The 115,343-nt window shown below is 43.0% G+C and carries 98 protein-coding genes and 1 other annotated feature (2 of these 99 cut by a window edge); of the genes, 16 read left to right on the top strand and 82 right to left on the bottom strand.

Annotated features, from left to right (window positions below; translation table 11 throughout):
• From ASD24_RS02035 to ASD24_RS02015, 5 genes are all read right to left on the bottom strand, one after another.
• Nucleotides 1–713: the start of an alpha-L-rhamnosidase gene (locus ASD24_RS02035; RefSeq protein ID WP_056690754.1), read on the bottom strand. Its footprint begins 2,065 nt before the window's first position; 713 of the gene's 2,778 nt are visible here — the first part of the coding sequence; it begins with the start codon at nucleotides 711–713; its stop codon lies beyond the left edge, outside the window.
• A gap of 1,010 nt (nucleotides 714–1,723) precedes the next feature.
• Nucleotides 1,724–5,647: a cadherin-like beta sandwich domain-containing protein gene (locus ASD24_RS02030; protein WP_056690751.1), complete on the bottom strand. Its 3,924-nt coding sequence runs from the start codon at nucleotides 5,645–5,647 to the stop codon at nucleotides 1,724–1,726.
• A 484-nt stretch (nucleotides 5,648–6,131) separates the two neighbouring features.
• Nucleotides 6,132–7,373, bottom strand: a complete 1,242-nt coding sequence (locus ASD24_RS02025) for a DUF418 domain-containing protein (protein ID WP_056690748.1) — start codon at nucleotides 7,371–7,373, stop codon at nucleotides 6,132–6,134.
• 187 nt (nucleotides 7,374–7,560) lie between these two features.
• Nucleotides 7,561–8,451 (bottom strand): UDP-N-acetylmuramate dehydrogenase, encoded by an 891-nt coding sequence (gene murB, locus ASD24_RS02020; protein WP_056690746.1) that lies wholly within the window; start codon nucleotides 8,449–8,451, stop codon nucleotides 7,561–7,563.
• 399 nt (nucleotides 8,452–8,850) lie between these two features.
• Nucleotides 8,851–9,708: an aldo/keto reductase gene (locus ASD24_RS02015; RefSeq protein ID WP_056690744.1), complete on the bottom strand. Its 858-nt coding sequence runs from the start codon at nucleotides 9,706–9,708 to the stop codon at nucleotides 8,851–8,853.
• A gap of 276 nt (nucleotides 9,709–9,984) precedes the next feature.
• Between ASD24_RS02015 and ASD24_RS02010 the strand changes: the two genes are divergently transcribed.
• Nucleotides 9,985–10,881 carry a LysR family transcriptional regulator gene (locus ASD24_RS02010; protein WP_056690742.1) on the top strand — a complete coding sequence of 299 codons (897 nt, stop codon included), beginning with the start codon at nucleotides 9,985–9,987 and terminating at the stop codon, nucleotides 10,879–10,881.
• A gap of 63 nt (nucleotides 10,882–10,944) precedes the next feature.
• Here ASD24_RS02010 and ASD24_RS02005 read toward each other — a convergent pair whose 3' ends face one another.
• Entirely contained in the window at nucleotides 10,945–12,123 is a 1,179-nt protein-coding gene (locus ASD24_RS02005; RefSeq protein WP_056690740.1) for an MFS transporter, read from the bottom strand.
• Between the two features lie 668 nt (nucleotides 12,124–12,791).
• Nucleotides 12,792–13,676 carry an SDR family oxidoreductase gene (locus tag ASD24_RS02000; RefSeq protein ID WP_056690739.1) on the bottom strand — a complete coding sequence of 295 codons (885 nt, stop codon included), beginning with the start codon at nucleotides 13,674–13,676 and terminating at the stop codon, nucleotides 12,792–12,794.
• Between the two features lie 144 nt (nucleotides 13,677–13,820).
• Here ASD24_RS02000 and ASD24_RS01995 point away from each other — a divergent pair, with 144 nt between their 5' ends.
• On the top strand, nucleotides 13,821–14,168 hold the full coding sequence (locus ASD24_RS01995; RefSeq protein ID WP_056690734.1) for a winged helix-turn-helix transcriptional regulator: 348 nt from the start codon (nucleotides 13,821–13,823) through the stop codon (nucleotides 14,166–14,168).
• 174 nt (nucleotides 14,169–14,342) lie between these two features.
• Here ASD24_RS01995 and ASD24_RS01990 read toward each other — a convergent pair whose 3' ends face one another.
• Nucleotides 14,343–15,119, bottom strand: coding sequence for an IclR family transcriptional regulator (locus ASD24_RS01990; RefSeq protein ID WP_056690730.1), 777 nt, complete (start codon nucleotides 15,117–15,119; stop codon nucleotides 14,343–14,345).
• Nucleotides 15,120–15,321: 202 nt separating this feature from the next.
• On the opposite strand from ASD24_RS01990, the gene ASD24_RS01985 reads away from it, so the two are divergent.
• The 3 genes from ASD24_RS01985 (at nucleotide 15,322) to ASD24_RS01975 (ending at nucleotide 19,296) form a co-directional block, all read left to right on the top strand.
• Nucleotides 15,322–16,557, top strand: coding sequence for an MFS transporter (locus ASD24_RS01985; RefSeq protein WP_056690724.1), 1,236 nt, complete (start codon nucleotides 15,322–15,324; stop codon nucleotides 16,555–16,557).
• A gap of 29 nt (nucleotides 16,558–16,586) precedes the next feature.
• Nucleotides 16,587–18,293: a CocE/NonD family hydrolase gene (locus ASD24_RS01980; protein ID WP_056690722.1), complete on the top strand. Its 1,707-nt coding sequence runs from the start codon at nucleotides 16,587–16,589 to the stop codon at nucleotides 18,291–18,293.
• A gap of 91 nt (nucleotides 18,294–18,384) precedes the next feature.
• Entirely contained in the window at nucleotides 18,385–19,296 is a 912-nt protein-coding gene (locus tag ASD24_RS01975; RefSeq protein ID WP_056690720.1) for an ROK family protein, read from the top strand.
• A gap of 230 nt (nucleotides 19,297–19,526) precedes the next feature.
• On the opposite strand, the gene ASD24_RS01970 is transcribed toward ASD24_RS01975, so the two are convergent.
• The 5 genes from ASD24_RS01970 to ASD24_RS01950 form a co-directional block, all read right to left on the bottom strand.
• Complete coding sequence (locus tag ASD24_RS01970; RefSeq protein WP_056690715.1) at nucleotides 19,527–20,720, bottom strand: chromate transporter; 1,194 nt, start codon at nucleotides 20,718–20,720, stop codon at nucleotides 19,527–19,529.
• 206 nt (nucleotides 20,721–20,926) lie between these two features.
• On the bottom strand, nucleotides 20,927–21,472 hold the full coding sequence (locus ASD24_RS01965; protein ID WP_235540275.1) for a GNAT family N-acetyltransferase: 546 nt from the start codon (nucleotides 21,470–21,472) through the stop codon (nucleotides 20,927–20,929).
• Between the two features lie 35 nt (nucleotides 21,473–21,507).
• A complete protein-coding gene (locus ASD24_RS01960; protein WP_056690703.1) occupies nucleotides 21,508–22,494 on the bottom strand; it encodes an AraC family transcriptional regulator in 987 nt (328 codons plus the stop codon).
• A gap of 177 nt (nucleotides 22,495–22,671) precedes the next feature.
• The gene (gene bglX, locus ASD24_RS01955; protein WP_056690700.1) at nucleotides 22,672–24,888 is read right to left on the bottom strand and encodes a beta-glucosidase BglX; all 2,217 of its coding nucleotides are present in this window, start codon (nucleotides 24,886–24,888) and stop codon (nucleotides 22,672–22,674) included.
• A gap of 21 nt (nucleotides 24,889–24,909) precedes the next feature.
• The gene (locus ASD24_RS01950) at nucleotides 24,910–26,319 is read right to left on the bottom strand and encodes a PTS transporter subunit EIIC (protein ID WP_056690698.1); all 1,410 of its coding nucleotides are present in this window, start codon (nucleotides 26,317–26,319) and stop codon (nucleotides 24,910–24,912) included.
• Between the two features lie 173 nt (nucleotides 26,320–26,492).
• Between ASD24_RS01950 and ASD24_RS01945 the strand changes: the two genes are divergently transcribed.
• Nucleotides 26,493–28,016: a glycoside hydrolase family 43 protein gene (locus ASD24_RS01945; protein ID WP_056690696.1), complete on the top strand. Its 1,524-nt coding sequence runs from the start codon at nucleotides 26,493–26,495 to the stop codon at nucleotides 28,014–28,016.
• A gap of 56 nt (nucleotides 28,017–28,072) precedes the next feature.
• Here the strand turns inward: ASD24_RS01945 and ASD24_RS01940 are convergent, their stop codons facing one another.
• The 14 genes from ASD24_RS01940 to ASD24_RS01875 all read right to left on the bottom strand — a co-directional run bounded on the left by ASD24_RS01940 (nucleotide 28,073) and on the right by ASD24_RS01875 (nucleotide 41,754).
• On the bottom strand, nucleotides 28,073–28,573 hold the full coding sequence (locus ASD24_RS01940; RefSeq protein WP_056690694.1) for a PTS sugar transporter subunit IIA: 501 nt from the start codon (nucleotides 28,571–28,573) through the stop codon (nucleotides 28,073–28,075).
• Nucleotides 28,574–28,662: 89 nt separating this feature from the next.
• Nucleotides 28,663–29,088, bottom strand: coding sequence for a VOC family protein (locus ASD24_RS01935; RefSeq protein ID WP_056690691.1), 426 nt, complete (start codon nucleotides 29,086–29,088; stop codon nucleotides 28,663–28,665).
• A gap of 47 nt (nucleotides 29,089–29,135) precedes the next feature.
• Nucleotides 29,136–30,272 (bottom strand): Gfo/Idh/MocA family protein, encoded by a 1,137-nt coding sequence (locus ASD24_RS01930; protein WP_056690688.1) that lies wholly within the window; start codon nucleotides 30,270–30,272, stop codon nucleotides 29,136–29,138.
• Between the two features lie 18 nt (nucleotides 30,273–30,290).
• Nucleotides 30,291–30,815, bottom strand: coding sequence for a heme-binding protein (locus ASD24_RS01925; protein WP_235540272.1), 525 nt, complete (start codon nucleotides 30,813–30,815; stop codon nucleotides 30,291–30,293).
• Nucleotides 30,816–31,066: 251 nt separating this feature from the next.
• On the bottom strand, nucleotides 31,067–31,945 hold the full coding sequence (gene rarD / locus ASD24_RS01920; protein WP_056690682.1) for an EamA family transporter RarD: 879 nt from the start codon (nucleotides 31,943–31,945) through the stop codon (nucleotides 31,067–31,069).
• Between the two features lie 461 nt (nucleotides 31,946–32,406).
• Nucleotides 32,407–33,618 (bottom strand): multidrug effflux MFS transporter, encoded by a 1,212-nt coding sequence (locus ASD24_RS01915; RefSeq protein ID WP_056690678.1) that lies wholly within the window; start codon nucleotides 33,616–33,618, stop codon nucleotides 32,407–32,409.
• A 198-nt stretch (nucleotides 33,619–33,816) separates the two neighbouring features.
• On the bottom strand, nucleotides 33,817–34,806 hold the full coding sequence (locus ASD24_RS01910; protein ID WP_056690675.1) for an alpha/beta fold hydrolase: 990 nt from the start codon (nucleotides 34,804–34,806) through the stop codon (nucleotides 33,817–33,819).
• A gap of 215 nt (nucleotides 34,807–35,021) precedes the next feature.
• Complete coding sequence (locus tag ASD24_RS01905; protein ID WP_056690671.1) at nucleotides 35,022–36,005, bottom strand: alpha/beta hydrolase; 984 nt, start codon at nucleotides 36,003–36,005, stop codon at nucleotides 35,022–35,024.
• Between the two features lie 283 nt (nucleotides 36,006–36,288).
• Nucleotides 36,289–37,587, bottom strand: a complete 1,299-nt coding sequence (locus ASD24_RS01900; protein ID WP_056690668.1) for an NCS2 family permease — start codon at nucleotides 37,585–37,587, stop codon at nucleotides 36,289–36,291.
• 261 nt (nucleotides 37,588–37,848) lie between these two features.
• Nucleotides 37,849–38,877, bottom strand: coding sequence for an alpha/beta hydrolase family protein (locus ASD24_RS01895; protein ID WP_056690663.1), 1,029 nt, complete (start codon nucleotides 38,875–38,877; stop codon nucleotides 37,849–37,851).
• Nucleotides 38,878–38,881: 4 nt separating this feature from the next.
• Entirely contained in the window at nucleotides 38,882–39,538 is a 657-nt protein-coding gene (locus ASD24_RS01890; RefSeq protein WP_056690660.1) for a GNAT family N-acetyltransferase, read from the bottom strand.
• A gap of 2 nt (nucleotides 39,539–39,540) precedes the next feature.
• The gene (locus ASD24_RS01885) at nucleotides 39,541–40,341 is read right to left on the bottom strand and encodes a MerR family transcriptional regulator (RefSeq protein ID WP_056690655.1); all 801 of its coding nucleotides are present in this window, start codon (nucleotides 40,339–40,341) and stop codon (nucleotides 39,541–39,543) included.
• 212 nt (nucleotides 40,342–40,553) lie between these two features.
• Nucleotides 40,554–40,955 (bottom strand): GNAT family N-acetyltransferase, encoded by a 402-nt coding sequence (locus ASD24_RS01880; RefSeq protein ID WP_056692490.1) that lies wholly within the window; start codon nucleotides 40,953–40,955, stop codon nucleotides 40,554–40,556.
• Between the two features lie 193 nt (nucleotides 40,956–41,148).
• Nucleotides 41,149–41,754 (bottom strand): acetylglutamate kinase, encoded by a 606-nt coding sequence (locus ASD24_RS01875; protein WP_156395293.1) that lies wholly within the window; start codon nucleotides 41,752–41,754, stop codon nucleotides 41,149–41,151.
• A gap of 94 nt (nucleotides 41,755–41,848) precedes the next feature.
• Between ASD24_RS01875 and ASD24_RS01870 the strand changes: the two genes are divergently transcribed.
• Complete coding sequence (locus ASD24_RS01870) at nucleotides 41,849–42,457, top strand: CPBP family intramembrane glutamic endopeptidase (protein ID WP_056690651.1); 609 nt, start codon at nucleotides 41,849–41,851, stop codon at nucleotides 42,455–42,457.
• Here ASD24_RS01870 and trpS read toward each other — a convergent pair.
• Nucleotides 42,454–43,440, bottom strand: coding sequence for a tryptophan--tRNA ligase (gene trpS, locus ASD24_RS01865; RefSeq protein WP_056690648.1), 987 nt, complete (start codon nucleotides 43,438–43,440; stop codon nucleotides 42,454–42,456). The genes ASD24_RS01870 and trpS overlap by 4 nt on opposite strands.
• A 79-nt stretch (nucleotides 43,441–43,519) precedes the next feature.
• Nucleotides 43,520–43,770 (bottom strand) — a binding site (T-box leader).
• 154 nt (nucleotides 43,771–43,924) lie between these two features.
• Between trpS and ASD24_RS01860 the strand changes: the two genes are divergently transcribed.
• Together ASD24_RS01860 and ASD24_RS01855 are read left to right on the top strand one after the other, a co-directional pair.
• Nucleotides 43,925–45,064, top strand: a complete 1,140-nt coding sequence (locus ASD24_RS01860) for a GerAB/ArcD/ProY family transporter (RefSeq protein ID WP_056690645.1) — start codon at nucleotides 43,925–43,927, stop codon at nucleotides 45,062–45,064.
• Nucleotides 45,065–45,155: 91 nt separating this feature from the next.
• Complete coding sequence (locus ASD24_RS01855; protein WP_056690638.1) at nucleotides 45,156–46,373, top strand: NAD(P)/FAD-dependent oxidoreductase; 1,218 nt, start codon at nucleotides 45,156–45,158, stop codon at nucleotides 46,371–46,373.
• Between the two features lie 68 nt (nucleotides 46,374–46,441).
• On the opposite strand, the gene ASD24_RS01850 is transcribed toward ASD24_RS01855, so the two are convergent.
• Nucleotides 46,442–47,188, bottom strand: coding sequence for an alpha/beta hydrolase (locus ASD24_RS01850; RefSeq protein ID WP_056692483.1), 747 nt, complete (start codon nucleotides 47,186–47,188; stop codon nucleotides 46,442–46,444).
• 148 nt (nucleotides 47,189–47,336) lie between these two features.
• Between ASD24_RS01850 and ASD24_RS01845 the strand changes: the two genes are divergently transcribed.
• Nucleotides 47,337–47,954, top strand: a complete 618-nt coding sequence (locus tag ASD24_RS01845) for a TetR/AcrR family transcriptional regulator (RefSeq protein WP_056690635.1) — start codon at nucleotides 47,337–47,339, stop codon at nucleotides 47,952–47,954.
• Between the two features lie 285 nt (nucleotides 47,955–48,239).
• Here ASD24_RS01845 and ASD24_RS01840 read toward each other — a convergent pair whose 3' ends face one another.
• The 16 genes from ASD24_RS01840 to ASD24_RS01765 form a co-directional block, all read right to left on the bottom strand.
• Nucleotides 48,240–48,428, bottom strand: a complete 189-nt coding sequence (locus ASD24_RS01840) for a hypothetical protein (protein ID WP_056690632.1) — start codon at nucleotides 48,426–48,428, stop codon at nucleotides 48,240–48,242.
• Between the two features lie 218 nt (nucleotides 48,429–48,646).
• Entirely contained in the window at nucleotides 48,647–49,606 is a 960-nt protein-coding gene (locus tag ASD24_RS01835) for a helix-turn-helix transcriptional regulator (protein WP_056690629.1), read from the bottom strand.
• Between the two features lie 44 nt (nucleotides 49,607–49,650).
• Nucleotides 49,651–50,091: a hypothetical protein gene (locus ASD24_RS01830; protein WP_056690626.1), complete on the bottom strand. Its 441-nt coding sequence runs from the start codon at nucleotides 50,089–50,091 to the stop codon at nucleotides 49,651–49,653.
• 233 nt (nucleotides 50,092–50,324) lie between these two features.
• Complete coding sequence (locus ASD24_RS01825) at nucleotides 50,325–51,593, bottom strand: cytosine deaminase (RefSeq protein ID WP_056690622.1); 1,269 nt, start codon at nucleotides 51,591–51,593, stop codon at nucleotides 50,325–50,327.
• Nucleotides 51,562–52,839, bottom strand: coding sequence for a cytosine permease (codB, locus tag ASD24_RS01820; protein ID WP_056690619.1), 1,278 nt, complete (start codon nucleotides 52,837–52,839; stop codon nucleotides 51,562–51,564). Before codB ends, ASD24_RS01825 begins: the two co-directional genes overlap by 32 nt.
• A 412-nt stretch (nucleotides 52,840–53,251) precedes the next feature.
• Nucleotides 53,252–54,439, bottom strand: a complete 1,188-nt coding sequence (locus ASD24_RS01815) for a DUF6932 family protein (protein ID WP_056690616.1) — start codon at nucleotides 54,437–54,439, stop codon at nucleotides 53,252–53,254.
• 133 nt (nucleotides 54,440–54,572) lie between these two features.
• Nucleotides 54,573–54,941: a hypothetical protein gene (locus ASD24_RS01810; protein ID WP_056690613.1), complete on the bottom strand. Its 369-nt coding sequence runs from the start codon at nucleotides 54,939–54,941 to the stop codon at nucleotides 54,573–54,575.
• A 4-nt stretch (nucleotides 54,942–54,945) separates the two neighbouring features.
• On the bottom strand, nucleotides 54,946–55,797 hold the full coding sequence (locus tag ASD24_RS01805; protein WP_235540270.1) for an aminoglycoside phosphotransferase family protein: 852 nt from the start codon (nucleotides 55,795–55,797) through the stop codon (nucleotides 54,946–54,948).
• A 55-nt stretch (nucleotides 55,798–55,852) separates the two neighbouring features.
• Nucleotides 55,853–56,503, bottom strand: coding sequence for a hypothetical protein (locus tag ASD24_RS01800; protein ID WP_056690607.1), 651 nt, complete (start codon nucleotides 56,501–56,503; stop codon nucleotides 55,853–55,855).
• 412 nt (nucleotides 56,504–56,915) lie between these two features.
• Nucleotides 56,916–57,722, bottom strand: a complete 807-nt coding sequence (locus ASD24_RS01795) for an ABC transporter permease (protein ID WP_056690604.1) — start codon at nucleotides 57,720–57,722, stop codon at nucleotides 56,916–56,918.
• Between the two features lie 116 nt (nucleotides 57,723–57,838).
• Nucleotides 57,839–59,560, bottom strand: a complete 1,722-nt coding sequence (locus tag ASD24_RS01790; protein ID WP_056690594.1) for an ABC transporter permease — start codon at nucleotides 59,558–59,560, stop codon at nucleotides 57,839–57,841.
• The gene (locus ASD24_RS01785) at nucleotides 59,557–60,243 is read right to left on the bottom strand and encodes an ABC transporter ATP-binding protein (RefSeq protein ID WP_056690591.1); all 687 of its coding nucleotides are present in this window, start codon (nucleotides 60,241–60,243) and stop codon (nucleotides 59,557–59,559) included. Before ASD24_RS01785 ends, ASD24_RS01790 begins: the two co-directional genes overlap by 4 nt.
• A 99-nt stretch (nucleotides 60,244–60,342) precedes the next feature.
• Nucleotides 60,343–61,587 (bottom strand): HAMP domain-containing sensor histidine kinase, encoded by a 1,245-nt coding sequence (locus ASD24_RS01780; RefSeq protein WP_056690588.1) that lies wholly within the window; start codon nucleotides 61,585–61,587, stop codon nucleotides 60,343–60,345.
• A 3-nt stretch (nucleotides 61,588–61,590) separates the two neighbouring features.
• Nucleotides 61,591–62,286 (bottom strand): response regulator transcription factor, encoded by a 696-nt coding sequence (locus ASD24_RS01775; protein ID WP_056690580.1) that lies wholly within the window; start codon nucleotides 62,284–62,286, stop codon nucleotides 61,591–61,593.
• A gap of 217 nt (nucleotides 62,287–62,503) precedes the next feature.
• Entirely contained in the window at nucleotides 62,504–63,550 is a 1,047-nt protein-coding gene (locus ASD24_RS01770; RefSeq protein WP_056690577.1) for a ketopantoate reductase family protein, read from the bottom strand.
• A 15-nt stretch (nucleotides 63,551–63,565) separates the two neighbouring features.
• Nucleotides 63,566–64,312, bottom strand: coding sequence for an acetoacetate decarboxylase (locus ASD24_RS01765; RefSeq protein WP_082560231.1), 747 nt, complete (start codon nucleotides 64,310–64,312; stop codon nucleotides 63,566–63,568).
• A 128-nt stretch (nucleotides 64,313–64,440) separates the two neighbouring features.
• On the opposite strand from ASD24_RS01765, the gene ASD24_RS01760 reads away from it, so the two are divergent.
• Nucleotides 64,441–65,325 (top strand): LysR family transcriptional regulator, encoded by an 885-nt coding sequence (locus ASD24_RS01760; protein ID WP_056690572.1) that lies wholly within the window; start codon nucleotides 64,441–64,443, stop codon nucleotides 65,323–65,325.
• Between the two features lie 104 nt (nucleotides 65,326–65,429).
• Here ASD24_RS01760 and ASD24_RS01755 read toward each other — a convergent pair whose 3' ends face one another.
• A complete protein-coding gene (locus ASD24_RS01755; protein ID WP_056690566.1) occupies nucleotides 65,430–66,827 on the bottom strand; it encodes a family 4 glycosyl hydrolase in 1,398 nt (465 codons plus the stop codon).
• A 176-nt stretch (nucleotides 66,828–67,003) separates the two neighbouring features.
• Between ASD24_RS01755 and ASD24_RS01750 the strand changes: the two genes are divergently transcribed.
• The gene (locus ASD24_RS01750; RefSeq protein WP_056690563.1) at nucleotides 67,004–67,855 is read left to right on the top strand and encodes an AraC family transcriptional regulator; all 852 of its coding nucleotides are present in this window, start codon (nucleotides 67,004–67,006) and stop codon (nucleotides 67,853–67,855) included.
• Between the two features lie 132 nt (nucleotides 67,856–67,987).
• Here the strand turns inward: ASD24_RS01750 and ASD24_RS01745 are convergent, their stop codons facing one another.
• Nucleotides 67,988–69,115, bottom strand: a complete 1,128-nt coding sequence (locus ASD24_RS01745) for a phosphotransferase enzyme family protein (RefSeq protein WP_235540268.1) — start codon at nucleotides 69,113–69,115, stop codon at nucleotides 67,988–67,990.
• Nucleotides 69,116–69,375: 260 nt separating this feature from the next.
• Here ASD24_RS01745 and ASD24_RS01740 point away from each other — a divergent pair, with 260 nt between their 5' ends.
• Nucleotides 69,376–69,873, top strand: a complete 498-nt coding sequence (locus ASD24_RS01740; RefSeq protein ID WP_056692478.1) for a DinB family protein — start codon at nucleotides 69,376–69,378, stop codon at nucleotides 69,871–69,873.
• Between the two features lie 15 nt (nucleotides 69,874–69,888).
• Here ASD24_RS01740 and ASD24_RS01735 read toward each other — a convergent pair whose 3' ends face one another.
• The gene (locus ASD24_RS01735; RefSeq protein ID WP_056690560.1) at nucleotides 69,889–70,809 is read right to left on the bottom strand and encodes an ArsR/SmtB family transcription factor; all 921 of its coding nucleotides are present in this window, start codon (nucleotides 70,807–70,809) and stop codon (nucleotides 69,889–69,891) included.
• A 201-nt stretch (nucleotides 70,810–71,010) separates the two neighbouring features.
• Here ASD24_RS01735 and arfA point away from each other — a divergent pair, with 201 nt between their 5' ends.
• Nucleotides 71,011–72,504, top strand: coding sequence for an arabinosylfuranosidase ArfA (gene arfA, locus ASD24_RS01730; protein WP_056692475.1), 1,494 nt, complete (start codon nucleotides 71,011–71,013; stop codon nucleotides 72,502–72,504).
• A gap of 174 nt (nucleotides 72,505–72,678) precedes the next feature.
• On the opposite strand, the gene ASD24_RS01725 is transcribed toward arfA, so the two are convergent.
• The 14 genes from ASD24_RS01725 to ASD24_RS01660 all read right to left on the bottom strand — a co-directional run bounded on the left by ASD24_RS01725 (nucleotide 72,679) and on the right by ASD24_RS01660 (nucleotide 89,777).
• A complete protein-coding gene (locus tag ASD24_RS01725; protein ID WP_056690557.1) occupies nucleotides 72,679–73,134 on the bottom strand; it encodes an NUDIX domain-containing protein in 456 nt (151 codons plus the stop codon).
• A 215-nt stretch (nucleotides 73,135–73,349) separates the two neighbouring features.
• Nucleotides 73,350–73,853, bottom strand: a complete 504-nt coding sequence (locus ASD24_RS01720) for a ClbS/DfsB family four-helix bundle protein (protein WP_056690554.1) — start codon at nucleotides 73,851–73,853, stop codon at nucleotides 73,350–73,352.
• A 202-nt stretch (nucleotides 73,854–74,055) separates the two neighbouring features.
• Nucleotides 74,056–75,054: a hypothetical protein gene (locus ASD24_RS01715; protein ID WP_056690551.1), complete on the bottom strand. Its 999-nt coding sequence runs from the start codon at nucleotides 75,052–75,054 to the stop codon at nucleotides 74,056–74,058.
• On the bottom strand, nucleotides 75,051–75,545 hold the full coding sequence (locus ASD24_RS01710; RefSeq protein WP_056690548.1) for an RNA polymerase sigma factor: 495 nt from the start codon (nucleotides 75,543–75,545) through the stop codon (nucleotides 75,051–75,053). The genes ASD24_RS01715 and ASD24_RS01710 overlap by 4 nt, the downstream gene beginning before the upstream one ends.
• A 277-nt stretch (nucleotides 75,546–75,822) precedes the next feature.
• Nucleotides 75,823–77,022, bottom strand: a complete 1,200-nt coding sequence (locus tag ASD24_RS01705) for an MFS transporter (RefSeq protein ID WP_056692472.1) — start codon at nucleotides 77,020–77,022, stop codon at nucleotides 75,823–75,825.
• A gap of 79 nt (nucleotides 77,023–77,101) precedes the next feature.
• Nucleotides 77,102–78,325, bottom strand: coding sequence for a M24 family metallopeptidase (locus tag ASD24_RS01700; protein ID WP_056690545.1), 1,224 nt, complete (start codon nucleotides 78,323–78,325; stop codon nucleotides 77,102–77,104).
• A 4-nt stretch (nucleotides 78,326–78,329) separates the two neighbouring features.
• Nucleotides 78,330–79,163, bottom strand: a complete 834-nt coding sequence (locus ASD24_RS01695; RefSeq protein WP_056690542.1) for an ABC transporter permease — start codon at nucleotides 79,161–79,163, stop codon at nucleotides 78,330–78,332.
• Complete coding sequence (locus ASD24_RS01690) at nucleotides 79,156–80,073, bottom strand: ABC transporter permease (protein ID WP_056690539.1); 918 nt, start codon at nucleotides 80,071–80,073, stop codon at nucleotides 79,156–79,158. The genes ASD24_RS01695 and ASD24_RS01690 overlap by 8 nt, the downstream gene beginning before the upstream one ends.
• Nucleotides 80,070–81,200 carry an ABC transporter ATP-binding protein gene (locus ASD24_RS01685; RefSeq protein ID WP_056690536.1) on the bottom strand — a complete coding sequence of 377 codons (1,131 nt, stop codon included), beginning with the start codon at nucleotides 81,198–81,200 and terminating at the stop codon, nucleotides 80,070–80,072. Before ASD24_RS01685 ends, ASD24_RS01690 begins: the two co-directional genes overlap by 4 nt.
• A 45-nt stretch (nucleotides 81,201–81,245) precedes the next feature.
• Complete coding sequence (locus ASD24_RS01680; RefSeq protein ID WP_056690533.1) at nucleotides 81,246–82,382, bottom strand: ABC transporter substrate-binding protein; 1,137 nt, start codon at nucleotides 82,380–82,382, stop codon at nucleotides 81,246–81,248.
• A gap of 109 nt (nucleotides 82,383–82,491) precedes the next feature.
• Nucleotides 82,492–84,471 carry a hydantoinase B/oxoprolinase family protein gene (locus ASD24_RS01675; RefSeq protein WP_235540265.1) on the bottom strand — a complete coding sequence of 660 codons (1,980 nt, stop codon included), beginning with the start codon at nucleotides 84,469–84,471 and terminating at the stop codon, nucleotides 82,492–82,494.
• A complete protein-coding gene (locus ASD24_RS01670) occupies nucleotides 84,468–86,510 on the bottom strand; it encodes a hydantoinase/oxoprolinase family protein (RefSeq protein ID WP_235540365.1) in 2,043 nt (680 codons plus the stop codon). The genes ASD24_RS01675 and ASD24_RS01670 overlap by 4 nt, the downstream gene beginning before the upstream one ends.
• A 23-nt stretch (nucleotides 86,511–86,533) precedes the next feature.
• Nucleotides 86,534–87,283 carry an FCD domain-containing protein gene (locus ASD24_RS01665; RefSeq protein WP_056690530.1) on the bottom strand — a complete coding sequence of 250 codons (750 nt, stop codon included), beginning with the start codon at nucleotides 87,281–87,283 and terminating at the stop codon, nucleotides 86,534–86,536.
• Nucleotides 87,284–87,515: 232 nt separating this feature from the next.
• A complete protein-coding gene (locus ASD24_RS01660; RefSeq protein ID WP_056690527.1) occupies nucleotides 87,516–89,777 on the bottom strand; it encodes a glycoside hydrolase family 3 N-terminal domain-containing protein in 2,262 nt (753 codons plus the stop codon).
• A gap of 260 nt (nucleotides 89,778–90,037) precedes the next feature.
• On the opposite strand from ASD24_RS01660, the gene ASD24_RS01655 reads away from it, so the two are divergent.
• A complete protein-coding gene (locus tag ASD24_RS01655; RefSeq protein ID WP_056690524.1) occupies nucleotides 90,038–90,805 on the top strand; it encodes a sulfite exporter TauE/SafE family protein in 768 nt (255 codons plus the stop codon).
• 135 nt (nucleotides 90,806–90,940) lie between these two features.
• On the opposite strand, the gene ASD24_RS30850 is transcribed toward ASD24_RS01655, so the two are convergent.
• The 9 genes from ASD24_RS30850 to ASD24_RS01610 form a co-directional block, all read right to left on the bottom strand.
• Entirely contained in the window at nucleotides 90,941–91,162 is a 222-nt protein-coding gene (locus tag ASD24_RS30850) for a hypothetical protein (RefSeq protein ID WP_235540263.1), read from the bottom strand.
• A gap of 119 nt (nucleotides 91,163–91,281) precedes the next feature.
• On the bottom strand, nucleotides 91,282–92,202 hold the full coding sequence (locus tag ASD24_RS01645) for a carbohydrate ABC transporter permease (RefSeq protein ID WP_056690518.1): 921 nt from the start codon (nucleotides 92,200–92,202) through the stop codon (nucleotides 91,282–91,284).
• A 15-nt stretch (nucleotides 92,203–92,217) separates the two neighbouring features.
• A complete protein-coding gene (locus tag ASD24_RS01640; RefSeq protein ID WP_056692468.1) occupies nucleotides 92,218–93,159 on the bottom strand; it encodes an ABC transporter permease in 942 nt (313 codons plus the stop codon).
• A 137-nt stretch (nucleotides 93,160–93,296) separates the two neighbouring features.
• Nucleotides 93,297–94,973 carry an ABC transporter substrate-binding protein gene (locus tag ASD24_RS01635; protein ID WP_056690515.1) on the bottom strand — a complete coding sequence of 559 codons (1,677 nt, stop codon included), beginning with the start codon at nucleotides 94,971–94,973 and terminating at the stop codon, nucleotides 93,297–93,299.
• Nucleotides 94,974–95,014: 41 nt separating this feature from the next.
• A complete protein-coding gene (locus ASD24_RS01630; RefSeq protein WP_056690512.1) occupies nucleotides 95,015–96,676 on the bottom strand; it encodes an ABC transporter substrate-binding protein in 1,662 nt (553 codons plus the stop codon).
• A gap of 120 nt (nucleotides 96,677–96,796) precedes the next feature.
• On the bottom strand, nucleotides 96,797–98,512 hold the full coding sequence (locus ASD24_RS01625) for a cache domain-containing sensor histidine kinase (RefSeq protein ID WP_235540261.1): 1,716 nt from the start codon (nucleotides 98,510–98,512) through the stop codon (nucleotides 96,797–96,799).
• A 20-nt stretch (nucleotides 98,513–98,532) separates the two neighbouring features.
• Nucleotides 98,533–100,098, bottom strand: a complete 1,566-nt coding sequence (locus tag ASD24_RS01620; protein WP_056690508.1) for a response regulator — start codon at nucleotides 100,096–100,098, stop codon at nucleotides 98,533–98,535.
• Nucleotides 100,099–100,459: 361 nt separating this feature from the next.
• Entirely contained in the window at nucleotides 100,460–102,787 is a 2,328-nt protein-coding gene (locus tag ASD24_RS01615) for a glycoside hydrolase family 95 protein (RefSeq protein ID WP_056690505.1), read from the bottom strand.
• 320 nt (nucleotides 102,788–103,107) lie between these two features.
• Entirely contained in the window at nucleotides 103,108–104,691 is a 1,584-nt protein-coding gene (locus ASD24_RS01610) for a histidine-type phosphatase (protein WP_056690502.1), read from the bottom strand.
• A 323-nt stretch (nucleotides 104,692–105,014) separates the two neighbouring features.
• On the opposite strand from ASD24_RS01610, the gene ASD24_RS01605 reads away from it, so the two are divergent.
• Complete coding sequence (locus ASD24_RS01605; RefSeq protein WP_056690499.1) at nucleotides 105,015–105,560, top strand: TetR/AcrR family transcriptional regulator; 546 nt, start codon at nucleotides 105,015–105,017, stop codon at nucleotides 105,558–105,560.
• A gap of 138 nt (nucleotides 105,561–105,698) precedes the next feature.
• Here the strand turns inward: ASD24_RS01605 and ASD24_RS01600 are convergent, their stop codons facing one another.
• The 11 genes from ASD24_RS01600 to ASD24_RS01550 all read right to left on the bottom strand — a co-directional run.
• Nucleotides 105,699–107,708 carry a glycoside hydrolase family 2 protein gene (locus ASD24_RS01600; protein WP_082560228.1) on the bottom strand — a complete coding sequence of 670 codons (2,010 nt, stop codon included), beginning with the start codon at nucleotides 107,706–107,708 and terminating at the stop codon, nucleotides 105,699–105,701.
• Nucleotides 107,709–107,842: 134 nt separating this feature from the next.
• Nucleotides 107,843–108,241: a cupin domain-containing protein gene (locus tag ASD24_RS01595; protein ID WP_056690493.1), complete on the bottom strand. Its 399-nt coding sequence runs from the start codon at nucleotides 108,239–108,241 to the stop codon at nucleotides 107,843–107,845.
• Between the two features lie 22 nt (nucleotides 108,242–108,263).
• The gene (locus ASD24_RS01590) at nucleotides 108,264–109,019 is read right to left on the bottom strand and encodes a carboxymuconolactone decarboxylase family protein (RefSeq protein WP_056690490.1); all 756 of its coding nucleotides are present in this window, start codon (nucleotides 109,017–109,019) and stop codon (nucleotides 108,264–108,266) included.
• 351 nt (nucleotides 109,020–109,370) lie between these two features.
• Nucleotides 109,371–110,117: a VOC family protein gene (locus ASD24_RS01585; protein ID WP_056690487.1), complete on the bottom strand. Its 747-nt coding sequence runs from the start codon at nucleotides 110,115–110,117 to the stop codon at nucleotides 109,371–109,373.
• Nucleotides 110,118–110,341: 224 nt separating this feature from the next.
• Nucleotides 110,342–111,046, bottom strand: coding sequence for an SDR family oxidoreductase (locus ASD24_RS01580; RefSeq protein WP_056690485.1), 705 nt, complete (start codon nucleotides 111,044–111,046; stop codon nucleotides 110,342–110,344).
• 198 nt (nucleotides 111,047–111,244) lie between these two features.
• The gene (locus ASD24_RS01575; protein ID WP_056690482.1) at nucleotides 111,245–111,823 is read right to left on the bottom strand and encodes a TetR/AcrR family transcriptional regulator; all 579 of its coding nucleotides are present in this window, start codon (nucleotides 111,821–111,823) and stop codon (nucleotides 111,245–111,247) included.
• Nucleotides 111,816–112,061, bottom strand: coding sequence for an RNA polymerase sigma factor (locus ASD24_RS01570; protein WP_056690479.1), 246 nt, complete (start codon nucleotides 112,059–112,061; stop codon nucleotides 111,816–111,818). Before ASD24_RS01570 ends, ASD24_RS01575 begins: the two co-directional genes overlap by 8 nt.
• A 109-nt stretch (nucleotides 112,062–112,170) precedes the next feature.
• Nucleotides 112,171–112,569 carry a GNAT family N-acetyltransferase gene (locus tag ASD24_RS01565; protein ID WP_056690476.1) on the bottom strand — a complete coding sequence of 133 codons (399 nt, stop codon included), beginning with the start codon at nucleotides 112,567–112,569 and terminating at the stop codon, nucleotides 112,171–112,173.
• A gap of 114 nt (nucleotides 112,570–112,683) precedes the next feature.
• Nucleotides 112,684–113,622: a glycoside hydrolase family 43 protein gene (locus ASD24_RS01560; protein WP_056690474.1), complete on the bottom strand. Its 939-nt coding sequence runs from the start codon at nucleotides 113,620–113,622 to the stop codon at nucleotides 112,684–112,686.
• Between the two features lie 206 nt (nucleotides 113,623–113,828).
• Entirely contained in the window at nucleotides 113,829–115,313 is a 1,485-nt protein-coding gene (locus ASD24_RS01555) for a hypothetical protein (RefSeq protein ID WP_056690471.1), read from the bottom strand.
• A gap of 13 nt (nucleotides 115,314–115,326) precedes the next feature.
• Nucleotides 115,327–115,343 carry the 3' end of an AAA family ATPase gene (locus ASD24_RS01550; protein WP_200956117.1) on the bottom strand. 1,381 nt of this gene lie beyond the right edge of the window, so the window shows 17 of its 1,398 coding nt (coding positions 1,382–1,398); its start codon lies beyond the right edge, outside the window; the stop codon is at nucleotides 115,327–115,329.

Genomic DNA, 115,343 nt, shown 5'->3' with positions numbered 1-115,343 from the left:
AGCAGTATTGCATTCGTATCCCCATACGTGTCTTTGCGCTTTTGCCATCCTAGATATCCACTGTACCAGCCTTCACCTACAGTTGCCGTAATACGATTATGTTGCTGATTGATAAGATGGGTGACATCATAGGTCTGAACCTGTACGCGGTCGTTGTAATCCGTCCATCCTGGAGTAAAGTAAGCATCGCCTACTCTTTGTCCATTTAAATTCAATTCATACAATCCGAGGCTCGTTGTATAAATGACAGCTTTGTTAACCTTACCTTCAATTGCAAACCTCTTAGTAGTTGCGAACGGTGACCGTGCATTAAAATCCTTGTTAATGCTTCGCTCCCTGACAGTGATCCATTTCGCTTTCCAATCCTGTTCGTATAAGAGACCCATTTCCCAAAATGCTGGCTCACTCCATGCCGACTCTTCAGGCTCAGCGTCGCCTGCTCCTTGTGCCCAAACCTTGACTCGATAATAATATCGTTGTCCCGATTCCAACGGCGGACCCTCATAGCGAACAAGAATAGATTGATCCGAGTAAGTGAAATGATTCCAGTGTAAATTTTCGAATTCTGCACTTAATGATACTTGCAACTGAAAGCGCTTTTGAATGACATGCAGGTTGTCCGATTCGATATGCCAGCTTAACCTAGGATTCAGGCAACCCAGCCCAATCGGATTGTTGAAATGTTCGCATCGAAGCGTTTTCACTTTTAACATCGTGACGACCTCCCCCTTAAACCTTTTAAGTTGATACTATAATTAAACGCTTTCAAGGAATGAGCGTCAATGTTGTATCCTTGTATTAGGAGTGCTTGATTTACAGATCTTTTTTATTGTTCAGGGTGATAACTGGTCGTTATGTGCCATTAGGTAAGCCCCAATTGAAACAACCTAAACCTTCTCAACTATAGCTCAAAATAAATCGAGGTTTAAAGATGGGCATGAAAAAAGAGCCTTAAAATCTAAGACTCTTTTAAAATCAGATTTTTGCTTGATATCCAATGCATAAGGAGTGTAGATTACACTGGAGATACAGTCATTTTGAAACTCCAGTTTCCGATTTTTTTCCCTTTCCGCTCAATGGTTGTATAATCAAACTCCGTAAATCCATTCTACGTATAGAAACTTCTATTCGTTTCACTATTCGTAAATGTAACAAATGATGCTGGCAGAGTTCCTTTATTCTCTTTCTTAATGTATGGGATGACTCATGGCCTTAAAATCTGACTTTGCCCGTTGAAAACTAAGACTCTAAATACCCTCATTTCAATCCACGCACTCATACAGAGTGCGACAGCGGAAATACACGTAATAAGGATATATTATCATACCTTATCGCGTAATTCCGATATTTCCAACAAGTGTTTTATCCATTATACCCCTCAGCAGTAATTATTCTTAATATCAGTGTTGGCAAAAGGTCATGAAAAAGATTCATTCGACAATGTTCGGGGTGCGAATGTCCCCGGGAAATCATGTGCACTTAGGGTTCGCACAGCCGTTAGGCTGTTTATAAATTAACGGGTTGAGTTATATTTTACACATGTCTCGATCGATTCTTGGTAATTTAAAATCATTGATTTAATCCGATATATATTCTATGACTTGATATCACATTTTGATTTGGATTTTATAGAAGCAAAGAGCCTCCGCTCGGCATCTAACCGTACGGAGGCTCTTCACAAGCTGGACTGCAGTGGCTGAATCAGTCATGAATCCTTGTTATCTTAGATCAGGTCAGACTGTTGCAGTAATCTTCTAAGGATGGTGGCTGTCTCGGCTCTTGTGATCGACTGCAATGGTGCAATCGTATTTGAACCGCGACCCGTCACTAGCCTCGTGTGGATACTGGCTGCGGCCGCTTCCTTCGCCCAGTCGGCTACTTGCGCTGCATCCGTGAAGCTGGACAATTGCTGCACAGCATTGGCAGGCACCTGGCTGTCCAGTCCTGTCACTTTCATGGCTCGTGCAATCAGAGTCATCGCTTCCTGACGGGTAATCTGCTCTTGTGGACGGAATGTGCCGTCCTCATAGCCGCTGATCAGACCATAGTCAGAAGCGGTCTTCACGACATCTGTATACCAGTCTGTCTCGTTCACATCGCGGAAGCTATTGCTCCCTTTACCTGGCTTCAGACCAAGTGCACGCACAACGATGGATGCGAATTCTCCACGTGTAATGCTACGATCTGGTTCGAACGTGGTGTCTGTTACGCCGCTCACGATCATACGAGAGCCCATATCGTTCACTGCGGTGTTACTCCAGTGGTTAGCCACATCCGTGAAAGCTTGAGGATAGTACACAATTCCATATGCACTATTAGTCAAGCTGTTAATCTGCGCATAATATACGCCGTTCTTTGTTGTAATTGTCGTTGGTACGTGACGAGCGTTGCCATCTTTATCAATGACGACGCCTGTAGTCATTTGATCAGGAGCACTGTTGGCTGGAAGAGCAATCGTACGCTCAACGTAGCTACTGAATTCATTTACAGGTGTAGTATTACCGTTATAGCTAGCGAGTACGTTGAATTCCACAGGTGTTCCGACTAGCGTATATCCACCTTGCTGTGCAACGGACTTCGCTGCTTCCACTGTAGTTGGATCTACTTGAGCAATCTCTACTTGAAGCTTGATGCTCTCAAGGGAATCGTTACTATTCAAGTTAAGCTGCTCAGCCACACTACTAATCTGAATCTGACTTGCTGGTAGTGTGTAGCTTGCTGTGTCTGTCTGAAGCACCAGCACCGCCTGTTTATCTTCCATGAGTTTCACCGTCTGTCCATTCAGCTCACCGATAATTACATTTGCATTTGCGCTAGGACTACCCGTGACTGGAATCGTGATTACACTGCCGGCGGGTTCGGTATTCAGCTTTTGCGCGATTGCTTCCGCATTTACAGAGATCGTCACGACCTGCTTCCCATTCACTGTGGTAGTCGTTAAGGTTCCCGCAGATTCTGCCCGGCCGTTCACTAGTACCTGAACGCCGCTATTGGTATTACCATTTGTCAATGGTGGAGTAACGCTTGTACCACCGGTGCTTGCTCCACCTGTACCAATAGTTCCTCCAGAGTTTCCACTGCCTGGATTATTATCAATCGGGTTCTCGGGGCTGCTTGTATTCCGTGTAATGAGTAGCGTATATGTTTTCTTAGTGCTGCCATTTGGTGCAGTTACCTCAATGGTTACTGTATTGCGTCCGTTTTCGAGCGCGATCTTTGCACTATTTCCACTTGTACTATTGATCTGAACACTCGCACCCTCTTGAACAGGAGTGACACTAACCAATAATGAGTTAGTTGAACTGCTTACACTTGCTGTATACTGCTCCACATCACGGCTGAAGGCAGGAGTCAGATTAAGTCCTGAAACCATAATCGCTGTCAGAGTCGCATCCTGAGATGGGGTGGCTACTTGACGAGTGACATGAATCGTATACGTCTTCGTCTGCCCGTTTGCTGCTGTCACCACGATCGTGATGGAATTGCTTTCCGCATTCAAGGAAATCGGATTACTGGCTTGACCACTTGTAACGACATCCCCGTTCACGGTAAATGTTGCATTCGAATCATCCGTAGTCGCAGTAATAGTGATGTTGTTGATTGTGTCCTCGACTTCCACATCGTAGACTTCCTTCTCAGAAGCGAAGGCTGGAGATAATGTACCGCTCGACAATGTTAAACCGCCCAGATCGGCATTTTCACTGAGTAAGCTAGTACGTTTTACAATTAGATTGTAAGTATTGCTGTTGCCATCCTCAGCTGTAACGATGATTTGAACAGTGTTCAAACCTGTCACCAGGTCAGAAACCATATAAGAATATACATCATCAATAACGGATTGCTCAGTCGCTCCAGTGACGTTTACAATCTGGCTGCTCTCTGCCTTAGAGAAGGAGAATTCTAGACTGGTTACTTCAGGATCTACATCGACTTGATAATCCAGCTCTGTTGCCGAGAAACCGGGATCAAGAGTACCTTGACCTACATTCAAGCTGGCCAGTGTAGCATTCTCGGATTGCCACTTGGCATAAAGCGTTATGCTACTAGTCACAGGTGTCTGAAAATCATAGGCCTGTGTCATCTCCATATCCGTGTACCAGCCGAAGAACTTATATCCATCTCTACTTGGTGGCAATGGCTCTGTTGCTGTAGAATTATGGTCGACCGACTGAGGCAAGATTGGGGTGCCTCCATTCGTGACGAAGGTAACCTCAGAATTCCCACTTTGCCATTGCGCATAGAGTGTGACGTCAGCGTTGTTAATGTTGAACGTATCATTAGGATTGTAGCTCGTGCCCGTTCCATCTGCTACTGTATTCCAGTGTGAGAAAGTGTAACCTGCTCTTTCCATATTACCTGTATTTCCAGCAACTGTGACGACCGGGGACACCGTAGAGTAGCCCTGATTGTCTAGGGGGACACTACCTGTCTCATGACCATTGCCATTGTAGTTGACGTTATACTGGGTAACCAGTTTCTTCACGGTTGCTTTCTGACCAGCTGATTGGTCCCGGTAAGCGCCGTATGGAATGTCCTTGGAGTCCAGAGCAAACGAAATATTCTGCACTTGGTTAAGAGTATTAGGCCCTGTGAAGTTACCTCCTCCAACAGGTTGCCATTGATTACCGACGAGCTTTCTGACAGCTGCTTGAGGACGTGCCCCACCAAACATGCCCCCGTTTTCACTATAAGCAATATAAAGGGTTCCTACCGAATCAAAAACCAATATGTTTTCTCTGGAAGCATTCGCGGCTAAGCCGCTGGTTCCTACAGTCTCCCATTGCGTACCCGTAAACTTGATTACAGAGTTTTTAAAAGAAATATCTTGATTGGTAAAAGCAATATAAGGGATATCGTCTGATCCGATTGCGATTGAAAAATGTGAGGCTTGACCAGTAGTAAGCTTTCTTTGGCCTACGTATTCCCACGCATTACCATTAAGCTTCTTAACAGACATCTGATAATTATCCGTTCCATCATTATAGACAACATAAGGAGTATTCTGAGAATCCAGTGCCAGAGCCATTTCATTAGTATCGTGTGTTACTACAGGTGCTCCACCGACAGTTGCCCAGGCACCACTCGTAAATTTAAGGACAACGGGAACAGCAACATTCAAATTCGATCTATCTTTAAAGAAAACATAAGGGTTATCTTGGGAGTCGAAGGTGATTTGAATATTGTCCGCCATACCAGCCGAAGCGTTTTGCCCCCCCACGGGTTGCCATTGACCAGCCGTGAATTTCCTAACCGTCAGCTTATAATTGTTGGCTGCGTCCGAGTACGCAAGGTATGGTGTACCTTGCTTATCAAAGGCTAGGGACAACTCAGCGGCTTGTCCTATTGAGATGCCTGGATCCCCTACATATTCCCATGCACCATCAATAAAATTCATGACCGATGCCTTATTGAGGTTTCCTTCATCTTTAAAAGCAACATAAGGAATATCTTGAGGATCCAAGGCCAGTGAAGTATATTCGGCTGGTCCAGAGCTAATCCCTGGGGAACCTAAAGTTGTCCAAGATTCAGTGGCTGCGTGAGCACGCTCTCCTCCCCAAGTGTGAAATCCGGGGATACCGCCCAGAACTAATAGACAGGTAAGTATCATAGATACTGCTCTCTTTGCATTTAGCATATTCTTGCTCATTCTTTACTTCCTCTCTAGTTGATATTTTTATATCAAAAGACTTAAGGGGTATTATACAGTTGGATTCTGGACCGATTCTGAACAATTGATCCAAAAAAGGGAATTGTCCCCTGTTCAGCAGGATCGCGTGACGGAACAGTCAAGTTACTCTAAACGAATACAGGATGGGAATTTGAATGTGACGTTGCAGTTGTAAACCTTATTCCCTCGGGTTAAACAGAGTATTAATTTTAGGTTCTAGCTACCCAGACTTGTTTCCTAGTTCAGAGTTTTATGCAAGCGGAATCACTTACTGGAACTCTACAGAATCTCAACGAGTTCTATATCTGATGATCTTCTCCTTAGCTTGGTATAAGAACTTGGTTCCATATAACAAAAAAAACCGCGATCATTATGATCAGCGGTTTTAGGCTACTAAAGTTTATGGCATTCCAGTTTGTTAATCGTACATCTTCACACTTGATAACGTGTAGATTTAATTCATTCAGTTCATACCCGGTGCATTATCTAGAGTCATCTGCTTAGAGCTTTTCTTCTTTCGTGGCTGCCCTTTCCATGAGAGGTATGTCCATATCCGTAAAATGTGTTCGACAGGGCCGCTACGAAACCTCTTGAGATAAAGTGGACTGATCCACAATTGTAACCCATAGACCGCAAGCGCAATAAGCGCACCCACAAATACGCCAGCACGGCCAAAGAGCCCTATACCGTATCCATAAAAAATCATCGTGCAAATGACGCTCTGCATCAGGTAATTTGTTAGTGACAGACGACCCACGGCTTCGAACCTTCTGAGCAGATCCATGCGGCTATCTCTCGTATATAATAGTGCAAAAGCGTAAATATAACCAAGGGCTAACAAAGAGCCCCCAATCGCTTCCCCAATTCCGATCGCGAACCATTCCTCTTCCCCACGAATGAGTTGCACGATTACGCTGTAGGCTTTAAGCACCAATCCGACAGGTATGAGCAGCTTAGCGCGACGGACGTACACTTGTCGCATAGCTTGTGGATCGTCAAAAGTGCCCATTCTCGCGGCGTGCATACCTAGAAGAAACATCGGGACAGTCATAAGTGGAGTAAACACCAGAAGCAGGAGAATCGAAGCCGAATTCAACTCATCGCCAATCGGATCGGCATGGTTACTGAATTCCTTAATCTCTGCATAACTTCCACTTCCGAAAACTTCTTGACTCTGAATAATATAAGTTTCCATCTGCGAGGTTGGGTTAGCTAGCGGATTCATGGGATTGGAACCTGGCAGACCCGATAAACCAGCTACAACCAGTAGCATAATCGCCCAGATTAGTAATGTCTTCGGCTTTCGATTCAGAAACATTAATAAGAAGAATCCAAGTACACCGTAAAACGCAAGGATGTCTCCTTCCCAGACATAATTGATATGTAACAATCCGATACCAAACAAGAGCAAAAAACGGCGAGACAGATGACACTTTGGTCGTAATTCTCGGGATTGCAGGCTTTCTGTCAGTTTAATCATACCGAAGCCAAACATAAATGCAAAAATTGGCATGAAGCTGCCCACCACAGCAATCTTTAACAATGAGTAGACAGCTCGATCTATGCCTTCAACACCGAACAATTGAAGTTCATTCTGACCATATACCCCGTATTGGAAGACCAGCATATTCGCCATCAGAATGCCCGCCAGACTAAAACCACGCAATCCATCAATGAGCCTGATGCGCGTTGGAGATGTATTCAATTCGCTTTCCCCTACCTTTTTCCATATTAGTAAAAAAGTAATTCTAGCACATCTTTTCTAAAGAGTCATCTTAACTTTTCATGCTGGAAAAGTACAAAAAAAGGATGCTCCGTAGCGTGATGCTAGGATACATCCTATTTATACGTTGAAACGCACTTCCTCTTTTCACTTTTTGGAAAATAATTATTTACTCCCCTAAAAAGATAACTTCTGTTTCTAATTGGACATTAAATTTAGCGTAAACTGTCTCTTTGATCAAGTTAATTAATTCTTGATAATCCTGAGCAGTCGCGTGATCCGCATTAATAATAAAACCCGCATGCTTCAATGAAATCTCTGCGCCTCCTATGCGAGTTCCTTGTAAGTTGCAGTCTTGAATGAGCTTACCGACAAAATGACCCTCTGGACGTTTAAACACGCTACCACAAGAAGGATATTCAAGAGGTTGTTTGGCCTCTCTTAACAAGGTCAGTTCCTTCATTTTCGCAGCAATGGCTTCCTTATCACCCTTCTGGAGTCTAAAGGTCACTTCCAGAATAATATATTCATTATCCTTAAAGATACTGTTACGATAACTCAGCTTCATATCTACGCGAGACATCGTCATCCGCTGTCCATCTCGCGTAATGACATCTGCACTTTCGACAACATCATCCACCTGACCACCATAAGCACCTGCATTCATATATATGGCGCCCCCTGTACTACCAGGGATTCCACATGCAAACTCTAGACCGGTGAAGCCGTGATCCAATGCAGCTCGTGAGACATCGATAATATTGGCACCACTTTGAGCAATAATGGTGTCCTCGTGCACTTTAATTTGATCAAAATGACTCAAAGACATGGTTACGCCTCGAATGCCCTTATCTTTTATGATTACATTCGACCCTTTTCCAATAATCGTGAGGGGGATCTGATGTGATTTGGCAATTTGTACAACGTTTACGATTTCTTCTGTCGTTGTTGGATGGATCAGTGTATCCGCATAACCACCTACTTTTACATAAGTGTGGTCTTTCAAAGGTTCATTTGATCTAAGCTTTTCTCTAGGTATTACATTTTCAAAAATGTCCATTTAACGTTCTCCCTACTACTGACTGGTTTTTAGATAAGACTTTAAGCATGCTGTGTACATGTATAGCAACAACTGTATTCCCTCATATTTCAGTATGAAATTTTATCAATAAATATGCCGCGCTCATCGCAATTCATATGAAGAAGTTTATGATCGAATCCACAGTTGCTTCTGCTCCAGCTACCAAAATAACACGATAAGTGTAATTACACTATAACCATAAACATCTTTTACATTCTGTAGTGGCATATTCATTATACAAAAATGTTTATAATACATAAAATTAATTCTGAATATTAATTATTTCAGGTCGTAATGCTGACTCAAACCAAAAAAGCCGCGTGGTAGCGGCTTGGAAATAATCACTTTTATTGTATACGATAATTAATAAAACGACTTTCATTTCCCACTGAATACAGGGAAGTAACTATGCTCACCATAGTCTTGAATGTGTGCTACATGTTTAAGATTTTCCATATCCTCATTACTGATTATAAAATCAAGCTCGACGTTCATTCTCATATGATCTGGGTTAGCTGTCTTCGGGATTACAACTAAACCAAGCTGGATACAGTAACGTAGGCAGAGCTGCGCAACAGATACGCCGTACTTTTCAGATATGACTTTGACCTCTGGATGATGAAGAACGGCCCCGTGGGCAATCGGAGAATACGCTTCGACCAGGATGTCATGTTGCTGACAGAATTCAATAAGCTCCAGTGGTGTGTTACTTACATGCGCTAAGATTTGGTTAACCATAGGCTTGATCTTACAGCTGGCAAGAATATTCTCGATATCATCCTGAAGAAAGTTAGAGAGGCCGATCGCTTTTACTTTGCCTGCTTGATATGCGTCCTCTAATGCTCTCCACACGTCTCTATTCTCATCAAAATAACGCTTTTGTTCACGGAATTCCTTCCACGGCTGCGGGCTATGAATAATCATGAGATCAAGGTAATCGAGTCCCATTTTGGCTAAGGATTCATCGATTGAATGCATAGCTTTATCATAGGTTTTGGCTTCAGCTATAATTTTCGTTGTAATGAATAGCTCTTCTCTTGCGACACCAGAGGCACGAATGCCTTCCCCTACACCCGTCTCATTGTTATATGCCTGAGCTGTATCAATATGACGATACCCGATTGAAATTGCGTCATGTACAGCCTGCTGAGCTTGCTCATCAGTAAGTAACCAAGTCCCGAGCCCTAATTGAGGAATGGATAAGCCGTTGGATAATTGGAACGTTTCTTTGTACATCGTATATTCTCCTTTTCTAGATGATTCTTACTTGCTTGCATCAACTTAAGATGCGTCACTTATAATGAATGAATTCAATTTCATTTGTTTAATCAACTCACGTCTATTATTATTTAAGTTAGAAATTCATATTCAATAGTTAAAGCATTGCGATTTGTCGATTTATTAACAGATCCATTGGAGTTGTTCATTATCTCTATCGATATGAAGTATTCGCAGAAAATCCAGTTAAGATAATCTGGGTACATGCCATTAAGTCACCCAAAGGAGAACACTATGGACATTCGAGTACTACGCTATTTTCTAGCCATCGCTAGAGAAGGCAATATGACTAAGGCAGCGACACTGCTTCACCTGACACAGCCTACACTCTCCAGACAGATCAAGGAGCTTGAGCTACAACTGGGAAAGAAACTCTTTGTCAGAAGTAGTCACAGTATCCTTCTTACTGAGGAGGGGCAGCTACTCCGCAAAAGAGCCGAAGAAATCGTCGAAATGATGGAAAAGCTGGAGTCCGAATTTCATTCCATGGAAGAAACAATTCGTGGAGACGTCTATATTGGCGGCGGTGAGACTGATGCAATGAAGCAGATTGCCCGGATCGTGCGAAAGATACAAGCATCCTATCCCGAGATTCGATACCATCTCTATAGCGGAAATGAAGAAGATGTTACCGAGAGACTAGATAAAGGTTTAATCGACTTTGGAATCTTAATTCAACCGGCTGATCTATCTAAATACAATTACGTCAATATTCCGGCCAAGGATGTCTGGGGTGTAGTCATGAGAAAAGACAGCCCTCTGGCTGAGAAATCGAGTATCCAAGTGGAAGACCTACTGGATCTGCCTCTCATCTGCTCGCGTCAGGCGATGAAACAGACCTTTACCACCAATGAATTTCGTAACTGGTTTGGTGAACATTTCGATAAGCTGATTGTGGTCACCACGTTTAATCTTGCGTATAATGCAGCGATTATGGTTGAAGAAGGTGTCGGTTATGCCATAACACTACATAAGATTGTGAACACCTCTTCCGACAGTAATCTATGCTTTAGACCGTTAACGCCGAAGCTTGAATCTGGTTTAAATATTGTGTGGAAAAAACATCAACTATTCTCTGCTGCCGCTGAACAATTTCTGGAAGAAATTCAGTCAAGCTTCTCCGAATCTTAATGCGCAGCACAACGTAGAACAACCACCCCGTCAGAACTCGCGTGAAGGCGAGGTGGTTCACTGTTATATGGAAGCCGATGTTTGCGCGGCCGAGCTCTTCAAGGTACTTCTAATTACAATCATAGCCAAACCTAATACAACGCTCAGGATACCGACCAATATGACGTATTTAACACCCACCGTGGAGATTAACACGCCACCAAGAGCTGATCCCACAGTGGTGCCCACATTACATGATGTTACAAATAATCCATTCGCAAAGTCAGGTGCCTCAAGCGCCACGGATGAGATCAGGTATTGATTCACATTCGCCATAATTCCTCCAGCCAAGATTCCCCATACAATGGTCAGCAGCATTACAGGTACTTGATACTCACCAATCGTGAAAAGCACGATGTAAACTACACCTAACAAGAGGGGGAACAACAAAATTGACTTGGCGGGATAATCCGTCAGTACTTTACCTGCAATAATATTCCCCAGCATATTAGCGCCACCAAATAGTAACAGCGTTGTGCTAGTCCATTGTGGCGTCATCTGAGTCACTGTGTATAAATATTCGGATACATAACTGTACACTCCAAATACAGATGCATTTAGCGACAACACCGCGAACATCGAAACCCACAATACTGGTCTTCTCAGCACCGAGAATTGAGAACCATACGATTGTTTTTCCTTCACAGGCATAGAAGGTACAAATATCAATGTGGCCACAAACACAATAATATTTACGACTGCGATAAACGTCATGGCCATTTCATAAGAGAACGCTGTATCAATAAAACTTACGATAGGTACACCAGCTACCATGCCGGCTGAAACGCCAATAAATACTTTGGCTACCGCTTTTGGTGCTTCTTCTTGACTTACAGATGATCCTGCAACGGTAAACGCCAGTGACATATAGATTGGGTGAAATAGAGCCGGGATAATCCGGGCGATCAGCAACAATGTGAAGCTAGAAGTGAATACAGACACTACATTTCCAATCACGAAAATACCTAATACAAGTAACATCACGTTTCTGCGGTTCATACCCGAGAATACTAACGGTAGAATAGGTCCCGAGACAGCAATACCTAGTGCAAATAAGCTTACAAGCAAGCCAGCTTGGGTAACACTTACACCAAAGTTCTCAGCAATGGTAGGTAATATCCCTATCACCCCCATTTCCGTGTTCAGTATCCCAAAAACACCTACGGTAAGTATGAATATTAATAATTTATTATTTTTAAGCAAAAAAACCTCTCCTGTCGTTATTGTTAAGTTGTTAATTCAGGCAATAAGCCAACCTTTCTATCCAAAACGGTGAAATATCATGAAAATAATTTGTAACATTTCAATTGTTTTCAAAAATGGCAGCTCAAAACCGAGCTGAGTTCCTCTCCCCCAGCTAAAGTACTCATTATAAGAGACATCAACCTTCAAAACTAAACAAAGTGATCAGCATGTATGATTGAAGTATCTTGTTATGAATTCGTTGCTGTACAGCCGAATAACGTTCCTCCTTTATCTCTATTTTATGAAAAATTTCTTATATTTCAAATACCTATAACTGATATCATGATATACCCCAGAAGCATTTCATGAATACCGAACACTCATCATTTGACTCAAAAGTACTCTTCCTCATTTAACTAATAATCAATCTTGTTTGATTAATCAACATATGTATATCATAATCAAATTTGAATTTGGTTCAATCGTTAATTGTTCTTGATCCGTCGATTAGACAACACACCTATTCAAACTGTTCATTAATTCGAAAGTTCGGATGATTTCACTGACAAGGTAGATTCATCTGCTAAAAAAAAGACCCACTCGTACATCATCATAAACCACGCTAATTCAAGCATGACTATGTGATCTACAAGCAGGTCAATCTTATTTCGTTTCAATCACTATTACTAATTATTCAAAAAGGAAACACGAATCCAGTCCGATATAGTGGAAAGGTTCACATTGTTTTGTAGGTTTTCATCTACTTCGTTAAAGGTAGGAAGCTTGTCAATATTGCTGCTTATCCATTGATAAAGCCCCTTCAGTCCTTCTGCATTTTGTGATCCTAACATCGGACTAATCGCTGCCTCAAAGTGTTCAAAAGGCAAGGAAACAAATTGAATCTCTTGACCAAGCACTTCGCTAAATTTCGCTGCAATTTCATTCCCTGTGTAGCCTTTGAGACCCGGAGCAGCGTAAATGCTTCCCGCTAATTCAGGATGAGTCAATGCATACACATGATACTGCGCAGCATCATCTAAGCTAATCCAGCTTATTTTTTGATCTGCAGGTACGGGATAAGCCAATACTCCTTCGTTTAGCACGCCAGGGATCATGAAGTTCTCCAGATAAACGATAGGCTCTACAATGATGTAAGGCAGCCCACTTTTCTTAACATCTTCAATTAATTGCCGATTAAGTTCTACGGCTAATGTATTCGTTATATCATGTTGAGGGACAAATCCTCCGGTGTTTACAACAAGTAATTCTACTTTTGCGTTAACCGCTGCTTCGATGGCATGATCTATATACATTTGGACTTTGACTGTATCAAACTCAACCGGAATGTTTAAGAACACACGATCCACGCCTTCATGAGCCTGAGCCAGAACTTTAGTATCCGACATGTCGCCTACTACAGCTTCAATCCCTTTACTCTGTAGCAGATCTGCTGCTTCAGGGTTACGTGTAATGCATCTTACCTTCTTGCCACTTGCGAGTAAACGATTCGCTACCGCTCCGCCTTGTGCTCCCGATGCGCCATATACTAAATAAAGATGATCTTGTTTCATTATGGTGAGTCCCCTTTGTGGTCAAATTAGATTGAACCATTAGACTTTCTAATGATACTATCAATATAGCAAATCAGATTAGAACGCATAAGTACGCACATTTGAGATATTAAGTATCCCATAAGATACTTAAGGAGGGACGAAATGAAACATCACGTTGACGCTTCTGATGACCGATGTCCAGTCGAGGCTAGTATTAATTTAATCGGAGGTAAATGGAAAATTTTGATCTTGTATCACTTGATCTCCGATAAGTCGAAACGATTTAATGAACTTCAAAAAACACTTTCAACCATTACCCCTCGAACACTAACACGACAATTGCGTGAGCTTGAGGAAGATCGTCTGATCCGCCGGATCATCCATCCTGAGGTTCCACCTAAAGTTGAATATATGCTAACAGATACGGGCAGAAGTTTGGTGCCGATCCTAATGGAATTGCAGAATTGGGGAACGAATTACTTACAAAACTCAGATTTAGATCAGGCGTAATTGCCAAACTGCTCCCAATACTTTAAAAATATGTACTTGCTCTCTAGACATTAGTAACAGTTAAAATGCAAAGTGAAAAGGAGCAGTCTGCTGGCTAGCAGATTGCTCCTTTTTTGCACCAGTTAGATTCTAGGTTAAATACTTGGTAAGATACCGTATCCCAAAATTTATAAGTTATTTATCCTGTTTAGCAGCTCCAGAAGGGTGATTCAAACCAAGGTGGTAAGAGATTTCTCTAGCGGTCTCTAAGATTTTATCAATGGTTCCTTGTTTATTTTCCTCCTTATAGAGGCTCAGTGGAATGGCACAGATGATACTCCCCACAACCTGATTCGTTGCATCAAATATAGGTGCACCGAAACCGATAGATTCATTCTTGCGTTCACTGAAGGTATATGAAAATCCCACACTTCTTATTTTCTCCACATCAGACCAGATATGCTGTACATCCGTGGGTTGAACTTCTTCTTGTTCAAGAACCTCTCCAATCTTCTCATCGGACAAAAAGGCCAAAATCGCCTTTCCACTCGCACCAATATGAATCGGTTGAAGAACACCTAATTCTAAACGGTATTGAAGTATATTGGAGCTATGAATGCCCAGAATAAAGGATAACTTCCGATATTGCTCCTGGTACTGTGCCAAATATACCGATTGTCCGACGTCTTGAGATAACTTCTTCAGATAGGGTTCAGCCACGGATTTTAATCCGAAGTTAGCGCTGATAAAGGAAGAAAGCCTAACCCACTCGTTTCCAATCGTATATTTATTGGTCTCCGGAATGATGTGTAAAATGTTCTCTTCTCTTAATGTCTTCAAGATGCGGTGAATGGAACTAGGTGGGCTATTTAAATAACGCGCTAGATCATTAACACCCCATACTGCCTGTTGATCAATAAAAGCCTTCATAATCGTTAATGTTTTTAAAGTTACGTTTGATTTGTTTGTCATTAAATTGCACCCTTCTTCATTTACGATCCTATCTTGATTATAATGTAAGCGTGTGCTATGATTCCAATCATATAACACATCCGTTCCACATTCAAGAATAACATTCCACTATTCGGAATGATTTTTTTATTCCAAAATAGTGGAATGACGTTCCGTATAGTGGAATGATCATCGACGGATGAATAACATCAGGGGGAAAAGTATGAAACTTCATTACGCTTGGATTATTTTTATCGGTTGCTGCATTATCTCGTTTGTTGGTTTTGGCTTAACCATCAACACCGCTGGTTTATTTTGGGGCGGAATGAGCGAGGACTTAAATTTGACACGTGCTGAAATCGCTCTCAATGCTACTTTCAATGGTATTGCAGGTGCCGTATCATTATTATTTGCGGGTACGGTTTTTAAGAGGATCAACACTAAACTTTTACTCAGCCTCTCCTTTGGACTAACCGGACTCTGCTTCATTGCTTGCTCTTTCATTCAGACCATCGGTCCGTTCTATGGTATCAAGGTGATCTTAGGTGTCGTTCAGAATATATCCATCGTGATATCCATTCCTATTTTGCTCGGAAACTGGTTCGAAAAGAAATTGGGGATGTTATTCGGTATCACAGGTGCGTTAACCGCGGTAGGCGGCTCGTTCTTTAATCCGTTGATCAGCCACTTCATTCTGGAATATGGCTGGAGAACCACATACATCATCGTTGGTGTGATCTGCCTTGTTGTGCTTTTACCGGTTGCTCTTCTTATGAAATTCAAACCGGAAAATGGGATGCTTCCATATGGTGCAGAGAGCACTGTTGCAACCACTGCATCGGGTCAAGCACCACAAGCTGCCGTCTTGAAAGGGTTCACGATGAAAGATGCAATTCGTACGCCCATGTTCTACTGTTTTATCATAGCCATTATTTGTTTCCAATCCGCAGGATCCTTGGCACAGCATGTCCCGGCACTAATTCAAAGTCTTAACTTCAGCTTACAAGTGGGCGCAAGTGTAATGTCTGCCCTTCTCATTGGAGCTGCAGCAGGCAAATTGTTGATGGGTTTCATGCTAGACCATGTTAAACCCACGGTTGTTCTGCTTATCTTTACGATTGTTGGAGCTTCTGGATGGTATAGTACAGGAGTGTTCAACGACACACTATTCCTAAATGGTTCTGGATTCTTTAGCGGTATGGGACAAGCAATCGTACTAACTGCAATTCCTTTGTTAATTCGAGGATCTTTTGGAACGAAAGATTACAGTCAGATTCTCTCCATTATTCTCATGTTCGGCGCATTTTCAAACGCGATTTCCGTATATGTACACGGTTCCATCTTTGATCAAACAAGTTCCTACTCTGCTTCGTTGATCTTAAATGTCACTACTTATGTGATCGGATTCCTTTGTCTAATCTCTGCAATTAAATTGAGCAATAAAATGAAAACGATATAATGAATTACGTTATAGGAAGGTGTTAGACGATGAAAGCATTCCACATTCAACCCCAATTCGAAGGTATAGCTTCAACTATAGAACAGGAAAACGCTGCGGGCGAGTTCGACATCCATGGTGTAAGCGAAATAATGGTGCCTATGCGAGATGGTGTTCATCTCCATACCCAAGTTTATCTGCCGAACCACGGTGAGTCGTGGCCTTGCATTTTGGTTCGTAACCCTTATCCCAACAATCAAGCCATTCTTGAAGCTAGCTACACTCATTTTGTAAAGCATGGCTATGTTCTAGTTATTCAATCCTGTAGAGGAACCGGTCTTTCTGAGGGAGACTGGTCTCCTTTTGTGAATGAACGTGAAGATGGCATTGATACATTGGATTGGCTGGTTAAACAAAGTTTCCAAAATGGAAACATAGCACTCTTTGGTCAATCCTACTGTTCGTTCACTACATGGATTATCGCTGATTCTTTTCCTAAGGAAGTGAAAACCGTCTTCTTGGATCTCTTCGGTGTGGATCGGTATGGACAGATGTATATGAATGGCATGTTCCGTCATGACATCTATACGTCTTGGGCTTTTGCCAATTCTGGAATCGAAACGTCCTCAGATCCAGGTAAGCTATATCAAGAGGCATTGCACGTTATACCTCATGAACAAGCTGATGAGAAGCTCTTTGGTAGGAAGATGCCTTTTTACCAGAGCTATATTTCTGAGACAGATCGAAATTCAGCGTATTGGCAACAAGGATTATGGTCTGATCTACTCCGTATGCCCACCAAAATCGATATTCCAGTCTTCATGGTAGAAGGCTGGTTTGACCATCATCTAGAAGGAGCCTTCAAAGGCTATGAACTGCTTCCTGAACCAGTTAAGAAGAAGAGTAGATTTGTTGTTGGCCCTTGGGATCATGTCGGGAATTCACCTGGTGAACGTGCTTATCCTGATTCTAATCTGCTAGGTTCCTTTCGGATTAAAGCTGCTCTGGAATGGTTTGATATGCATCTTAAAGGGCAGGAATATACATTTCCTCCTGTCTCCTATTACCGGATCGGTTCTTCATGCTGGGAGGAACGGGATACGACAGTGAATGAGGCTAAGCCATGGCGTTTGTATTTCGTGAATGACTTGGAGAAAAAGCTAACGGAGACACCATCCGTTTCTTCTCCTGTACAATACGTGTATGATCCAAATTCACCTATCCCCACCCATGGTGGAAGTGCTCTACTTGCTTGGATTATGCCTTCATTCAACGGGGCACCGCATGGCAGTCTATCCCAACCCAAGTATCCAGAGCGTCAGGATATTATCCAATTCGACTCTCCCGTGTTGGAAAAAGGGAAATCGATTACGGGTGGGATCAAGGTGAGCTTGGAAGTTAGCAGCGATGTGGAGGATACTGCGTTTAGCGTGAAAATTTGCGAAGTATTCCCTGATGGTCGCAGTTTTAACATTGTGGATGGTATTACTTCTTTAAGTTACCGAAATAACAGCGATACTCCGATGAGTTACACTCCGAATCAACCCGTTCAAGTCATTATTGAAATGTGGCCAACGGCTTGGGAGGTTCAACCTGGTTCGTTTATTAGGGCAGAAGTTTCCTCTTCTAACTTTCCTGCCTATCATGTTCACGCGAATGCCAAAGGGCCATGGGCATCTATGAAGGAATATCGTGTTGCGACCCAAACCATATATACGGGTTCTGATCGTCGTAGTTATATTGATTTTCCTGAATAATGAAACGCAAGTTATTTGCAGTTATGCACGACAAAAGCTACTTTAAATAGGAATCTAAGATAGATGAATTTTATGTTTAGGAGAAGGTAATATGTATTTGGTTATTGATATTGGTGGTACATTTGTGAAATATGCTTTGATGGATTCAGGCGGGGAAATCAGCTACAAAGATAAATCACCCGTAGGGAAGGCAAGTCTACAGGAGATGTTAACTGGGCTATACGCGATTATAGATAAACAGGATCTTTCTGATATCAAAGGTATTGCTATAAGCTGTCCCGGAACAGTTGACGTTAGCACTGGCGTGATATATCACGGCGGGTCTTTCCCTTTCTTACATGAAGTCAATCTAGCCCAATTGATTCGTGATCGCTACGGTAAAGAGGTTTCGATTGAGAATGATGGAAAATGTGCTGCACTCGCTGAGTTGTGGTTAGGTAGTGTGAAGCATGCCCAAAGCTCAATCGTTATGGTACTGGGCACTGCTGTAGGTGCCGGCATTATTGTAGATGGGAAGCTTATGCGCGGAGTCAACTTATCTGCCGGGGAAGTTAGCTATGTGATGAGTCATGTGAACTCTATAACGGGTGAGGCGAATTTCTTCGGCCTAGACTGCTCAGCTGTAGCCATGGTTCAGAAGATAGGTGAAATGAAACAACTGGAAGATCCATCAGACGGTGAAGCGGTCTTCAATATGATTAATGCAGGCGATCTAGAAGCCAACCAAGTGTTCGATGAGTACTGTCTTATGGTAGCTGCGCAAATTATGAACCTTCAGTATATTCTTGATCCAGAATTATTCGCCATTGGTGGCGGCATTAGTGCTCAACCATTACTCATTGAAAGGCTTCAGCAGGCTATAGAAAAGATTAAACGGATCAATCCACTTCATATGGCTCATCCGATCATTACACCATGTACTTTCCGAAGTGACGCTAACCTATACGGCGCGTTGTATAACTTCTTTGTTGAACAAGAAAAAATGCTGCGTGTTAAACACTAATGGGTAGCTAACAATAAAGAGAAGGAAACCTCAATAAGGTTTACCTTCTCTTTTTATTTTACCTTTTCAAATTCGAAGACGTTCTTCTAACATTTCAATATCGCCTTGATCACCGTACTTACAGATTCGCAGATCGGCTCCCTTACTTTCAGATCAAGTTACTTGTAAAATCTCCCTCAAGTATACCATCTGATCCACATACAACGGGAGACTTAAACTTGTACCAATACCTAGAGTAAAGAAATCAGAGCTCCGCCAATTGCGCCTGTCAACACGATCAGCCATGGTGGCAACTTCCAGTAGACTAACATGCTAAATAAGATTGCTGCAAACGCAAAATCAAGCGGATTCACAATTGTACTCGTCCATATGGGCTGATAAAATGCAGCAATTAAGATGCCGACTACCGCTGCGTTTACGCCCATAAAAGCCGCTTTGGCTTTGGGATTACGACGCATTACATCCCAGAAAGGAAGGGTTCCTACGATTAATAAGAATGCAGGTAGGAAAATTGCAAAGGTTGCTAATAGGCCTCCACCCCATCCATACATCACTGCACCTAGATAAGAAGCAAAGGTAAATAACGGTCCGGGAACGGCTTGAGTTGCCCCATATCCTGCGAGAAATGCCTCTTCGCTGAGCCAGCCGGTGGATACAAATTCACGTTCAAGTAAGGGTAGGACAACGTGCCCTCCACCAAATACGAGAGAGCCAGAACGGTAGAAGCTGTCAAACATCGCAATCCATTGCATGGAAGTTATTTCTCTTAGAATAGGAAGTAGAATTAATAAGCCTATAAATGACACTAAACAGACTACTGCAATACTACGTTTAACCGGAAAACGAACCTGATCCTCTGACTCCACTTCATGTTGAATATGATCCCGGTATAATAGGAAACCCATAATTGCCGCGCCAACAATCATTACGACTTGAGAATATGCGGTTTGCCACAATAAGGTAATGACCATAGCGAGTAAGGCAATGGCTTTTCTTCTTAGATCCGGAGTTAATTTCTGTGCCATTCCTATGATCGCGTGTGCAACGACGGCAACAGCAACAATTTTCAACCCATGAATCCAACCGGCACCGCTAACATCCACACCTTGGAGGATCACGGCAAATAGAATTAACACAAAGACAGAGGGTAAGGTGAAACCCAGGAATGAAACAATGCCTCCCAACACGCCAGCTCGCATAACCCCCATCCCAATCCCCACTTGGCTACTGGCAGGTCCGGGCAAGAATTGGCACAAAGCAACGAGGTCAGCATAACTCTTTTCGTCCATCCATTTTCGTTTTCGGACATATTCTTCATGAAAGTAACCTAAGTGAGCAACAGGCCCACCAAATGACGTAAAACCTAACTTCGTCGATACCCACAAGATCTCAAGTAACGATGTAAATAAACGTCGCTCGTTCATGGTTGGGTTAATCACTCTTTCTCTACTTATTTCATGTCTATATGGGATGCTAACATATAGGAATAAGCTCTCACAACACATCTTCAAAAAAATTACAATGCGATAACATTTCTTATACAAGGTAATGGATTTCAAGAAGAAACATATAAAAAAACAGCCATTCCGATGTTGGAACGACTGTATTGCTTATTCCGCTAAAGCTCCTGTTACTGGAACAACTTATACCAGTATAACGTGGTTTCAATATTAGGAGTATAGGACTGCTTAAGTGTGTCAACTCCACCGAGTATGAATCCTTGTTTCACATAAAATCGGCATGCTCCAAGATTATCATCTTGTGCTTCTAAGGACATGCCTATCAGTTTTCTTTCTTTTGCCCACTCTTCTGCTTGATTGAAGAGCAACTTTCCGACTCCACTGCCTCTATAATCTTTTTTGGTAGCAATGTTTTCAATATAACAAAAGCGATTCCAATCCTTAATAATTCTAATTTGTCCTATACAAGTATTGTCCATATAAGCTAAAAACAAAGCTTTATCGTCTTGGTTTATATATTGGCTCCAATCGAGCTTCTCATCTGGAAAACGTATTTCTCTGGCTTCGTCAAAAAGAACTTCTGTATAAGACCATTTTCCTGATTGGAAGCTGGGGACAACTCTACCATATAACTCAAAATAATCATTTGTCGTATTGATATCCTCTATGAAGTCATTATTTAATGGTGAAATAATGATGTTATTTTCACGACTCAATGTTACACACTTCCTTTTATAAAAGATTGCTTCCATTATATAGTGCGATATTCCTTCGGCGAACACCCGCATATAGAGTTGAATTTCTTATAGAAGAAACTAACATTCTCGTAACCCACATAATTAGCTACTTCCGTGACGCTCATATTACTGCTAATCAGTAGCGTTTTGGCAAAACGGATCTTCTGTTGATGAAGCAGTCCCATGAACGACATGCCTGTATGCTTTTTCAGTTGTGAGGAGAGATAGTTGGCATTGATATTGAAATGGGCTGCAGTCGAACTTAACGTACAGTTTTTGTAATTCTCTTCAATATAACGCAAGATCAGCACAATGGGACTTTTCTTTAGGCGATTGTCCTGCTTATCCGAATCGTTCTCGTAGACATGGATCAGCTCCATCATAATTAATGAGAAAAGAGAGTCCAGCATCTCGCCAGAACGAGAGCATGGGTCGAACCATTCGCAGAAAAACTCGTTCATAAACACGGGGAGTCTTCTACTATTCTCCGAGGGAAACAGAATAAAACTGTCATGCGCATTGCCTTCAGTTATGGAATTGATAAAAAAGCTAGACAATGGACTATCTGCTGAGATTCGATTAAAAAAATTACTGTTGAAATATTCTTTACGAATAATAATATTGATCAGGATATCCGACTCTCCAAGGGGTTCGATCCGATGGACAGTGTCCGAATCTACAAGTAGAATCTGCCCCTTTTGTAAAGAGTAAATATTGTTGTTAATAATCTGAGTGCAAGATCCATCATACATATAGTTGATTTCAATCCAGTCGTGAAAATGTAAGGGATAGGACTGAAAGCGCGAGTGCTTCTTCACAACGATGTCTGGCGAAATCGTAAATAACTCGGTATGATCCTTAATTAATAGCTTGGCAACTCGCTTACGATCTTTGAACATATATAGAAACTCAAGCGGTTTAGGAGAAGGAATGCCCTGACGATACAACTCTTCACTTGGGGTCAATGCACGCAAAGATGTATCTAAGTCTTGTGGAGTCATAGCCAGTTTCTCCTTTCATGATGAATTACAAAACGAACTACGATGTAAAAAAACCTATTTCGTTCGTGCTTTTACGATTATAAAATGCTTTAGTTCAATTTGTATATAATGAAATACGATAAACGAAGAAGCAGTCGTTTTGTTATCGTCACAAAACCCTGCTTCTTCAGATTGCCTCTATTCTAATCGAAATTGAGCACACATGTTACTGTCCGAGCTATTGCCAATATAAACTTCAAAATAACCCGGTTCTGCCTCATACCTCATACTTTTGGTATGGAATTTCAGCAGTTCTTCTGTGATTTTAAAGCTGATCTGTTTGGTCTCGCTAGGGAGCAGATGAATCTTCTGAAAGCCTCGCAATTCCTTGATCGGTCGCACGACACTCCCTACAAGATCGCGAATGTAGAGCTGAACCACTTCTTCTCCCTCAACATCACTCGTGTTGTGAACCTCAATCGTAGCTTCAATTTCTTGACCGGCTCGCATATTCGCATGACTTAGCTTCAAGTTAGTATACTCCGCAACGTGATATGACAAGCCGAACCCAAAAGGATATAACGGTTCATTCGGACTGTCCAAATAACGCGAAGTAAAGCGAAGGCTGTGTGTAGAGCTTTTTGGCGGTCTTCCCGTGTTAAATCCGTTGTAATAGACTGGAACCTGACCTACGGTATAGGGAAAACTCATCGTTAATCGGCCCGATGGATTCACATGCCCCATGACCAAATCCACAATAGCATGTCCGCCTTCTGTACCCGGGAACCAGCATTCAAGTATGGCATCTACTCGATCTTTGATGTCCGTGAGTACTAAAGGTCTACCGTTGAAGAGCAGAAGTACGGAACGTTTAACCCATGGCAGCACTTCGTTCATAAAATCGGTTTGAATTTTAGGCAAAGTTAGATCGGTTCTGCTTCCCGCCTCACCGCTTTGCAAGGTATGTTCTCCCATCGCAAAAATGACAACATCAGCCCATTTTGCAAGTTCGATAGCCTTGTTTTTTTCCGCTTCTCTAGCCTCGTCGGTATTCAGTGCATTTGCTTCGGAGGCAAAGAAACCAAAATCGCCAAGTCCATCCAAACTCTCTAGTAAGGCACATCCTTGTGTATACTTGAAGCAATCCGATGGCATGATTTCTTCAAAAGCCTTTTTCACCGTAATGACCTGACTTTTGTCTCCATACACCGCCCATAATCCATTTAATTCCTGACTATTCGCATACGGCCCGATTAGAGCCACTTTAGTTGCTTTAGTGAGTGGTAATGTGTTCTTCGAATTCTGAAGCAAGACAAGAGATTCGGTTGCTGCTTTTCTGGACAAGCTTTTGCTTTCGTAACTTTCCTTCAGTTCTTGTTCTTTCGCTATGCTGGCACCTCTGAAGGGATCTTCGAACAATCCTAGCTTATTTTTCAATCTCAATACACGGAGAACAGCTTCATCTAGCTTCTGTTGACTAATTGCTCCGTCCTCCAGCAAAGGCTTAAGCTGGTTGGCATAACAGGATGTCTTCATATCAATATCAACGCTAGCCTCCATCGCTAGTCTGGCAGCGTGCTTCTCGTTCTCAGCTACACCATGGGCAATGAGTTCAGATATGGCTGCATAATCTGTGATCAAAACCCCATCGAAGCCCCATTCCTGGCGTAACACTTCGTCCATTAACCATTGATTCGCGGTAGCTGGAATCTCGTCAACGGTGTTAAAGGAGGTCATAACCAATTCACAGCCTGCATCTACCGCGGCTTTATATGGCGGTAGATACTCTTCACGGAGCCTTCTTTCGGACATATCTACTGTGTTATAGTCACGTCCACCTTCAGGAGCCCCATACGCAGCATAGTGTTTCACACAGGAAGCTAAGCTCTCGCCAGGTGTAAAATCACCTTGAAATCCTTCTACCATGGCCTTGGCAAATACACTATTCAAATAAGTATCTTCTCCAGTAGACTCCATGCTCCGTCCCCATCTAGCATCACGAACCACATCTACCATTGGTGCAAAGGTTACATGCGCACCTGCTGCGCATGCTTCCTTTGCTGTAAGACGATTACACCATTTCACAAGCTCAGGATTCCAACTACTCCCTAATGCCAGTGGGATGGGAAAAACCGTTTTGTAACCATATACGATATCAGCCATAAATAATAAAGGAATCTTGTGACGACTTTTTTCCATATAATCGCGTTGTATGGTAGTAACCTTCTCTGCCCCTAATACATTGAGTACAGACCCAGTCAGTTGAACCATCTCTTGCGTGATTCCCAGCTTCTCCATCGGCCCCACTGCCATTGCTCCTGCGTTGAAGAAGTCTCCGGAAAGCTGAATAAGTTGTCCTATCTTTTCTTCTATGGTGAGTGTATTTAATAAATTCAGTAATTGCGTATTATTCATTTTTTTGTGTTCCCCATATCTTTAGTTTTCATCAAGCATCCGGTCGTTGTAGCCAAAGAGGTATGTTCCAGCGAATGCTCCAACAAAGCCAACGATTGCGGCAATCAGCATGGAGATGCCACCTTTCAGGACAGCGATAGCCGGAAGGGTCAACGCTGATACCGTGAACATCGCAGGATACTGGGCAGAAGCCAGACCTACAATAATGCCTCCTAGTCCAATGCTAGCGCAAGCAATATAGAAAGGTTTTTTGTACTTCAGATTGACGCCATAGATGGCAGGTTCGGTTACGCCTCCGACGATCGCTGAGAATGAAGATGATCCTGCAAATTCCTTCAATGTTCTATTCTTCGTTTTCAAGAATACAGCGAGAGCCGCTCCACCCATTGCAAAGTTGGTACCGATTGTAACCGGAAGCAACGTATCGTAGCCATAGACCGCAAAATTGTTCATAACAATTGGCACGAGTCCCCAGTGTGCGCCGAAAATCACTAGGATTGGCCATAATACAGCCAAGATCAGACCTGCCACAGCTGGCATAAATTCATATAACGCTGTGTATCCGGCTGCCACCGAATCACCTAGCAGACTTGTCAATGGCCCAATAACAATCAATGAAGCCGGTACCATAATGGCAATACACAATACAGGCACGAAAATACCTTTAACCAACTGAGGCATAATTTTGTTCAAAAACTTCTCTAGCTTAGATAAGATATATACTGCCGCTATCACTGGAATAACGGATGATCCATAGTTAATGAGTTTGACTGGAATACCTATGAAGGAAATGGAGCTTCCTGCCGCTTGTAGAGCTACTAAGTTTGGATACAGGAATGCACCTGCAATCGCCAATGCGACCGATTGGTTAGCTCCGAATTTTTTAGCAGAAGTAACCGCCAATATCACTGGAAGGAAATAAAAGAATGCATCGGCAGCAGCATACAGAACGGCATACGTACCACTCTCTGCTGACATCCAACCCAAGGTGGTGCACATAACAAGTATTCCTTTGAGGATACCGGCACCCATCATACCTGCCATAATCGGTAGGAATATGCTTGAGATCGTATCTAGTAACAGAGACAATCCTTTTTTCTCATTTTGTTCCGGTTGCTCGCTCTTTTCATTATTCTCGTTCTGACGAGGTGCAGCTTCTCCCTTCGAACCCCTAACATTCTCCACAGCATTAAATACATGCTCTACATGCGTCCCCACAATAACCTGATATTGTCCTCCAGACTGCAATACATTTAGTACACCTTCGGTTTTCTTCAGTTTCTCTGTTGCGGCCACGCTTTCATCTCTAAGTACAAAACGAAGTCTGGTCATGCAGTGAGTCAAGGACTGTATATTCTCTTCTCCACCCACCCCATCATATATCGTTTTGGCAAGGGTGCAGTAATCCCTTACATTTTGTTTATCTGCCATGTTGCTTCCCCCTACTTCTCAATGTCAAAACTGTTAATATATTTGATTGTATCGATATAGCGCGATCGGAATAATAACCAAATCACATGATTTCATTGACCATTTCACTGTATTTTATTTAAGCCATTTCAGTTATTCTAGGTGATATTCAATTTAATTCTAGGAGAACATATATGAAATTTAACAATCCCGTTATTTCAGGTTTCTATCCTGATCCCAGCATTTGTAGCGTAGGCGAAGATTATTACTTAGTGAACAGTTCGTTTCATTACTTTCCCGGTGTGCCTATTTTTCATAGTCGAGACTTGGTAAATTGGCAACAGATTGGTTATTGCTTAACTCGTCCAGAGCAGTTGAATCTCTCGAATCTCGAAAGCTCGATGGGCATTTTTGCCCCAACGATTCGTTATCACGAAGGAACCTTTTATATGGTTACGACACTAGTGTCAGGTAAAGGTGATGATGGCTTTCGGAATTTCTATGTCCGTGCAAGCGATCCTTCAGGACCATGGTCTGAACCCGTTTGGTTAGATTGGCAAGGCATAGATCCCTCTCTATTGTTTGATGGAGATGGACGTGTGTATATTACGGGAACCAATGCATTTACTAATGAGGAACCAGGTATTTACCAAGCAGAAATCAACCTACAGACAGGAAAGTTATTGTCGGCTCGTCAACTTATATGGAGAGGAACCGGTGGGAAATCCCCGGAAGGCCCTCACCTTTACCATATCCATGATCAATACTATTTGATGATCTCCGAGGGAGGCACAGAGTATGGCCATATGGTTACCGTTGCACGTAGCGATAATCCATTCGGGCCTTACGAGAGTGCCCCTACCAATCCGGTGTTAAGCCATCGCAGCACTGGACATCCGATTCAGGCTACAGGTCATGCCGATCTGATTCAGGCTCATGACGGGAGCTGGTGGGCTGTTCTGCTGGGTATTCGTCCGATTTCAAGAAGACATCATTTGGGGAGAGAGACTATGCTGGCTCCCGTAACCTGGTCTGAGGATGGTTGGCCGATAATCGGAATAGATGGGCAGCTTCAAGCCAACATGACGGGTCCTGATTTTGGCACAGAACAACTCCAGGTTCTAGAACCACTCGATCATTTTACTACACCCGAATTAAGTTATCGATGGAACTTCCTGCGTAATCCCGATCCTTCAAATTGGTCACTTACGCATCGTCCAAGTTGGTTAACATTGAAGGGCTCTCCGCAAACATTGAATGATATAGATTCACCGGCATTTATTGGTTGTCGCCAAAAGCATTTTGATTGCACTGTATCTACGCTACTTGAGTTTGACCCGAAAGAGAATGAAGAAGCTGGACTTACCGTATATATGAATGAAAAGCATCATTACGAATTGGCGCTCGCACATGTGAATGGTAAGCGCTCCGTCCTGCTTCGAACAAGAGCAGGTTCCATCTGTATGGTCGCAGCGATACAAGAATATGTTGGAAAAGAGATTGTCTTAGAGATCCAGGCTACAAAAGCACAATATACATTCTCGTATCGCGCATCTCATGATAAGCAATCCACACTACTAGGACATGCAGAAACCAGCTTGTTATCCACTGAGGTTACCGGCGGCTTCACTGGTGTTTATTTCGGTCTCTATGCAACTGGAAACGGCAAAACATCCGAATCCCCGGCCTATTTTGATTGGTTTGAATATCAAGCTTAGATTGAACTTGAACGAAAAAACAACGAATGGCAGACATTCGTTGTTTTTTCGTATGTTTACAATTGGATACGCAGCAAATCACTACTCAACTGTGTTTCTTGATCACTTTCTAGCAGAATATCGACTTGTTTAACTAAATCTTGCCCGACAGATACTACGATCGGAGTAATTATTGAAATGCCTTCTTGCTGAATTTGTTCGATATCAAACTCAAGCAATAGCTGACCCTTTTTAATTTTTGCTCCGGTAGCCACATGTAATGTAAATCCTTTTCCCTTAAGAGAAACCGTATTCATTCCGACATGGATCAACATCTGGACGCCTGACTTGTGCTCAAGCAGCATGGCATGCTTGCTCTTATCCATTATATAAGCCACAGTCCCGTCAAATGGCGCGAATACCTTCCCCTCACTCGGTAGAATTGCGACACCGTCACCCATCGATCTGGTAGCAAACGCTTCGTCTTCTACTTGCTCTAGCGGAACGATCTTTCCGATAATAGGTGCACCAACCAACACTTCGTTTACATTGTTTTTCTTTTTCCATCCCAAAAACACAGGCAACTTCTCCTTTAATCTGACTCATAATGATGGAGCTATGATATGAAGCACCAACTAATTTACAGTGATTGGCTCTTATCCATTGCTTATGTACCAACCAACTGAAATGACTTCTCCGTATATTGCATAATCTCAAGCTCATTTCCATCGGGATCTACAATCCATAACTGCCACGTGTGATCAGGTCCCAGTATAGGCTCGCTTTTAAGAGGAATGCCTTTGGCTCTGAATTGCTGAGCAGCTTCATGAATATCGTCAACGACTAGTGCAAGATGATACATCGCATAGTACTCTTTCAGATTAGGACGTTCTTTTCTCTCCTCATAGCTATAGAACAGTTCTACAAACTGTTTGTCTCCGAATTCAAGATACTCAATCCATGGCTGGGATTGTTCTTCATCTCGATACAATGTGAATTTACGTTTAAACCCTAATCCATCACAATAAAATTGCAGTGATCTTTCCATATCTTTCACCTTCATTCCAGCATGAGCAATACTTAACACGTTCATCTGCTTCTCTCCTTTCATGGTGAATTAAGATAGATTAGAGCGGAAGATCAAATTAAAGCAGCCTCTTGGCTTCTCCCCAAGTAATGATTGAGATAGCCCTCTGGCAATCCTGGCAACCGCTCGAATTCCGTTTCCATCGTCTGGGTCACACCTGTCTCCGAAGATTGAACGATACCATTCAAAATTTCAACGGCGTGACAAGCCATATCCATACTTGCCCGATGGGGTCTTCCCTGCCTGATAGCCCATGCCATTTCAGCGACACCAAGACCTCTGGAATTCTCACTGTATCCGTACATGTGTGGAATCTCGATGGGTTCTGACATTCCTTTCTTCTGTAACAGAACTTTGCCTCCGAATCGATCTGGATCAGGCAGATACAATATACCCTCTGTTCCGTAGATCGTTAAGACAGGGACTTGCGGCCATATGGTATTGGCATTAAAGTTCACTGTTCCATATACGCCATTCTTATATCTCATGCTTGCAATCATGATATTCTCGTTCCGGGTCTCCAAGGTTTCACCAAAATGAGGTGATGCAGGGTTCTCAACAACGTATGTTGATTGCGTATTATCAGCGAATCCGCTTACCTTTTCAACTGGGCCAAGAATACTTAGGAGTGCTGTAGTATAGTAGATTCCTACATCAAAACCGATCCCACCGCCAGGCTTCGTTGTAAAAGCTCCTGGTTCATATAAGAAGCCCATATCGCGGTTAACTGCTGCATGACATGTCATCACTTTGCCTATCCCACCATGATCAATCACATGACGAGCCGTTTGAATGGCAGCTCCAAGAAAGGTATCTGGCGCACATCCGAGTCTCAGGTTTTGTCTCTCGGCAAAGGTCTTTAATTCGAGCGCTTCCGCTAGACTCGGGGTCACAATTTTCTCTGTATAGACATGCTTACCTGCTTCTAATGCCTGCTTAATAATCCCATAATGAGCTGTTGCAGGGGTTAGATTAACAACCATCTCAATCTCCGGGTCCTGTAAAATCTCATCCATATGCATCCCTTTTATCCCATAAGAGCTTGCCTTCTCTTCAGCCTTGTGAATATTGGTTCCGCCACAACTGACGACATCCAAGATTTCGAATTGATTGATCATATTTTCCAAATAAACTCCACTTATTTGCCCATATCCTATAACGGCTGTTTTCATTTTCTGGAGGTTGGTCATCTGCTCACTCCTATACTTTTATTTCATTTGTTGAAAATATCGGTCTAATGCTTCTATTAAAAGGCTGTGATCTACATCATCATGAAGACCTGATACACATAGGGAGCCCACTAACAATCCATTCTTCAGTTTCAAAGGGAACCCACCCCCGCTCAGAACAAATCTACCTGGGTCTAAGTCGGAAAAGGAATGTCCTGGCTTCAATCCCTTATCAATCATCTTCAACATCGCATGTTTACTGCTTATTCCGAATGCCGTGACCGTATTTCGCTTCCCAGAAATCCAAGTCTCTTCATAAATCCCTCTGCCTTCCGGGTAGAACCTAAACACAACAAAGTTGCCTAAGGCAGCTTCCACGGCCACCGGCTTCTCCTGTTTCATGCTTATTTCCTTCAAGTATTCGCCTATCTGACAGATATCTTGTTGTCTAAGTTCCTCAAACCGATATTTAGCCTCTTGCTCCTTACACAATAACAACTGAGCATTCTGAGCATGATCTAACATCTGTGCACTCCCTGTATTTTTGAAATAGTAAAATTCCACTAATAACGTTTAGTGCAAATAGAATAACACCATTCAACCCTCAACATAATATCGAAACCACAGACATTTATTGACCAAATCATTGTTTTTCTAGATGGATCTTAAATATGACTTTGATTCAAAAAAGCCGCTCCGATTAAAAGAACGACATGGTTGACTGTTTATTTCTCAATTTAGTTGATAACAACAAAAAATGACTCACTTCGCTGACTAGGCGGAGTGAGCCATGAGATGTTAACGTGCAATTCGTCTTAACTTGCCTTAGCAAGTTTCGTGGCAAGAATCGATGCCGTAGCATAAACGACGAGTGCAACCCATATGAATCCGAAACCGACAAGCAGAACAGGCGATACGGATTCTTTGAACACAAATACACTGAGTACCAGCATAATCGTCGGGCCAATGTATTGTACGAATCCAAGTGTGGACAGTGACAACCGCGCGGCTGCTCGGGCAAAGAACAACAACGGCAACGCCGTTACTACCCCAGAAAGAAGTAATTCAAGGAACATTGGTGTCGGCAGCGTCCAAGCCGTCGTTTTCCCTACAATCCCCAGATAGATCCAGTAACCAAGTGCAATGGGGAGAACTACCGCTGTCTCTGACAGCAATCCTACCGAAGCATCCTGAGCAATCTTCTTCTTCGCCAGACCATACAAACCAAAGGATACAGCAAGTGAGATCGCGACCCACGGGAACCGTCCGTAGTCGATGGCGATGATAAGCACAGCCGCTCCAGCAATAGCAATAGCCAGCCATTGACCCCGATTGGGCTTCTCACGAAGGAACATCACCGCTAACAATACATTCAGTAGCGGGTTCAGATAATAACCAAGGCTTGTCTCGACAACATGCCCGTTGTTGACTGCCCAGATGAAGATTAGCCAGTTGGCAGCGATCAACAATCCACTGGCGGTGAGGGCTAGCAGTTGTGTCCGATTAGCCAGAATTCGTTTCATCTCACCCCAGCGGCGCTGGATCGCGACCAGAATGCCCATGAAGACAAATGACCAGACTACCCGATGAGACAGAATCTCACCTGCCGGCACATGATTAAATAACTTCCAATAAAGCGGGAGAATCCCCCACATGATATACGCAATTATAGCGTTAACCAACCCGTTGTTCATAATGTATGAATTCCTCTTTTCTCTCTATGATGTCTGAACGGATTATACGCCTCATTCCATATGTAAGTAAAGACAATAATCTGACAGCAGAAAAGACCCTCTGGTTCAACTGCGTTACATATTGCACTGCACAACTAGTCGATTAGGAGGGCAATGTCTGTACAAACGATTGGAGCGTATTCGTAAAATAGATGCCTAGGGTCTTCCGAATTAAGCTCTTAGTAAAACGAATGTTCGTGGGAAATCAGTTTAAATGAAGAGCATACTCTTTCCTATGTAGTGAGATGGTTAGAGGTAGTGTATCGAGTTTATGGATCAGTCTATGTTTTTAACTTCCATTAAATATGTGCGGATAAAGAATCAACTCTTCACTTATCATTGATTCATTTATCCGCATAATTACATATCCATTTTCTAAATCGATTTATCGTTCAGTGTTCATATAATATAACGCACAATGCTTAATGCGTCTGAGCGGAGTTCTGATCTTTCTTAGCCACGAGTAAAAAATAAGTAACGACCGCGACAATACTCGTTCCTAACAAAGTAAGTCCGAGCGGAACAGCCGTGTCCTCTCCCGCAATACCAACGATTGGAGCAACCAAAGCTCCTAATACAAAGGGTACGACACCTAGAAGCGCCGCTGCACTACCAGCCATTTTGGATTGGCTTTCCATAGCGAGTGGGAATGCGGCAGTTGACGTAATACCGATTGAACATACGAAGAAGAACAATGGAAGAACCAGAGCAAACAGTGGCCCTTGAGCAATCGTTACCACTACAACGACAACACTCGATATGAGCGCAAGCCACAGTCCGGATAACAGAAGCGTCTGCTCAGGAATGCGGTGTGACATGCGTCCCACAATCTGCGAGCCAATGATTAAGCTAATTCCATTAGATGCAAACAATATGGAGAATACCGTCGGACTTACACCGTATATGTTCTGGTAAATAAACGGTGTACCTGCAACATAAGCGAATACACCCGCGGTCATAATACCCTGTGCCAGCATGTAACCAACAAACTTGCGATCACGCAGCATTGTACCATAACCACGAAGTTGAAGTTTAAAATTCGGCGCGACGCGCTTTTCAGGAGGATTCGTTTCTTTAAGACGCCATTGCGTCATAATGTACAAGAAAACGCCTAGGATCGCGAGGGAAATAAACACACCCGGCCACGATGTGAACGTAAGCACCCCACTACCTGCAATTGGAGCTGCCAAAGGACCGAGATTTCCTACAAGCAACAGTAGAGAGAAAAATTTAGTTAGCTCATGGCCACTATACAAGTCACGAGCAATAGCGCGAGAAATAACGATCCCTGCGGAAGCTGCAAATCCTTGTGTGAACCGGAACAAGATTAACATACCAATATTAGGCGAGTACGCACACGCTAAGGAGCAGATGATATAAGCAACCATAGAGATTAGCAAAGGTTTACGTCTGCCATGAGCATCACTGATTGGCCCCACAACGAGCTGGCCCATACCTAATCCCAATAAACAAGCTGTAAGACTGAACTGAACCAGTGATGCATTGGTGTTGAACATCGCTGCAATTTCAGGAAATGCCGGTAAATACATATCGATTGTAAATGGTCCTAACGTTGAAAATACGCCCAACAATAGAGCTAGACCAATCACATTCCATTGCTTTCTTTTTGTCATGATTCCTTAAGTCTCCACTTCATCTATATTTTTAAATAAATTGATACACATCGTTATATTTTAAAGTTGAACCTATGAAAATTACAATCATTAATTTTAAATGTAAAGAACGAACGAGCCGCAAGTGAAGATATGCGAGCCGTCCGTTCCTGTTTGGTTCCTATTCAACTGGGTCAACATATTCCACATTCACTAGATTCATTGCGTAGTTAATGCTCCAGTAAACTCTCTTACTTTTGCAGCAATTTCTTTGGCATGGGTTCGATATAAATAATGATTTGCCTCCAGTAAAACCATCTCTGCATGAACAGAATTCGCTAGTTGCTTCTCGTGTTCGGGTGCCCATTCAGGCGTTACCGGATGCTTGGCCTGAACAAAGAACTGGACAGGGAGATTGGGTGGAAAAGATAATTGCGCTGCTGATTGGAAATTCGAATACATACTCACAGCTTCATTTAATTGCGTCGTGTTATACATATTTTTTTGTCTTAATATTTGCAATTGTTCTTTCGTCACTTCATCATAAGGCAGTTCATCATACGGATCATCACTGAGCATCAATTGAATGCGGGGGAAGCCCAAATTACGGAACCACTTGATCTGATTGGTCACTGACGAATCAATCTTCTGTTCGCTCAGTGTTGGAACGCTGCTATCAAGCCCGATATATGCGCTCACTTCGTCAGGATATTGGTTCACATAATCCAAACTGTATAATCCTGAAATGGAGTGAGCCATCAGGATATAACGATCAATCTGAAGACGCTGTAAGGCTTGATGAATTTCACTTACAATCTGTTCCGTGGAACGTTCTTTATCGGTTTGATCGCTCAATCCGTAACCAAAAGGCTCCACCACAACCACTTTATAATAAGGGGTTAATTCTGATAGCAATGGCTCAAAATCAAGTCCAGGTGCCGCATTGCCGTAACCAGGCAGAATGACTACAGTCTCCTCACCTTCCCCCTGAATGAGCACATTCATCTGTTTTCCATCTACAGACACATATTGACCATAAGGCTCAATTCTTTTTTGTTCTGAATGACTAGCGATTTGATTATACGTATACACGCCAGCGATAAACAGTAATATGGCTATAAGGATCGCAGCAAATATTTTGAGTAAAATATGTAACAATCTCTTGGTTTTACTGCTCTTTCTTCCTTCCTTCACTACGGATGGTTTCAAACATATCAACTCCTCTATATATCTGTGCAACTTGTCTTGCATTTCTCTATACTAGTCTACCGAACGAAGTTGTCTTCTCTATGAATACAATATGAACGCAATATGAACTAAGTTGTTAAATGTTAAGCTGCTGAGATATCTGATGAAAAAGAAACCGCTAATCGCATACCTACGATTAACGGTCAGGGGTTCTATACGTTCAGCTCCCACATTAATTATAGTTGAATCTCTTTCATATACGCTTTGAATTCCGCGGCGATCTCTTGGAATTTCGTATGATGGAGGTAATGAGAACCTTCCATCGGAATCATTTTGCCCTGTGCAGATTGTTTCACCTGCTCCTCATGTAGCGGAATCCACTGTGGATTGTGCTCGTTATTGGATTGCACGAAGAGTAGCACGGGCAGATTACGCGGATAGGTGAGTTTTTCGCTATTTTTGAAATTAGAACCTAGATGCTTGAGCTCGTCTATCATTGTATCGTTACTCGAGACTTTATTTGAGATCAGATTCATCTGATCCTTAGTATGTTCATCAAATGCAAGCGATTTATAGGAATCTCCACTTACTTTTTTGATTAATCTCATTATCCCTGATGTTTGAAGGAACTGCATCGATTTCAATGGTAATTTGACATCCATACCGGGTTGATTCGGTACACTGCTATCGATACCAATAAAAGCAAGAACCTCATCCGGATAATTGTTCACATAAGTAACCCCATAGAGTCCTGTGATCGAATGCCCCATCAACACATAACGGTCAATACCAAGCTGTTGCACAGCCTCGTGAATTTCACTGACGATATTCGCTGTCGTCCGCTCCTTCTTGGTTTCATCACTCAATCCATAACCAAAGGGCTCAATCGCCACCACTTTGTAACTCGGTGTTAATTCATCAATCAACAATTTGAAATCTAGCACAGGGGATGGAGTTCCTTGACCGGGCAAGAGTACAATCGTTTGTTCGCCGCTGCCTTGAATAGAAACATTCATTTTCTTCCCGTCCACTTCAACATATTGACCATAGGATTCAATTTTATTTTTCTCCATATTGGTGCTAATCACATTTACGATAAACGTAATGCCTAAGAATAGTACAAACGCTCCGACGATTCCTCCAATGATTTTCAACCATAATTTCCGTTTCTTACGTCCCTTTGTTCCAACTTTACTCTCTACCGTTTCTGCCACGTTCATCTTCTCCTGTCCTTATATCTGTCATGCCGCCATGGCAACATTATGTAAACAATGGATTCAAAAATTCATTTTGAATCGACATTCCAAGTATAAGTAAACAAGATGTCCCCTTCATGACGGGAATATGAACTGAATATGAACAAGCGAATAATGGATGAATATAAAAAAAGAGAACTGCTGTATATAAGCAATTCTCCTTATGCATTACATCGTTTCTTGTTGAGTTATGATCATCATGCTTCTTGATCTAGAATCAGCCTTCGTTATTCTTGGGTCATGAGTCTTAGTGATCGAGGAACACGAGCTGGATGAAGAACAATACTGCAAAAATGTAGAATATCGGGTGTACGTCTTTGCCTTTGCCGCGAAGCAGCTTGAGCACTGGATAGAAGATAAAACCGATACCAATACCTGTCGCAATACTATGCGTTAGCGGAGTCAATATGATAATCAGGAAGGCAGGGAATGCTTCTTCTAGATCCTTCCAATCAATTTTACTGATCACATTAATCATAAAGTACCCGACAATAATGAGCGCTGGCGATGTAATCGCCGGAATGCCGGAGATCACACTTACGATTGGCGCAAAGAACAACGTCACGGCAAGCAACACACTCACTGTAATTGCAGTCAGTCCTGTTCTTCCTCCTGCCGCTACTCCTGTGCTGGACTCAATATATGCGGATGTCGGACTTGTTCCGAGCAATGAACCCGTTGTCGTACCTACCGCATCTGCCAGTAACGCTCCGCGTGAACGTGGGAATTTGCCATCCTTGAGCAACCCTGCTTGTTCAGCCACACCAAGCATTGTACCCGTTGTATCAAACAACGTGATTAATAGGAATGTGAATATAATCGTGTACAAACCATTGGAGAAGACCCCTGCCAGATCCAGTTGGAACGCTGTCGTTCCAAGCCCTTGCGGCATAGATACGATCGATTCTGGCATTTGGAATAGTCCTAAGACCCAGGCTAGTATCGCGGTAACCACCATTCCGATGAATAGATAGCCTTTTACATTGTAAGCCATCAGAACAACCGTGATAATTAATCCGATGATTGTCAGGTACGTCATTGGCTCTGCTAAGTTCCCGATCGTAATCAGATTCGATTCTGAATCGGTAATGATGCCCGAATTTTGCAAACCGACTGTTGTAATAAACAAACCAATCCCTGCTGTAATCGCATGTTTTAAGCTCGCTGGAATAGCATCCAGCAACATGTAACGGAACGAAGTGATTGATAAAATAATGAACAAAATCCCTGCAATGAATACCGCTCCAAGTGCAACCTGCCAAGAAACGCCATATCCAGAAACAACGCTGTAGGCAAAGAATGCATTAAGACCCATTCCTGGTGCCAAGACAATCGGATAGTTAGACCAGATTCCCATAATCAGAGTCGCAACAATACTTGCGAGCACGGTAGCAATAAATACGCCGTTAAAGTCCATGCCTGTACTGCTGAGAATTCCTGGGTTTACAATCACTATGTATACCATCGTGAAAAATGTGGTAATCCCTGCAATAATTTCTGTTGAAACAGTCGTGCCTCTTTCTTTCAGTTTGAACCAGTTGTCCATGGTAAAGCCAGCCTCCAACCTTCATAGTATTAACCTAAGCCACACATCAAAAAATCCTAATCTTCGTATAGGATTGTTAACTATTCGCTCCTATATTCGTCATTAGGATTTAACAGCTAAGCTTTTCACCAAAATAATCAAACTCATCTCTGTGTTAACCCGATGTCCATTTCGAATATTAATAAATTTAGCAGGCATTGTCAATGAATTATTCGATTTGTTCACAGCATTTACGAACTATTACATATATTTTTTAATAAATTATTCGCTTTTTGGAGTCTGATTTATATCGATTAAAAATTCTGTAATGCCATCCATGTATTCCTGAACGGTGATGTTTCTTGGTGCAAACAAGCTGATCAGTAGCGCCCGAATCGTCGAGTCTGCTGTTGCAGTAGACAGCATAGAGTGCTCGGTATCTGGCAACAGTTTGACGTGCAATAGTTCCGGAGGCGAAACCTGTTCCCTGTACACCTTCTCCGTTTCGTTCACATCAACGTTAATATCATGGTCACCTAGCATAAGCAGAATCGGCGAGTTAAAATGAGCGATATCTTCTGTTGCATCTGCGGTGTAGTTCTTACTAACAAATATCCAGCGATCTCTAGACATCGCTTCTTTTGGATTAGTCATATTAACATAATCTTCGTAAGACCCGCCCGCCTTCAACAAGTCTTTGACACGGTTATCGGCATTTACCTGTTCTTCAATTTCATTCGGACTTTTGCCTTCTTTCTGCAATTGACTTCGCGTATTGTATTCGCCCTGTGCCAGCCAGTTGATCGCGGGAGAGACAAGAATGCTGAACGCGAGAGGCTCTTTGCCTGCCAATTTGGGAATAACCCACCCCGCCTGACTTGCTCCCCACACGCCCATTCGTTTCGAATCAATCATCGGCTGTTGTCTAGCCCAGGCCAGTGCTTGCTGTGCTTCCTCCACTCGGTCATCTATACTTTGATCTAACCAATTACCTTCCGAACCACCAATACCTCTCTTGTCCAACGACAGTGAAGCATATCCTAATGTAGCAAGGCGTTCCCAGAGCGGTTTGTACCCATCATCGTGGGTCGCATTAATCGGTCCATCCCCATGTATGAATAGCACTAAACCTACCTTGCCATTGGATTGCTGGGGTAAGGTGAGAACCCCGGTTAATTTTCCTTGAGGTGTGTTAATCTCGACATCCTGCTGAATCATGGCAAAGTTATTCTGCTCTATAACATAAGCTGTCGCTCCTCCAATAATAAGCAGGAAGATCAATAGCACAATTCCCCATTTCCTTTTCCACATCCCTTTACATTCCTTTCTTCTTATCACGAACTTCGCGTATCATATAATTCCATTCCTGTTGACCGAGCAACCAGCCCATGAATGTGCTGCGCTGAGTCTCTAAAGTGCGGAAGCCGAGCCTTTCATACAAATGCTTAGCTCGAATATTGCTACTAGAGACGTGTAGGCTCATGTACTCAATTCCTGGCTTGGATGCGGCTTCGCGCATAACCCATTCAAGCATCATTCTACCCACACCTGCTCCCCGTAAGTTTTCGTGTACTGCTACATCAGCAATATACATTTCTCCTTTTGTCGGGCGATGACTCAGACAAGCGATTCGTAGAGCAAACTGCAATCCTTTAAACCAACCAATCTGACGAATTCCTTTCCAAATAGGTAGCAGCTCACGTGCTAAGTGATCTCGTTGCCCATTTCCTGAATGCCTTGGGAGCAGCCAGGACAAACTGCCAATTACGGTATTTCCCTGGAGGGCAACAATACGTTCGCTTGTTCCGCTTTGTTCATCTAATGCAATAATCTGACTCAATAAAAACGGATACTGTGTGTTGTAAACTCCTGCTTTAAGCTGGAACTTCTCCCGAAATCCATCTAACAGCAGCTCACTAACGGACAGGTTCTGATCTGCGCTCATTCGTTCAATGTGTATATTGGAGGACATGTTCATCGGATCTCCTTCCGTCGTCCATGACCACTACCCTCACGATCAACATGTGCAAGTAATTCGTAATGTAAGCTCTCTTGGGTAAACAGAGACAGATAAGATTTCTCCACCAAAATTCTTGTCCCAGTTAAATGTAAGAGCCTATCATCAGCGCACTTCTGGAATGTATTGAAGTGTTGTTCCAGCTCTCCTTCACTACTGATGGTAAATTGATAAGCAAGATACTCTCCAGCCGGCAATATTACATCTCCTTCTCGACCATGCGCTTCCGTGCACAGCAATAGTCGTTGATCCCCCTCATATATGTAATGAATATCTGCTTCAAATAAATCCGGTAATGCACGACCTTGTCGAGCCAACAATCGAGCGTCAAGTTCAGTGTCAACGTGCGTTTCGAACCAAGAGGACAACACAAGCCGATCACGTTTAATAAGCTGAAATGAAGTATTATTCCGGGTAAAGAGTTCATTCTCATCTAAAATTTTCTCAATAAATCCACTTAACGCTCGTAGGCGCTCTATCTCAGCTTCGAGCGTAGAAACAGACTGTGTTAACATCCGCTTTATATCATCCGGTGTGCCTTCATCACTCCAGTCCCGGATCGCTTGTACCGATAACCCTGCCTTGCGCAACAGCAAAATATGAGCTAGCCGGTAAATCTCGTCTATACCATACATACGATATTGATTGTCATCTATATAAGCTGGAAACAATACACCTTTTTCTTCAAAATATCGAATCTGATGAACGGATACGTTCATTAGTTTGGCGAACTCGCCTATCGTAATTTCCTTCTTCATCGTCGTCCCTCCAGTCTCTCACACAGACTAAGCATATACCTTAGGTCTGACCTAAGGTCAAGGGTTGATATATACAAAAGAAGAAAAACACCTTCCAGGTGATCACCAACGTCGTTAGACGGGGATCTTTCGCTTAAAGGTGTTTCTCTTCATATTCATAATAAATAGGTAAATGAATGCAAGCATAAGTCAATTCTAGCGAACAGTGCATGTTAAAGCTTCATCTTCATGCCTTCATGCGTCGCTACAAATCCTAACCGCTCGTAAAAGCGCAATGCATCTTCCCGTTTCTTATCGGTAGTTAACTGAATCAGATGGCAATTCCGTGCTTTGGCACGTTCTACTGCCCGTAGAATCAACTTACTTCCGAGACCTTTTCCTCTTTCCGACGAGACCGTTCGAACCCCCTCGACAGTCGCTCTCCAACCTCCTTGATGGGTGATATACGGCGTAAATGTTATTTGAAGCACACCCACAATCTCTTCACCAAGACATGCAACAATCAGTTCATTATTAGGGTCGGAGTCGATAGCTTCGAACGCCTTCACGTAGCGATCAGGAAGCGGTGTTTCGTAACGTTCCCTGATCTTACCTAACTCATCATCCGCGAGCATTTGTACAATTTTACTCAAATCTCCCAATGTAGCTTCTCTAAAATCCACGATATCCCCTCCATCTCACCAAAATAATATAGACCCATTATAGCCTTTAGTTTTGTTGCCTATCAAATCACATCACAAAAAGTTGACGCCCAGATGGACACCAACTTTTCAAAACGTTTTACTTTAAAGAACTCATTATAGTATATTAAGCTTGAAAAACCATCGGAAATTGCTGAACGATTCCGGTTGTCATCATGTCTGCCATCTCTAGTGCTTGTTGTTCAATTGAATCACTGAGTGCTACATTCGTGGTGTAATCCTTCGCAAGACGTGTAGCTACTTCTTCACTTAACAATCTTAAATGTTCGTACATCATCCGCTGCCATTCCTCTTTAGACCAATATGGATTGATTCTGGCAAAAAACTGAGCAATGTCATCTGCATTTGCATACCAACGCTTCTGGGCGTCCTCCGCTGCTGAAGTATTCCCTGCTTTTAGTGCGGTAACAAGCTCTGCCGCAATGGTTAGATGCTCACTGAGCAGCTTCTCAAACTCATTAGCAATGCCTGAGCCATAGATCGGTGCTAGCACCTCTGCAAAGTCTTGTGGATTACGAAGAAGTCTTGCCGCTGTCTGGTCTACATCTCCAAGCTCATCTACGATACTGTTCACAGTTAATCTTGTCCAGAAAACATGTTGTTCCCAAAGTGTCCGCAATTTCCTGTTTAGCTCTACACTGGTTGGTGTCCAGTGCACAGAGTGCTCTTGTCGAAATACAGGATAATAATAAACGGGATAATACGTGTACATCTATCCGTCAACTCCTCTTTTTCAACAATATATAGGCAAAACACCATATTGGTGCATGATAATTGGGTAATATGTGATCTAAGGAGGGAGAACTATGGAACCGCATAAGGAAAAGCCAACTAACACAACAAAAAATTTCAGTCCAAGAGACGCTGGGTTAGTGTTTCTTTCATTTTCTTTCATTTGTGCAGCAATTATCTTTGCCCTTATCATTAATGATGTACTGACACTTCAACATTTCTTATCCATGGATTCGCCCTTGGAAATGATTGGGATTATCGTCTTTTCTACGATTGGTCTACTGTTGTTCGGCGTCATTTTGAGTTCATATATCCCCGCGAAATATATCGATGACACGAATAAAAGCTATCCGGATTCCTCAATCCCTACCCTCTTGCTATTTATGTTTGTAGGCGCATTGTTTGAGGAAATGTTATTTAGAGGAATTGTGCAAAATGTACTATACCTATTCATTGAAAGTAACTGGGTTGCAATCCTGACAACCACATTGTTGTTCATCGGCTTTCATATTCAATATTTCAAGAAACCGATCATGCTTATCAATATTACTATTCCAAGTTTAGTTTTTGGATGGATTTATACAGAAACGAACAATCTCGCCGTTCCAGTTCTTGTCCATTTCCTTATGAATGTAGGTATAACGCTGTTATTTAAATATAATATCATCCGTCTCAAACGTTAAAACGTAACTATGCCCATCGCCTGTTTCACTTTAGTAAGTGTAACATTAGCCTGAATGGATGCTTGTTCAGCGCCATTCTTCAGAATCTCATCCAATTGTACCGAATTCACAATATCCTTGAATTGATTCTGGATAGGAACTAATTTCTCGACTACCAATTCAGCCAGCTCCTTTTTGAACGTACCATAACCCTGTCCATTGAACTTTTTCACCACGTTGTCTATGGATTCGTCTGAGAATACAGAATAGATTTCAATTAAATTACTAATGGCAGGTTTGGTCTCCCAGTTGTAATAGACACTCCCCTCAGAGTCGGTAACAGCACGAGCCAATTTCTTTTGGATCATCTCAGGGGAGTCTAAGAGAAGTACATAACTGCTGAGATTTGGATTGCTTTTACTCATTTTCTTCGCTGGATTATCCAGTCCCATAATTCGACTGCCAATCTCTTGAATGATAGGCTCTGGTAGGGTGAATGTTTGCCCAAAGCGATGATTGAACCGTTCGGCTACATTTCGTGTTAGCTCCAAATGCTGCTTTTGATCTTCCCCCACGGGTACATGTGTCGCTTGGTAGAGTAGAATGTCTGCTGCCATTAAGACGGGATAGGTGAACAACGCTGAGCTGACAACATCCTTACCCTCTGATTTATCCTTGAATTGTGTCATGCGACTCAACTCTCCAAAGCTAGCTTGCGTTTCGAGCAACCACGAAAGTTCAGGGTGTGCAGCAACTTGGGATTGAAGAAATATGCATGCTTTAGCAGGGTCTACACCTGCCGCAATATAAAATGCTGCAATTTCTCGTGAGCGACGCCTTAATTCTTCTGGATCTTGATACACTGTGATCGCATGTAAGTCAGGGATAAAGAAAAAACATTCAAACTCATGCTGATACTTAACAAATTGACTTAATGCTCCACCATATCCTCCAATGTTCAGATCTCCACTTGGCTTAATGCCTGATAAAATTCTCTGTTTCATTCCCATTCCTCCTAATTCATTTGAATTCATCTAACCAAAATTATTAGACGAATGAAAAACAAAAAACACTCCATCCCTTAAAAGGGACGAAGTGTTAGACTCCGCGATACCACCCGAATTCAGCCTATGGCTGCACTCACACCTGTCAAAACGACTAACAGGGTTCCCATGGATAACGGAGGGATGCCGTCAACGCCTACTATTCGCTATGCGAAGTTCGGATTGAAGCGAATGGACCCATTCGTTGCACTTCTCGTACCGGACCTCTCACCATTCGCCGGCTCGCTTGGACGATTCAATACAACTACTCTTTCCATTCATTGCTAACTATTCTAAATTAAAATACATATTATCCGAATCTCAGTCAAAAATCAAGCATCTAAATATAGGGTAAATGACCCATCATATCACTAAACTTATATTTACATAAAACAACTCGACTGGGGAATACTACAAAAAAATTCTCCAGTTTGGAGTGAAATCGATGAAACAATCCGGATCGAAGATCAGCACATCCGAAGTAGTCATTGTCGTTATTAATTCGATCCTTGGAGCCGGAATTCTAACACTACCTCGAACGATTAGTAAAGCAGTGGAAACACCTGATGTGTGGATCTCCGTCATCGTGTCAGGTGTATTGGTTGCGCTGATTAGTATCCTACTCGTTACCTTGTGTCGCAGATTCCCTGGCAAAACGGTATTTGAATTTGTTCCTGAAATTACAGGCAAATGGATTTCATATTTTGTGGGACTTCTGATCATTATCTATTTTGTCATTCTGTGTTCATTCGAGGTCAGAGTCATGGCCGAGATTACAAGCATGTACATACTTGAGCGTACACCGAGTTGGGTTACCATCATGGTCAGCTTATGGGTTGGCATCTATATGATTAGTGGTGGTCTTAAAGTAATCATTCGCGTTTTTGAGATCGTATTACCTGTCACTCTCTTATTGTTAGCCGTGGTGTTCCTTTTAAGTAGCAGGATGTTTGAATTAAGTAATCTTAGACCTCTTCTGGGTGAGGGTCTTCTCCCTGTATTGAAAGGCATTAAACCTTCATTTCTCTCCTACTCCGGATATGAAGTGTTATTAATCATTACAGCCATGATGACGGATGTCAAAACAAGTAATAAAGCCGCGATCTATAGCATACTCACCTGCACGATCATATATCTGGTTACCATCGTCATGGTTGTAGGGAATTTATCATTGCCCGGTATTGAATCACGGACCTGGCCTACATTAGATATGGTGCGAAGCTTCGAAATTGAAGGAGTATTCTTTGAACGCTACGAATCGCTCTTTATCGTTTTTTGGCTCATGCAAATTTTTGCGACCTATGCGTTTAAGCACTATTTTGCTGCCCTAGGTATCCGAGATTTGTTTAGTCTTCAAAAAATCACAGGTATAGAATATGCATTGCTGCCTGTACTCTATCTCATTGCTTATTTGCCAAAAAATCTGGAAGAAACGTTAGCCTTGGGAGATTTTCTAGGAAATATATCCGTTTTTTTGTTCGGTTTATTGCCACTCCTATTGTTGATTATCAGCATGATTCGTAAAAAAGGCGGTAAGCACGCTTCTAACGAAGGCTCAGAATTACAATCCGCTCAGAGTCAATAAACGTCTACGTGTCTGTGGTCTTTACATTGTTGTATCGAGTGAGAGCATAATGCTCATACTACACACCGAATATATATAAGGGAGACTTGGTATGGATCTGCAAAGCGGAAAATTGTACTGGCCGACAACGGTTGTTAACCCACCCTCTTATCCTAAGCTGCAAGAAGATATATCCTGTGATGTACTCATTATCGGTGCCGGCAGTTCAGGTGCTCAGTGTGCCAACATCCTTAGTGAACAAGGCTTGAAAGTAGTCATCGTAGACAAAAGAAAAGCCGGAGAAGGTAGTACCAGCACCAATACAGCTCTGATTCAATATGCCGGTGAGAAGAGCTTTGTATCGCTCAGCAATTCCTTTGGCGAAGAAGTGGCTGCTCGTCACCTTAAGTTATGTGAGCAAGCGATTAATGACATTGAGCGAGTCAGTAGCGAGCTACCTATTCATCCGGATTTTATAAGACGTGACAGCTTGTATTATGCAAGTTACAAGGAAGATGTCTCTACTCTAACCGAAGAGTATGCTCTACTTCAAAAATACGGATTCAAGGTAGATCTGTGGGATGAACAACACATCAAGCAATCGTACCCTTTTCAAAAAGCAGGCGCTCTGTACTATTATGATGATGCTGAGATGAATCCGCTAAAATTCGTATATGGACTTCTAGAGAAAGTAAGATCTCATGGAGGCTTAATGTATGAAAACACAGAAATAACGGGAAAACGATTCGAACAGGACTACGCTGTTTTCTACACCAAGGAGCGTCATGAAATTCGGGCCAAACATGTCATCATCGCTGCCGGTTATGAAGATCGTGAGTTTAAAGTCGAGAAAAATGCTACGCTAGCGAGCTCTTACGCTGTCATTACGAAACCTATTGACGATTGGTCGAGCTGGTATAAACGAACATTAATATGGGAAACCGCCCGTCCCTATGTCTACATGCGTACCACTCCAGACAACCGAATCATTATCGGAGGTATGGACAAGGATACGGAGTACGCCACTACACGAGATTCTAAGCTCTTAGCGAGTAAAGACAAACTCATTCAGGAGTTTAACAAATTGTTCCCTGACATCCCGGCAGAACCCGAGTTTTATTTGGGAGCTTTCTACGGGGGAACCCATGACGGGTTACCTGTAATCGGCCAATATGATACCTATCCTCATTGTTATGTCATTATGGCTTACGGAGACAATGGGACGGTGTATAATGGTGTATTAGCCAAAATCATTGCGGATAAAATCGTTACTGGATCAAGCCCTGATTGGGATATCTATTTGCAAAGCAGACCACTTATCACTCACTAAACCAGATTAATTAATATAAAAGGCTCGATCGATTAACCGTAATGGTTAATGATTCGAGCCTCTTTGCTTTACTTGTTCAACGAGTTAAACCAGTTATCCAGTGCTTGAATGACTTGCTTGAGCTGCTCATCCTCGGTAATTTCAGGTGTACGGTCTCCCTTTTGCATGCCGTACGATCCAAACTGTCCGTGGTTGCCTCCATCTATACTGACAAATGTCGTATCCTTCGGAAGATTAGTTTTTGTTTTCTCCCATTCTTCCCAGTTCAATACGCCATCATTGGATCCTGTAATTTGCAGTGCAGATAAGTTGGTATCCTTCAAGCTCCCACCGTCATCAGCGTAAGATGCCAAGTAGAAAATCCCCTCAAGTTGATCAGCATGCTCCGCAGCATACCGTGAAGCAAATGCGCCACCAAGTGAATGACCACCGATTACATAAGCTTCATCTGGATGTTCAGCGATAAATGAATCTGCTTTGTTCAGTCCAAAAATGGCTAGATTCAAAGGCATCTTGGCAATGTATACCCTGTGGCCATGTTCAGCCATTGTTCTGGCTAATGGGGAGTAACTGGATGGCTCCACCAGACCTCCGGGATAAAAAACGATATTGGGCTCCACGGCCTCGGTTCCCTGGGGTTCGAAGCGGTATCCTTGCTTCACCTCGGTAACCAATACCTGTCCGTCACTTTGCATAGCTGCTTCAGCTTGTTCGGATGGGCTGTATGTAACCGATGAGAGGTATACAAACAATCCAACCACAAGGGCAACAACGACCACGCTTATCCATATCAGTATTTTTTTCCATCTGCTCATGCGTTGCGCCGTTTTCAATATAATACCACCTTTACTTGTTACGAATTTGATTACATTTAAATTATATTTACCGGTAAGTAAAATTACAAGAGGATTTTGCTAATGATCGAAATTTGTCATAAAATATTCATGTGAAGGAGCGAATGCAATGCCAGAGAAACCAGCAAAACGGTTACGGGGAAGACCCAAACAGGCCGACAATGATATATCCATACAGCAGACCATTATTTATACAGCGTCCGCACTGTTCAAAGAATACGGCTACGAAGCAGTCTCGCTTCAACAAATTGGGAAACAATGCGGGGTATCCAAACCAACTATTTATTATCATTTCGCGAGTAAACCCGAACTATTCAAGGTAGCAATGACAACGATGCTTAACAACGTTCGGAAGGTCACTTCACATTTGTTGAACGAAGTCGACCATCTGGAGCACGGTTTAGTGCGATTGGCTGAGGCGAGATTAGCGAATCCTCATGCAGAGATCGAAACGATGATGAGAGAAGCTGAGTCTTTTCTTGATGAAAAGCAAGTTCGTGAAATCCGTGAAGCTGAGCAGAAGATCCATGAATTGCTGGCTGAACATTTCAGGCTCGCTATGGATCAGCAGATCCTTCGTGAAGAAGATCCCATGTTCTTGGCAGAGACCTTCTCGACGCTAATGTTAATGGGTAATCGTGAGAACAATCCACAAAAGTATGAATCACACCTTGCCCTCGCCCAAAAGGTGGTATCCCTCTTCCTGCAGGGCGCAAAGGCAACTTGAAGGTATAAATGAATGAATGTTATACGATGTCGTACAATTGGCAGATCGATAGGATAGGATTTTACGTAAGCAGGGTCTTAAGCACAATAGCTAGCTTGTTGATCGACGGGAGCTTTCGTTCTTGGAACGGAGTTTCTCGTCGTTCCGCTTTTCATAAATGCTATAGTGTGTGGTTCTTGTGTAAATTGTAAATGCGCAGCAAAAAAGCCGCTCCGTGAGCGACTTCGAATGAATCTATGATTTCAATCTGAATATGACTATCTGTGGTTAAGCGAGTGTATAATCTTATTTTTTCAACTTTTCCGGGTTCTTCACTTTAATGGATACAACCTCACCGCAATCAAGACAGATGGTGTACACTCGTTCAGAACCAAGCGACATCTTTTGATTCACTGGGCGCAGATTAATGAAATCCATCGCTTCAACGAACGAAGTTCCTCCACAATCTTTACATGTTCTCTCCGATGCTTGCATTGAATTATTCCCCTTTCTGTCATCACTCATCCTCTAAAATAAAAACCTGCTCAATACTTGTGTCAAATACACGAGCCGTAAACGTTCAACGTAATTGATTAAACGCAAGCTCTCCTTGGCACAAATTGTAAAGCAAGCTTTACAAAGACTATAAATTAATAACGAATATATTGTCAAGTTATCCTTCATTTACATCTTACTGGAACAAGCAGCTTCGATCAAATGGTTCGGTAGCGATTTAGAATTCGGTTGGCCTCTTCTTGTATTCGTTCACACAAAGACTGCGGTTCAATCACCTCAACATCCCCTCCCCAGCCTAAGATATAGGGTACCAACTCTTCTGGATCATGGACACGATAAGTTACCAGAAGACTATCGTTCTGTTCCTCAGTAGCCTCGATATAAAAGTGACCCGTCTCTGCAATTTTGTCAGCTATTTTAACATTCGCTCTAACCATTACTTGTTGATTTCTCTTATCTTGTGGACGATAGTTACTAAGATGAAATTCCTGCGGCATAACATAATGTGATTCCAACACAACCAGGTCTGTCATTCGTGACAAGCGAAAGTGTCGAATATCCTTACGAGTGTCACAACGACCGATCAATGTCCAGTTTCCTTGAACGAGTGTCAAACCGTAAGGATCAACCTCTCGCATGCTCTTACGAGTTCCATCAGAATCAGCAATTTTTTTCAGATAGGTTATACGTATTTTTCGTCTTTCCAAAATAGCTTGGCGCACCTGACTTAAGTAGCTCTTGACCTTATTGTCGATCTGCGGTTCACCCGCATGAATCACTCTCATCGTTTCGCGTATACGAGTCGACTCCTCACGTACCCCTTCTGGCAAAACGGCTTCAATCTTTCGCTGTACTTGTTCAACCACATCACTGTATTTGTTATCAAGCCTCTGTGAGATAAAATCCGTACCCAACAGTAGTGTTACAGCCTCTTCTGCAGTCAAGGTAACTGGCGGGAGAAAATACCCATCCATCAAGGCATAACCTTGTCCGGGGGCTCCAAAAATAGGCACTCCCACTTCACTCAAAGCCTGCATATCTCGATATATCGTTCTTACACTAGTCTCGAATTGAGCAGCCAAATCCTCCGCCCTCAACATCTTATTATTGCGCTGAAGTTCGAGCGTTATTGCGAGCTGCCGTTCCGTTTTGTTCACTGTTCTTCCCCCATTAACCATGTAAGAAACATACTTTGATTCATTTAGTTACATTGCTCTTTGACACTAACATTGTTATTCGTAACAATGACATTGGAGTAACCTGACAATGATTCGGTGTAAGAACATATCATTTTATTGGTAGTCTCACCATTTGAATCAGTGATCTTTAGATAAATCCCACCTTCTCCAGACAAACTTAGGTTAGGACGAATTTTGATTATTTCTCCACTTTTTATTTCTGCACCATACACATCTTTAGATCCACTTTCAACTATCACTCCTTGAGCTCCAGTTACTAATACACCCGTCTCTACAGATGATAGATTAAAATCAGATTGGTTATCAATAGTCACCGTAAAGCTACGGAACTGATTTAAGAATGAAGAAGCATTACTTTTTACTAAGCTTAAAACTACAATAGTAATTCCAACAACCATAATCATGCAGATTGTCACCAGCAATATTAGGTTCTTGTTTGTCATTTAATCACCTCATTCGACTATTGTTCCAATATAACCCATTCTAATTCCTAAGTATAGCAGATCAGTTTTAGGCTCAATCCATGGTTCGCTTCATAAAAAAATCCCCTTATCGTAGCAAGATTAAGTCCGTCTTAACATTGACTTTTCTCTTGTCTACTAAAGGGGAAAATAATTAGAAATTGATTATTTAAAATAGTGCTGACTCTATTTCAACCATAATCATGCCATGTTTATTATTTGTTGAACGTAACCTTTTCCGAACCACCATCCAATAGAATGGACGTTTCCCGCGGCTTCGTCTCTGCGATTTTACGACCATTTCTGAAGGAATACAGCACACCAGCTTGTTTGCGAATGGCTTCATATTCATTCTCTGCTTCAAGCACGATGAAGTTGGCAGGTTTACCTTCCTCAATACCGTATACATCCTCAATGTGCAGCGTTCTTGCACTATTGCTAGTAATAAGATCGATTGAATTCACGATCTGGTCATAACCGAGCAATTGTGAAGCATGAATACCCATATGCAGCACCTGAAGCATGTTGCCTGTACCAAGCGGGTACCACGGGTCGAAGATATCATCATGACCGAAACATACATTCAAGCCCGCTTCCTGAAGCTCCTTCACCCGAGTCAGTCCTCTTCTCTTCGGATACGTGTCAAAGCGTCCTTGCAAGTGAATGTTAACGAGTGGGTTAGACACAAAGTTCAGATCAGCCATCTTCAATAGGCGGAACAATTTATACGTATAAGCATCATTATATGACCCCATCGCGGTTGTGTGGCTAGCCGTAGTTCGGGAGCCTAGTCCTCGTTCGTAAGCTTCCTTCGCAACAACCTCTATGAATCGAGATTGCTCATCATCGATCTCATCACAGTGAATATCGATCAGTCGGTCATATTTCTCAGCAAGATCAAACGCAACTTTCATGGAATCAACGCCATATTCACGTGTGAATTCAAAGTGCGGAATACCACCAACCACATCAACGCCCATTTTGAGTGACTCTTCCAGCAATTCCACGCCGTTTGGATACGAGTGAATACCTTCCTGCGGGAAAGCAACAAGCTGGATGTCCATATATGGAGCCATTTCTTCTTTTACTTCGAGCATCGCTTTTACTGCAATCAAGCTTGGATCAGTCACATCGACATGTGTCCGCACATGCTGGATGCCTTGAGCCAGTTGCCATTTCAATGCTGTTTTGGAACGGGTTTTGACATCCTCATGAGTTAAGAACGCCTTGCGCTCAGACCAACGTTGAATCCCTTCGAACAGCGTCCCGCTTAGATTCCACTCTGGCTCCCCTGCCGTAAGTGTTGTATCCAGATGGATATGTGGTTCAATAAATGGTGGCAGTACAAGTGAGCCGTTGACATTAATGACTTCGTCATTAGCTGTCGTCTCCAGCGTTTCTGTGATCTGCACAAACTTTCCGTCTTTTACTACAATATTCCAAAAGCCTTCTTTACCCCGCAATTTTGCGTTCTGTATAATCATGTAAATTCCTCTTTTCTTTATTTTCTTTTGCTGGAACAATCATCATGAGCAAGACATAAGCTACCGCTGTTCCGAGTAATGCGTTAAGTGGTGTTACCCCTGGTGCAAGCTGAGCAAATGCAACGCCGATGGCCCAAGCAATCATCGCTATCCAGTTTACATTTTTGAAGTTCATTTCAGCAAAAGGCTTATACGATCTGCGTTTCACAATAAAGTAATCTGCAATAATAATGGCTCCAATCGATGGAACAGCTGCACCCAGCACATTCAGGAAACCAACGAAGTTGTTATACATCCACATGGCAAACACTGTACCTACGATACCATTTACGATCACGAAGAATTTCTTCGATATTTTGGTGATGTTGGCAAACCCGAGCCCAGAAGCATATAGCGCATTATCATTAGTCGTCCAGATATTCAGCCCCAGAACGATAATTGCTGGGATGATCAGTCCTTGCAGGAACATAACTTCTGAGATATCTGCTAGATTATAAGCCATCGCTCCTACAGCACCAAATAGAAACATGAGTGAATTCCCCAAGAAGAATGCAATAACTGTCGCCGTAACCGCTTGTTTGGAAGTACGGGAGAATCGAGCAAAATCGGGCGTTAGTGTTCCACCGCTAATAAATGAGCCAATGCAGATCGTCAATGCTGCCGCCGCAGTAAGCGTCTGTGTTGGTGTGTAGTCAAGTAATCCCTGCAAACCGCCTAGCGTGTTAGCTCCTTCAAACATGGAGTAGCTACCCAGAATAGCAATTGCGGGAACTGCAATATAACCAAGAATGATCAATGACTTCATACCGTAAATAGCGGATGCGGTCATCGCAAGACCAAACACAATGATCAACAGATATACGTTCCAGTCCATCGCTTTAGCGACCGGGATGGCAAACATCGCTACGCCGACACCGAACCATCCAACCTGTGTAAAGCCTAGCAAGAATGATGGAAGATACGACCCTTTCGCACCAAACGCATATTTTGCAAGTAAGTGCGTGGACAATCCTGTCTTGGCAGCGATATGTGCCAACGCTCCTGTGTAGATACCGAGCACTAGGTTACCCGCGAGTACAATGCCGATGAATTCCATGAATGTCAGACTGACGCCCAGTGTTCCCCCTGCCAACATACTTGCTGAGAAAAATGTGAACCCAAGCATAACGGATAACGTCTTCCAAAAATGGTTTCGTTGTGCCTTTGGTACCTCTTGCCATGAAAATTCTTGATCTTGTTTGCTCATCAGAATACCTCCAAATAAAGTGTTCTGATACCATAAAAAAGCAGAAAAAAGAGGCTACTCGTCAAGTTATACACTGACAAGTAGCCTCTTCTTGCATTACAATCCGCGCGAAGACGCAGAGCATCCCTGATGGATATGCCCCGATTCCTGCGTGATTATAAAATCCGCTGCCCTTGCCAGCCTCTCTGGACTGAATTAAAGGTACCAGTATTCAATTAAACTCTATTATTTTGGAAAACGTCGAAGATGTCAATGTCATTATTATCCATTAATTAATTCACTCACTTTTTTTGAAAATAGAGTACTCTAAAAAAGTGAATAAATAAGATCTCATCGCCTTTCTATACTAAGACTTAATTAGCTGTATTAATGGCATGTTTCGAAGAGAAAACATTATTGTATAATGGAATATTCAAGAATCATTTTTTCTTGCTTTCAATGAATAATTTATTAATTCTGCTAACAACTCGTTCGCAGCATTCTTGTTCGCTTCAAAAAAAGGCATCCACTTCTGTTCAATTACATCAGTTTTTATTACGTTATTGTGATCAAAGATACTGCTGTTAGATTGAGTAAGTAATCCATCAAGTTTAGTACTAAATCCTTTCACACCTGAATCTCCCATCAAGGGATCTATTCCAAAAAACTTTTTGAAATCTTTGTCAGGCATATATCTTACAAATTCATCATTTGTGGCAATTTCATTATGAATTCGTGCCACGGCACCTTTCTTAATGATATTTTTCTGCCAATCAAAATTTGTATTAATGATACTTCCAGTAAGAACTATCGAATTGAACCCTACTGGTGGTCTGTCAAAACCATCCAGATATGCTGCTAAAATATACGTCCCAAAAGAATGTGCAATGACTGATATTTGCTGATTATCATACTTACTCCACAAATTGTATATCCACTCTCTAAAGTCCTCTACGATCTTTTTACGTTTTCCTTGCTTAAATAACAAAACAAAATTTTGATAATCATATAAATAAGGAGCAAAAATCCAGCCTCTACTACTTACAATTGGAGCAATCTGTTGATTCCACACAGCGTGTGAGTATAAGCCATGTATAGTAACTATTATTCCTTTGATAGGCGAAATGTCTACAACTTCTCTATTTATGTATGCTCTTTTCACGATCTCATACTCCTCAATACCTGGTTGGACGATTTGCCACTCTTCATTTTCATCGAAAAGATCAACTTCAATTAATCCAACTTTTGCACCAACTTTATTTCTACTTAGTAAGTGTATAAACGCATGTACTATATGCATGTGATCTAATGAAGCAAACATCACATCTAGTCTAATATTTCCCAATTTAATCTTTTCAATATTCTTTGGTACATATGCGTCTTCTTCATATACCATTAGACAATCGATATCATGAGGCATATCTGTTGACGCGACAAAAGATCCTCCTACAAAAACATAAACTGCATTTGTCTGTGCCGCAAAATCAAATAAATCTGTAATCGCTTTTTTATAAGACTCTCTCTCTTTACTATTACAAAACTTATCAATGAATTCTACTCCATTACATTTGTGCACCCCTTCTGGTAGATTGCCCCTATTCGTGAAATCTGGTATTGTCATATAAAAGTACTCCTTTATTGAATTTTTTGTTCATAACAAATTAGAGATACGCAACAAATATATAAATTAAATATAAGTCATTTATCTTTAACCGGCATGGCGGGTGTTTTTTGAAATTTGACTATATGTCAAATTAAGAGTTTTCCAAAATACCGTAAATCGTCATATTGATCTTGCCAAAGCGCACTTCACAGAGTTCAGCAGGAGCAAATTGTAGACTTTCAATACACTCTCCTAATCTGCCCAAATTATATTCTAAAACTTCATCTTCCAATTCAAAAATAAGGCTAGATACATCATAGCTTAGTTGATCCAGTTCATTGTTACAGGAGAAGGCCAGCTTCTTAATTTTCTTATTTCCAACCATGGCTGGTTCGTCTAGTTCAATGTTGCCCTGAGCGCCATTTAGTGCATTCTGAAACGCTTCAATAAGATCATTAACACCATGTAGATCGAATCGAATCGTCAAGCCGTATTTCCCATCTCTAGTCAACTTGATCATGACTCTAAGCCCCCTTATTCTTACACTGGATTACAATTGCCCTCCAATACTGCCAAGATAGCAGATATGAATCCAGATCGCTCGGATGATGCTTGATGGCAGTTCCAATTCTCAGGTATAAGCCGATGAGAACTTTCTCGTAGATCGTCGATACGGATGCCTCCCCCTTGAAGCCAACCTGATCTAAGATTAAATGGAATGTTTCTATCGTTAGATCATCTGGAGATGAACAAAATGCATAAATTACATCATACAAGGGATCTCCAATGACAGGTGTAGGGTCAATCACACCCTTTAATTGTCCGTCCTCAAATATAAAATTATGTACGCCACAATCCCCATGTAATAAAAATGCTTCCTGCTCTTCCTCCATGTTTTGTACCAGATTACATACAAGTTCATGATCTTCATCAGCTAAGTGCACACCGATCATTATAGATTTCGCAGAGCGTTCATCTTCCAGGAAATCACGCCATGATTTACTCGGTTGATCCACCCATCCCCAACCTTGTTGAGCGCTTACCTGCTTATAATTATTAATTAGTCCATGAATAAGCATATGCAATATTTCTCTTTTATTCCCATCAGGATAATCCGTTGAACCGGTGATAAAAGAGTACACGAGATACGTATTTGAGGGTTCTAAAAATATAAGCTTCGGGAGTAAGTTTGATGTTTGATAATGTTTTAGGTAGATCGATTCAGACTTAACCACTTGAGGCTCATTTATTTTCACGACATATGGATTACCATCTGTGCGTTCTATAAGATATAGCTTACTCACTGTGCCTCCACTCAATGGTTTGGCTGGAATAGCGATAGAGTTTAACACTTTATGATCTACTAATTCTTGCATAATCTGCTCTATATTCATAAGGGATCACGCTACTTTCAGTACTTAAATGTCGTGCCTATGATACAGTCTTAACAACTTCTGGATATAACCTTTCGTATTCTTTATAGAGCACATAATGATGAACTCCTTTAGAGACATCAAGGGCTTCCTTCGCAAGCTGTATGGCAAGATCTCGTCGACCCGCTTTGAGTTCTATTCCTCCTAGCAGCGCAGACCTCATCCAATGTTTCTTAATAGACTTCAGTCGTTCTCGTGCTTGCTCGCTATTGCCCTCCTCCATCAGAAGATACGTTTCATAATATGCCTGGTAATCTGATTCACGAATATGTGGGATAGATTCCCGAATAGCATTCATGTCCTTGTTATAGATTCCATACGCTGCCTTGAAGGATGACTGTGCTGCTTTCTGTTTGTATTTGAGCAATACTTGCTCCATAACAACCTCTGCTTCGTCATCCAGCTTATTCGCTAGAACATAATTGATGTACAGCCCAGGTGTCTTTTTCTGCTTACGTAAAAAAGAGTCAATCCGATCTATGTTCTTATCGAACACTGACGGATATATTGTGAAACTTAGAAACGCAATAAGTGTGGCTGTGAAGACAACAATTATCGTTAATACTGTGGAATAATCATTCCATGCCATGAAAAAGACAAAGAAAAAAACGATGATTCCCATAACAACTTCCCAACGTAGCTTCCGCATAACCAATCTCCCCCGAATGATGTAAATAACAAAAAAAGTAAGAACAAGTGAATCAATCATCATACCTTTAGCTACTTAAATCAAGGCTAGATATAGTTCAAAACGGTTTAATCCGTCTATATCTAGTTACATAAAACACGTTTTAATGAGTTATGAGATTGATTCAAGTAACCATTATATCAAATTAGCAATCTTTTATTTGTAAAATGTTAGGGAATCATTGCATAACTTTACTTACGAAGCTGGGATGGTGAGCCTTTACTCTTCCTATCGTTTAACAAACAAAAGAGCCGGATCAACGGTGATCCGACTTTTTGAGATTTGTGTAGTACATCGATGGTTCTATGATTTTTTCTACGATGTCTTTCTGATACCTTTCTAGTATCTTTATGGTCCGCGCAAAAGTATTCTCCTAATTCTCAGTACGGAGAGCTTCCACAATATTCACTCTGCTCAATCGGTGCAATGGCCAGATCGTTGCAAGCAACGTCGCAACCACTGCTCCAACAAAAGCAATGCCTATACTTAACCATGGCATGCTCCACGCTGTATCAACTGCACCTGAGAAAAGCGCGTGTATTCCGTAATGCAGAACAGTGCCCAGAATCGTCCCTATCGTAGCCGCAAACAAACCATAGAACACCCCCTCAAGGATAATCATTTTCTTCAACTCTCGCTGAGTCATGCCAATAGCCTTGAGTACAGCAAATTCTTTGGTACGTAGGACTAGATTCGTACTTACCGTGTTCACAATATTTAATAAAGCAATAACTACAATAACACCGATAAATCCGTATAAAATGATACTGAACGTCATCGCATCGTTTTGAGTTTGAGCAATCTCTGAGACCCGATTATTGTAGTTGAACCCCGCATCCTTCTCATTTAAGGATTGAAGATAATCGGTTATCGGTTTATTCGAAAGTTCAGGATTCGCCAGGATGAAGATTCTAGAATAGGCATCGTTGCCAATGATCTGCTTGTATACTTTTGGAGTCGTAATGAAGGCAACAACTTGGCTGCTATTATACTTCATTGAAAGCAGATCCTGATTAACAATTCCGACTACAGTTACAGTCTGATATCCGTGAGAATTCATATCTCTGATCCGAATGTGATCGCTTACCTTGAACTTCGTTTGATCCAGAATCTTTTCTTTGCCATCGTCTGTGAACAGACTTATTCTTTGTAGTACAATGACCCCATTTTCCTGGTTCATCGTATCTTTGTCGATTTTGCCAGCTACAAGTTTAGCTTCTAGCGCATCCAGACCGTTGTCTCCATAAGAGGTCAGAAAGTTATTTGAAGCTCGATAGCCTCCCTCCTCTTGTACAGTTAATGACCTTCACTTAACCTATTAAATTCAGGATTAATCTTATCTTCAGGGATGATCGCAGCCACCTGACTGTTGTAAAACTTATAGGCATGCTCTACCGCATCAAGCTCAGCAATATGATCATATACGGAATCATCGATTTGACCAGAGGGATTATCGTAGGAAAGGGAGTACGAATATTGTGCACCAGAGACTTGTGTGTTCTGACGCATAAAATCGACCAATCCACTAAATATGATGAACAATACGATGCTAATAATCATTGATAAAGCTGTAATTCGGAACCTCTTCTTATTCCGCTTTAGATTACGACCGGCAAATTGTCCGATGATACCAAATAGCTTCTGGGCAACATGCGATGTCTTAACCTTGGCGACTTGTTCAACCTTCCCTGTGCTCTTAAGTGCTTCGAGTGGGGATACACGGGCAGCTAATTTGGCTGGACCTATGGCTGAGAAGTATACACTGAGCAAACCGAGCAAAGCCGCTACGATTAAGATCGGGACAGAGATCACCATTCTCATATCATTCAAGAAGCCGAGTGTGATCAAGCTGATATTATAAAAGAGTACCTTCATAAATAACGTACCCATCACAAGTCCAATCGGTATGCCAATAAAGCTGAGTAACGCTGCCTCCTGCAATACGATTTTGCGAATTTGAGCTGGCGTAGCTCCTATACATCTCAGCATACCAAACTGCGATATTCGTTCGAGAACGGAGATATGAAATGTATTATAGATCACAGCAATAGTGGATATCATCACGATGGCGATAACGGCAGCAATTGCCAGGCTTAAGCTAAGATTGACCCCTTCATAGGTACTTTTGCCGTACAATTTAAGCAGCTCATTATTGTATTCAATTCGGATATCCTTCAGATCATTTTCTTTGTCCAGTTGCATAGCAGTACCTTGTTCGGCATGTCCGAGCTGCAAGGCAGCAATCATATTACCCATCTTCTCTTCGATAAGATCCAACGATTTCATCTGCATATAAACGAAATACTTCTTGTTCTGGTCAATATTCTGGTGATCATCATACGTGATAGCAGGAAAGATGTATCGGGAAGACCAATCACCCGTACTTGGGCGCTTCATAAAGCCGACGACCGTGTATTGTTGTTCCGATTGTGCATCAAACGCTTCGTCAAGCCCCCAGCCAAAATCGCCTAATCCGCTTATTTGAAGTTCTTTACCTGTAGAAGCCTCTTTACGAATCCCAAGGTTAAGGTTAATACTCTCGCCCAGCTTCGGCTTGACTGGAAAATAACTCAAGCTGGAGGCCGAAAGGATAATTTCATGCTGCTTCGTAGGCAAACGCCCTGAATCCAGCTTCACTTGAAGCATGTCTAGCGCATTTGCATCATATCCTTTGACATTCAAGTAGCGATATGGCGCTGCGTTGGGGTCCTCTTTCTTCTCTTTTTCCTTAGACTCACGAATGATGGCATATCCTTCTCTACTTGCGACCCCTGCACTTCTCACGGTTGTATTGTTCTCTATCTTGTTGACCGCTTCTCCCGGGATATTGTTCATGGAAACGTGGTAACTCCCGAAGTCACGGATCGTCTGTCTGACGGTCTTATCCCAGTAACTCATCCCCATCGTACCAATGGAGATTAGTAACGTAACGGACAGAATAATACCGAAAATCGTTAACAAAGATCTCTTTTTCTGACCTTTTACATACTTTCCAGTGAGGCCTGTATACCTTTTCAATGCTTACTCACCTCACCAGGTTGATAAAGGACGCCATCTTTAATCGTTACAACGCGATCTGCCGTTTTGGCTATATTGAGATCATGTGTGATCATAATCAACGTCTGATGATACTTTTTAACGGAGAACGTTAATAGCTCCATAATCTCCTTGCTGCTCCTACTATCTAGATTACCGCTTGGCTCGTCTGCCAAAATAATGGAAGGATTATTAATCAGTGCTCGTCCAATCGCTGTTCTCTGCTGCTGACCGCCAGACATTTCAGAAGGGAGATGATGTTTACGCCCCGTCAACCCTAGAATGTCCATCAGCTCCGATGCGTATGTTTTATCCACCTTTTTGTTCTCCAACAACATCGGTAAATGGATATTTTCCTCTGCGGTCAATACTGGGATCAGATTGTACGATTGAAAAATAAATCCTATCTTTCGTCTTCTGAATAACGCAAGCTCCGCTTCGTTCTTGCTATAGATGTCCGTTCCATCGATGATAACCTGTCCACTTGTCGGCTGATCGACCCCTCCGAGAAGATGTAGAAGAGAGCTTTTACCCGAGCCACTTGCTCCTACAATTGCAACAAATTCTCCTTGCTGTACCGAAAAATTGACATGCTTCAAAGCTTCAACTTTGGTCTCTGCACTTCCATACGTTTTGGTTAAATCTACGGTTTTTAATATTTCCACCTGAGTACCTCCTGAGTTAAGTTCCGTTCCATGTCTGTAATTATACGGACGGAAGCTTACATTCAAGTGAAGAAGAAGCTTACGATATCGTAAGCTTCCTCATCGATCTCCTTTATTGAATGAGATTCTAAATTCGGTTCCTTGTCCTGGCGTGCTATCAACACTAATGAATCCGCCCTGTTCTTCGATGATGGACTTAGATAAGGATAGACCAATTCCAATACTCTGTGACTTTGACGTTCCGGAACCTCGATAGAACCGTTCGAAAATGTGCGGCAGATCTTCAGAAGAGATGCCTTCACCTTCATCTCTGATGTTAATCGTTTGAAACAACGTATTCTCCTCAAATTCAATATAAATGCAACCTTCAGGTGGTGTATGTTCCAATGCGTTTTTAATAATATTAATGAATGCTTCGGTCAACCATGCCTCATCCGCTTGCACGTACAAGTCTACATGGTCATCAATAGAGATTGTCTGTGCTCTTTGCTCAGATATACTACGCAGTGACTGTAACACGTGATCAATGACCTCTCTGATGCGAACGTTCTCCTTCCGAAAAACAATCGCCCCCGCCTCAACACGCGCCAGCTTCAACAAACTAATAATCAACCATTCCATTCGTTCTAATTGCCGTTGACTTCTTTCCAGAAACTTCACCCGCATCTCCGGTTTCATCGTATCATCCTTCAGCAAATTCTCATTAAATACGATTAGTGATGCCAATGGCGTCTTCAGTTGATGGGATATATCAGACAATAGATTACGTAGGAAAATCTTTTCTTGTTGGAGCATGTCCAAGCTATGACGGAGTCTGTCCGCCATGGCATTGAAGCTACGCCCTAGAGCACCGAAATCCCCCTCATCATGGTCTGGGAGAGGTCTGTCGAATTGCTGCTCCACCACCTGCTCTGCTGCTTGGGAGATTGTCCGTATTTTGCTAAATACCTTACGATATTCCGAATAGATCAAGAGCATAAGAACGACAGTAAACAGCAGGACAATTGCAGCGGATTGCATTGGAGACGAAATATTCGATAGAATGGGCTGATTCTCTACAGGCATACTCTCTGTGTATGCATATTGTGAGAGCACTTGTTTTCCTTCATTAATTTCGCTGGCTTGGGCTCCCTGTGTGATGAAATGGATAATCTCATTCTCCAAGTGAGGCTCCTGCTTCAATACGTATCCAATCAGAGCAGCATTCTGATCTATGATCGCCTCGTTGATCTGACCCATTTGATAGCTCATAAAAAAGAACATCGTTACAATACATATCACTTGTAATGCTATGACTTTAACAACAACAGACTTCCACTCTGGATTACGTAGAACATCAAGCATGATCTATCGCCCTACCACATCTGCATTCCATTTGTAACCGACTCCTCGAACCGTTAGAATATATTGCGGCGCCGCAGGCACATCCTCTATCTTTTCTCTAAGTCTTCGGATATGCACCGAAAGCGTATTATCATCAATGAAGTCACCCGAAGAATCCCATAGATGACTGAGAATCGTTGTGCGACTACAGATTTGTCTGGCATGGGACATCAGCATTAATAACAATCGATATTCCATAGCCGTTAGCAGAATTTCTTGATTGTGCTTAAACACATTGCCTTCAAGAACGCGCACTTCCATATGTTCGGAGAGCCATACACTCACTTCTTCTTTAGCCTTGGTATTCCGTCGTAGCACAGCCTTCATACGTGATAGGAGTTCTTTCGTTCGAATCGGCTTCGTCATATAGTCGTCTGCACCCAGATCAAGTCCGGCAACGATATTGGCTTCTTCATCCAGAGCGGTTAGAAAAATAATGGGAACGGGGGATGTTGCCCGAATCTCCTTACATAAGGTGTACCCTGATCCGTCTGGCAAATTCACATCCAATAAAATCATATCTATATTCACAGCCTCTAAAGCATTTCTCGCTTCTTCTAGGCTGCCCGCAACCGTTACGGCATACCCCTCGCTCGATAATGTATACTCCATTCCAAACACTAAATTTTCATCATCTTCAACTAATAATATTCGATTCATTGTGCACCTCAATTGATATACAAACTTGATTTTTAATCTATCTGATTTTGCATTTGTTTATTCTACATGATTTTAGCTTCGTTTTGATATATGTGGTTTTTATTATGTAATTGTAACCAAAAGCTGCGTTAGAGCAAAAAAAGACCTCACCAGATGCTGATTGGTAAGGTCTTTCAGAGTTTCAATAAAGGTGATGCGCTCATTCAAGCTATTTATGTTATATCGTTTTGGCATCTTGCTCATTTAATAATGCTTCAAAAGCTTTGATATTTGTACCAAACTGAGGAACCGTCTGGGTCTCTTCAGCCTGTTTGACCAGTTCAACAACTAGGTCATTGTATGGCGTTGCCACCCCAGTGCCTGCCGCTCTACTGGATACGACTCCATTGATATAATCAATCTCCGTTTTACGTTTCTTCTCCAGATCCTGTAGCATACTTGCTTTAAGGAGTCTTGAAGGTTCCATCACAGTACGTAATGTTTGAACTCGGGCAGCAATATCTGCCTCACTGTTCAGTTCAAGCGAAGCAATATCGAAGCCATTCATTTTCACAAATTGAACTCCACTTGCATGTCCCACCTTAATTGTCTCATCCGCAATGTGAACTGCGCTCACAATACCAGCCTCGTGGTCGATAATATCTCCATATTCTCCGTTTAATGCTGCTGATAATCCGCTAAACGCATTATTAATTAACAACTTCGACCACTTAGTTCCAACCAGATTGTCCGATATATGTGTCCCTCCGACCAGGTCTAGAACGGATTTTACTCGCTCAATTCTCTCGGTAACTTCACCATTAAGCTCTCCAATCTGAAAAGCATACTGCTTGAACTGTGTGTATTCCGTCGTCAGGCTCGACACGCCAGGTTCAATGAAGGTAGCGCCAAATTCTACGGAGCCTGCTATAACGCGCTGTGCCCCCACAATCGAAGCGACTTTATCTTCAGGAATCCCGTTCTGCAGGGAGCATACGATACTGTCTTCTTTCAAGAACGGAAGTAATTCCTGTAGAATCGCATCGTTATATAGCTGTTTCGTCAGAAGTAGGATGAGATCGTATTGTCCTGACTTCTGCTCAGGAGTTATTGCTTTTACTTTAGCCTGAAACTCTGTGGTACCAGTCACTTTAGCACCTGTTTGATTTAAAGCTTCAACATGCTCCTGATATGCATCAATTAACTCGACATCCATTCCACCGTCTGCTAGATAAGCTCCGACGATCGTTCCCAAAGATCCTGCTCCTACAATTGCAATTCTCATGATTGTGTTTCCTCCTTATTTCTCTTCTAGGTAGTTATATACAGGCTGTGCAGCATTTAAGGTTAGGTTGGTAAGAATATGGGATGCGGATACTACTTCCAATACAGGCAGATCTGCAAGAGGTGCTAATGCATGTTCGAAGAGTTGAAGCCGGGCAGGCCCTGTCCATGCTTCCTTCACTTCTATATCCGTAATTTGAGTGCGGATCAGATCACAGATTCTCAAATTACCGTTATAGTCCGTCGCAATCTTGATCATATAATTCGGACGGCATATTTCGCTTTTAGCAGCCTCTTTGTCCATTTCCACGTGCTTGTATCCCATGGTCGCCGTTGCGACACGAAGTGTTCCATAATCAAGCGTACCAACGAGTGTATCTGAATCCGTGTAGAGCTTGGGCGCACCCAGCTTTTTCGGATATGCCGTAAGCTCTCGACCACTGGCAATTGCGGGAAAATTGTCTACATACATCGAGTGCACATAATCGCCATTCTCACCATTGAATTGAACGGGAATGACTTGTCCTGCTTCCGTATAAGCACCGAGCCCAGATACATCCGGCATCCACATAACTTCGAATTTGACCAGAGGGTCTGTGATCTGCAAAGGCTCTGGTACTGCAGCTCGCAAAGCTTGCTCATCCGTTCGGTATATAATATTTAGATACTCCCGATTCTTAAATTTGTACGGTGGCATCGGATAAGCCGGAGCCGTTAAGGGTGTATTCAAATTGTTAGCTATGTTATTTACATCGATTTTCATCAAAGGACACCTGCCTTATCCAAATTTATCTCTATCTCATAAATAAATTCTACATCAAAGTTTAAATTTAATATAATACATAACAAGGACTATATATATTTATCAGAATAAATAAGGAGTGTACACGAATGGAGCTACTTCAACTCAAATATTTTCAGACAGTGGCTTATACGGAACATATATCTAAAGCTGCTGCACAACTAAATATAGCCCAGCCTTCGCTGAGCTTAACCATTAAACGGTTAGAAGACGAACTAGGAACACCTCTGTTTCACAGAAAAGGAAGAACGATTGAATTGAATGCGTCGGGGAGAATTCTGCTGAAGCATGTGAATCGAATTTTCTTAGAAATTGAGAATGCAGAGATGGAAATCAAAGCAGAGGAGCATCAAATCTCCAACACCATCCGAATCTCTATTACGAATCCTCGATTTCTGACAGGTCTCATTGGAGACTACATTAATGCTTCCCCTGAATCTAAGCTTCAGCAAGGCATTGGGAGCCGGAATGAGATTATTACAAGTTTGAAAAAAGGGGATATGGATCTGGGGATAACGGGGCATCCGATTGATGACGAGGAGATTGAGAGTATTGTTCTTGTTGAAGAAGACATTGTGCTAGTTGTACCTAAGAGTCATGCTTATCGTGGCGAGACGACCATATCATTAGATGTTATTGCGAAGGAGCCCTTTATCTCACTGGCTGACAATAAGGAGTACAGTCGGTTTACAACGATGCTGTGCGAAAAAGCCGGCTTCCTGCCCAATCTTGCATTTGAGGTTGATTCACATACGTTGCTGGAAATTATCCGACTTGATCAAGGTGTGGCCTTGCTTCCCGTGTCAGTATGTAGAAATCTGGGCTTGAACTATATTCAAATTGCAGATGAAGCTTCCGTATATCCGATCAGTTTGTCTTGGGTTAAGCGGAAATGGCTCTCTCCCTCAGTTAAGGACTTTCGTGAATTTATTATCTCATATTACAACGAGAATGCTGGCATGTTTAAAATTTGAGGTGACTTAAAACTGGACTAGGCATATCTATGACTACGTAAATATAACGATTCATAACCAAAGACCACGTAGTTCCCTCTCCAGGAACTCACGTGGTCTCTTCATTACTTTTTATTGTACCAACCGTCCGGAATCATCTCACGCTCTAGTTCTAACAATTCGTGTATGATCTGATCCGCATCACTGATGGAATTCACCAGCGGATCGGTCAGCATCGCCCTTCTCAGCTTCTCGTAGCTCTGATTCAGAACAGCTTCGACTGTAAGCTCATGTGTATCCAGTACAAGTTCCTGCATACCTCTGATTCCACGTGGCATCTCGCCGACATGGACTGGCTTAACCCCATCCATACTCACGTCACATAACAGCTCCAAGAATGAATCTTCATTCATATTGGTTACCGCATCTTGATTATTAGTATTGATGAAGAACTTTTTGCCCAGATTACCCACCATATTCTCAATAATATCTGTTGCATGATCCGGGCCGAATGTGCCCATGTAATCAGCAATCGGGATATCTCCTGCAAGAAAATCATCTACCTGTTGCCACATTTCGTCATGCCGCTGATATCGATCCTCTGTCTCCCAGATGGATAAAGGCGGAATTGAATCTGCAGTCTTACCGTGACCCTGCCAGTATCGAACATATTCCTTCGTGTGTGCTGTGCATGTAGGAATAATACCGAAGATATCATACAACTCGTACGTAATTGCATCGTTAAAAAGAGCTTTAGCACCACGATCGCCGCCGTTATTCTCATCCCCCGCCAGCTTGCGCATCGCTTCGGCAATTTTCGGCATTACATTTTCCCCTTCAAACTCGGCTTTGAGCAGCCAAGTAAAGTGGTTCACACCAGCGATACGGAAATCGAATTTCTGATCGATCTCTTGGGTAAACTCGCTATGGTCTCCGATGATTCCGGCTCGCACAGCATAGTAGGCCTTCTTATGTGGCATATGGTGGCTATCGCAGAGTGCAAACGATTTGAGCTGTGGTGCATAACGATGTAGCGCAATTCCATGAACCGTTGATGGATTAATATAGTTAATGACCCAGGCATCAGGGCATAGGGCTTCAATGTCTTTTGCACACTCCATAATAACCGGTAGCTCCCGCATAGCTCGAAAGATCCCACCTGGTCCAATCGTATCACCGGAGCACATTCGAATACCGTATTTCAGCGAAACCTCACAATCGATACCACGATACTTCACCGATTGCTCCGCAAAGCTGAGTACTACGAAGTCTGCCCCCGGTAACACTTGTCTTCGATCCACAGATCCCTCTACCTTGAGAGATACATTATTCTCCCGCGCTACCTTTTCAGCCAATGTTACCATTTTCGAGAGACGTTCCTCATCCGTATCCACAAGTGCTAGTGTTCCCTGATTCAAGTATGGGGAATGAACCATCTGCCAGATGGACTGACGACCAAAAAACAGGCTACCAGCGCCGATCACGACCACTTTGGGATGTTGCTGCATCATTGTGTCATTCATGTATTAACCCTCCTCGTAACGTTATAAGTTCATTATAAGAAAGTGGCACAAAATCGGAATGTGTGATAGTTTTCTATACATGTCATAAGGTACGATTATGTAGATACTCCAAACCCTTTAATCTATTAGAACTAATCACAGGATGTCATAAAGTAAAAAAAACGAGGGGTGATCCGATGCGTACCAATCAAGTTAATATGAGTGTAATTGATGAACTGTCTGACCATATCACACTCCGGATGAGTTCTTATCTCGAACAGACTCACAATCGAAAGTGGATTGAGCACAAGTCGCACTCTGACTATGATCTGTGGTTAATTACAGCGGGCTCGGTTCAAATCACCGTCGAAGGCATTGAACATACCGCCAGTACGGGCGACGTCATATTTTTTTATCCAGATATGCCCTATATGGCAACAACAACTGAAGGACTGTGTCGATTTGTGTATATGCACTTTGATTTTAGTATTGCTGAGCAAAAACGAATTCTAGGTGAATTCCAACTCCCAGGCATCGTACCTGGTAACTTGATTCAAGAAGAAACCTCATTATTTGCATCTTCCTATCGACGGTTTAAGCAGAGCAAGGGCACTTCTGGTAATCCACTCTATCTAAAAGCGACTCTGCTTCTCGTCATCGCAAAAATATTAGAGCTTCATGGGCAAGGCTTGTATACAGGTACATTTCTGCAGAATCGGAAGTCTCAAAAAAGCGAAGGAAGTCTGGATGTTCTTCAGAGCGTATTCCAGTACGTTGATGCGAACCTGCACCGAGCCATCCGGATTAATGAGCTTGCGGCTGTTGCGGGTGTCTCCGAGAAGTATTTTATCTCGCTTTTTAAGAAAATTTTGGGGATCACGCCAGGGCAGTACATCAATCAAATTAAAATGAATCGAGCCAGAGACTATCTGTACGAGAAAAAATATACAATCCAACAAATCGCTGAATTTTTAGGATACCCTGATCCCTTCACCTTCTCCAAAGCGTTCAAAAAGATGTATAACGTCCCCCCTTCCAAATTCGAATAGCGCACCTTAGCTCCATCATTCATATCTATATCAAAGCAAGCTACAAAAAAGAGGCAACCGATCTACACCGGCTGCCTCTTCCTATTGAATGAACTCATTCATGATCATGAATTACAAGTAATCCATCAGTATTCAGTTTTCCTCATATTCAAAAGGGGACCCTGGTGAATACATCTCATGGAAAAAACCTTTAAACGGTATGTCCTCTTCCATACATTTAATGAGATATGCCAGATGCTCATCACTATCTTCTTCCTCTTCCTGCTCGTTATACTGCATCACCTGAAATATATCCAGAATGTTCTCCAGCAAGTTGAGTTGAATGAATAACGGCAGGTTCTCCAGCATCGCTTCCGAAACGTGCGTTTCCGAAGTATATCCAGCAAGTACCGTTTGGAAATAATCGTCCATGAACTGCCTACGTTTGTCTGCATCTGGTTCGAATTGAATCCAGCCAGCGCCGTTTGACCAAATAGATGCAAGGTCTAACATGTACCAGCCAAAACAAGAATTATCAAAATCAAACACCGTGATCTGACCCGTATCATAATCAATGGCGTAGTTCCCGTCATTAAAATCGAAATGAATCATGCCAAAGGTCTCTTGACTTAACTCCAACTGCTTAACGGTTTGCAGCAGTTCAACCATCTTCTCTTTGAGCAGAGGGAACGCTTCAGGAATTAAGCTCGCGATTTTTTCTGTATTATATCTCTCCAGAAATGGATATCTGCGATAAACGGGTGTGTAACTTTTGGATAGCTGATGCATCTTGCCCAGAACTTTGCCGCAATTATAATAATACTCGGTAATCGGAACGCCTTCCCGGTACTGATAATGATTGTCTACAAGCAGCTTACCTTTGGCTTTTACAAACAAGCTGATATAGAATGTATGTCCTTCATAAACGATTTCTTCGAGTAGATGACCTTTGTTGGAATCTACAACATTAGATACACTTGCGCCATGATCATGCAGATAACGGACGTATTCGAGCTCTGCCATATAATCCTTCCTGCTTCGATCAGGCAAAAAAGAAATTCGGAGAATGAGTGATTCATACCCCTCTTTATCACAAGAGTACACGATATTCCGACCTCCCTCATGAGGTGGGATAAGCTGAATCGTGTAACCTTCCAGGTCGAACATCTGGGATGCAAATGGCAGTACATGCATGTTGGTAATGTGAGTAGCTTTGTTAAAATGAATAATAATCTCCTCCAGTAAACATTGATGGGCGGTCTCCCGCATTACAATGTCCACAAAAGGAATTTCTTGAACCGATCATCCTTTCGTGGACCTAAAGCACAATCACCTTGTTAGACATTAAAATTCGCTCCTTTATATTTGAATGTAACCAATATATCCTATAATTCCATATTATTCTAGTTGTTTATTTATTTTTTGGCTGTGTTAAAGGGGAGTGTTGATCTTTGATAGTTATATAAATTCTTGATATAATCTCAATAAGAACAAATGTTTGGATAATTATGGTTCTGTCTACATTCAATTTAGATAAATTTATGATCGGAGTGATTATTGTGAATACGTTTTTTGAATACAACTGGCAAGTAAGAGACGAATGGTTTAACTGGTGCAATCAACTAACAACAGCAGAGCTATTAAAAAACCGCATAGGTGGAGTAGAGAATATTCTGTACACTCTTTTTCACATTATTGACGTTGAATATAGTTGGATTCGTGGTATCCAGGATAAGGAAGATGTGATATTTGATTTTGAAAATTATAAAACTCTTGAGAAAATAAGAGCTCTTTCAAATTCATTACGACCTGAAATCGTTGAGTTCTTAAAGACCAATTCAGAAGAAAGAAGCAATCAATTGGTAAAAGTTCCCTGGGATGAAGATAAATACACAAAAGATGAGATATTACATCATTTAATTGCCCACGAGATTCATCATATCGGGCAACTTTCTGTATGGGCGAGAGAAATAGAATTAACGCCTGTATCCGCTAATTTTATCGGTAGAGAGTTAAAGCCAATGCATTCTTATTTATAAGATTAATACATCCACTTATATAGCACCTACTGCTTCATAATAGTACCTGATCAAGATGTCCTGGTTATAGTTCCCAAAACCCTTTCCAAATAACGTAAGTCCACCTCGGCCAGGTACACCTTCTTCTGGGCTTAAGCGAATCGTCCAATATGTAGCGGTATTGAGATTCAAGTCATTTATTTTGACATCCGAAATGCGCTGCCCGTCGATAAACGTGCCATCAGCATTGATTCGTAGCACTTTCAGTACACCATACTGGTTCACATCGGAATGCCACCACTGTGGAGTAAGTTTGCCCTTGCGATCCCCAAAATCACCAGGACTCGTCCACGTTCCAAGAGAATGACCATTCAGCGTAAAACGAATATCCGACGGCCAGTTCTCATTCACTTGAGGGGCTTCCGAGCCAAGCTCCAGTGAAACTTCGATCTCCTTGATTGCCTGATCTTTATATAGATAATTAGGAATCTTATATTCGAGAAACCCGCGTGCTAACCAGAGTATGCCTGCATTCACCCGATCCGGATCCATGAAGCACGCTGGTGTATCGTATTGTCCAATGATTTGGGTCGTCGTCGCAATCCCGCATGTTGGCCATGCCTCATAATCCGTATATTGCCCTACTGGAATGGAGACTTCATGGTAAGGTGCAGCCATTGGCTCTGGGGATAGATTAATCGTCATAAACTCTTGCTGGATATAACAAAATTTATAGGTTCCACCGTTTTCTCTTCTCATTCGGCTACCAACAATGCCAGCTTTCTGTAACTTGCTCACATGGGTACTAACGATGGCTTTGCTCAAATATAGCTCCTCGGCCAGCGCATTGATGTGCATCTCTCTCTTCTGCAGTAATAATCGAACAATATTTAAACGAGCCTCGCTTGCAAGCGCCTCGTAAACGATTAGCGAATTAGCATCCGTACCCAGCATCATGAACTCCACTTCCCTCTCGTTATGAATTCGTTATTTTGCGAACCCTGTAAAATAATCTTGCTCCTAAAAAAGCATTATGATACATATTAGATAACAAATCAATATTTTGATTTTGCTTTTTTGCGAATTCAACACATGAACAATGAATGAAACAACTACTAAATCGATCCTATGGAGGTTTTCACTTTGCTAACATCTAAGATGCTTATTGATAAAGATTTTCAGATTGCTGAAGTTGATCCACGAGTTTATGGTTCCTTTGTTGAACATTTGGGACGTGCTGTGTATGGCGGGATTTATGATCCAGGTCATCCAACTGCAGATGCGCAAGGCTTCCGTCAGGATGCGATTGAAGCCATCAAGGCATTGAATGTGCCAATTGTTCGTTATCCTGGTGGAAATTTTGTATCAGGTTACAATTGGGAAGATGGTGTAGGACCTGTAGCGGAGCGTAAACGCAGACTTGAGCTTGCTTGGTGGACCATCGAAACGAACGCGATTGGAACGAATGAATTCGCTGATTGGGCGAAGCTTGTTGGAACCGAAGTGATGATGGCTGTTAATCTGGGTACTCGTGGTATTGATGCGGCGAGAAATCTCGTGGAATATTGTAACCATCCTTCAGGCACATATTGGAGTGATCTGCGTATTTCTCATGGTTACAAAGATCCTCACCAATTCAAAACCTGGTGTCTGGGTAACGAAATGGATGGTCCATGGCAGATCGGAGCAATGACTGCACATGAATACGGCAGAATTGCGAACGAAACTGCCAAAGCGATGAAATGGGTTGATCCAAATATTGAGCTTGTTGCATGTGGCAGTTCGAGCCGTGGCATGAGCACATTCGCTGATTGGGAAGCGACGGTTCTTGATCTCTCCTATGAGAATGTAGATTATCTGTCTCTACACGCTTACTATAACAATAATAAAAACAACACATATGATTTCCTCGCTAGTTCGCTGGATCTGGATCAATTTATCGACAGCGTAGCTTCAATCTGTGATTTTGTGCAAGCGAAGAAACGCAGTAAAAAGAAATTGATGTTGTCCCTAGACGAATGGAATGTCTGGAACTCTATTGGTACGAGCCGTATGGAAGAACGGTGGCAGGTTGCGCCGCCAGAGTTCGAGGATGTATATACGCATGAAGATGCACTAGCGGTAGGCTGTTATCTGATTACCATCTTGAAACACGCAGACCGTGTGAAGATGGCTTGTCTAGCACAACTGATCAATGTTATTGCACCGATCATGACTGAGAACAACGGAGCGATCTGGTTCCAGACAACCTACTTCCCGTTCATGCATGCATCCAACTTCGGACGTGGCACCGTGCTTCAATCTGTCGTATCTTCACCGAAGTACGATTCCAAAGACTTCACGGATGTGCCTTATCTGGAAGCCATCAGCGTGCATGACGAAGAGAATGGCATGATCACTATCTTTGCGGTAAACAGACATCTGGACGAACAGATGGAACTGAATGTAGATCTTCGTTCGTTTGGCGAAACTACATTTGTAGAGCACATTGTATTGGAAAATGACGACTTGAAAGCGACCAATACCAAAACAAACCCACATAACGTTATGCCTCACAACGGCGGGCATACGAAGGTAGATCAAGGAAAAGTGCAAGCTGTCCTGAACAAAGCATCATGGAACGTGATTCGTCTTAAAACAAAGCAAGCGTAATTCACTGGTCGAGTTCAATGAATCAACGTGCAATACCTTTGAAAGCAATGTTGCCTTTAACATTGATCTAATGATATGACAAAGACCTCTAGTCTTCTTACGAAGCTGGAGGTCTTTTTTTGAATCTCAAACATGCAAATGAACTCTGATATTCAGGCCGACTCTTTAAATGAATCATTCTGAGTCTTCATGTTCCTCATTTCCTAAGTACATAACCGTTTTCTCACCAGCAACCAATCGAAGAATTTGTTTTCTTAATTTAGATGGGTTGAGCGGTTGCCCCATAATATCTTGGATCTCCAACCATTCATAAGTCTCATGAAATTTTTCAATATGAAGACTAGAATGTTGCACCATGCCTTTATACTCGCATAGAAAAAAGAAATCTACCCGATGTAGCGCTTCGCCATATACACCTTCATTAATAAACTCCAAGGATAACGGTTCGACATGAACTCCTATTTCTTCTGCCACTTCACGTTTAACAGTATCAGTCAATGCCTCACCTGCATTTTGGGTTCCGCCAGGCAGCGTATAATACACATCTTGCTCATTTTTGTGTTTCAAGGCAAGCATTCTTCCATCCTGGATAATCAATGCTTTCGCAGAATTCCTAATCTTTTTTTCCACGTTCAATCCCTCTTTTATCATTGTACTGAATCGAGTTGTTGAGGGTTTTGTCTGCTCGCTTAAGAGTAGTCCTTTTCTCAATAAACGATATTATTGACGATGCCTGACTACTGTTGTCGATTGCATTATTGAGCTTCAGATCCATTCCGCTTAACTTCACGATTTTATGAAGAAGATTTTAACACATAATACTCAACAAATTCTGAACAATTATGTCATAACTCCTTTGCGATCCGCTCACATTTTTGAATTGCCCACACGTAATGATTGGAAGTGTTAGCTGCAAAATAACTGTACAAATTGCTTGTTTTCACCCATTTATAATGTTTCTTGGTCATGATTTCTTCGTTGGTATGGCTATGAATAAGCTTCATCACTCGTTCGTGGCTCAACTTTAATTTTTTGATCGCATGATTCAAAGTCACATCCTGATAGTTTTCCCAAATCTGCATATTGAGCTGCTTGATTGTACTCCACTTAAAGCCAGGTGCAGGCATCGTAGGGACATCCCCATCCATGCCTTCTCGGTACCATCTCTCCAACATGGCATGCCATTCATATAAATGCATCAGCACATCGCGAAAATTTTTGTCTCTTTCCTCTGTTTCAATTGAACGACTTCTTTTGCCTCTAGGCACAGATTCAACGATATGAAGTAATGTTCTGAAATGGTTGTCACTATTGAATAATAACTGTTCTTTTGGGCTCGTTTCGCTCATGAGCACAAACTCCTTTTTAACTTCATCTTAGCAAGGGCAGGCTCGTTCTGATAGATATCCTAGTTCTAGCTTTTTGACCATTTATAAACAATTATTTAAATCAGGTATGAGACCAATGGTATGTTAATACAAAAAAACGAGCGAGGCACTGATATGCCTTGCTCGCTCTTCGTCGCGCATTCATTCGCGCTGCCCAATATTTTTATTCACTCAGGCTATCCCAGAACGCTTGGAATGCACCTTGCTCAACTTCAAGGAATACCGGTACATTGCCGTAACGCACTAGACCTTCACCGAACAGAACCAAGGAAACTTGCGTTTTGTCTTGTAGCGTAAGATAGATCATTTTGCGATCTTCCTGTCCGTACAGTTTCTCTTCCAGCTCTGGACTGGTTGCAATCGGCTTGGCAGCATTTAGCGCCGAGACAAAGGCATCCAATGATTCGTCTGCTGGTAGTTGTTGCAGCTCCTGCAATCCATTGTTCCAGCTAGCAAAGGTTTCCCACTGCACCTCTGTAATATTACCTTCAATATGCAGCTTACCGATGAGATCGGCACCAGTATTAATAGTGATATCATTATTCTTGTCAAATAATTGTGCGTACACCTGTCCATCAATTTCAGTGTATGACATGATTCGGAAGTCTTGATCGTACCCGTTTACTGCGTATATGTCTGCTTCACCGATGTTGGAAGCAAGCTCCGTATACTGATCTTGGCCGCTTAGCTCATTGATGCCACCTGTTGTCGTGCCAAGCTTTTCACCTCGCAAGGCAAGGGCATCTGCACCGTCAAGTGATGTCGCTGATTGGGTATAGACATTGCCCTGATAGACAACCAATTGCAGCATGCTTGCCTTAGCCCCTTTTCCATCCGCACTTGGTAATTCCGTTTTTGGAATAACAACTGAATTATCCGATGAATTTGGTGTATTGGTTTCATTCGTTGGATTAATTCCACTCGATACCACATTCGTCACCGGCGCACTCGGTGCGTTCCATTGCTGCCATACACTAGGTGCAGCTATCCCAATACTCGCAACAATTGCAACGCTGGCTGCGATGTATAGAGGTTTACGTTGACGCTTTGGTTGCTGGCGCTCTGCATTCACACTTTGCTCTATCCGTTTTTTCATTTGATCGTCTGTTTTCATCGAATCCACCGCTTTCTTATAATTTCGTCTGAATTGTTCCTCGTTCATAGCTGTTCTTCCCCTTCCAGCTCCAGTTTCAACAACTGTCTTCCCCGCTGTAATCGCATCTTCACTGCTGACTCACTAATTTGTAGTATGGCTCCGATTTCTCGGATCGGATAATCTTCGTAATAATATAGGTGAACCACCGATCTATACTTGACAGGCAAGGACAGCACAAGTTCAATCAACGCCTGATCTTCAGCGTTTTCCGTTGTAAGGGGATCTGCGCCCTCCAGCTTAACCTCCCGTTTGCGCCAATCTCTGCCTAATAAAGACTTGCAGTGATTGGTGATGACCCGAATTAACCATGCCTTCTGATGCTCTGCGTCGTTGAAGGTGGGGGCTTTTTCTATGAATTTGATGAAGGTATCGTGAGTAGCTTCCTCTGCGTCCTCTCGTCTGCCAAGGTGTACCATGGCAATCCGGAACAACGTATCCGCATATGCCTCATAGATACTCATCACTTGATCGCCCGGCTCGGGCACTGATCGCTGCATGGTGTCTTGCCCTCCTTTATATGTTAAACACTCTTACGGACGGCATTTGGTCACATTTTGTTTTTAATATTTTCGAGATGGCCTTGGCCTGTACGTAAAATCCGTAACCAAACTGGAGTTTACAGTCCCCATTTATCAAAACAAAGAAGGCTACTTCGTAGGATACCAGTCCCGAAATAGCCTTTTGCTCACATATTATTATTGATCAAATGTTTGTTTAAATGATAGTGTGGCTTTTACTTGTTCGTAACGAACGAGCATCCATGATCATTTTTAGCTATTTCAAGGTTGCCTCCGATGGTCGTTCATCCAGATGGGCAAGGATACGGCACAGGATAATTGCTAAGATAACATAGACAACGATCATACCTACGATACCCTGCCAATCCTGCACACTGTATAGCACCCCTCCACCTGTTCCACTAACACTTGAACCAACATAGTAGAAAAATAAGTACAGTGCATTCGCCTGGGATACATGTTGCTTCGCCACAAGGCCTACCCAACTGCTTGCGATGGAATGTCCGCCGAAGAAACCAAAGGCAAACAGCGCAAGTCCAACAATTTTCACCCACAAGTCAGCATACAGTGTACATAGTGCCCCAGCAAGAATGATGACAAGCGTCAAAATTAGGACATGTGCCCTGCCATATCGATCTGCCATTCTCCCCATCCAAGTGCTGCTTAAGGTGCCCATAATATATACAACAAACAGACTTCCAACAACAGATTGACTAAGGCTGTACGGCTCTCCAGTTAATTCAAAGCCAATATAGTTAAATACCGTTACGAAGCCACCCATCAACAGAAAACCGAGTCCGTACAGACAGAGCAGACGTGGGTTACGACATTGGGACCATAAAAGCGGCATAATACGCGAGAAGCTTACAGCACTCTTGACGTAATTACGTGAAGGTGGAATAACAAGCCAGAATATCAGAGCGGCGCATAAGCCCAGAACACCTATAAAACCAATAGCTGTCCGCCAACTGAACCAGTCTGTAATCACACCGCTAATAAAACGCCCTGCCATGCCTCCAATGGAATTGCCGCTGATGTATAGACCCATAGCATAGCCCAGACTGGAGGTGTCGATCTCCTCAGCCAAATAGGTCATAGCTGTAGCTGGAAGCCCCGCCAGTGCGACACCTTGAAGGATACGGAGTAACAACAGCTCTGTAAATCCTGAACTAAACGCGCTCATTATAGCGATAAGAGATGAGATCACTAACGCAGCGGTCATGATATAACGACGCCCGACCAAGTCAGACAAAGAGCCCACAAATAGCATCGTAAGTGCCATAGCAACGGTCGTTACCGAGAGGGTTAAGCTAGACTGGGCAGGCGTAATTGCAAAAGCTGTACTGATTTCAGGCATCAAAGGCTGCAAACTATATAATAATGCAAACGTGATAAATCCTCCGGCAAACAGTGCAAGACTGATGTTTCGAAATGTCGTCGTTCCCTGCTGAATCATTGCATTTTCCAACTTTCTGGCAGGAATGCTCCCTGATCGGCTGTTGCCAGATCGCTTGCGTGAAGCCTTCCATCAATCGTTATTTCGTGAACAGTTTACGCTCCATATGGGTCAGAAACTCGAAACCATCTGGAGTCACGATCACCGTATCCTCGATTTGGAAGCCACCAGCACCAAGCTCATAGTAAGGCACCTCAACACAAAGTACCATACCGGGCTCCAGAATGTGCTGGTCACCCGGGGAGAGGGTTAGATCATCATACAGCTCCAGACCAATAGCATGTCCTACATGCTGACGTCGATAATGAGGGATACCTTCGCATTGTACGCGTGATACCGCTGCATGAAATACGTCCGACGCTTTGACCCCTGGGCGCACATGTTCAAGTGCCGTCTCCCATCCACTTTTTACCGCATCAAAATGCTTTTTCATCCAAGGTGTAGGCTCACCCGCAACCACTGTGCGACCGGTATCTGCCCAATACCCTTCCAGTTGCAAACATAGATCGAAGCGAACCTGGTCACCTGATTCTATCGTGTGGAAATAATTCTCGATCAGAGGCAGCGCACTTCGTGGCCCTGCGCCTACTGCAGTCATCGCCGGAATCCCGCCGCCTTTCATCACGGCTAGTCGATAGTGGTCTGCAATCTGTTTCTCATGAACTCCTGCTTCGATCAGATCAATTAATTCCTTCTCAATCTGTTCATTCAGAACGGCTGCTTCTTGTAGCCGACTCACTTCATAGGATGTTTTGATCAACCGGATATGTCGAAACAGGGCATAGGAAGGTATAACGGCTTCATTCGGCACCGTTTTCTTGATACCCTCCAAGATCTGTGGAGCTATCCGCATTTCATCAATTCCGATAGGCTGATGCTCAATACCCAACTGTTTCAGTGCCGCTTGAAGCGCATCTAACGGACTTTTGTGAATAACTGTGGATTGTAGCAAGGAATAGAACAGATCAATATCCGGGGTTGAAGGCTTGCCTTCAATCGTGCCTTCCACGAAGAAATCGCTGTATGCAAAAATATCAACGTTCGTTATGCCAAATTGTGCGACTACTCCCAGACGATTGGTTGGGATGATGATACAAGGTCTTGTCGATCGATCCGCAGGAAGTACCGCATAAATTTGCATCGTCCAGTTACTCGCACGCAGCTGTGAGCCAATGACATATTGGATATTCTCCGGTGTAGTCGCAATTAGAGCTGCAATCCCTTTTGCCTTCATCACTTCTTCTGCCCGCTCCCAGTTCAAGCCAGCACTACGAGAACTCTGTTGTGAGCCTACTTCTTCCATGTAATCAAGACCTCCTTTGTTTTTTTCTTCCGCCCAGCATGCCTTCCATTCCTGTAAGCGAACGCAGAACCAGCCTAATCAGAAGAAACAGCACCAGCGCAAATGCAATTAAAACAACGGATACCACCGCTATCGTAGGGTCTTGCCATTTTTCCATATACAAAAATAACTGAATAGGCAACGTGTAACTGTCCTGCCGCAAGAGTAATAATGCAGCTTCGACCTGATCAAATGTAAATACAAATGCAATAGAGCCTGAAAGAAGCAAGGACAATTTAAGCTGTGGCAGCGTTATAGTAAAAAATATCCGTATCGGGCTTGCGCCCATATCCGCAGCAGCCTCCCGATATACAGGCTGTAGGTTGGCGAGTGCACTCCCCACGATCGTCAGAACGAAAGGTAGAACAATGACTGCTTCACCCAAAATCAGGGCAAATAAGCCGCCTGCAATATTCATTTTGGAAAAGAGAATCAGGTAAGCAATACCCAGCGTGATTTTGGGCATGACCATTGGGGAGACGAAGAAAGCCCGCAATAACCCTGATCCACGAAACGGATATTGTACGATGGCAAGCGAAGCTAGCGTTCCAGTTACAAGAGCCAGTAGTACGGCACCTGTAGAAGCAATAAGACTGTTCTTGAACGCGTGCAAAAACTGGGTCTGCTCCGCTAGATTAGCGTACCACTTCAGTGTGAACCCTTCTGGTGGGAATTTGCTTGCTGATCCCGAGCCTACTGACGTCATCACGATCATAAGCAATGGTAACAGCAGATATACGGCTACCATGCCTGTAAAAACATAGAGTAGCAGCTTCGTAAGCCTGTTAGAGCTAACCATGTGCCTGCCCTCCTTTGCGGGAACGTCTAAACATCAGCATGTCCGCGCCTTTGTTGACAATAAGTGAGACAACGATGGAGGATACCAGCAGAAACAAGCTAGCAACGGCTGCCATAGGCCAATTCGTATCCAGTGTTCGCTGATATATGAAAACGGGCAATGTCATTACCCGACCTCCCCCAATAAGCTGAGGTGTGGTGAATGCGGTTAGGCACAGCGTAAATACAATCTGGATACCGCTTGCAATGCCTCTTGCCGATAAGGGCAGCGTTATGGTAAAAAAGGTACGCCAGCTGCCCGCACCTAGATCCTGAGCAGCTGCTTTGAGGGAAGCATCACTTTGCGATAACACATTCAGGATAGGAAAAACCATAAATGGTAGAAAAATATGAACTAGTGCAACCACAACACCCGTCTCGTTATACATCATGTTGAAGCCTTCTTCGGTAATCCCCAGATGAGTGAACAACCCGTTCATCATGCCTTGTCTTGATAAAAGCAACTGCCATCCATAGGATCTCACAACGGCGCTAACCAGCAAGGGTAGAAACGTTAATAGGAGCAACCACTGCTTCAAGCCTGGTTTCTTCAAGCCCGCGATGGTGTACGCCAATGGATACGCTAGCAGCACACTCCACAATGTAACCTTGAATGCAATCCGAAACGTCGTCCCAATCAGTTTCCAGTAGTACGGGTCCGTTAGAAAAGCACGGTATGAAGCCCAGTCCCATCCCCGGATTAATTTGCCGTTCTCATAAATGTCGAAGCTGTATCTGCCAAAGATCAGCAAGCTGCCGAGATAGACGACTCCCATCAACGCTAAAGCAGGCACGAGCAGAAGAAACTGGGTCATCCAGTGACGATGCTGAGAAGAATACAAATTGACAGCGCGTTCAGTTACCCGTTTCATGGTTTATTCTCCTGATTCGATTCAGGCTCAGGTTCAGATAACAGCAGTGCATCATCCGGGTCAACTCCAATCCGTACGATATCACCTGACGCATATCGAGATGCACCTCGCTGATGCAGAACGGTCGCCTGAATACGTAATTCGGACGTTATTTCCAAGGTGTAGCGTATACTTGCGCCCCCATACACGCTCTCAATCACCCTGCCTTCGAAGGAATTCACGCTGCCCTCGGCTTCGGCACCAAGACGAATATACTCATAACGTAACGACAATACGGACGGTGTACCCGTTGGTTGGGCGCTTCCTCCCCTGTTTTCTTTCACGATAAGTGTATGACCGAAACAATCAACGCGAACAACCTCTCGATCTGATCCTAATACGGTTACGTTGATAAGGTTCGTATCCCCGATGAATTTCGCTACAAAATGATCCGCAGGATTCTCATAAATCTCATCGGGCGTCCCATATTGCAGCAGCTTTCCACCTCGCATGACACCAATTCGATCAGACATATTCATCGCTTCGCTCTGGTCATGTGTGACAAAAATGAATGTTCCTCCGAACTCCCGCTGAATACGTTTCAGCTCATGCTGCATATCCAGGCGCAACTGCATATCAAGCGCAGAGAGCGGTTCATCAAGTAACAACACCTCTGGCCGGTTAACTAGCGCACGGGCTATAGCCACACGCTGAGCCTGTCCTCCCGACAGTTGCGAGATAGCTCGGTTGCTGTAATCTCCAAGCTGTACTAATTCAAGCATTTCATAGACTTGCCGTTTAATCTCCGCCTTCGGTGTTTTTTTCACCTTAAGACCATATGCAATATTGTGGAATACATCCATATGAGGAAACAGTGCAAGCTGCTGGAATATCATGTTACTGTTGCGACCATAAGCAGGAACTCCCGTGACATCGCGTCCTCCCAGTAAAATGACCCCTTCATCTGGCTGTTCAAGTCCCCCCAACATGCGTAGCAGCGTTGTTTTGCCACAGCCACTTGGCCCCAGAAGGGAGACGAACTCTCCCTTTTGAACCTGAAGGTTAACCTGATCAACGGCGGCTCGCTCTCCATATGTCTTCCTGACACCTTTCGTTTCAATGGAAACGGTATCTTGTCCGCTGTTCATTTTATTCCTCCAATGCATCCAGCTCGTATGGCGAACAGAGTTTTGTTATTGCAGCTTCGTTTTTACCAGACGATCCCACAGTTCTTTCCAAGCAGAGCTGTTCTGTGCCAGCTTGTCCCAATCCGGATTAATGCCGTTACTTTGTGTTTCAACGGAGAAGGAAGGATCATCCTTATACTTATCTGGTACTGTTGCAGTAGTGCTAGTTACAGGCGTTCCGGTAGCATCTGCATAACTTGTTAGCGACTCAGCATTCAACAACTCGTTAATGATCTCGTTAGCCACCCGAGTCTGTTCAGGTGTCGATCCTTTGACGACTTGCAGTGAATACGGAAAGGAAATCGCTCCTTCTTCAGGATAAGCAACAGCTAGTGGTGAACCAGCGTCAATCCATGTCTGAGCAACTTGAGCACTGAACGGTGCAATAAGAGCATCGCCTGATTCAAGAAGTGCTTTTAATTGATCATTGGAAGTGACGAGTGTACCCACCTGATCACTATGATCCGCCACGTACTGGAATGCAGGCTCTGGATTATCATATGAAGCACCAATCTCTTGGCCTTTAACCGCAATTAATGGTGAGATGTAAGAATAGAACATGTAGTCCCACAGAGCAGTTTTTCCTTTGAATTGCTCGTTCTCCCACAGGTCATTCCAACTCGTTGGCGGCGTTTGAACAAGATCTTTGTTGTACACTAATGCAAAGCTGGATACACCCCAGACGATCCCTTTATTATCCGGCTGATGAAATTGTTCAGGAATATCCTTTATATTCGTCACAATGCTTGTATCAAGTGGTTCCCACATATCATCGTTCAGACCTTTCGCCGTAGCGTCGGCATTGAAGTAACCAAAGTTAACGATTGGATCGTCAGGATTCGCTTGTTTGCCGGCAACCATCTTCGGATACATTACAGAGTTAGTGGATTCTTCAAACGTTACTTCTACGTTTGGATGTTCTTTTACGTATTCAGCAACAACTTCTTTTGGTACAACATCCTGATTGGAACCAGCCCAAATGAACATCGTGAGCTTCACCTTTTCCCCACCAGATCCTGAAGCATCCGTTCCTTCGGAAGAATTGCTCGTAGTACTCGCTCCCCCGCAAGCTGAGAGTACGAGTGAAGCAGCCAGTGTGAGAGAAGCTAAACTGAGAAAACGATTTTTCTTTGATTTAAACATATTGAATTTCCCCCATCGAATAAGTGATATAGGCCAACAAAATCATCTGATTAAACCTATTTAGTTGATGTGTTTCAATAAAACGTTAACTTTTTCTTCGTTTTCTTTCTCATTGAAGCCCAATCTGCTGTCGCAAATCTTCCATCATTTCAGGTATATCGTGAGGCGTTAAGGAAGCATTGCCTGCAAATCTATGTTCAACAGCATTCATCGTCCGACGTTTCAAGTAATCACGGAGTGCAAGCGGATAGTTGTTCAAAGCATTGACCAAAGCCAGCTGCATCTCATCACTCCACAACGTTTCATACTTCTCTCTCGTATGGCCGTAGTTGAAGTCCTTCGTCTCCTGCTGACGTTTATTGACACGCTCAACCCGAGTCTGCTCCTCATCCAATTCTGAATCTCGAATCACAACGCCGTACCGTTCGAATGCCTGATGATTCGATACTAGCCCACTTCTTACATCCTTCAGCACGAGTTGAACATCTCGTTCCATAGGATCACCATATCCGCCGCCACCTTGGGATAGAAAGGTAACCGTATCTCCCGGTTGCAAAAGCAGTTCATCGATTCTACCTAACTGCTCTTCGGTATCAAGACCAACATTCAGAATAGCCTCACCGTGTGTACCCACACCGCCTCCAAGCCTACCCCATGGTTGGAACTCCATGCGTTCCATATTTCTTGCTGTCATCACCGTATCCGGTGTACGAATCCGAACACGAAGCTCAATCCCACTTCCACCTCGGAAGGTTCCTGCTCCTGCCGAATCTGGACGAAGACCGTAATGTTCAATCATGACCGGCATCTCAGCCTCCACGGTCTCGGCTGGAATATTACGCAGATGACCTACCGCAAAATCCATACCATCAATCCCATCCTTCATCGGTCTGGCACCTGATCCACCACAGATCGGCTGTATGACACCGACTTTTTTCTTCCCGTCGTTTGCATCGGTCATCGCCATCATGACGATGCAAGCTTGTCCTGCTCCTGCCGCAGGTACTTTGCTCGCCTGTGCTTTACTCAATGCTCCGGTGATTACATCCATCAGGCGAATAAAGGTTGCCGCCCGAGCGCCGACCGCTGCCATCGGCTCTGGATTAAGAATGGAGGCTGGCGGCGCATAATTGCGTACCAGTCGAATCATGCCAGAGTTCCACGGAATAGTTGGATCAATTGTACGAAAATAACGGATTAAAGCAGGTACCAGCATGTAGTGTCCTTGTTGGTTATGCGTTGGAATGTTAAACGATGCCCTGACCTGTGGATCGGAACCATTGAAATCGAGATAGATATCGCTCTTGCTGATTGTCATGCTGCATCGTAGACGTATCGGATACCCGCCTGGTCCCTTTTCAAGGTAATCCCAGAATTCATATGTTCCATCTTGAATGTCACTGACAATAGCACGCGCTTTCAGCTCCGCGTATTCCAGTAATTGTTCAATGCCCTGTTCCACTCGCTCTACGCCATATCGCGTAATCAGTTCGCCAATCCGCTGTTCTCCCCGATTCAATGCCGCCATGAGCGCTCGGAGATCACCCAAATTCTGTTCAGGAATGCGGCTGTTGTCCAGAAACATACGCTGTACAGTTTCATTAAGAACGCCAGCCTCATATAATTTAATAGGCGCAATCCGAATGCCTTCCATATGAATATCATAAGCGCTGGGAGATACACTTCCAGGCACCTTGCCGCCAACATCTGATGAATGCACAAAGCACATTCCATATGCAATAATGCGTCCTTCATAGAAGAAAGGTTTGATAAGGTGCATATCTGGAAGATGAGTTACCATGCCTTGCGTGGCATAGGGATCATTGCAAATGACGATATCGCCCTCTTGCCAATCTTTCACGCTCTGTATCGTTGCAGCAGCGGGGATTCCAAGAGACAGATTGTATCCCGTTTCAAGTGGAGAGCCAAATGTCTCACCTGTTGGGGACAGTAAGTATGTTCCAAAGTCACCGGTTTCTTTGACAAATGCAGTAAAGCCCGTGCGTAACACAACATTCGCCATCTCTTCAACGGTTGCTTGAATCCGATTATTGAAGATCTCGAGAAAAACTTTATCCACGATCATCATTGCATCACTCCAATCAAATTCCCGTGAATATCTCTGGACACCGTAAAGCCTGCGGGAATGAAAATGGTCGTATCATATTCCTCAATAATGACGGGTCCCTGTATAACATCATCGAGAGGAATCTGAGTCCGGGTACACACCTTAGCTGTTCTGGGAATGTTGTCAAAAACAATCATGCGTTCTTCTGGTTCATTCTCATCCAACGATTGGTGAGCTTCCACTTCATGATCTATGCTGTTGTTCGATGGCACAACGCCTACAACACTTACTCGAAGACTGATAAACATAACCTCAGCCTCGGCCTGACTAATACCGAATACATGTTCATAATGTGAGTGGAATTTGGCTTTGGCGAGCTCTGGGTTATTAATCTCTTCAGGTGTAAGTGCAATTTCCAGATCGAAAGCCTGTCCCTCATAACGCATATCAGCACTGAATAAGCAGTACACGGTCTCCAGCTTCAAGCTTCCTTGGGCTTCTTCTTGAACCCAGTTCCGTCCCTTATGTTCTAGTGTCTCGAAATGGTTAGCCAATTCTCCTGGAGCCAGAGCCTGACTGTTCTGGTGTAACGAAAAAACGAAATCATTGCGCAAGTTGGCTACCGTACATCCCATGGCGCAAAGCGTTCCCGGTGAAGGCGGAATGAGCACTCTGCTTATTCCTACCTCGCGAGCCATCAAAAAGGCATGCATCGGACCAGCACCGCCGTAAGCAAGTAGTGTAAAATCACGTGGGTCAACACCCTTTCGTGCCATTAAAGGTGAGAATTGGGCATACATATTAGCCGTCGCTACATCTAGAATTGCTTGAGCCGTTTGTGTTGCATCCAGCCCCAGGGTGTTACCTAGTCGATGAAGAGCACTTGTTGCAAGCTCTGGATGAAGTTGCATTTGTCCACCTAAGAAGCGATCCGCTTGCAGAATGCCTAGCTGAAGATAGGCATCTGTTGTGGTTGGGTCAAGTCCTCCCCTGTCGTAACAAGCTGGACCTGGACTTGCTCCTGCACTTCGAGGTCCTACCTTAAGGACACCTACTGAATCGAGCCAGGCAATAGAGCCCCCACCCGCACCGATCGCCGTTACATCGATTGCCGGAATGATCACTGGGAAATCCCCTACCTTGTTGTCAGTCGAATAAGCGGGATGTACATCAATGAGAGCCACATCGACACTTGTACCGCCCATATCAAACGTGATAACTTGTTCAATGCCTGCCGTATGTGCGATATGCGTTGCTGCGATGACACCTGAAGCAGGACCAGACAACAGCGTACGGACAGGTTCACTTGCTGCACTTGAGGCTGTCATCATGCCGCCATTAGACATCGTTGATAGCAGATTGGCCTTTAACCCATATGCTTGTATACCTTCTTGTAACCTTTGAAAGTACGATCCCATTCGTTCCCCGACATAAGCGTTCATCGTGGTAGCAAGTGTACGCTCAAACTCTCGCTGCTGCGGCCATATCGTGCTGCTGGTGCATACAAAAAGATGGGGATGTCGCTGCTTAATCCGTTCTTCTGCTTGTTTCTCATGAGCAGGATTCACGTAGGCATGCAAGAAGCTGATCGCTAGAGCCGTAATCCCTTCTTCTACTAATTCATCTACAGCCTGTAGGAGCTGTTCTATAGACAGTGAGTGCAGCACTCGACCATTTGCCAGGACACGTTCATCGATTTCCTTAACGAGATGCCTTGGGACAAGTGCCTCCGTTTTGTCACCGTACAGATTGGTTGTATCTTCTAATCGCAACCTACGAATCTCTAGAATGTCACGAAACCCCTTCGTTACCAGAAGTCCCGTTTCTGCACCATTTCGCTCAATTAGCGTGTTGACCCCAAGCGTTGTCCCATGGACAAACAGATCGATGTCTTGAATATCCACACCGCGTTCTTTAAGCTGATCAAGTGCATTAAAAATAGCCTGTTCAGGCGCTGCTGCAATGGATGGTGTCTTGAGGGCGGTGACGATTCTTCCCTGGTCGTTAGTGACCAGAGCATCCGTAAATGTGCCTCCAATATCAACGCCTAAACGGTACATGGTGTCCAAAAGCTCAGCTCCTTTTAAACCGTATCCATAGGTTTTATTTTGTTTTTCATCGCAAAGTATCGTTTGACATCTTCGATCATCTGGTTAATGTGGTTGACCATGGCTGCCTCAGCTCGTTCCGGTGAACCAGAAGCCACTGCCTCCAATATTTCCTGGTGATCTACAACGAGTTCGCTTCCAACGGTTCGCCGAATGTACGCCGTCTCCAAGAAATCACGACTAGTCTCCCATACCAGTTCGACGGCATGCAGCAAGATCTGGTTCTGAGCTGCATAAGCCAGAAGTCTATGAAACTCCCGATCTTCTTCATACGGAATCATATTATCTGCCAGCCTGCGGTTCTGTACCGCAATCGACTCTTTCAGCAACTCAATATATTCCTTCGTAGCTCGCTGAGCAGCTAATGAAGCAATCTCCCTCTCGAGTGCTCTTCTTGCTACAAGAACGTCCAGCAGTGCTTTCTCACCTGAGTGGTTTAACATCTGGATAAAGCGCATGTTTACACTTTTTTGCTGCAATTCACGCTCAATTGTCTTCATCCGTTCTTGTCCTTCTTCTGTCAGTACTCTTCCCTTACGTCCTTGAAGTACCGTATACCCGTCAACATCCAACTCCATCAATCTTCGACCAATCGTCGCCTGACTCAAATTATGGCTTTTGCCAAGCGTATGTACGAGCGTGCTTGCACCAATAGGAGCGCTGGCCTCATGAAGCTGCTTCAGCAATTCATATTCTAGCTCTAATTCCAATAACTCAGGAGACATTTGATCCCCTCCCTTATATTCTCTCTATATTGCTGTTACTCACTGATGATTAACAAAATTATAACGTCATCTTTTACATATTTCAACAAATCTTATCTAATTAGTATGAATTTTTTAATAAAATGTAATTTTCAGCTAAAATTTTCAATATTGTTTGTAAGTAGTCTAACATAAAAACAAATAAACCGCGCTTGGCGCGGTTTATTTGTTCATCTTTAAACTGTTTTCCTGCTTAATCAATCTTCACCGGTAACTTACCACCAGCCTCAAGCTGACCAAGCAACACCTTAATGCCTGCTAACGTATTAGGCTCCTGCTTCCCGTACACAGCCAAGGCTGAGCGCGCGTTCTGCAGATAGATCGTCTCATATGGGTTTCCAAGAGATAACAACGTATATCGCTGACTACGCCTGTTCATCTCATCAATCAAGACCTGGTAATCGTTCCAGCCGAACTCACTAGCCACATTACGGAACTGATAAGAAGCAAGAATCACGTAATCTGCCTTGGCAATCGCTTGTAGTGTTTCCTTTGAATTGCCTTGACGCATAACGAATATGCTCGTTTGGAGCGACAGGTTGCTGGCCGATTGTTGGAGTTGTCTCTCCAGCTGCTGCGCCTGCTGTTCATCGGCTGCAACTATCGCAACCTGATCACCTTTGTTTATTGAATCAACGCGCTTCCCTTCTCGACTAGCCAAGACAGTAACTGCTTGCTCGGCAATTTCCCGTTCCACGGTGCGATGCTGACTCGATCCGATAACCCGGTTCAGTTCTGCTAGCTTAACCGAGAGTGACGGACTGCGTTCAAATAATCCATATTGGAATTTAGCTTCCAAGATTCGCGTGACAGACGCTTGGATGGTTTCTTTCGGGATTGTACCCTTCATCACTGCGTTTACCAATGTTTGATGTGCTGCTGCTGAATCTTTTGGCATCAGGATGATGTCTACCCCAGCGGAAACTGCACGTTCTACCGCCTTATTCTCTCCAAAATGCTCCGCAATCGCCTTCATCGTAAAAGCATCTGAGATGATCAGTCCATCATATCCAAGTTCATCGCGAAGTAGACCCGTAAGAACCTTCTTGGATAATGTAGCGGGTACCGGTACTTTTTGGCCATCTTTTAGAGAAGTCATTTGCTCATTATCGATCGCAGGGAACGCAATGTGTGCAGTCATGATCATATCGACCCCATTGTTAATGGCATCTCTGAACGGCTTCAGTTCGACGGCATCCAGTCGTTCTCGCGGATGTGTCAACACCGGCATACCCAGATGAGAATCTATCGCTGTATCCCCGTGACCTGGAAAATGCTTCACTGCGGCAATGACGCCTGATTCCCTTAAGCCCTTAATCATGGCAAGACCAAACCGTGACACCAATTCAGCATTCGAGCCAAAGGATCTTATCCCGATAATCGGATTGTCTGGATTGCTGTTAATGTCGAGAACAGGTGCAAAATTAACCTGAATCCCTAGGGCCTTCAGTTCCTCTCCAGTCAATTGAGCTGCAGATTCAGCTAGCGCTGTACTTCCAGTTGCACCGAGTGCCATCTGTCCCGGCAGATTCGTACCTCCTGGAATTCTTTTAATGACGCCGCCTTCTTGATCAATACCAAGGAATAGCGGAATGTCACCTGCTTCTGCCTGCAGATCATGTGTAAACGTAGCTACTTGCCTTGCATCCACGATATTTTTGTCAAAAAGAATAAGTCCACCTAGATCCTGATCATGGATATCCCGCTTCAGACCTTCATGTACCGTCGTCGTGACTTTACCATTCCATTGCCTAATGTCTGGCATCAGCATTTGACCAACTTGTTCACTTAACGTCATATACGAGATCAATTTATCCCAGTCTTGAGCCTGTATAGCTTGTTCACGCTCAAAGCGGATAACACGCGACATAAATACGGCATATTCAGCGCGTGTGACGGAGCGATTCGGCCGATAGGTTCCGTCTGCGTATCCGCCAACCAAACCATTGGAGCTTAACATGAGAATTGGTGCAGCTGCCCAATGAGACTCCGTATCTGTCCAACTTGCAGGTTGCTTCCCTTCTTCCAAGGGATAGGATCGCGTAAGGAATGCTGCCGTTTCAGCACGGCTAATGGGTGCATTAGGGCGAAAGGTACCATCTGGGAACCCACTCGCCAGTCCATTCTTGGCAGCTATCGTAATTTCGCGATAGAAGGGATGTGTCGTTGGAACATCTGAGTAATTGCCCCCTTGCACAGGCTGTTGAAGTTCGTCTGGATATAACTCTCGCACCATAAAAGTGACAGCTTGCGCCCTCGTTACAGACTTCTCCGGCTGAAATATTCCGTTACCGTAGCCAGCTACTGTCCCGCGTTCAGCCATATACTGAATGCCATCTTCTGCCCACTTGGAATACTGTAAATCCGTAAATCGTGACTCTGCGCCTGCGTTTCCTGCCCATAAGAGCATGGAACCAAGGATCGTACTTAGTAGTGTCATGCATTTTACAAACATCTGGTTTCCACTCCTGTTGCTGTTCTATTCATCCTATTTAGACGCTATGTGTACATATTTTGTTGCTCTTACATTTCATTTTCTAGTTCTACATACGCAGATCACCGGACACGATGCAATTCTTCCAATCCGGCGATAATATGTAAATTATAAAATATTAATATTACAGATGATGATTGAAACAAGTTATAATGGTTCACAGCAACTGAAAATAAACTGGTTAAGGAAGAGTATTAACCATCAAGTTTGGAGAATGTCACATGTTACTGATTAATATTACACTCGTTATGATTGTGCTTGGTCTTCTTTTAGGTTTTGTTGGTGCTGGAGGTTCCGGATTCATTATCTCTGTTCTCACCGTAGTCTTTGGATACCCGATACATGTCGCATTGGGAACCGCTTTGGCAGCAATGTTTTTCTCCTCTCTATCTGGTTCGATTAGCCATTATCGGGAGGGAAATGCCGTTCTAAAAACAGGCGCGATTGTAGGCTTAGCAGGAGCAGCAGGTGCCTGGGTCAGCTCTGGCTGGTCATCCTTCATTCCTGAAGATCGGTTAGGTATGTTGACGTCCATCATGCTCTTTGCATCAGGGCTTGCGTTATGGTTAAGGTTAATTCTTGTCTCCCGTCGTCCAACGATTACTAAAGAACATGCCTCAACAAAGACTAGCGAAGTCAGGTACTGGTTGTATGCCATTCTGATTGGTCTAGTTACTGGCATGTTATCCGGGCTATTTGGTATTGGTTCCACACCATTTATACAGTTGGGTCTTATGCTGCTGTTAGGGATGTCAATGCGTTATGCGGCAGGTACAACGATGCTCGTAATCATTCCTATTGCACTAGCCGGTGGTGCCGGTTATATGAAGATCGGTTACCTCGATCTGCAATTGCTGCTGGCTGTTGTGATCGGAACCATGTCCGGTTCATATGTCGGAGCCAAATTTACGAAACGCGTACCTGCAGTGTGGCTCAAAACAAGCATGGTGATCACTCCCATGATTGGAGCTTCGATACTGTGGCTGTAAACCAAACGAAAGATCCATTGACATAAGTCAATGGATCTTATTGAGTGAGAGCATAGCGATCTGCCTCTATACATGACAGAACACCTAAGTTAATGATGTAGCACTAAGCCATTCCTTATTAACAGACACACTTGCTTAATAAGCTACTACTTTCTGCAAAGTCCGTATGCTTTCCTCCAGAAACTCTTTATTTTGCTCAATTCCTCTATTCTTACACCATACTACTGCGCTGAAAGCATCATAAAAATCATAAAATGGAATTACTCTTTCCAAGTCGATCATTGGACGAATCGTTTGATACCCCTCAATGTATGCGGATTTCATGTGCGGATTCACTTCCCATATGTATCGATTCATTTTGGTGAATTCTATTTCAGTGGAACCTGCTCGCGCAGGCAGTTGCCCAATATTTATAAACAGTGAAAAAGCCTGCTGGCTTCTCTTCCAATCCTTAAGAGAGAACAGCAGGCTTTTATTTATCCTTTTACACCACCGATTGTCATACCTTGTACAAAGTACTTCTGCAGGAACGGATAAACCATAAGTATAGGAACACTTGCAATAATGGTCATCGTTGCTCGAATGGACGTCGGCGTAACCGCTGTCCCACTGCTCTCGGCAGATTGATACGCATCGCTTGCCGTTGCTGTGGCTGCAGTTGTTGACGTTTGCAAAATTTTCATCAATTCATACTGTAAGGTACTAAGCTCTTTATTGGAAGAGTTGTACAGGAACACATCAAACCACGAGTTCCATTGTCCCACTGCCACAAAGAGTGATACGGTTGCCATCGCAGGAATGGTTAATGGAAGCACAACGCGGATAAAGGTCGTAAACTCTCCTGCTCCGTCAATACGCGCCGACTCCAGAATACCTTCGGGAAGTCCCTCAATAAAGGATCGAATGACGATCATATTGAATACACCGATCACACCCGGAATGATATACACCCAGAAGGAGCCAATGAGTCCAAGATCACGGATCAACAGATAACCTGGAATCAATCCCCCACTAAAGTACATCGTGAATACAAAGAACATCGTTACAAACTTACGAAGCACAAACTCTTGACGACTGACCGTATAAGCCAACATCGCTGTACAGAACACGGATACCACCGTACCAATCACCGTCCGCAGTGCCGAGATTAGCGTAGCGTGATAGATATCCGATTCACCGAAAATATACTTATAATTATCCAATGTCCACACCCGTGGCCATAGATAGATTCCACCACGAATGGCATCATTCGCATCGTTAAAGGATACGGCAATCATATTAATAAATGGATAGATAGTTACGATCATCAGGCACACCATGAAGGTAATGTTTATGGTGTCAAACGCCCGATCCCCTGTGCTGCTATTACGCAGTCGGGACGGTTTTCCTTTTCGCATGGTATTGGCCTCCTTTTAGAATAATCTGCTTTCTCCCATTTTTTTCGCTATAAAGTTCGCGGAGAAAAGGAAGATGAAGCTGACTACGGTTTTGAAGATGCCTGCTGCTGTACCCAAGGAAAAGTTCCCCATTCCCAAACCATATTTCAGTACAAAGATATCCAGGTTCTCCGAATAGTCCATGTTCATCCCGTTACCCAGCAAATATTGTGGTTCGAATCCTGACTCAAGGATACTCCCCATATTCATAATCAACAAGATCACAATAACGGGCTTCAAGCCGGGCAGTGTGATATATAACATCCGTTTGAATCGACTAGCTCCGTCAATCTCGGCAGCTTCATATTGAGCAGGATCAATGGCTGTAATGGCGGCCAAATAGATGATCGTATTCCAACCGACATCCTTCCATACTTCTGTGGCTCCTAAAATCCCCCAGAAGTACTCCCCTTTCCCCATCCACAAGATTGGACTATCAATCAGGTGAAGCTTCGTAAGAAGCAGATTGATAATACCATCGGGTGACAGAACGGTTAGCACAATACTTGAAGCGACTACCCAAGAAATAAAGTGTGGCAGATAACTGACCGTTTGTACAAACCGTTTAAAGATTACATTTTTCAACTCATTCAACAAAAGAGCCAGCGTGATGGCTGTTACGAATCCGAGCACGAGTTTGATCGAGCTCATCACCAGCGTATTTCGCAGCACTCGGTAGAATGTATTGTCCTCAAACAATATACTGAAATGATGCCATCCTACCCATTGCTGATCCGAGAAGGATCTCGCTGGTTTGAAATTCTGAAAAGCCATGGTCCATCCCCATAGAGGCAGGTATTTGAAAATAAAAGCCCATATGACGAACGGTATACACATCAAGGCCAGCGTTCGTTGCTGCACAAGCCGTTTAAAGAACGAATTCGCTTTGATTCCCTTTGGTTCCGAAGCCGGAGGCATCGACTGAAGGGGTACATTTGGTTTCTCCACGTTGAACCTGCTCCTTTCCTATGCTGTTATTCATGCGCGAGAGAAGGCTGATGTCCGATTCTCTAGTTTTCTCCCGCGCATGTAACAGTTTGTTTACAGCGTTCTTCTTACCATTTGCCTGCTACACGATCCTGTACAATTTTCGTAATGGTCGCTTCGTAGCCTGCTTTGTCCAGTTTACTCAGCTCAGCCATGTAGGAATCCCACAGTTTGCTGAAGTTCTCCGGTGTTCCCAGAATCATCTCCGGCAAATATTTACGCTGAAGATCATCTGATTTGGTCGTGAAGATCTGTTCAGGTGATCCTTGCTCCAGTGCAATGGACCATGCAGGGAACCAAGGCCGTTCTTCAGGCTTGTTAAACAATTCACTAAACGTTTGGATGCCATAGGCGTCTAGGAATTTCTTGTCTCCTTCCGTGTATGACGCTGCAGCTACCTCAGGCTGGTTGCCTGGGCTGTATGCGTTTCCATCAGACAGTGTAGATTCACCACCATAACGCGGCCAGTCTGTACCAAAATAAGTGAATCCGAATTTACGGCTCAGTTCTAGATCATCATGAGCTTTGCGCTGATCGTCATCGGCAAAATAGAATCGTCCATTCTCGTCCACGCTATACGTCTCGTCCTTGATACCCCACTGTACTAAGATCTGATTCTCTTCCTTAAGCAGGTTATCAAAATATTGAATGATACGAACGGGATCTTTGGCATTAACTGTAATGCCAGTTGCATAATTGTTTACGAACCCAGGAGGGTCGATATATTGATCCTTGATGCTTTCATCAAACACAATCGGGAGCGGAGCATATCGTTTCTCATCAATCCCTGCCGCTAGCAGGTTTTTGGTTGCGTCTCCGATCTGCCAGCCGTAATTGAAGTAACCTAGGACACGGCCTGAAGTCAGCTTCGCCAAATATTGGTCTTTGTTCATTGTGAATGATTCTGGATCAAGCATGCCTTTAGCATTGATTTCGTTCAGCTTCTGAATCCATTTTTTCTGTTCATCGGTTCCAGCAACCACTTTAGCTTCATGTGTATTCATATCGACCATGACGCTACCATCATTCGGATATCCGGCTAGATGCATGGCAGGATTCTGCAAGGTGAAGAAGTTGTTAGCTACTCCCGCGAGTGATACAAAACCGATGGTATCCGCACCATCAACAGTTGGATGCTTCTCCTTGTAATCCTCAATTAGATCAAAGTATTCATCCAATGTGGTGATTTTGGGATAGTTGAATTCCTTAAGTACAGAGCGCTGAATCCAGAACGCCCCGCCGCCTACGTTTGGATTACCAGAGTATTCGCCCTGATTGGCTGTGTACGGAAGCGCATAGATTTTTCCATCCTCTGCATTTCTCATTTTGTCAAAATACGGTCCATATACCCTCTTAATATTCGGTCCGTACTCTTCAATGAGATCATCCAAAGGAATGTAGGCTCCAGCATCTAATAACTTGGACATCTCACCACTGGAGCTGATGACATCTGGGTAATCTCCACTGGCGATCATAACCCCTGCTTTGGTAGCACTATCACCGACAAGGTATTCCATCTTAAAGTCCACACCCGTCTGTTCTTGCAATTCTTTACCGATCCTTGTCTCACTTGCCAATGTATCCTTCTTGCCTGGAGAGAACATGTAATACGAGAATGTGACTGGGCTGTTGTCATCCTCCGTTGGCGTTGAAGGTGACGAAGACGAATTGTTCTGACTGCATCCAGCCAGCAAAGCCATGAGTACTACGGCTAAACCTGCCGTTTTCAATTTTGGTTTCACCATGTGTGAAATTTCCCCCGTTCGTGTGGTCTGAATGGTTGCGATTACCATTTGCCTGCTACACGATCCTTCACTGCTTGCGTTATCGTGTCTTCGTATGTTTTTTTGTTCAATTGATTCATTTGCCCCATATATTCATTCCACGTGTTCTCAAAGCTTGTAGGCGATTCCATGATCATTTTCGGTAAATATTTCTTCTGTAGATCATCTGACTTGGTAATAAAAATCTGTTCAGGTGAACCCTGCTCCAGTGCAATAGACCATGCAGGAGACCAAGGTCGTTCATCCGGCGTACTGAACAATTCCGCAAATGTTTCCACGCCGTACTTCTCTAGCAGCAATTTGTCACCATCGGTATAACTGAAGGTGGCCACTTCCGGCTGGTTTCCCGGACCATACGCATTTCCATCCTCTAACAGAGAGTTATTGCCATACCGCGGCCAGCTGTAGTTGAAATAATCAAAGCCAAATTTCTGACTCAGTTCGGGATCTTCGTGGTATCTGCGCTGCTCATCATTCTCGAAATAGAAACGTCCTTCATCATTCACGCTATACGTCTCATCTTGAATGCCCCACTGAACGAGAATCTGATTCTCTTCCTTGAGCAGGTTGTCAAAATACTTGATAATCCGTACCGGATCTTCAGCATTCACGCTTATCCCGATGCCGTAGTTGTTCACAAAACCAGGCGGATCGATATACTGATCCTTGACGTTGTTATCAAATACGATAGGGAGTGCCACATAGCGTTTGTCATCATTGCCGGCTTTCTTAAGGTTGCTCGTCGCATCACCAACCTGCCAAGAATAACTAAAGTATCCAAGCACTCGACCTGACGTCAATTTAGCAAGGTATTGATCTCGGTTCATCGTAAAGGATTCTGGATCGAACATACCTTGAGCATTGACCTCACTAAGCTTCTGAATCCATTGTTTCTGGTAATCTGAACCCGCTACGAGTTTAGCTTCATGGCTCTCCATATCTACCATCACGCTGCCGTCATTCGGGTAACCTGCCAAGTGCATCGCTGGATTCTGCAAGGTGAAGAAGCTGCTTGGTTCACCCGCAAGTGTGGCGAAGCCAATGGTCTCCTTGCCGTCGATCTGAGGATACTTCTGTTTGTATTGTTCGATTAAGTCGAAATATTCGTCCAAAGTCTTGATTTTGGGATAGTTGAATTCTTTGAGCACAGCACGTTGGATGTAGAAACCCGTCTGGAAATTAGGCTCTGACACATACCCGATGTTCGCGGTGTATGGGAAGAAGTAGATTTGACCATCCTCTTGTCTGAACTTGTCCATATCAGGCCCGTATACTCGCTTGATGTTAGGTCCGTACTCTTCAATCAGCTCATCCAGTGGGATGAATGCCCCTGCATCCATCAATTTCGCCATTTCACCACTAGAGTCAATAATGTCTGGATAATCACCGCTCGCAATCATGACACCAGCTTTCGTAGCACTGTCACCCACTAAATATTCCATTTTCCAATCTACGCCTGTCTGTTCCTGAAGCTTCTTACCAATCGTCGTATCACTTGCTAAGATGTCCTTCTTACCCCCGCCAAACGTGAAGTATTTGAACGTAACCGGTGAGTTGTCATTGCTGTCTGGGGAAGTAGCTTCTGGACTGGCTTTGTTACAACCCGCAATGGTGACGGCGAGCAAGATAGCTAGGCCTGTAATCAGTGTTTTCTTTCTAAACATGCAGCAGATGCCCCCTTTGAATAGTCTTAGTGTCTGTGGCACTCTCAATATATCAAGATAGCGCTTTCAAAGTTACCCATGAAAGTGTACCTTCTGCTTAGAAAAGTATATCCAGCTTCTTCACTCGTCTCGAATTCGCTCTGGATCAAGTGGCAATGTAATTTGAATATGTGTTCCTTCTCCTTCCCAAGTCTGAATATGGAATGAGAAATCATCTTTGTAGCACAGTTTTAAGCGGCTATATGCATTCTTCATACCGACATGTTCACCCATATCTGTGTTTTGATCCAGATAACTCAGCAATTCCTCCAAGCGAGCAGGTGACATGCCTATTCCATTATCCTGCAAAGAGATATGAAGACGATCATGCTCGGCGGAAACCAGCAGTTCAATGAAACCTTCGTCTGGGCTTGACTCAATCCCGTGGATACTTGCATTTTCAACAAACGGAAGAATGACCATCTTAGGAATTCGATACATAAGTATGGCCGGATCTGCTTCAATACGATATTGAAGCTTTTCGCCGAAGCGGTACTTTTGAATTTGCAGGAAACTCTCGATTAACTCCAGTTCTTCCTTCACCGTCACATCATGCTGATTCCAACTGATGGACTTCCGGAACATCTTAGCCATGTGATGCACTATTTTGGCTGTCTCCTTCTCGCCCTTGATCAGACTTCGCATCCGAACAGATTCAAGCGTATTGAATAGGAAATGTGGATTAATCTGACTATGGAGTGCGTGAAGCTGCGCTTGCTGTTGCTTCAGCTCCAGATCTTTTTTCTGTATATCCGCTAAGTAAACTTCATCAATTAGATTACGGATCGTCTCGGTCATGCGATTGAATTCCATCGTAAGTTGACCAATCTCATCCCTAGCGTTTTCAGGCGGAATCGTCTGGAAATTCTGTGTTTTTACTTTTTTCATATGCTTAAGAATCCGTACGAGTCGGACATGAATGGATCTGGACATCGCTGCAATGATGATTGTAGGCAACACAAAATTGATGCAAGCAAGCCAGACGACGAATGCACGTGATTTGCGCACCTCACGTAATACAATTTCTTCATCCATAACGCCTTGCAGTGACCAGCCCTCCAAATAGTTAATACCTGTGAATGTACGTTCAAACTGAATTATTTTGTTCGGAAACTGGATATTGCTGTACAGCTCCCCCAGCTGAGGGTCTATCGTTTGCGGTTCGTTGGAGAAGCGGATGTGCCCTCCCGGATCGAGCAGATAGACGTCCCCATCAAAACCACTGTTGCGAAAATGCTCTTTAATTAGATCCATATTTAGGTCGATCTTGAGAAGCTGTTCTATCCCGCCGGTGTCCAGGTTGTCGAGCCTCTGTACCAGACTTAACATCTGATCGGCTGCAATCAATGCAGGATAAGGAGCGGAATGCGACTGAAACTGCTGGTACCAATTTGCTCTACGTACACCCTCGGTCAAGCGTTCAATATATCCTGAAGATAATACGGTAGGATTATCCGTGTATACTTGATACCAGCGGATTCCCTGGCTTAACTTACCGGAGAATTCTCCTTTTAGATATGAATTGTAAGCATCTATATATTCAAAATGACTGCGGAATGTGCGGGAGAGTGTGTCATTGAAGACAGGGTCAGCATACAACGAATAAGACAAGCCCACACCTTGATCTATCGTTACACGAAGATCATTTTTGAGATTGTTCAAGGCAACTCCCGCATCACGTGTTTTCTGGCTACGTATATTGGCGGTAGTCACATTGTAGAAGACAACGTTCGTAACAACGATGGGAATGAACACAGACAGTACATACATAAGTAGCAGCTTGTCCCGAAGTTTCATGTAATTCAGGTTCCACCTGATCATTGTGCACCTCGCTGACTGTTTTTTTTGATAAAATTACGATATGAGGTAGGTGACATGGCGACGATCTTCTCAAACTGTGTTACAAAATAATCTGCGTTCTGAAATCCTACACGTGCAGCCACCTCGTACATTCTTAGATCTGTTTGACGAAGGAGCTTCTTCGCTTCCTGTATACGCAGTTCAAGTAGATACTCATTGAAATAAAGATTATAGCTTTTGCGAAAGAGGCGTCCAAGGTAGACTGGATTCACATAGAACAGCGCAGCGATACTTTTGAGACTGATATTTTCGGTATAATGCGAATCAATGTAACGCTTGATTTTGCTAATATCTCCTTTGGACTGCTCTTTCCGTAATTGTGCAATGTATTCCTCTGCCTCCTCTAAAGCGACCAAGAAAGCGTCCTGAAGCAATCGTAAATTCCAGCCCTCATGACTTTGTTGTGCCAATTCCTTCAGCCGTTGTAGCCCTTTGTCATTCCCACCCATCTCATGAACTACAGCGAGAATCCCTGTAATGTAACGTAGCAATGAACCTGTAACGGCTTGAGGGGAAAAGCGACGCACATGGAATTGGTTGAACATGTCATTCACCATTTGATGACAGGCAGCCTGACTCCTCTCTTCCAAACTTAGGATTAGAGGTTCGATATCGTCTTGATTCACGTTGAACACATATAGCGGCTTTTCCTTAATCTCCATAAATCTTACGACTCCGCTATGTTCAGCGTACTTGTGACGAATCGCTTCTTCCGCCTCACGATACGACCTTGGAACATCACTTATTTCATTCACGAGTGTGCCTGCGTACAGACCGATATCCACATTTAAACTTTCACTTAGCTTTTTGTGAATACAGTTCAGCTTGTCTTCCACAATGCTCCTACGGTTATTCTCCTTCCATACAAGCATGAGGACAAACCTATTTCGCTGCTCCATCACGAACATACTAAAAAAATCATTTTCCAGCGCTTGTAACACCTCACGCACTCGTTGGACACTGACTTTCCTCTCATCCAATCCCGACTGCGGTTCGATCAATACCATCATCAAATCGTCCTGTGGATGAATCCCTAACACCTCAGTATACCGATACTCTTGCTCCTTCTGTACCTTACCTTTGAGAATGTCCTCAAGCATAAACGTGCTGGCTTGTTCCGCTGCTAAGAAGGCATGCTTTCTTTTGTTATGAATCATGTCGGCTGATTTCTGTAATGTTGCCGTCATTTCTTCATCATCGATCGGCTTGAGAATGTAATCATGAACCCCGTATTTGATAGCCTGTTGTGCATACTTGAAGTCATGATATCCACTAATAATGATGAATACCGGCTCCAGATTTGGCAGTTGTTCTATAGCACGGATCAGTTCCAGCCCATCTAGAACAGGCATTCGAATATCCGTAATGATGACGTCAGGCCGCAAACATTCCGCCATATGTAATGCTTCCAAACCATTCTCCGCTTCACCCGTAATCTCCATGCCGAGGACATGCCAGTCAATCAGTTCATGCATCCCCTTCCGAACAAACATTTCATCGTCCACTAGCAATACCTTTAACATGTATTTCGTCCCCTTTCCTCAACGAAAATAAACCGCCGGCGCATGTTCTATCTCGGCGGGCGGAATCCCGTAAGGTTCCTTCTGCACAGTATGATGAATAAAGACATAGCCAAATTCCTAATCCAGATGCTTATATCCCGGGTGCATTGCAAAATTCTGGTTAGATGTGCCTGATTGCTTACATTTTATAGCTTAATGTAAGCAATTTCATTGCACGGATTACTAAATTTATTGCGCGAAACGACAACAGAACATATGAACTGCCACATTTCGATCATCGAACTAAGTCGGAAGAAGAACACCTCCTAACATCAAAAAAAGTCGCTGACCCAATTGAGCCAACGACGTATAACCATTCTCGCTACGATGATGTAGGTGTGTTCCAATCTTGATCCGTCAGTAAAAGGGTATAGCCTGATTCGGGAACATTGAATTCCCTCTGCTGATTCCGGTAAGATACGATGACTTGGCATGGGTGGTCAGCCTGTATTCTGGCATGCACCAGATTCCCATTTTCCCATTCCAAATCGACTTCGAATCCGCCCCTAGCTCGCATGCCGCGAATAGAACCTTTCGCCCAAGCCGTGGGGAGAGCAGGCAGTAATCGCAGTACTCCGCCATGACTCTGGAGAAGCATTTCTGCAATACCTGCGGTGCCACCAAAATTCCCGTCAATTTGAAACGGAGGATGATTACAGAACAGATTGGGTAAAGTTGATGAACACAGCAGTTCCAGTACATTATCATGAGCGAGTTCTGCCTGCTCTAACCTTGCCCACATATTCAAAATCCAAGCTCTACTCCAACCTGTATGCCCTCCACCATGCTCCAACCTGCGGTCTAATGTTATGCGAGCCGCTTCAGCTAATTCCGGTGTAGCACTCGGCGTAATCTGTGTCCCAGGATGCAAGGCAAATAAATGGGATATGTGCCTGTGACCTGGCTCCACCTCTTCATAATCCAAACTCCACTCCTGGATCTGCCCATGTTTGCCAATCGTGATCTCTGGAATGCGGGTTAACGCTACTCGCAATGTTTCACCGAAGTCATGATCCTGTTGCAGAATCCGCGTACTCTCGATGCAATGTGTAAACAGCTCTCGGATGATCTGATTGTCCATGGAAGCACCGTAGCATAACGCTCCTGACTCTCCATTTGTTAACACATAGCGGTTCTCGGGTGAAGATGAGGGGCAGATAACCAGCTGGCCGCTTGGATCTTCCACCAGATAATCCACAATGAAGTGTGCGGCATCCTTCATCGTAGGGTACATCTGCTGCAGAAATTCCTTGTCACTTGTGTACTCGTAGTGATCCCATAAATGTAATGATAGCCAAGCACCACCCATCGTCCAGAACGTAGAGGTTACGCACACATCTTGGGGTGCGCTGTCAGCCCAGATATCGGAGTTGTGATGAGCCACGAATCCTTCGCAACCATACATCATTTGGGCAGTTTCCTTACCTCGAACTCGCAGTCTCTCAATAAAGTCAAACAACGGGATATGGCACTCAGAGAGATTACAGCTCTCGGCAGGCCAGTAGTTCATCTGTGTATTAATATTGATCGTATATTTACTATCCCATATCGGAAGCATGTCTTTGTTCCAGATTCCTTGAAGGTTAGTGGGTAATGAACCCGGCCGACTGCTGGAGATGAGCAAGTAACGACCGAATTGAAAATATAGGCTCACTAGCTCAGGGTCGCTCCCCCCTGCTCTAAGTCGTTCCAACCGCTGAGTGATTGGAAGTGTGGCAGAGATCGAGTTATCTCCCTCACCTTCAAGGTGGAGATCCATCCTTTTGAATAAAGATTGATAATCTTTAACATGCTCTAAGCGCAGCTGGTCATACGATTTTGCCGCGGCTGCATCTAGTCTACGAACACACTCGTCTACCAGTTCTTCCTTAGGAAAACGAAAATCCGTGCAGGCTGCGATTAGAACGGTTGCCTGCGTCCCATTGGTTAGAGTAAGCTGGCCGCTCGCATAATGAACCTGTCCACCTACCGGCACGATCCGAATGACACAGCAGAAGCGCACGCCCTCTTCCCCACCACTTCTACCGCGGATGGTGACATCATGCGTGCCGCTCTGTTCAATTCGATCCAGATAGGCCTGGAAACCAACGGGATGCCTCAAGGTATCCGACCATTTGCTTCGCTCCAGTACCGATCCTCTGCCAAACAATGTGGAGAAGTCCAATTGTCCCGGAACACTTGAGGTTAGATGGATAGCCGTGACCTGATCTGGATAACTTGCAAAGTATTCACGCCGATGCTTCACCTCACCAGCCACGTATTCAACGCGCACCGTCCCTTGGTCAAGATCAAGATGTCTTTCATATTGAGTAGCCTCATCTTCACCATGATTCATAGCGATGTATAGATCGCCTAGTGGCTCATAATGCCGCTGCCCGTCAGGCACACCTACGAAAGCAATCGCTGCGAGTTCTTCCGCTTTACGTATCTCCCCAGCAAAAATGAGGTCTCGTAACTTGTCCAGTGATTCAAGGGTCAGCGGATTATTCCGCTCCATTGGCCCACCATACCATAGACTATCCTCATTTAATTGAATCCGTTCCATATGGGTCTTTCCAAAAACCATTCCGCCCAAGGTACCATTTCCTATAGGGAAAGCCTCTTCCCATTTATCAGCAGGTTGGTCAAACCAGACTTTGTGCGAATTCATCTCATACCTCCAAAGGAACTCAAATGTATGTACATTTCTTCCATATACTGTATCAGTTTATCCCTACCAACAGTTGAACGAAATGAAGAAAACGAACATAAAGATGTACGATCCTAACCCGTTTGTATGAAAACACAAAAAAATCCCCTTCAGTAGGCAAGAACGAGTCCATCTAAACTAGATAGTCACTCCTTCTTGTCTACTACAAGGGGATACCATGATTAACATGTCTTTGAGTTTACTAGAGAACAGTTGTACTTCATACGAGATTTAATACAATTGAATTAGACATTATAAAAATAACATTTTCAATCCGCAAATTAGAATTTTGTCTCTAGTAGCTCAATATTGTCTTCCAGACTACTGTTCATGTCTACGCCAACCTTCTGCAGCTTCGTCTCATAATACTTCTTCACATCTTCCCATTTATAATACGGGTAGCTCTTCGTTTCAATCGGGAAGGCAATTTCCTCTTCATTTCTCAGCATCTTCACCATATAATCCTCACCATTGGAATACAGAATCCACTGAATATTAGCTCCCATTGGAGAAATCTCAGCACCATTCCAGCTTTCAGCCACTTTCTCCGGGTTGTCTACACTGACATTCGCCCCTTTGATGTCCAAGAATGAAGATAACGGAATAATCGTTTCTGCATGCGCAAATCGGAAAATTCCAGCCGTGTCCTTATTCTCAATGGACTGTTCAGTAGATGTGAGCAGCTCTTTCACGAGTGGTGCAGCGATATTTTGAGGTAGATCTGTCGAAGTTAGGGACGGTCCTTTCTCGTAAAAGTCTTGAATACTATCCAAACTTTCATACCATTTCAATTGGTTAGTCGTGAAGTATCTTCCGAATTCTAAGTTACCTTCTTCTTTCAGGTTCGAAGAGATGATATACAACTCATATAGATTGGAAGCTGCTTCGGTTGGATTGCTCAGCTTCACTTTTCCTTTCTCGTCCTTCAATTGGAACTCACCCGCATCTAACCTCTGATAGAAACTTTCAGAGAACAAAGGAGACAGCAGCTCCTTCGCATACGTTATTCCTTTTTCTTGTGTAGCATAATTCTCGTACAGCTTAACCCATTCACCATCTTCAGCAAATTCATTGTATTTCGTCGCTAGATCATACGGACGCAGATATGGGTCGCTTCCTTCTTCAAAAGCGGAGGAGAGAATGTCTACCTTCTTGCTGCCTAAGCTTCCTTCTAACCCTTCAATAAATTGATCTCTACTCTGTGGAGTCCGATCCTTGAAAGTTGCTTGCGCAATGACCTTTTTATCATCCGTGAAGATATCTTTATAATTGTTGCCTAGTCTAGAACCGATGCCTTTCAATTCTTCCCCGCCAGAGATCGATAATAATCCATAGTGATCCTTCTCGATGTCCATAAGCTTGGCGATTTCTTTCTTGAGCTCTTTGCCCAAATTCGTGATCTGCCCATCCTTTTCAGCAATGCTGAGTAGTTCATACAACGTCTTATCATACTTGGAGCTGGACAAATGTCTTGAACCATGTCTTCCTACCAAATTTATAAAGACCGGCTTATACCCTGTTGGTGCCTCTGAATAACTTGTTGTATTGTCAAAAGGATACGGTGTTTTGGTACCACGATAACCTTGTGTATCATTCATTTTCTGTCCAACGAATACGGATTGTGTCCGCTCGTCCCAGTCTACCTCTTTACCAAGCGCTTCCCCAATAACTCGAGCGGGAACATATGTAATTCCGTTATAGACAAAAGACTCACCATCCATTTTCTGTCCATCCACCACTACATTTACCGCTTGCTCCGACACTTCAATCGTGCGCTTAGTACCTGCACCGTACACATCAAACACACCGATCGATGTTAGCATCGTGAGTGAAACTACTGAAATTCCGATTTTTTTAATGTTCATTTTCGTTAATTTTCCCCTTAGTCATCAGATGTATATCGTTTTTTTAGCTCATCATACTATAGGTGAATAGTATTTATTCTATATCTACGTTTTGTTAATCTTATGTAAAATTATTAATAATAAACGTGAGGGTGTTTATCGGTTCGTGGCATACAATCAGTAGGGAATATACAAAAATAGTTGTTTAATCAACTCATGTTTATTATTATAAGAAAAGGAAATACACATGAATTGGACATAACAACCTTGAATTGGGTTGATATTTGAACAGTGCAGACAAAAGTGATGCTTTATATATTAAAGAAAGCTTGGTGAAATATCCGATGGCAAAAATAGATCGAAGAATTGCAAAAACCCAAGAAGCACTGCGAAGAGCTGTCGTTGAATTAATGAATCAAAAGAGTTTTGATGAAATCACTATTCAGGACATTGCGGATCAGGCAGACCTTAATCGCGGAACGATTTACCTACATTACAAAGACAAATATGATCTATTAGACAAAATGATTGAGTCCCACATGGAAGAATTGGGGGAATTGGATGAATGGGCATGCAAGTTGGATTGGAACAATGGCCTTGTCCCATTTTTCGAATATTTTGAGAAGAATCATTTGTTTTTTTCAACCATGCTAGCTAGTAAAGGGGCTCCGTCTTTTCGAGCCCGGCTACTGGAGTATGTAATGGCAGGGTTCAGTGGAGAAATTGACAGAGAAAGCGGCAAAAATAAAGATCTCAATGAAGATGTCATGTTGCAATATACCGGAACTGCTTATGTAGGGATCATTGAATGGTGGATCATAAACGGCATGCCATATCCGCCTGAGACGATGGCTAAGCAAGTTGGCGTATTATTGGAGCGAAGCCTGTAAAGAACTAGGAGCAGCTATTCATTATTCCTGTTCATAATCTGCAAAGATTGACTACTGTTGTATCTTACAAAATGAAAAGCCCCGGAATTAAATCGCCTACTGACGGTTTATCTCTGGGGCTTTTCCCTCATTCCATTCTTATCCAATGAAGTTTTTATTCAGGTCGTTTAAAGAGCCACTGATTACGGAAAATCCAGTTGGTCTAATAATTTCTAAGCCGATCTCATTCCAACGTTCCTGAGCAATTCCGGTAAAGTAAAACGCATGCTTTTGCCCTGGCGCTAACTCAGGGATTACATTGACAATGCGTTCACCCTGCGGATCATTCCATTCCAACGTATATCCAGATACGCGATGACATGGAATATCATTACGTACCTCAACGGATACGACTATATTGTCTAACTCTGAACTCACACTTACGGTGATCGGTGACGCTAATTGACGTAATACTTCATAAGAGGGCTTAGGCATACCATTAAGGCTCATCGATCCGTGTACACGTTGCCGAAGCCTACCCTCTCCTTCCTCACCCATCTGTGTCCGATAATCGTTCAGACTGAAATAAATGAGCGCGGCGATCTCTGAATGCTTGCGATACTCCCTCGTATTCTCTAATAGAATCTGCGCACGGCGCTCGTCTCCACCTTCAAAAGCAGGTTCACAGAGTCCATACTCAGCTACTACTACAGGTTTGTGAGGTATGCCTTTCGTTATGCTTCGAATGACTTCTGGACGATCTAACTCACCATGCCATGTACCGATATAATCATTCCACATGATCAGATCACCTGCACCCGTTGTATCCTGAGCGGGATTGTCATGTACTGTATTTGATACATAGTTGATAAATCTTGTGTCATCAAGTTGTTCTACCTGAGACTTAAGTTTATCAAAGAACAGATTCGTCATCTCAGATTGACCGTTCAGCTCATTGCCGAGTCCCCATGCGTAAATGCAAGGGTGATTGTAATGACGATGAATCATCTCTTCGGCATGCTGCATCGAGATGTTCAGCCATTCGTCTCCCGGTTCACTTGGTGTCTGCCAGTGAGGAATCTCCTCTTGCACGAGTAAGCCATGCCGATCACACCAGTCCAACAGCTTGCTATCTTGTTGCCAGTGGAAACGGGTAATGACACAGTTGGCATGTTTAATATGGTGAAGCATCTCAGCAAGCTGTTCAGCTGTCTCGGCCATGCCATGCTCCGGATTCGACCCTGGCATCCACTCCACACCGAAGAGTCTCACAGGCTCGCGGTTAAGCAATAATGTACTGCCATCGGAGCGAATCTCTCTAAAACCTACTGCAGTTGATATCTCATCCGTGAGAACGCCATCCGCGTATATAGCAAGATGAACCGAATATAAGTGAGGATGGTCAAAATGCCACAGCTTCAGGTGGTCTACCTTTATATCGCTAAAGTGAAGGAATCCATTCGTCTCAGCGATCTCCCATTCCTGTGAATTTACGAGACCTTCTTCATTAGAGAGGGTCACTTTCAACTGCAAAGACTTGATATCTGCCTCAGAGCTGAGCTCCCACAACCGAATTTCACCAGATAACAAACCATATGTAGCAGTCGTTCCAGGCAGATCATCTTCAAAGAAAGGAATCGCTTGGAGCTTGGAATAGTCAATCGCCACATGGCCACTAACGATCAGTGATACACCTCGAATAATACCGCCATCGTCTGCCCAATCGAAACTATTTCCTAATGGAAGTGCAGTCTGACTATTCTCATTGTTGACAGAGACGACAATACGATTGTCTGCATTACAATGAATGAAGTCGGAGATATCGACGATAAATGAAGTGTATCCTGAATGTGCGTGCTCCCCTGCTCGTTTTCCATTTACCCATACCACTGCATCACGGTATACCGCGTCAAACTGGAGTCGAAGCAGTTTATCCTCCCAATCTGTAGGTACGAACAAGTCATAGCTATACCAGCCTGTGCCACGAAACTCCTCTAAGCCCTCGTGCACATTCCATGTATGGGGAATATTCACACTCTCGCCTGAGGAAAGGCCTTGTTCATACCATTTTAGAGACAGCCCTTCATTCCTATGATCTGCCTGAAACAACCAAGAATCTTCTAATGGAACTATTATTCTCGCGCTCACTCTGATCCCTCTCTCCACCATGTTGTTTAGTTCATGATATAAGAGTTACCGATCGATGACCATTGAATATCCTCTGAATGTCATGGACAATATTGTGGGCAAAATACGTTACGATGTTTCAATATGCTTCAATCATGTGACTATAATGACTTCATCTATTTCAAATTTTTATATACCTCCTCGGTTACTGGTTCTAACCAATCGGTCTGCCCTGGTGTAAGTGCCAAGTGCACAAACCAGCTATCAATTGTAGCTCCATGCCAATGTTTAACGTTAGGTGGAATGTTAACCACATCCCCGGTTTTGAGCAATTGTGCCTCTTTACCTTCTTCCTGATACCAGCCCTCTCCACCCGTTACCATCAACACTTGTCCTTCGTGATGCGAATGCCAGTTGTTACGTGCTCCTGGAGCAAATGTTACATTTCCTATAGCTGTATTTAGCGGACTTGGATCCGTAAACACCATTTGCAAAAATGCGTCACCGATAAAATTCTGCTCTACTTTTTGCCCAATGGGAAAGATGGCTCCGTTGCTTAAATGTTCATTTTTCATTCTAAATTCCTGCTTTCATATATTATTTTTCTGGAATAATTTCATTAACACAGCTTAATGCATTGAGTGTTCTAGGAAACCCCATGTAAGGCAAACCATGCGTAATCGCGGTGATCATCGTTTCTTTATCATTACCAACATTCAAATTACCTTGAACATGGGCTTTGACTTGGCTGTCAGCACCACCAAGTGCGCTTAATATACAAAGTGTAAGTAGTTCTCTAGTTTTCAGATCAAGACCTCCACGGGTATAGAAGTCACCAAAACAAAATGCAGAAAGATAATCCTGTATATGCTTCTGATTAACTGGGGCCTTTTCCCGATTTTTCTCAATAACATCACCAAAAATTTCTTTTTGCACACACAACCCTTTATCCAGACGCTCTTCTTCCAGAACACGTCTTTGACTTTCGAGAGGAAGTTCAATATTTCTCTCTTGGAATACTGCATTCATTTCCGATATCGCATTTAAGGTTTTGGGGAATCCCAGGTATGGTGCACATTGGTATATAGCTTCTCTGATCTCTACAGGAGTAAGTCCTACATTGAGCGCAGCATGAGCATGTGCCCTGAGTTGGGGTAAGGTTTGATTCGTTGTAAGTACAACCAGCGTAATAAGCTCACGTAACTTGACATCAAGCTGACCTTCATCAAAAACTTCACCAAAAATGAAGCGTCTAAGTATGTCCTGAAAGTCAGGATCAGTAGCATAGGTGGAGGGAGTTCCCTCACCAAACAACTTTTTTACCGTTTCTTGACTCACGTCGATTCGACTCATATTCAGTAATCCTCCTGTTCCAGTCCGCTCTATAAAAAAACGTTAATTGTTTAATCAACTATAGTCTATAATTATAAACTTAAGTAACCGAGTTACAATAATCATTTCTTCTTGATCTGTGGATTACTCAACAATCATTTAAGATTTGCTTATTATTTCAGATTTTTGATTGCTTCTAAAATGAAACGTTAACCTATTCTTCTCATATCATTGCCTAATCCTATTCGAACATTATTGTGAAATGTGAGGTGGGGGGTGTAAATTGACATACAAAGAAAAAACAAGCCTTGTTAAACGGCTTGTTCTCTAGATGAGATTACTATGGATTATGTGGGTTGGATCATACCTAAGTTATGTATTCGTAATTTGAATATTATGAATATTAATTTTCTTCCCGGCATATGCCTCATTGTTACAACGAAGTTTGACCTCTACTCTATGTTCACTTGACTCAATAAAACGAATAGTCTGATTTCCTAAAGCGATGTTTAGCGCACCTTCCTGCTCCTCATAATCGTCGAAGAGAGCATAAATAATGTTCCGGTCCTCATCTTCTAGTCTTCCGTAGACCGTTACTTCAAGAATGCCCTCAATACCGTTCTCACTGCTATTAGGAACCATATACTGTTCCATAAAACTCTTGGATTTTTCATCGTTTAATTGCTGAAGGAAGAATTGAAAAGGAACTCCTTTAAATGTAGGTAAATAGGAATTGCGCCACGGCATCGTTTTATTCAATAGATTGAAGAACCAACGAAACCTCAAAGGCTCTGGAAAAGTTACGTTAATCTGCCGATCAGTTAATTTCTGGTACACTTCATCTATATTCTCAACTTCAAGAGCAAAACCAACTAAACCTCTGTGTCCTTCATTATACTTATTAGTCCATTCCTTCACCCATCCTCCCCCGTCTGCTTGTTTAATATGTACTAATTCAAAATACTCTTTGCCCATCCACAGATTGGATACTTTAAAACCTTTTGTCCCTTTGCCCCATTTAGGCATATAGGGTAGGCCGATAGAATGAACAGAATTAATATATTGCTTACTTTCTTGGAACGACTTGTCAACATTGACGACAAAATGATCAATTTTCATATCCGACGGCTCCTATCTTTCCATATACTCTATGGTTTGTTACGTTTCAGATATTCTATCATATGTTGGTTATTATCTGGTTACTTAATTATAGACCAATAAAGCCGCTAAATTAGCGACTTAGTGGATCATAAGCTTCAATGTCTCGGGGAAAAACCATCAAGTTTCTTCATTTCTGCATCTACATCCGTACGAGAAAAAACAAAATGAACTCACCTGCTCTGTTATTGTTGAAGCAATTGCGGATATAAAGCCGAAACGCCGCCCGCCAAGCCTTGCTGAACACCTCGACTTACCTCATCGGCGATAATCTCATAAAGTCCAGATTGTATTCCGTCAATTGCAGTCTTGGCAATATCTGTTGGATTGGATTTCGGCGCTTCAATACCTGCTGTCATGTCCGTGTCCATGTACGCGACGTGTAATCCTGCAACCCTTACGTTTTTGGCAGCTAACTCTAATCGTAACGCGTTCGTTAATCCCCATTGCGCAGACTTTGCAGTCGAATATGCACCTGAATTACCCGTATTGATCCAAGACAAGGCAGACAGAATATTTAGGATTGAACCTCCCCCATTGTTTTCAATTACCGGTGCAAAAGCGCGAATCATCGATAGCGTTCCGAATACATGCGTGTTAAATTCCAAATGAATATCGTGAAGCTCAGCTGTAAGTAAAGAAGCTCCTGTAGAAGAACCAGCATTGTTAACAAGCAACGTTGCATCGACTGCGATTTCGGCCGCAGCCTTCACGGATTCTGGATCGGTGATATCAAGTTGCAGTGGAATTGCTCCCGGTAAATGAATAGATTCAGGATTTCTTGCTCCAGCGTACACTTTGGCTCCTCTAGCAAGAAGTTCTAGTGCCAATTCCTTGCCTAACCCCCGATTAGCACCACTTACTACAGCAACTTGTTTAGTCATATCCATCTGGCATTACTCCCTTATTGTTATGTTTTTTAATTGAGAACGATCATTCTAATTATGATAAAAAAAACAGTTAGACGTGATCTAACTTGAATGTAGTATATCAATTGTAGAACGATCAGTAAAGTATTATTTTCACACCTCTTCATTTACATCGCGATTTCGTTAATACGTTATGGACATGCACCACTAATCAATGCATCAATCTAGAAAAAGATTAATTGACACATTGACTATGCGGTTTAATTTCTCTTTGTCCGTTGAGGTTCTTGCCATAGCTCTTATGCCAACGGAGATGTTGTGAAGATACTCTGCTGTTTCTTTAGGGTCTAACTCAGAAGAAAATTCTCCCTCTTGCTGTCCCCATTCAATAATCCGTTGAAACATCTGCTCTACCGAGTTAAAGGACTCAAGAGATCTGTTATCCACTTCATTATCATGTGATGCCAGCTCTACTGCCGCATTCACGATTAAACAACCTGTAGGCATGGCTTCCGTCTCAGCAATCATATAATCGAAAATGCTATGCAATGCTTCCACTGCAGTCTTGGACGCTTTAACTTCCGCGAGCAATGATGCATTGACCTTATCAGCGTAGCGATCCATAGCCCGCAGAAAGAGTGAATGTTTATCGTCAAATGTATCGTAAATACTTCTACGGTGAATTCCCATATGTTCAACTAAGTCACTCATGGAAGTCTTCTCATACCCTTGCTTCCAGAAGATATTCATCGCTTTATCTAGTACTTCATTAACTTCGAATTCTTTACTTCTAGCCATTGTTACTTCCCTCCCCCACATAATGTAACACAATGGGAACGATCAGTAAAATTAACCTGTAGATACCATACCTTTGGGAGCAAGACTTCATATTCCTTACCTTCGTTCTGTCAGCCATGATCACTTTGACAAATACTTCTTGGCATAGATCCTCTGCGTCTGCCTGATTTTTCATCACATAGTAGCAAAAATAATATACATCCTCTCGATACAGCTCAAAAATCTGCCGGTCAGTCATTCTGCACCCCCTTTGTGGTTGTCAGTAATAAGACTAATAAAGCTATGTATTCGTTCATTTTGTGTGAGTTACAAAGAAAAAAGCCGCTAGATTAGCGACTTTGAACTCATCAAATGGTTCTTGGTATTAAAAACGCCTTCTCTGTTTTCTCAAAGCCAAGTCGTGGATAATATTCCATCGCCGTTGGTGCAGAGAGCAACAATAATGCTACCTCTTCGCCTAGATGGCTGCGTACACGTTCGATAAGCTGTCTTCCAATCCCGTTTCTCTGATACTCCTTACTCACCGCTAGATCTGATAGATAACAACAATACGCGAAATCCGTAATTGCTCTTGCAAGTCCAATTAACTTGTCATCATGCCAAGCAGAAACCGTAAGCGTTGCGTTCTCAATCATTCGTTGAATTCGATCCCGATCATCTACAGGACGTTTAATTCCTGAGCTTCTAAACACATTCTGAACATCCTCTGGCTTCAGAACGGCATTCGTTTTATACAAAATGTCCATTGGTGCACCCCACAATTTATTTTAATATATATTGAACATATTAGAATAATAGCAGGGTGTGAAGGTCCAATTTGCATGACAAGAACTAGTCCAATGTGATTCGTCTATATAACATTATTGTCTGAATGCTTCTAACAAACGAGTAACTTCATCGGCAGTAATCGGGATTACTCCGCCATGTCGCTTATGAGTCTTTCCTAAGTCGTACGCATCCTTATCCACCACCCGGAATTCTCCACTGTCGAGATCTGAGGTTAATAAAGGAAGATAACCGTCACCCTTAGCAAATTGATCCACGATCAAACACCATTCATTGCGGTCATTCAACTTATAAATCTGAGGTCCTTCTACGCCAGGAATCGCTTCCAAAATAGGAGCAGATAGCGGAACGAACGCATCCTTATCCAAGGAAGATCCCTTCTCTACCCGAATATTCTTCGTCGTTTCATCTTTCGTATAACGGTAGTAGCTCCCATTATGCGCGATAATGGTTGTATCGATAATGTGGTTCTCTCGCTCAATATATAACTCTGTCGGAGTAAAGCTACGGTAGTCCTTGGTTCGTGAACTATAAATTTTCTGTTTACGTTCTGTTCCAGAAGTGTCAGAAGATCCTCTCGTTGCCGACGCCCAGAATACTAGAAATTCATCTGTCGCCTCGTCATAGATGGCTTCTGGTGCCCATACACAGCCTGCGTCGGATACACCAACGGTAACTGCGCGAGGTAATGACCAATGCACTAAATCCTCAGATTCCCATACAATAATGTCCTTGCTTCCTTCATTTACTGCTGCATCCCAGCCTTTACCGCTTGCAATCCGGAGATCGGTAGCAATCAGATAAAAGCGGTTATCCTTAGGAGAACGAATTACAAATGGATCTCGAACTCCTTTTTCCCCAATCGCTGATCGCAAAACCGGTAAACCTTGATTCAAATCTTGCCAATGCAGCCCATCCTCACTGTACGAGAAGTAGACCTGTTCACCATCCGCACTTTCCCCAATAAAATGAACTAGAAGATAACCCGTATAAGGTACATGTTGTCCTGTCACAATGTAACACTCCTTCTAATATCTAATAGAGGTACGTAATCCCATTAAGCTTAATCGTCCTGTCAGTAGATATGTTTCACTAAAAATATTAACCTATTGGACTAGCGGTAGAAGTCGAATCTGCTTGGGAACAACACTTATTTAACCGATTAATCCAATGAACCAAAACAAACTTTTGGTAAGCCTACTTCGCTTCTTATACAATTTTACAATAATGATTTTATGAAATCCCCCACTTTTTTATATCCTTCTCCCACAGCCTTCAATCCCAATTTAATCCTATTTATTGCTGTATTTCTTACTACTTTGGATGCCTCACATAGTTTTTCTCCTAAAGTTGATCCTGCCATGTAAGCTATAGTACCACCAATGATTGATCCTATAATTGCTCCAGATGCGGATCCTATAACGGGTAACCAACTTAGAGCTGTTGCACCAATAACCGCGCCTTTAGATGCTCCAATCCCTCCAGTAATGAGTCCACCTACAGCAGATACCGTAACACGCTCCATTTTTTCAAAGCTTTGTACAATACTGAGTTCTCCTTCCGCAACTTTGCGTAACACCTTAACATTCTCGATAGCGATTGAGGCAATTGTAGCAATCACACCTGCCGGCGTCCCTTTAGGAATAACAGAAATTAATCCTTTTTCAGAGGCAACTTTAAGTGCAACTGCAGTTGCACTTTTAATACCCGCATCAGTACCAGTTCTTAATGCAATCTCTACAACATCTTCTGGCTTTATGGCTTGATTGGACATTTTCTTATAGACTATTTCAAATGAAGCAGATAAAGTGGCAGCTTGAAAACCAGCTGTAGCAACGTTCTTGGTCATATGTGAAGTGAGATCCTTTAACCTATAATAGTTCCAATCAACATCTAGTGACTGTCCTTCTTGTGCCAGTTTTTGCAGTTCCTTGCCCTTTACTTTGCTTAACCCTCTACTATTAATATCACTTATACCTATGGATTCCTTAGCGTTAGGTACATTCAAAGCCTGATCCTCAGCCACCAATTTTCCTTGGAATGGATAGTGTCCGTTATCGAAAGCCCTATTGGCAGCATCTGAATCTGCGGAAAACTTAGCTTGGTATTTCTTAACGATTTTCCCCGAATCATTTCTTATAATAAGATCTATTGAATTTTTACCAAACGATGTCCCTGGTTTTGGAGTGAGTACCTCCGCTCTTGATTTACTTCCTCTTAAAACAGCTTCCATATTATAAGTATTCGCATGATGCTGTTCAAAAATGAATCCATCCAAGTTAGAATTCATATTAATAGTGCCGTTTTGATTATGAACTGTCTCAAGCATTAGCTTATTAGAGTTAGCAATTATACTATCAATATTTTGAAGATACTGACCAACCTTACTAACTTCCATCCCAATAGTAGCCTCTTGAATTTTGTCATGAAACCACTTTTCTTTAGAAGCGCCCTTTTCCATTTCAAAATCCAAATTTTTAAGGTTACCTTCATGAACAGCAATTGCATTAAGAAGCTCGTCCGTTGTCTGCTTAACCTCTTCTTGACCCCATTCAGGTAAATAATTTTTCAGCTCTTCTTTAATCCAATCTTCATCAGATTGTAATGTGGTCTTGTTCGCATAACTTATGATTAGTTCTTGGATAAGCTCATTTAATTCTTTACTTTGATTATCAATAGTAATAGTTTCAATTTTAGAGTCCATTCAATCCTACCTCCTATTTTTTTGAAGCAG

Source organism: Paenibacillus sp. Root52, assembly GCF_001426865.1.
Classification (GTDB): Bacteria; Bacillota; Bacilli; order Paenibacillales; family Paenibacillaceae; genus Paenibacillus.
Note: the sequence above shows the minus strand (reverse complement) of the source record. Positions and strands in the feature narration are given on the sequence as shown.

Bases quoted from the DNA above. Each gene is read 5' to 3' on its own strand.
- ASD24_RS02030 (WP_056690751.1), bottom strand. From the start codon at position 5,647: ATGAGCAAGAATATGCTAAATGCAAAGAGAGCAGTATCTATGATACTT.
- murB (WP_056690746.1), bottom strand. From the start codon at position 8,451: ATGGACATTTTTGAAAATGTAATACCTAGAGAAAAGCTTAGATCAAAT.
- ASD24_RS02015 (WP_056690744.1), bottom strand. From the start codon at position 9,708: ATGTACAAAGAAACGTTCCAATTATCCAACGGCTTATCCATTCCTCAA.
- ASD24_RS02010 (WP_056690742.1), top strand. From the start codon at position 9,985: ATGGACATTCGAGTACTACGCTATTTTCTAGCCATCGCTAGAGAAGGC.
- ASD24_RS02000 (WP_056690739.1), bottom strand. From the start codon at position 13,676: ATGAAACAAGATCATCTTTATTTAGTATATGGCGCATCGGGAGCACAA.
- ASD24_RS01995 (WP_056690734.1), top strand. From the start codon at position 13,821: ATGAAACATCACGTTGACGCTTCTGATGACCGATGTCCAGTCGAGGCT.
- ASD24_RS01990 (WP_056690730.1), bottom strand. From the start codon at position 15,119: ATGACAAACAAATCAAACGTAACTTTAAAAACATTAACGATTATGAAG.
- ASD24_RS01985 (WP_056690724.1), top strand. From the start codon at position 15,322: ATGAAACTTCATTACGCTTGGATTATTTTTATCGGTTGCTGCATTATC.
- ASD24_RS01980 (WP_056690722.1), top strand. From the start codon at position 16,587: ATGAAAGCATTCCACATTCAACCCCAATTCGAAGGTATAGCTTCAACT.
- ASD24_RS01975 (WP_056690720.1), top strand. From the start codon at position 18,385: ATGTATTTGGTTATTGATATTGGTGGTACATTTGTGAAATATGCTTTG.
- ASD24_RS01970 (WP_056690715.1), bottom strand. From the start codon at position 20,720: ATGAACGAGCGACGTTTATTTACATCGTTACTTGAGATCTTGTGGGTA.
- ASD24_RS01960 (WP_056690703.1), bottom strand. From the start codon at position 22,494: ATGACTCCACAAGACTTAGATACATCTTTGCGTGCATTGACCCCAAGT.
- bglX (WP_056690700.1), bottom strand. From the start codon at position 24,888: ATGAATAATACGCAATTACTGAATTTATTAAATACACTCACCATAGAA.
- ASD24_RS01950 (WP_056690698.1), bottom strand. From the start codon at position 26,319: ATGGCAGATAAACAAAATGTAAGGGATTACTGCACCCTTGCCAAAACG.
- ASD24_RS01945 (WP_056690696.1), top strand. From the start codon at position 26,493: ATGAAATTTAACAATCCCGTTATTTCAGGTTTCTATCCTGATCCCAGC.
- ASD24_RS01935 (WP_056690691.1), bottom strand. From the start codon at position 29,088: ATGAACGTGTTAAGTATTGCTCATGCTGGAATGAAGGTGAAAGATATG.
- ASD24_RS01930 (WP_056690688.1), bottom strand. From the start codon at position 30,272: ATGACCAACCTCCAGAAAATGAAAACAGCCGTTATAGGATATGGGCAA.
- rarD (WP_056690682.1), bottom strand. From the start codon at position 31,945: ATGAACAACGGGTTGGTTAACGCTATAATTGCGTATATCATGTGGGGG.
- ASD24_RS01915 (WP_056690678.1), bottom strand. From the start codon at position 33,618: ATGACAAAAAGAAAGCAATGGAATGTGATTGGTCTAGCTCTATTGTTG.
- ASD24_RS01905 (WP_056690671.1), bottom strand. From the start codon at position 36,005: ATGAACGTGGCAGAAACGGTAGAGAGTAAAGTTGGAACAAAGGGACGT.
- ASD24_RS01900 (WP_056690668.1), bottom strand. From the start codon at position 37,587: ATGGACAACTGGTTCAAACTGAAAGAAAGAGGCACGACTGTTTCAACA.
- ASD24_RS01895 (WP_056690663.1), bottom strand. From the start codon at position 38,877: ATGTGGAAAAGGAAATGGGGAATTGTGCTATTGATCTTCCTGCTTATT.
- ASD24_RS01890 (WP_056690660.1), bottom strand. From the start codon at position 39,538: ATGTCCTCCAATATACACATTGAACGAATGAGCGCAGATCAGAACCTG.
- ASD24_RS01885 (WP_056690655.1), bottom strand. From the start codon at position 40,341: ATGAAGAAGGAAATTACGATAGGCGAGTTCGCCAAACTAATGAACGTA.
- ASD24_RS01880 (WP_056692490.1), bottom strand. From the start codon at position 40,955: ATGCTCGCGGATGATGAGTTAGGTAAGATCAGGGAACGTTACGAAACA.
- ASD24_RS01875 (WP_156395293.1), bottom strand. From the start codon at position 41,754: ATGTACACGTATTATCCCGTTTATTATTATCCTGTATTTCGACAAGAG.
- ASD24_RS01870 (WP_056690651.1), top strand. From the start codon at position 41,849: ATGGAACCGCATAAGGAAAAGCCAACTAACACAACAAAAAATTTCAGT.
- trpS (WP_056690648.1), bottom strand. From the start codon at position 43,440: ATGAAACAGAGAATTTTATCAGGCATTAAGCCAAGTGGAGATCTGAAC.
- ASD24_RS01860 (WP_056690645.1), top strand. From the start codon at position 43,925: ATGAAACAATCCGGATCGAAGATCAGCACATCCGAAGTAGTCATTGTC.
- ASD24_RS01855 (WP_056690638.1), top strand. From the start codon at position 45,156: ATGGATCTGCAAAGCGGAAAATTGTACTGGCCGACAACGGTTGTTAAC.
- ASD24_RS01850 (WP_056692483.1), bottom strand. From the start codon at position 47,188: ATGAGCAGATGGAAAAAAATACTGATATGGATAAGCGTGGTCGTTGTT.
- ASD24_RS01845 (WP_056690635.1), top strand. From the start codon at position 47,337: ATGCCAGAGAAACCAGCAAAACGGTTACGGGGAAGACCCAAACAGGCC.
- ASD24_RS01840 (WP_056690632.1), bottom strand. From the start codon at position 48,428: ATGCAAGCATCGGAGAGAACATGTAAAGATTGTGGAGGAACTTCGTTC.
- ASD24_RS01830 (WP_056690626.1), bottom strand. From the start codon at position 50,091: ATGACAAACAAGAACCTAATATTGCTGGTGACAATCTGCATGATTATG.
- ASD24_RS01825 (WP_056690622.1), bottom strand. From the start codon at position 51,593: ATGATTATACAGAACGCAAAATTGCGGGGTAAAGAAGGCTTTTGGAAT.
- codB (WP_056690619.1), bottom strand. From the start codon at position 52,839: ATGAGCAAACAAGATCAAGAATTTTCATGGCAAGAGGTACCAAAGGCA.
- ASD24_RS01815 (WP_056690616.1), bottom strand. From the start codon at position 54,439: ATGACAATACCAGATTTCACGAATAGGGGCAATCTACCAGAAGGGGTG.
- ASD24_RS01810 (WP_056690613.1), bottom strand. From the start codon at position 54,941: ATGATCAAGTTGACTAGAGATGGGAAATACGGCTTGACGATTCGATTC.
- ASD24_RS01805 (WP_235540270.1), bottom strand. From the start codon at position 55,797: ATGCAAGAATTAGTAGATCATAAAGTGTTAAACTCTATCGCTATTCCA.
- ASD24_RS01800 (WP_056690607.1), bottom strand. From the start codon at position 56,503: ATGCGGAAGCTACGTTGGGAAGTTGTTATGGGAATCATCGTTTTTTTC.
- ASD24_RS01795 (WP_056690604.1), bottom strand. From the start codon at position 57,722: ATGAACCAGGAAAATGGGGTCATTGTACTACAAAGAATAAGTCTGTTC.
- ASD24_RS01780 (WP_056690588.1), bottom strand. From the start codon at position 61,587: ATGCTTGATGTTCTACGTAATCCAGAGTGGAAGTCTGTTGTTGTTAAA.
- ASD24_RS01775 (WP_056690580.1), bottom strand. From the start codon at position 62,286: ATGAATCGAATATTATTAGTTGAAGATGATGAAAATTTAGTGTTTGGA.
- ASD24_RS01770 (WP_056690577.1), bottom strand. From the start codon at position 63,550: ATGAGAATTGCAATTGTAGGAGCAGGATCTTTGGGAACGATCGTCGGA.
- ASD24_RS01765 (WP_082560231.1), bottom strand. From the start codon at position 64,312: ATGAAAATCGATGTAAATAACATAGCTAACAATTTGAATACACCCTTA.
- ASD24_RS01760 (WP_056690572.1), top strand. From the start codon at position 64,441: ATGGAGCTACTTCAACTCAAATATTTTCAGACAGTGGCTTATACGGAA.
- ASD24_RS01755 (WP_056690566.1), bottom strand. From the start codon at position 66,827: ATGAATGACACAATGATGCAGCAACATCCCAAAGTGGTCGTGATCGGC.
- ASD24_RS01750 (WP_056690563.1), top strand. From the start codon at position 67,004: ATGCGTACCAATCAAGTTAATATGAGTGTAATTGATGAACTGTCTGAC.
- ASD24_RS01740 (WP_056692478.1), top strand. From the start codon at position 69,376: ATGATCGGAGTGATTATTGTGAATACGTTTTTTGAATACAACTGGCAA.
- ASD24_RS01735 (WP_056690560.1), bottom strand. From the start codon at position 70,809: ATGATGCTGGGTACGGATGCTAATTCGCTAATCGTTTACGAGGCGCTT.
- arfA (WP_056692475.1), top strand. From the start codon at position 71,011: ATGCTTATTGATAAAGATTTTCAGATTGCTGAAGTTGATCCACGAGTT.
- ASD24_RS01720 (WP_056690554.1), bottom strand. From the start codon at position 73,853: ATGAGCGAAACGAGCCCAAAAGAACAGTTATTATTCAATAGTGACAAC.
- ASD24_RS01715 (WP_056690551.1), bottom strand. From the start codon at position 75,054: ATGAACGAGGAACAATTCAGACGAAATTATAAGAAAGCGGTGGATTCG.
- ASD24_RS01710 (WP_056690548.1), bottom strand. From the start codon at position 75,545: ATGCAGCGATCAGTGCCCGAGCCGGGCGATCAAGTGATGAGTATCTAT.
- ASD24_RS01705 (WP_056692472.1), bottom strand. From the start codon at position 77,022: ATGATTCAGCAGGGAACGACGACATTTCGAAACATCAGTCTTGCACTG.
- ASD24_RS01700 (WP_056690545.1), bottom strand. From the start codon at position 78,325: ATGGAAGAAGTAGGCTCACAACAGAGTTCTCGTAGTGCTGGCTTGAAC.
- ASD24_RS01695 (WP_056690542.1), bottom strand. From the start codon at position 79,163: ATGGTTAGCTCTAACAGGCTTACGAAGCTGCTACTCTATGTTTTTACA.
- ASD24_RS01690 (WP_056690539.1), bottom strand. From the start codon at position 80,073: ATGAAACGGGTAACTGAACGCGCTGTCAATTTGTATTCTTCTCAGCAT.
- ASD24_RS01685 (WP_056690536.1), bottom strand. From the start codon at position 81,200: ATGAACAGCGGACAAGATACCGTTTCCATTGAAACGAAAGGTGTCAGG.
- ASD24_RS01680 (WP_056690533.1), bottom strand. From the start codon at position 82,382: ATGTTTAAATCAAAGAAAAATCGTTTTCTCAGTTTAGCTTCTCTCACA.
- ASD24_RS01675 (WP_235540265.1), bottom strand. From the start codon at position 84,471: ATGATGATCGTGGATAAAGTTTTTCTCGAGATCTTCAATAATCGGATT.
- ASD24_RS01670 (WP_235540365.1), bottom strand. From the start codon at position 86,510: ATGTACCGTTTAGGCGTTGATATTGGAGGCACATTTACGGATGCTCTG.
- ASD24_RS01665 (WP_056690530.1), bottom strand. From the start codon at position 87,283: ATGTCTCCTGAGTTATTGGAATTAGAGCTAGAATATGAATTGCTGAAG.
- ASD24_RS01660 (WP_056690527.1), bottom strand. From the start codon at position 89,777: ATGTTTGTAAAATGCATGACACTACTAAGTACGATCCTTGGTTCCATG.
- ASD24_RS01655 (WP_056690524.1), top strand. From the start codon at position 90,038: ATGTTACTGATTAATATTACACTCGTTATGATTGTGCTTGGTCTTCTT.
- ASD24_RS30850 (WP_235540263.1), bottom strand. From the start codon at position 91,162: ATGAATCGATACATATGGGAAGTGAATCCGCACATGAAATCCGCATAC.
- ASD24_RS01645 (WP_056690518.1), bottom strand. From the start codon at position 92,202: ATGCGAAAAGGAAAACCGTCCCGACTGCGTAATAGCAGCACAGGGGAT.
- ASD24_RS01640 (WP_056692468.1), bottom strand. From the start codon at position 93,159: ATGCCTCCGGCTTCGGAACCAAAGGGAATCAAAGCGAATTCGTTCTTT.
- ASD24_RS01635 (WP_056690515.1), bottom strand. From the start codon at position 94,973: ATGGTGAAACCAAAATTGAAAACGGCAGGTTTAGCCGTAGTACTCATG.
- ASD24_RS01630 (WP_056690512.1), bottom strand. From the start codon at position 96,676: ATGTTTAGAAAGAAAACACTGATTACAGGCCTAGCTATCTTGCTCGCC.
- ASD24_RS01625 (WP_235540261.1), bottom strand. From the start codon at position 98,512: ATGAAACTTCGGGACAAGCTGCTACTTATGTATGTACTGTCTGTGTTC.
- ASD24_RS01620 (WP_056690508.1), bottom strand. From the start codon at position 100,098: ATGTTAAAGGTATTGCTAGTGGACGATGAAATGTTTGTTCGGAAGGGG.
- ASD24_RS01615 (WP_056690505.1), bottom strand. From the start codon at position 102,787: ATGAATTCGCACAAAGTCTGGTTTGACCAACCTGCTGATAAATGGGAA.
- ASD24_RS01610 (WP_056690502.1), bottom strand. From the start codon at position 104,691: ATGAACATTAAAAAAATCGGAATTTCAGTAGTTTCACTCACGATGCTA.
- ASD24_RS01605 (WP_056690499.1), top strand. From the start codon at position 105,015: ATGGCAAAAATAGATCGAAGAATTGCAAAAACCCAAGAAGCACTGCGA.
- ASD24_RS01600 (WP_082560228.1), bottom strand. From the start codon at position 107,708: ATGGTGGAGAGAGGGATCAGAGTGAGCGCGAGAATAATAGTTCCATTA.
- ASD24_RS01595 (WP_056690493.1), bottom strand. From the start codon at position 108,241: ATGAAAAATGAACATTTAAGCAACGGAGCCATCTTTCCCATTGGGCAA.
- ASD24_RS01590 (WP_056690490.1), bottom strand. From the start codon at position 109,019: ATGAGTCGAATCGACGTGAGTCAAGAAACGGTAAAAAAGTTGTTTGGT.
- ASD24_RS01585 (WP_056690487.1), bottom strand. From the start codon at position 110,117: ATGAAAATTGATCATTTTGTCGTCAATGTTGACAAGTCGTTCCAAGAA.
- ASD24_RS01580 (WP_056690485.1), bottom strand. From the start codon at position 111,046: ATGGATATGACTAAACAAGTTGCTGTAGTAAGTGGTGCTAATCGGGGG.
- ASD24_RS01575 (WP_056690482.1), bottom strand. From the start codon at position 111,823: ATGGCTAGAAGTAAAGAATTCGAAGTTAATGAAGTACTAGATAAAGCG.
- ASD24_RS01570 (WP_056690479.1), bottom strand. From the start codon at position 112,061: ATGACTGACCGGCAGATTTTTGAGCTGTATCGAGAGGATGTATATTAT.
- ASD24_RS01565 (WP_056690476.1), bottom strand. From the start codon at position 112,569: ATGGACATTTTGTATAAAACGAATGCCGTTCTGAAGCCAGAGGATGTT.
- ASD24_RS01555 (WP_056690471.1), bottom strand. From the start codon at position 115,313: ATGGACTCTAAAATTGAAACTATTACTATTGATAATCAAAGTAAAGAA.